Annotated in this window: 92 protein-coding genes, 12 tRNA genes and 1 riboswitch (1 of these 105 running past the window's edge); of the genes, 65 read left to right on the forward strand and 39 right to left on the reverse strand. The window is 62.5% G+C overall.

Annotated elements, in window-relative coordinates:
* On the forward strand, positions 1-5,534 hold a 5,534-nt coding region (locus KW821_RS03350), incomplete at its 5' end, for a VCBS domain-containing protein (protein ID WP_256353310.1).
* Positions 5,535-5,759: 225 nt separating this feature from the next.
* Here the strand turns inward: KW821_RS03350 and mdtH are convergent.
* Positions 5,760-6,953 carry a multidrug efflux MFS transporter MdtH gene (gene mdtH / locus KW821_RS03355; RefSeq protein WP_218290807.1) on the reverse strand — a complete coding sequence of 398 codons (1,194 nt, stop codon included), beginning with the start codon at positions 6,951-6,953 and terminating at the stop codon, positions 5,760-5,762.
* 208 nt (positions 6,954-7,161) lie between these two features.
* Here mdtH and KW821_RS03360 point away from each other — a divergent pair, with 208 nt between their 5' ends.
* Positions 7,162-8,061 carry a LysR family transcriptional regulator gene (locus KW821_RS03360; RefSeq protein WP_218290446.1) on the forward strand — a complete coding sequence of 300 codons (900 nt, stop codon included), beginning with the start codon at positions 7,162-7,164 and terminating at the stop codon, positions 8,059-8,061.
* 52 nt (positions 8,062-8,113) lie between these two features.
* Here the strand turns inward: KW821_RS03360 and KW821_RS03365 are convergent, their stop codons facing one another.
* Positions 8,114-9,883, reverse strand: coding sequence for a M4 family metallopeptidase (locus KW821_RS03365; protein WP_218290447.1), 1,770 nt, complete (start codon positions 9,881-9,883; stop codon positions 8,114-8,116).
* 348 nt (positions 9,884-10,231) lie between these two features.
* Here KW821_RS03365 and KW821_RS03370 point away from each other — a divergent pair, with 348 nt between their 5' ends.
* The 8 genes from KW821_RS03370 (at position 10,232) to putP (ending at position 19,315) form a co-directional block, all read left to right on the forward strand.
* Entirely contained in the window at positions 10,232-10,786 is a 555-nt protein-coding gene (locus KW821_RS03370) for a GNAT family N-acetyltransferase (protein ID WP_218290448.1), read from the forward strand.
* Complete coding sequence (rimJ, locus tag KW821_RS03375) at positions 10,786-11,337, forward strand: ribosomal protein S5-alanine N-acetyltransferase (RefSeq protein WP_218290449.1); 552 nt, start codon at positions 10,786-10,788, stop codon at positions 11,335-11,337. Before KW821_RS03370 ends, rimJ begins: the two co-directional genes overlap by 1 nt.
* 389 nt (positions 11,338-11,726) lie before the next feature.
* On the forward strand, positions 11,727-12,833 hold the full coding sequence (locus tag KW821_RS03385) for a 1-acyl-sn-glycerol-3-phosphate acyltransferase (RefSeq protein ID WP_042651643.1): 1,107 nt from the start codon (positions 11,727-11,729) through the stop codon (positions 12,831-12,833).
* 299 nt (positions 12,834-13,132) lie between these two features.
* Positions 13,133-13,603 (forward strand): YhcH/YjgK/YiaL family protein, encoded by a 471-nt coding sequence (locus tag KW821_RS03390; protein ID WP_218290450.1) that lies wholly within the window; start codon positions 13,133-13,135, stop codon positions 13,601-13,603.
* Positions 13,604-13,836: 233 nt separating this feature from the next.
* Positions 13,837-15,036, forward strand: a complete 1,200-nt coding sequence (locus tag KW821_RS03395; protein ID WP_218290451.1) for an acetate kinase — start codon at positions 13,837-13,839, stop codon at positions 15,034-15,036.
* 133 nt (positions 15,037-15,169) lie between these two features.
* Positions 15,170-16,426, forward strand: a complete 1,257-nt coding sequence (locus KW821_RS03400) for a mechanosensitive ion channel family protein (protein WP_218290452.1) — start codon at positions 15,170-15,172, stop codon at positions 16,424-16,426.
* Between the two features lie 171 nt (positions 16,427-16,597).
* Positions 16,598-17,524, forward strand: coding sequence for a L,D-transpeptidase family protein (locus KW821_RS03405; RefSeq protein ID WP_218290453.1), 927 nt, complete (start codon positions 16,598-16,600; stop codon positions 17,522-17,524).
* 273 nt (positions 17,525-17,797) lie between these two features.
* A complete protein-coding gene (gene putP, locus KW821_RS03410; protein WP_218290454.1) occupies positions 17,798-19,315 on the forward strand; it encodes a sodium/proline symporter PutP in 1,518 nt (505 codons plus the stop codon).
* Positions 19,316-19,372: 57 nt separating this feature from the next.
* Here putP and KW821_RS03415 read toward each other — a convergent pair whose 3' ends face one another.
* The 3 genes from KW821_RS03415 to KW821_RS03425 form a co-directional block, all read right to left on the reverse strand.
* The gene (locus tag KW821_RS03415; protein WP_218290455.1) at positions 19,373-19,966 is read right to left on the reverse strand and encodes an MliC family protein; all 594 of its coding nucleotides are present in this window, start codon (positions 19,964-19,966) and stop codon (positions 19,373-19,375) included.
* A 162-nt stretch (positions 19,967-20,128) separates the two neighbouring features.
* A complete protein-coding gene (locus KW821_RS03420) occupies positions 20,129-20,734 on the reverse strand; it encodes an NAD(P)H-dependent oxidoreductase (RefSeq protein ID WP_218290456.1) in 606 nt (201 codons plus the stop codon).
* Between the two features lie 56 nt (positions 20,735-20,790).
* Positions 20,791-21,222: a MerR family transcriptional regulator gene (locus KW821_RS03425; RefSeq protein WP_218290457.1), complete on the reverse strand. Its 432-nt coding sequence runs from the start codon at positions 21,220-21,222 to the stop codon at positions 20,791-20,793.
* Positions 21,223-21,831: 609 nt separating this feature from the next.
* On the opposite strand from KW821_RS03425, the gene KW821_RS03430 reads away from it, so the two are divergent.
* Both KW821_RS03430 and KW821_RS03435 read left to right on the forward strand, forming a co-directional pair.
* Positions 21,832-22,890, forward strand: coding sequence for a DUF262 domain-containing protein (locus tag KW821_RS03430; protein ID WP_218290458.1), 1,059 nt, complete (start codon positions 21,832-21,834; stop codon positions 22,888-22,890).
* A complete protein-coding gene (locus KW821_RS03435) occupies positions 22,877-23,581 on the forward strand; it encodes an MAE_28990/MAE_18760 family HEPN-like nuclease (protein ID WP_218290459.1) in 705 nt (234 codons plus the stop codon). The genes KW821_RS03430 and KW821_RS03435 overlap by 14 nt, the downstream gene beginning before the upstream one ends.
* A gap of 286 nt (positions 23,582-23,867) precedes the next feature.
* Here KW821_RS03435 and KW821_RS03440 read toward each other — a convergent pair whose 3' ends face one another.
* Together KW821_RS03440 and KW821_RS03445 are read right to left on the reverse strand one after the other, a co-directional pair.
* Positions 23,868-24,296, reverse strand: coding sequence for a VOC family protein (locus KW821_RS03440; RefSeq protein WP_218290460.1), 429 nt, complete (start codon positions 24,294-24,296; stop codon positions 23,868-23,870).
* Positions 24,297-24,699: 403 nt separating this feature from the next.
* Positions 24,700-25,062, reverse strand: a complete 363-nt coding sequence (locus tag KW821_RS03445) for a DUF2061 domain-containing protein (RefSeq protein ID WP_042651652.1) — start codon at positions 25,060-25,062, stop codon at positions 24,700-24,702.
* A 180-nt stretch (positions 25,063-25,242) separates the two neighbouring features.
* Here KW821_RS03445 and KW821_RS03450 point away from each other — a divergent pair, with 180 nt between their 5' ends.
* Positions 25,243-25,449, forward strand: a complete 207-nt coding sequence (locus KW821_RS03450) for a hypothetical protein (protein ID WP_218290461.1) — start codon at positions 25,243-25,245, stop codon at positions 25,447-25,449.
* Between the two features lie 107 nt (positions 25,450-25,556).
* On the opposite strand, the gene KW821_RS03455 is transcribed toward KW821_RS03450, so the two are convergent.
* The 3 genes from KW821_RS03455 to KW821_RS03465 are packed head-to-tail and all read right to left on the reverse strand — an operon-like array spanning position 25,557 to position 28,769.
* Entirely contained in the window at positions 25,557-26,411 is an 855-nt protein-coding gene (locus KW821_RS03455; protein WP_218290462.1) for a 23S rRNA (adenine(2030)-N(6))-methyltransferase RlmJ, read from the reverse strand.
* Positions 26,405-26,866 (reverse strand): DUF2390 domain-containing protein, encoded by a 462-nt coding sequence (locus KW821_RS03460; protein ID WP_042651654.1) that lies wholly within the window; start codon positions 26,864-26,866, stop codon positions 26,405-26,407. The genes KW821_RS03455 and KW821_RS03460 overlap by 7 nt, the downstream gene beginning before the upstream one ends.
* Positions 26,859-28,769 carry an ABC transporter ATP-binding protein gene (locus KW821_RS03465; protein ID WP_042651655.1) on the reverse strand — a complete coding sequence of 637 codons (1,911 nt, stop codon included), beginning with the start codon at positions 28,767-28,769 and terminating at the stop codon, positions 26,859-26,861. Before KW821_RS03465 ends, KW821_RS03460 begins: the two co-directional genes overlap by 8 nt.
* 153 nt (positions 28,770-28,922) lie before the next feature.
* On the opposite strand from KW821_RS03465, the gene KW821_RS03470 reads away from it, so the two are divergent.
* From KW821_RS03470 to KW821_RS03480, 3 genes are all read left to right on the forward strand, one after another.
* Positions 28,923-29,333, forward strand: coding sequence for a CBS domain-containing protein (locus KW821_RS03470; RefSeq protein ID WP_042651656.1), 411 nt, complete (start codon positions 28,923-28,925; stop codon positions 29,331-29,333).
* Positions 29,334-29,721: 388 nt separating this feature from the next.
* Positions 29,722-30,786: a porin gene (locus KW821_RS03475; protein ID WP_218290463.1), complete on the forward strand. Its 1,065-nt coding sequence runs from the start codon at positions 29,722-29,724 to the stop codon at positions 30,784-30,786.
* A 353-nt stretch (positions 30,787-31,139) separates the two neighbouring features.
* Positions 31,140-32,084, forward strand: a complete 945-nt coding sequence (locus tag KW821_RS03480; protein ID WP_042651658.1) for a chemotaxis protein CheV — start codon at positions 31,140-31,142, stop codon at positions 32,082-32,084.
* A gap of 130 nt (positions 32,085-32,214) precedes the next feature.
* Here the strand turns inward: KW821_RS03480 and KW821_RS03485 are convergent, their stop codons facing one another.
* Complete coding sequence (locus KW821_RS03485; protein ID WP_218290464.1) at positions 32,215-32,814, reverse strand: arylesterase; 600 nt, start codon at positions 32,812-32,814, stop codon at positions 32,215-32,217.
* Between the two features lie 234 nt (positions 32,815-33,048).
* On the opposite strand from KW821_RS03485, the gene KW821_RS03490 reads away from it, so the two are divergent.
* Both KW821_RS03490 and KW821_RS03495 read left to right on the forward strand, forming a co-directional pair.
* Positions 33,049-33,774: an ABC transporter ATP-binding protein gene (locus KW821_RS03490; RefSeq protein WP_218290465.1), complete on the forward strand. Its 726-nt coding sequence runs from the start codon at positions 33,049-33,051 to the stop codon at positions 33,772-33,774.
* A gap of 97 nt (positions 33,775-33,871) precedes the next feature.
* Complete coding sequence (locus tag KW821_RS03495; RefSeq protein WP_218290466.1) at positions 33,872-36,313, forward strand: ABC transporter permease; 2,442 nt, start codon at positions 33,872-33,874, stop codon at positions 36,311-36,313.
* A 147-nt stretch (positions 36,314-36,460) separates the two neighbouring features.
* On the opposite strand, the gene KW821_RS03500 is transcribed toward KW821_RS03495, so the two are convergent.
* Entirely contained in the window at positions 36,461-37,366 is a 906-nt protein-coding gene (locus KW821_RS03500; protein WP_218290467.1) for a TIGR01777 family oxidoreductase, read from the reverse strand.
* Between the two features lie 290 nt (positions 37,367-37,656).
* On the opposite strand from KW821_RS03500, the gene KW821_RS03505 reads away from it, so the two are divergent.
* Positions 37,657-39,189 (forward strand): cyclic diguanylate phosphodiesterase, encoded by a 1,533-nt coding sequence (locus KW821_RS03505; protein WP_218290468.1) that lies wholly within the window; start codon positions 37,657-37,659, stop codon positions 39,187-39,189.
* 67 nt (positions 39,190-39,256) lie between these two features.
* Here the strand turns inward: KW821_RS03505 and KW821_RS03510 are convergent, their stop codons facing one another.
* Both KW821_RS03510 and KW821_RS03515 read right to left on the reverse strand, forming a co-directional pair.
* The gene (locus KW821_RS03510) at positions 39,257-40,438 is read right to left on the reverse strand and encodes a PLP-dependent aminotransferase family protein (protein WP_042651664.1); all 1,182 of its coding nucleotides are present in this window, start codon (positions 40,436-40,438) and stop codon (positions 39,257-39,259) included.
* Positions 40,439-40,640: 202 nt separating this feature from the next.
* Positions 40,641-41,708: a M28 family metallopeptidase gene (locus KW821_RS03515; protein WP_218290469.1), complete on the reverse strand. Its 1,068-nt coding sequence runs from the start codon at positions 41,706-41,708 to the stop codon at positions 40,641-40,643.
* A 346-nt stretch (positions 41,709-42,054) separates the two neighbouring features.
* Between KW821_RS03515 and trmB the strand changes: the two genes are divergently transcribed.
* The 5 genes from trmB (at position 42,055) to KW821_RS03540 (ending at position 45,888) form a co-directional block, all read left to right on the forward strand.
* Positions 42,055-42,768 (forward strand): tRNA (guanosine(46)-N7)-methyltransferase TrmB, encoded by a 714-nt coding sequence (trmB, locus tag KW821_RS03520; protein WP_218290470.1) that lies wholly within the window; start codon positions 42,055-42,057, stop codon positions 42,766-42,768.
* 31 nt (positions 42,769-42,799) lie between these two features.
* Complete coding sequence (locus KW821_RS03525) at positions 42,800-43,132, forward strand: YggL family protein (RefSeq protein ID WP_042651667.1); 333 nt, start codon at positions 42,800-42,802, stop codon at positions 43,130-43,132.
* A 101-nt stretch (positions 43,133-43,233) separates the two neighbouring features.
* The gene (glsB, locus tag KW821_RS03530; protein ID WP_042651668.1) at positions 43,234-44,154 is read left to right on the forward strand and encodes a glutaminase B; all 921 of its coding nucleotides are present in this window, start codon (positions 43,234-43,236) and stop codon (positions 44,152-44,154) included.
* Positions 44,155-44,183: 29 nt separating this feature from the next.
* Complete coding sequence (locus KW821_RS03535; protein ID WP_218290471.1) at positions 44,184-45,476, forward strand: sulfurtransferase; 1,293 nt, start codon at positions 44,184-44,186, stop codon at positions 45,474-45,476.
* 202 nt (positions 45,477-45,678) lie between these two features.
* Positions 45,679-45,888, forward strand: a complete 210-nt coding sequence (locus KW821_RS03540) for a YgdI/YgdR family lipoprotein (RefSeq protein ID WP_042651670.1) — start codon at positions 45,679-45,681, stop codon at positions 45,886-45,888.
* A 44-nt stretch (positions 45,889-45,932) separates the two neighbouring features.
* Here KW821_RS03540 and KW821_RS03545 read toward each other — a convergent pair whose 3' ends face one another.
* Both KW821_RS03545 and KW821_RS03550 read right to left on the reverse strand, forming a co-directional pair.
* On the reverse strand, positions 45,933-49,496 hold the full coding sequence (locus tag KW821_RS03545) for an ATP-binding cassette domain-containing protein (RefSeq protein ID WP_218290472.1): 3,564 nt from the start codon (positions 49,494-49,496) through the stop codon (positions 45,933-45,935).
* A gap of 105 nt (positions 49,497-49,601) precedes the next feature.
* Entirely contained in the window at positions 49,602-50,879 is a 1,278-nt protein-coding gene (locus tag KW821_RS03550; RefSeq protein ID WP_218290473.1) for an alpha/beta hydrolase, read from the reverse strand.
* A gap of 248 nt (positions 50,880-51,127) precedes the next feature.
* Between KW821_RS03550 and KW821_RS21650 the strand changes: the two genes are divergently transcribed.
* Both KW821_RS21650 and KW821_RS03555 read left to right on the forward strand, forming a co-directional pair.
* Positions 51,128-51,262 carry a hypothetical protein gene (locus KW821_RS21650; protein WP_126623269.1) on the forward strand — a complete coding sequence of 45 codons (135 nt, stop codon included), beginning with the start codon at positions 51,128-51,130 and terminating at the stop codon, positions 51,260-51,262.
* A 200-nt stretch (positions 51,263-51,462) separates the two neighbouring features.
* Positions 51,463-51,684: a hypothetical protein gene (locus KW821_RS03555; protein WP_042651673.1), complete on the forward strand. Its 222-nt coding sequence runs from the start codon at positions 51,463-51,465 to the stop codon at positions 51,682-51,684.
* 79 nt (positions 51,685-51,763) lie between these two features.
* On the opposite strand, the gene KW821_RS03560 is transcribed toward KW821_RS03555, so the two are convergent.
* From KW821_RS03560 to KW821_RS03570, 3 genes are all read right to left on the reverse strand, one after another.
* A tRNA-Asn gene (locus tag KW821_RS03560) sits at positions 51,764-51,839 on the reverse strand.
* Between the two features lie 5 nt (positions 51,840-51,844).
* A tRNA-Phe gene (locus tag KW821_RS03565) sits at positions 51,845-51,920 on the reverse strand.
* A gap of 205 nt (positions 51,921-52,125) precedes the next feature.
* Positions 52,126-54,402: an immune inhibitor A domain-containing protein gene (locus tag KW821_RS03570; RefSeq protein ID WP_218290474.1), complete on the reverse strand. Its 2,277-nt coding sequence runs from the start codon at positions 54,400-54,402 to the stop codon at positions 52,126-52,128.
* A 426-nt stretch (positions 54,403-54,828) separates the two neighbouring features.
* Here KW821_RS03570 and rraB point away from each other — a divergent pair, with 426 nt between their 5' ends.
* The gene (rraB, locus tag KW821_RS03575; protein ID WP_042651675.1) at positions 54,829-55,164 is read left to right on the forward strand and encodes a ribonuclease E inhibitor RraB; all 336 of its coding nucleotides are present in this window, start codon (positions 54,829-54,831) and stop codon (positions 55,162-55,164) included.
* Positions 55,165-55,332: 168 nt separating this feature from the next.
* On the opposite strand, the gene KW821_RS03580 is transcribed toward rraB, so the two are convergent.
* Positions 55,333-57,306: a bifunctional diguanylate cyclase/phosphodiesterase gene (locus tag KW821_RS03580; RefSeq protein WP_218290475.1), complete on the reverse strand. Its 1,974-nt coding sequence runs from the start codon at positions 57,304-57,306 to the stop codon at positions 55,333-55,335.
* Between the two features lie 166 nt (positions 57,307-57,472).
* On the opposite strand from KW821_RS03580, the gene KW821_RS03585 reads away from it, so the two are divergent.
* Positions 57,473-57,967: a hypothetical protein gene (locus KW821_RS03585; protein WP_042651677.1), complete on the forward strand. Its 495-nt coding sequence runs from the start codon at positions 57,473-57,475 to the stop codon at positions 57,965-57,967.
* Between the two features lie 201 nt (positions 57,968-58,168).
* Here the strand turns inward: KW821_RS03585 and KW821_RS03590 are convergent, their stop codons facing one another.
* The 5 genes from KW821_RS03590 to rsgA are packed head-to-tail and all read right to left on the reverse strand — an operon-like array spanning position 58,169 to position 61,016.
* On the reverse strand, positions 58,169-58,573 hold the full coding sequence (locus KW821_RS03590; RefSeq protein ID WP_218290476.1) for a hypothetical protein: 405 nt from the start codon (positions 58,571-58,573) through the stop codon (positions 58,169-58,171).
* A gap of 1 nt (position 58,574) precedes the next feature.
* Positions 58,575-58,826 carry a DUF2960 domain-containing protein gene (locus tag KW821_RS03595; protein WP_042651679.1) on the reverse strand — a complete coding sequence of 84 codons (252 nt, stop codon included), beginning with the start codon at positions 58,824-58,826 and terminating at the stop codon, positions 58,575-58,577.
* Complete coding sequence (locus KW821_RS03600) at positions 58,816-59,085, reverse strand: VF530 family DNA-binding protein (protein WP_042651680.1); 270 nt, start codon at positions 59,083-59,085, stop codon at positions 58,816-58,818. Before KW821_RS03600 ends, KW821_RS03595 begins: the two co-directional genes overlap by 11 nt.
* Complete coding sequence (gene asd / locus KW821_RS03605; protein ID WP_218290477.1) at positions 59,082-59,954, reverse strand: archaetidylserine decarboxylase; 873 nt, start codon at positions 59,952-59,954, stop codon at positions 59,082-59,084. The genes KW821_RS03600 and asd overlap by 4 nt, the downstream gene beginning before the upstream one ends.
* Before the next feature lie 27 nt (positions 59,955-59,981).
* Entirely contained in the window at positions 59,982-61,016 is a 1,035-nt protein-coding gene (gene rsgA, locus KW821_RS03610; protein ID WP_218290478.1) for a small ribosomal subunit biogenesis GTPase RsgA, read from the reverse strand.
* 91 nt (positions 61,017-61,107) lie between these two features.
* Here rsgA and orn point away from each other — a divergent pair, with 91 nt between their 5' ends.
* The 6 genes from orn (at position 61,108) to KW821_RS03640 (ending at position 62,328) form a co-directional block, all read left to right on the forward strand.
* Positions 61,108-61,653 carry an oligoribonuclease gene (gene orn, locus KW821_RS03615; protein WP_218290479.1) on the forward strand — a complete coding sequence of 182 codons (546 nt, stop codon included), beginning with the start codon at positions 61,108-61,110 and terminating at the stop codon, positions 61,651-61,653.
* 177 nt (positions 61,654-61,830) lie between these two features.
* A tRNA-Gly gene (locus KW821_RS03620) sits at positions 61,831-61,906 on the forward strand.
* A 24-nt stretch (positions 61,907-61,930) separates the two neighbouring features.
* Positions 61,931-62,006 (forward strand) — tRNA-Gly (locus KW821_RS03625).
* A 33-nt stretch (positions 62,007-62,039) separates the two neighbouring features.
* Positions 62,040-62,115 (forward strand) — tRNA-Gly (locus tag KW821_RS03630).
* 37 nt (positions 62,116-62,152) lie between these two features.
* Positions 62,153-62,228: transfer RNA gene (locus KW821_RS03635), tRNA-Gly, on the forward strand.
* A gap of 24 nt (positions 62,229-62,252) precedes the next feature.
* Positions 62,253-62,328 (forward strand) — tRNA-Gly (locus KW821_RS03640).
* 302 nt (positions 62,329-62,630) lie between these two features.
* Here the strand turns inward: KW821_RS03640 and KW821_RS03645 are convergent.
* The 3 genes from KW821_RS03645 to KW821_RS03655 form a co-directional block, all read right to left on the reverse strand.
* Positions 62,631-62,840, reverse strand: coding sequence for a cold-shock protein (locus KW821_RS03645; protein ID WP_042651683.1), 210 nt, complete (start codon positions 62,838-62,840; stop codon positions 62,631-62,633).
* Between the two features lie 273 nt (positions 62,841-63,113).
* Complete coding sequence (locus tag KW821_RS03650) at positions 63,114-63,782, reverse strand: LysM-like peptidoglycan-binding domain-containing protein (protein WP_218290480.1); 669 nt, start codon at positions 63,780-63,782, stop codon at positions 63,114-63,116.
* Positions 63,783-63,881: 99 nt separating this feature from the next.
* The gene (locus tag KW821_RS03655; RefSeq protein ID WP_218290481.1) at positions 63,882-65,984 is read right to left on the reverse strand and encodes a methyl-accepting chemotaxis protein; all 2,103 of its coding nucleotides are present in this window, start codon (positions 65,982-65,984) and stop codon (positions 63,882-63,884) included.
* Positions 65,985-66,235: 251 nt separating this feature from the next.
* Between KW821_RS03655 and gltX the strand changes: the two genes are divergently transcribed.
* From gltX to KW821_RS03685, 6 genes are all read left to right on the forward strand, one after another.
* A complete protein-coding gene (gene gltX / locus KW821_RS03660; protein WP_218290482.1) occupies positions 66,236-67,651 on the forward strand; it encodes a glutamate--tRNA ligase in 1,416 nt (471 codons plus the stop codon).
* 236 nt (positions 67,652-67,887) lie between these two features.
* Positions 67,888-67,963: transfer RNA gene (locus tag KW821_RS03665), tRNA-Ala, on the forward strand.
* Between the two features lie 28 nt (positions 67,964-67,991).
* A tRNA-Ala gene (locus KW821_RS03670) sits at positions 67,992-68,067 on the forward strand.
* 66 nt (positions 68,068-68,133) lie between these two features.
* Positions 68,134-68,209: transfer RNA gene (locus KW821_RS03675), tRNA-Ala, on the forward strand.
* Between the two features lie 72 nt (positions 68,210-68,281).
* Positions 68,282-68,357, forward strand: a tRNA-Ala gene (locus KW821_RS03680).
* A 60-nt stretch (positions 68,358-68,417) separates the two neighbouring features.
* Positions 68,418-68,493: transfer RNA gene (locus tag KW821_RS03685), tRNA-Ala, on the forward strand.
* Positions 68,494-68,618: 125 nt separating this feature from the next.
* Here the strand turns inward: KW821_RS03685 and KW821_RS03690 are convergent.
* A complete protein-coding gene (locus tag KW821_RS03690; protein ID WP_218290483.1) occupies positions 68,619-70,757 on the reverse strand; it encodes an ExeM/NucH family extracellular endonuclease in 2,139 nt (712 codons plus the stop codon).
* A gap of 293 nt (positions 70,758-71,050) precedes the next feature.
* Positions 71,051-71,134, forward strand: a riboswitch (cyclic di-GMP riboswitch).
* A gap of 147 nt (positions 71,135-71,281) precedes the next feature.
* On the opposite strand from KW821_RS03690, the gene KW821_RS03695 reads away from it, so the two are divergent.
* The gene (locus KW821_RS03695; protein ID WP_218290808.1) at positions 71,282-74,275 is read left to right on the forward strand and encodes a glycosyl hydrolase family 18 protein; all 2,994 of its coding nucleotides are present in this window, start codon (positions 71,282-71,284) and stop codon (positions 74,273-74,275) included.
* Between the two features lie 240 nt (positions 74,276-74,515).
* On the opposite strand, the gene KW821_RS03700 is transcribed toward KW821_RS03695, so the two are convergent.
* From KW821_RS03700 to KW821_RS03730, 7 genes are all read right to left on the reverse strand, one after another.
* Positions 74,516-75,751, reverse strand: coding sequence for a lipopolysaccharide assembly protein LapB (locus KW821_RS03700; RefSeq protein ID WP_218290484.1), 1,236 nt, complete (start codon positions 75,749-75,751; stop codon positions 74,516-74,518).
* 11 nt (positions 75,752-75,762) lie between these two features.
* Positions 75,763-76,398: an energy transducer TonB gene (locus tag KW821_RS03705; RefSeq protein ID WP_042651689.1), complete on the reverse strand. Its 636-nt coding sequence runs from the start codon at positions 76,396-76,398 to the stop codon at positions 75,763-75,765.
* Between the two features lie 16 nt (positions 76,399-76,414).
* Positions 76,415-76,822, reverse strand: coding sequence for a biopolymer transporter ExbD (locus KW821_RS03710; protein ID WP_042651690.1), 408 nt, complete (start codon positions 76,820-76,822; stop codon positions 76,415-76,417).
* A gap of 65 nt (positions 76,823-76,887) precedes the next feature.
* On the reverse strand, positions 76,888-77,415 hold the full coding sequence (locus KW821_RS03715; RefSeq protein ID WP_042651691.1) for a MotA/TolQ/ExbB proton channel family protein: 528 nt from the start codon (positions 77,413-77,415) through the stop codon (positions 76,888-76,890).
* Positions 77,416-77,425: 10 nt separating this feature from the next.
* Positions 77,426-78,799 (reverse strand): MotA/TolQ/ExbB proton channel family protein, encoded by a 1,374-nt coding sequence (locus tag KW821_RS03720; RefSeq protein WP_218290485.1) that lies wholly within the window; start codon positions 78,797-78,799, stop codon positions 77,426-77,428.
* Complete coding sequence (locus tag KW821_RS03725; protein WP_218290486.1) at positions 78,796-79,560, reverse strand: DUF3450 domain-containing protein; 765 nt, start codon at positions 79,558-79,560, stop codon at positions 78,796-78,798. Before KW821_RS03725 ends, KW821_RS03720 begins: the two co-directional genes overlap by 4 nt.
* A 104-nt stretch (positions 79,561-79,664) precedes the next feature.
* The gene (locus KW821_RS03730) at positions 79,665-82,271 is read right to left on the reverse strand and encodes a TonB-dependent siderophore receptor (RefSeq protein WP_218290487.1); all 2,607 of its coding nucleotides are present in this window, start codon (positions 82,269-82,271) and stop codon (positions 79,665-79,667) included.
* 741 nt (positions 82,272-83,012) lie between these two features.
* Here KW821_RS03730 and KW821_RS03735 point away from each other — a divergent pair.
* The 5 genes from KW821_RS03735 to KW821_RS03755 all read left to right on the forward strand — a co-directional run bounded on the left by KW821_RS03735 (position 83,013) and on the right by KW821_RS03755 (position 89,102).
* Positions 83,013-84,038, forward strand: coding sequence for an ABC transporter permease subunit (locus KW821_RS03735; protein WP_218290488.1), 1,026 nt, complete (start codon positions 83,013-83,015; stop codon positions 84,036-84,038).
* Between the two features lie 106 nt (positions 84,039-84,144).
* Entirely contained in the window at positions 84,145-85,188 is a 1,044-nt protein-coding gene (locus tag KW821_RS03740) for an ABC transporter permease (RefSeq protein ID WP_218290489.1), read from the forward strand.
* 92 nt (positions 85,189-85,280) lie between these two features.
* A complete protein-coding gene (locus KW821_RS03745) occupies positions 85,281-87,098 on the forward strand; it encodes an extracellular solute-binding protein (protein WP_218290490.1) in 1,818 nt (605 codons plus the stop codon).
* Complete coding sequence (locus tag KW821_RS03750) at positions 87,085-88,104, forward strand: ABC transporter ATP-binding protein (protein WP_218290491.1); 1,020 nt, start codon at positions 87,085-87,087, stop codon at positions 88,102-88,104. The genes KW821_RS03745 and KW821_RS03750 overlap by 14 nt, the downstream gene beginning before the upstream one ends.
* On the forward strand, positions 88,101-89,102 hold the full coding sequence (locus KW821_RS03755; protein ID WP_218290492.1) for an ABC transporter ATP-binding protein: 1,002 nt from the start codon (positions 88,101-88,103) through the stop codon (positions 89,100-89,102). The genes KW821_RS03750 and KW821_RS03755 overlap by 4 nt, the downstream gene beginning before the upstream one ends.
* A gap of 600 nt (positions 89,103-89,702) precedes the next feature.
* On the opposite strand, the gene KW821_RS03760 is transcribed toward KW821_RS03755, so the two are convergent.
* Positions 89,703-91,154 carry an aminoacyl-histidine dipeptidase gene (locus KW821_RS03760; protein ID WP_218290493.1) on the reverse strand — a complete coding sequence of 484 codons (1,452 nt, stop codon included), beginning with the start codon at positions 91,152-91,154 and terminating at the stop codon, positions 89,703-89,705.
* A 939-nt stretch (positions 91,155-92,093) separates the two neighbouring features.
* Between KW821_RS03760 and gpt the strand changes: the two genes are divergently transcribed.
* From gpt to KW821_RS03790, 6 genes are all read left to right on the forward strand, one after another.
* Positions 92,094-92,561, forward strand: a complete 468-nt coding sequence (gene gpt, locus KW821_RS03765) for a xanthine phosphoribosyltransferase (protein WP_042651699.1) — start codon at positions 92,094-92,096, stop codon at positions 92,559-92,561.
* A gap of 172 nt (positions 92,562-92,733) precedes the next feature.
* The gene (gene frsA / locus KW821_RS03770; RefSeq protein ID WP_218290494.1) at positions 92,734-94,002 is read left to right on the forward strand and encodes an esterase FrsA; all 1,269 of its coding nucleotides are present in this window, start codon (positions 92,734-92,736) and stop codon (positions 94,000-94,002) included.
* A 62-nt stretch (positions 94,003-94,064) separates the two neighbouring features.
* Positions 94,065-94,457, forward strand: a complete 393-nt coding sequence (crl, locus tag KW821_RS03775) for a sigma factor-binding protein Crl (RefSeq protein ID WP_042651701.1) — start codon at positions 94,065-94,067, stop codon at positions 94,455-94,457.
* A 126-nt stretch (positions 94,458-94,583) separates the two neighbouring features.
* Positions 94,584-95,687, forward strand: coding sequence for a glutamate 5-kinase (gene proB / locus KW821_RS03780; protein WP_042651702.1), 1,104 nt, complete (start codon positions 94,584-94,586; stop codon positions 95,685-95,687).
* Between the two features lie 109 nt (positions 95,688-95,796).
* Complete coding sequence (locus KW821_RS03785; RefSeq protein WP_218290495.1) at positions 95,797-97,050, forward strand: glutamate-5-semialdehyde dehydrogenase; 1,254 nt, start codon at positions 95,797-95,799, stop codon at positions 97,048-97,050.
* 155 nt (positions 97,051-97,205) lie between these two features.
* A complete protein-coding gene (locus KW821_RS03790) occupies positions 97,206-97,841 on the forward strand; it encodes a murein L,D-transpeptidase catalytic domain family protein (protein WP_218290496.1) in 636 nt (211 codons plus the stop codon).
* Between the two features lie 60 nt (positions 97,842-97,901).
* On the opposite strand, the gene KW821_RS03795 is transcribed toward KW821_RS03790, so the two are convergent.
* Positions 97,902-98,333 carry a universal stress protein gene (locus tag KW821_RS03795; protein ID WP_042651705.1) on the reverse strand — a complete coding sequence of 144 codons (432 nt, stop codon included), beginning with the start codon at positions 98,331-98,333 and terminating at the stop codon, positions 97,902-97,904.
* Positions 98,334-98,536: 203 nt separating this feature from the next.
* Between KW821_RS03795 and KW821_RS03800 the strand changes: the two genes are divergently transcribed.
* Entirely contained in the window at positions 98,537-99,277 is a 741-nt protein-coding gene (locus tag KW821_RS03800; RefSeq protein ID WP_218290497.1) for a hypothetical protein, read from the forward strand.
* A gap of 278 nt (positions 99,278-99,555) precedes the next feature.
* On the opposite strand, the gene KW821_RS03805 is transcribed toward KW821_RS03800, so the two are convergent.
* The gene (locus KW821_RS03805; protein ID WP_218290498.1) at positions 99,556-100,065 is read right to left on the reverse strand and encodes an RNA methyltransferase; all 510 of its coding nucleotides are present in this window, start codon (positions 100,063-100,065) and stop codon (positions 99,556-99,558) included.
* Positions 100,066-100,395: 330 nt separating this feature from the next.
* Between KW821_RS03805 and KW821_RS03810 the strand changes: the two genes are divergently transcribed.
* The 12 genes from KW821_RS03810 to KW821_RS03865 all read left to right on the forward strand — a co-directional run.
* Entirely contained in the window at positions 100,396-103,023 is a 2,628-nt protein-coding gene (locus tag KW821_RS03810) for a molybdopterin-dependent oxidoreductase (protein ID WP_218290499.1), read from the forward strand.
* 22 nt (positions 103,024-103,045) lie between these two features.
* Positions 103,046-103,804, forward strand: coding sequence for a uroporphyrinogen-III C-methyltransferase (cobA, locus tag KW821_RS03815; RefSeq protein WP_218290500.1), 759 nt, complete (start codon positions 103,046-103,048; stop codon positions 103,802-103,804).
* A gap of 126 nt (positions 103,805-103,930) precedes the next feature.
* A complete protein-coding gene (locus tag KW821_RS03820; RefSeq protein ID WP_218290501.1) occupies positions 103,931-104,515 on the forward strand; it encodes an ANTAR domain-containing response regulator in 585 nt (194 codons plus the stop codon).
* A gap of 288 nt (positions 104,516-104,803) precedes the next feature.
* On the forward strand, positions 104,804-106,159 hold the full coding sequence (locus tag KW821_RS03825; RefSeq protein ID WP_256353312.1) for a CmpA/NrtA family ABC transporter substrate-binding protein: 1,356 nt from the start codon (positions 104,804-104,806) through the stop codon (positions 106,157-106,159).
* 14 nt (positions 106,160-106,173) lie between these two features.
* Positions 106,174-107,133: an ABC transporter permease gene (locus KW821_RS03830; RefSeq protein WP_218290502.1), complete on the forward strand. Its 960-nt coding sequence runs from the start codon at positions 106,174-106,176 to the stop codon at positions 107,131-107,133.
* Between the two features lie 166 nt (positions 107,134-107,299).
* On the forward strand, positions 107,300-108,121 hold the full coding sequence (locus tag KW821_RS03835) for an ABC transporter ATP-binding protein (RefSeq protein ID WP_042651713.1): 822 nt from the start codon (positions 107,300-107,302) through the stop codon (positions 108,119-108,121).
* A 143-nt stretch (positions 108,122-108,264) separates the two neighbouring features.
* Complete coding sequence (nirB, locus tag KW821_RS03840; RefSeq protein ID WP_218290810.1) at positions 108,265-110,811, forward strand: nitrite reductase large subunit NirB; 2,547 nt, start codon at positions 108,265-108,267, stop codon at positions 110,809-110,811.
* Positions 110,808-111,230, forward strand: a complete 423-nt coding sequence (gene nirD / locus KW821_RS03845) for a nitrite reductase small subunit NirD (protein ID WP_256353314.1) — start codon at positions 110,808-110,810, stop codon at positions 111,228-111,230. The genes nirB and nirD overlap by 4 nt, the downstream gene beginning before the upstream one ends.
* Positions 111,231-111,373: 143 nt before the next feature.
* Positions 111,374-112,465: a PfkB family carbohydrate kinase gene (locus KW821_RS03850; protein WP_218290503.1), complete on the forward strand. Its 1,092-nt coding sequence runs from the start codon at positions 111,374-111,376 to the stop codon at positions 112,463-112,465.
* Entirely contained in the window at positions 112,459-113,367 is a 909-nt protein-coding gene (locus tag KW821_RS03855) for a pseudouridine-5'-phosphate glycosidase (protein ID WP_218290504.1), read from the forward strand. The genes KW821_RS03850 and KW821_RS03855 overlap by 7 nt, the downstream gene beginning before the upstream one ends.
* 519 nt (positions 113,368-113,886) lie before the next feature.
* Complete coding sequence (locus KW821_RS03860; RefSeq protein ID WP_218290505.1) at positions 113,887-114,864, forward strand: cytochrome-c peroxidase; 978 nt, start codon at positions 113,887-113,889, stop codon at positions 114,862-114,864.
* Between the two features lie 241 nt (positions 114,865-115,105).
* A protein-coding gene (locus KW821_RS03865; RefSeq protein ID WP_218290506.1) for a DNA/RNA non-specific endonuclease crosses the window boundary here: on the forward strand, positions 115,106-115,343 show its beginning. It continues 512 nt past the right edge of the window; the window shows 238 of its 750 coding nt (coding positions 1-238); its start codon is at positions 115,106-115,108; its stop codon lies beyond the right edge, outside the window.

Here is a 115,343-nt window from a genome sequence, read left to right on the forward strand (position 1 = left end):
GCCTGGATGGCACCAGCCACACCGTGACCATCACCATCACCGGCGTCAATGACGGTGCCGAGATCAAGGGTGATGACAGCGGTGCGGTGACCGAAGACCTGAACGTGGTCAGCGGTAACCTGACCGAGACCGGTAGCCTGAGCGTGACCGACGTGGACGGGGCCGACGAGGCCGTGTTCAAGCCGGGTGTGGGCGCGCCGAGTGCCGGCGCCCTGGGTCAGCTGGAGATCGATGCGGCTGGCAAGTGGAGCTATGAGGTCGCCAACAGCAAGGTGCAGTACCTGGGCGCGGGCGAGACCAAGGTCGAGACCTTCACCGTACAGAGCCTGGATGGCACCAGCCACACCGTGACCATCACCATCACCGGCGTCAATGACGGTGCGGTGATTGTGGGTGATGGCAGCGGTGCGGTGACCGAAGACCTGAACGTGGTCAGCGGTAACCTGACCGAAACTGGCAGCCTGAGCGTGACCGACGTGGACGGGGCCGACGAGGCCGAGTTCAAGCCGGGTATGGGCACCCCGAGTGCCAACGCACTGGGCAGCCTGACCATCACCACAGATGGCAAGTGGACCTACAACGTGGCCAACGGCGACGTGCAGTACCTGAAAGAGGGCGAGACCAAGGTCGAGACCTTCACCGTGCACAGTGCCGACGGCACCGAGCACACCGTGACTATCACCATCAATGGCACCAACGATCTGCCTACCCTGGCCATTTCCAATGGGGCCGTGGTGTCCGAAGAGGGTCTGGCAAACGGGATCGCCGACACGACCGGCAACTCGGATACCACGGATGGCACCAGCATGTCCGGCACCCTGTCCGTCGGTGACGTGGACAGCGGCACGCTTGATATCTCCCTGGGCGGACCCGCAGGGCTAACCTCCGGCGGTGCGGAGGTTCACTGGAACTGGGATGCCGGCAGCAAGACGCTGGTCGGCTATACCGGCACCTTGGGAACTGGCGATTACAACGAGGTGGTCGAGGTTACTCTCACCGCGCCAAATGGCAGCGGCAAGGGTGACTGGGCTTATGATCTGACCCTCAAGGGGCCGCTCGATCATGCTGATACTACCCTGGAAGACAAGCTGTCATTCCAGCTGGACGTCAAGGTATCCGATGGGCATGGCACCACCACCGGCAAGCTGGATGTCACCGTCGAGGATGATGCCCCCATCGCCGGGGATGCCGCCGCCGTGGCGGTGACCAAGACAGATATTCCTAACCCCCTGACCGGGTTGTTTGACTTGACCAGATACAGCGGCAACAAGCTGAGCCTGGATATGGCTGGCTTTACCATCACCGCCAAGGGCTTTACCTCGGCGACCAACTCAGACCTGATCGATGCCAATGTCAATGGTACTTACTACGGGCTGGGGGTCTCCAGCGTGGCGGCGCCGAACCTCAATCTCGCCAACGAGATCGATTTCCGCCACTTCGCTAACGGAACTTCCGCTTCCGAAGAGTTGATCGTCAAGCTGGATCCGGGCACCGTCGCCTATGGCGTCAATATCAAGTTCAGCCAGATGTTTGGTGGCGAGCTGGAGAGCGGTGTGGTCGAGTTCTACCGTGACGGCAAGCTGATCGGCACCCAGACCTTCAGCTCCAACGCCGCTGGCGGCGACTATGCCGGGAACTTCCAGGTGCAGCAGGGTGGCTTCGATACCATGGTGATCAAGGCCACCAACAACGGTAACAATACCTACTCCGACAACAGTGACTTCACCGTGAAGAGTATCGAGTTCCTCGGCTCTACCACGGAACAGGCCATCGCCTATGGCTCCGGCACCGTGGCCCCGCAGTGGGGTGCGGACGGCCAGGGGCACCTGCAGCTGCTTGGTTCGTCCGAAACCGGCTTGACCACCGCCACGGGTCAGTCGATCACCACCTCCATGGAGTCGCCCAATACCCTGGTCGGCAAAACCAGCGATGGCACCCTGGTATTCCGTCTGGAGTTCACTCCGGCCACCGGCAAGTGGGAGTTCTTCCAGTATCAGAACATGTCCAAGCCGTTAGGCGATGGGGATATCGACTTCCAGTTCAAGGCGGTGGATGCGGATGGCGACGCCAGCACCGGCTCCTTCGCCACCAAGCCGCTGTTCACGCCTATCGTGCAGTCGGTCTCGGCCGACAGCGTGACTGAGGGGGGCAGCCTGCATCACACAGTGACTCTGTCTGACCAGACTCAGGAAACGACCCAGTATGATTTCGCCATCAATGGCAGTGGCGGTCATCCGGCATCCGGCCTCGATTGGAGTCGCGCCCAGTTCAGCAATGGGGTGACCTACGACAGCTCCACCGGCAAGCTCACTGTACCGGCCGGGGTCTCCGGCTTCACCGTGACCATCCCGACGGTGGATGATCGTCTGGTCGAGTCGAACGAAACGCTGACGGTGACTGTGGGTGGCCAGAACGGCATCGGCACCATCATCGACAACGATCGGGCACCGACCACCGTGGGTGGTCACAGCGTCGGGGCGGAAGATCAGCCGCAGGTACTGAAGTGGGCTCAATTTGGCGCCACTGACGATCAGGCCGCCGGCGATCTCGGCGTGAAGATCGGCACGCTGCCGCTCAATGGCAAGCTGGAGTACCTCAATGCGGCCGGCCAATGGATTGCCGTGAAGGCGGGGGATCTCATCTCCCATGCCGACATCGACAGCGGCCACCTGCGTTTCGTGCCTGGGGCCAACGAGTCGAGCTCCAGCGCCGCCAATGGCCATGGGGCCGATACCGGCAACCTGCATGGGGACTATGCCAGCTTCGACTTCCAGATCAGCGACGGTGCCAACCTCAGCAATGGTGGCAAGCTGGTGATCGATGTGACGGCCGTGGCCGACAAGCCGACGGTCGACATCAGCCTCACGGGCAATGGCATACCGCTTTATCAGGGCTTCCCTAGTTCGGGGATCAGCACGAGCAGCTTCCAGTCCGGTGCCATCAATGGCAGTGCCCTGGGCGTTGGCGCTCCCAAGTATGATGCCAATAGCGGTCAGGATTCAGTCTATGGCGCTGATGGCAAGAATGACTATCTGGTGAGCAACAAAGGGGGCGGTGACCTGCTGTATGGCATGGGCGGGAATGATGTGCTGGTTGGTGGTAACGCGGTACAGGGCGACTCTCTCTACGGCGGCACCGGCAATGACATCCTGGTCGCGGGCCTTGGCCATGATGGGCTCTATGGTGATGTCGGGGATGACATCGCCGTGCTGTCAGGCAACCGCGCCGACTATGTCATTCAGAAGGGCACGGGTTATTCGACCAACGATCGCTGGTTCGATTTCAGCGTGAACGAGCATGGCGCCGGGGTGACCAAGGCGCTGCACAGCATCGAGTATGTGCAATTCGACGATGGCATCTACCGGATTGATCAGAGCACGGGGGAGCTGACTCTGGTGCCACCGACCGTGGTCGATTATCCGGTTGAGATCAATGCCTCCCTCACGGATCGCGATGGCAGCGAGGTGTTCGACAGCCTGGTGCTGAGCGGCATGCCGCAGGGCGCCCAGCTCTATCACAATAACCAACTGCTGGGCACCGCCGGGGCCGACGGCAAGATCACCCTTGCTGCCGGTAGCGGTCTGTGGAGTGCGGGTGCGCTCGATGTGAAACTGGGCGGGATGACCCTGCGGGTGCCGGGTGCCGAGGCCGGCCAGGTCGATCTGCGGGTCGAGGCTATCTCCAAGGAGGCGGGCACTGACCAGATCAGCACGGCCACCGATGACGACAGCATCCGCCTGAGCTACTTCGCTACTACCGAAGGGGAGCCGGGCGACCAGAACCGGACCTATGGCAGAGAGCACAACATAGTGGTCGGCGATCTGGATGGCAGCGTGGTGCTGCCGGGCCAGAACTACAACATCGCCTTCATGGTCGACAGCTCCGGCAGTATCGGCACCAGCGCCATGGAAACCATGAAGTTACAGCTGACTCAGGTGTTCGCTACCCTCAAGGCCAGCGCGGGTACCGAGGGGGCGGGCAAGGTCAATCTGTTCCTGGTGGACTTTGATTCCCAGGCCAATCAGTCGATCAGCGTGGATCTGAAAGACCCCAACGCCTTGACCAAGTTGCAGGCTGTCATCGATAGCATGGATGGCAGTTATTGGAACGGCGGCGCGACCAACTATGAGGATGTGCTCAAGACCACATCCAACTGGTTCAACAGCGATGTGGCCAAGAACAATACCAACGCCAAGAATCTGACCTATTTCATCACCGATGGGGCACCTAGCACCTATTTCGATTATGAAAAACTGAATCCGATCGTCAATACGAAGACAAACGAAGGGCTCGATGCGTTCGTCAACGTCAACAATTACGTTAAGGGAGAGGCCTTCTACGCCAACATCGGCGGTGAAAACAGGTTGCTGATTGATGCGAGCGGCAAAGTCTACCAATGGTCATACAGCAGCAACGGCAATCATGGCAATGGCAAATGGAGCTCCACTCCTATCGGTACTCTGCGTGCCCAGGGTGATGGCACCTTCGAGATCTCCACTTCTTACAACGACAATTATTGGGCATTGCAGAATGCGCTGGCCGTGTTGCCACTGCTGGCGGCCAATGACGTGATCTTGCAGGCCATCGGTATTGGCAGCAATGTCTCTATCGCTACCCTGAAACAGTTCGATAGCGACCAGATTGTGCAGTCCAACGTGTCGGCCAACGATTTGGCCAATGCCATCCTGGGCACCTCCATCAACAACCTGCCAGGGGCCGACAAGTTCGATGGCGGGGCTGGCGATGATATCCTGTTCGGTGATGCGGTGCACTTCGCCGGGATCCAGGGGGAAGGCTATGAGGCCATCAAGAGCTATGTGGCGGGTCAGCTTGGCCGCACGGATGTGCTGGATGCCGATGTACACAGTTACATCCAGGGTCATGCCGCCGAATTTGATCAATCCTCCAGCAATGACAAGGCGGATATGCTGATCGGGGGGGATGGCAACGACATCCTGTTCGGTCAGGGTGGCAACGATATTCTGGACGGTGGGGCCGGCAATGACATCCTGTTCGGTGGGGCCGGTGACGATACCTTGTTTGGCGGTCTGGGCAATGACCATCTCTCAGGTGGCAGCGGCAACGACGCTCTGTACGGTGGCGTCGGCGACGACAGCCTCAGCGGCGGTCTGGGCAACGACATCCTGACCGGGGGACTTGGCAACGACATCCTGAAGGGGGATGCGGGTGCCGATACCTTCAGCTGGATGCAGGGCGACACCACGGCAGGCACGGTAGCCAAGGATTACGTCGTCGACTTCTCCAAGGCGGAGGGGGACAAGCTGGATCTGAGCGATCTGCTGGACCACGATGGCAGCAAGACGGAGAGCTCACTGAAGGGCCTGCTCTCGGTCTTCCAGGACAACGAAGGGGTGCATCTGCAGGTCAAAGAGAGCAGCACTGCCCCGGTCACCCAGGAGATAGTGCTGACGAACCATACCTTCGACAGCCTGACCGGTGGCTCTGCTTCCACCTCCGGGCAAGTCATCGACTACATGCTGAGCAACCATCTGCTGGAGATCGACAAGCACTAACGCCTGTCTGGGATATCTTGTAGCGCTAAGAAGCGGCAGAGCAATCTGCCGCTTCTTTTATGGGTGCAATTCGGTCAGCCCATGAGGCATTCACTAAACAGGGAGAGAGCGGGGAGGCGAGTGGCTCGTCTCTGTCGTCGTATCGCGGGATAAAAACAAGGCGCCGGCTCAGAGGAGCCGGCGCCTTGTGTGTCAGGACCGGGAGTGTTTTATCCGGGGAGCCGCTCAGGCATTGACGTGGGCCAGGCGAGAGTCACGCTGGAAGCAGTTCACCAACAGCAGGAAGGTGGTGATCCCGACGGTGCCCAGCACCAGCCAGGGCAGCCAGGGTTGCCCCTGGGCATTGGCGTAGTCGTGCAGGGCGCCGCCGCCGACATAGCCGGTCATGCCACCGAGGGCGAGCCCCAGCCGGCTGAATCCCATGTAACTGCCACGGGCACCGGGTTGCGCCAGCTTGGTCATGAGCGTCTCCCGGGCCGGCTCGGCGATGACGATGCCGAGGTAGAAGCAGGCCAGCAGCATGAAGACGGCGGGCAGGGTGGTGGCAAAGGCCACCAGCCCGATGCCGGCGGTCATCAGCAGTACCCCCGCCATCAGCCGGCTCTCCAGCTTGAAGTGGCGCTCGCCGTAGCGGGCAAGCGGGTAGAGCAGGGCCAGGGAGATGGCCGTCTCCAGGGTATACATCCAGCCGACCGCCGTGGTGCTGCCCGCCATCTGTTTGACCAGGATGGGGAAGATCAGCATCACCTGCACCCAGAGCGCGTAGTAGCCGCTCAGGATCAGCACCAGCCGGCAGAATGCCTTGTCCGCCAGCACCTGACCGAGACCGGCCCGGATCGGGGTCGGCCGCTGGGAGAGCTTGTAGGGGGGCAGGATCAATAAGTTGCACAGCGCCGCGCAGACAAACAGGCCGGCTCCCAGCAGGCAGACATATTCAAAATCGAAGTTGAGCAGCCAACTGCCGAGCAGGGCCCCGGCCACGGCGCCGGCGCTCTCCAGCATCATCAGCAGCGAGATGTAGCGACCCCGTTCGTGAGGGCGGGTGAACTTGATCACCAGGGCGGCGCGGGGCGGATCGAACAGGCAGCCGCCGAGCCCGGAGAGGATGCAGGAGAGGATGAGATCCAGCCCGCTCTGGGCATAGGCCAGGCTGGCAAAACCGGCCGCCCGCAGCAGCATGCCGCCGACGATGAGCGGGCGGGCGCCGAACTTGTCAGCGAGGGAGCCCCCCAGCACGCCGAGCCCCTGCTGGGTCAGCTGACGCAGCCCCAGCGCCAGCCCGACCAGCCCGGCCGCCCAGCCAAGTTGATCCACAAACCGCAGGCTGATCATGGGCATCACCACGAAAAATCCCAGGATCACCAAGAGGGAATCCAATGCCAAGAACCACCGCCCCAACCGCCTCGCCCGCTCTACCATGACACTCAAACCCCAGCTTGCATCGATAACATTATTGGATGTGTGTTCACTGCCTGAATGGCGCCGTCACCAAACAGAGCCAAGGACGGAGATAAGTCCCTGACTCGCTGGCGATCTGCCATATCATGACAATTGATACTGCTATTCTGGGAGGGGGCCAGATATAGTGGTAGCCGACAACTGGCTATATTTCATATTGGATTTGGTTATGGCTATGACGCTCGATGATTTGCAATTACTGCTGGATGTGGTCAACCGTGGCAGCTTCAGCAAGGTGGCGGCCATTCGCGGCTGGTCACAACCCATGGTCAGCCAGCGGATCGCCGTGCTGGAGCAGGAGCTGGGACAGCCGCTGTTTCGCCGCCATCGCCGTGGCGCCACCCCGACCCCGGCCTGCGAGCAGTTTCTGCCTGCCGCGAGCGCGGCCCTGAGCGCACTGGAAAGCGGCCGTCTCGCGATGCAGGGGGCGCCGGCCCTGCCGCGGATCAGGCTCTCCTGCCTGCCCTCGCTGACGACTGTGATGTTCGGCCCGCTGCTGCTGGCCCTGGTGGATGAGGCGTTCGAGATCCGCTGCAACACGGATCACTCCGGCATCATCATGCAGCAGCTGCTGACCGGCGAGACCGACGTCGGCTTCATCCTCAAGTGTCCCGCCATCGCGGGCATCCAGCTCGAGCTGCTCTATCGCTCCCCCATCATCGCCGTGGCCTGTGCCACCCACCCGCTGGCGGGACGCCAGGGGCTGACCCTACAGGATATCGCCAACGAACGGCTGGCCCCCCAGCAGTGGGGCACCGGCTGTGACGAGCTGATCCTGCAGTTGCGGCTGCTGCGCCAGGTGGCGAGCCCGCTGCACGCCATCCAGCCCGCCAGTGCGGCGCGGGAGCTGGCGCTGGAGCACGGCTTCATCACCCTGATGCCGGCGCTCGCCATCAGCCGGGATCTGGAGTTTGGTCGCCTGGTGCGGCTGGATGTGGTGGATCTGCCGCCGGATCACTGGGACGTGATGATGGCCTGGCGCAGCGGCAAGCGACCGAACCGGGAGAAGGAGCGGGTACTGGAAGCCGCCCGCACCCTGGCCCGGCGCTGGTCGGGCAAGTCCGCATAAAAAAGCGCCGGACATGTCCGGCGCTCAGGGTCGATGAAGATTCAACGGCTCATCAATAGCTGGCCTTGAGACTCACTCCGGAGAAGGCGCTGAAGGCACTGAGCTGCACATGCCAGGTGCCCGCCTTGGGCGAATTCAGGGTGCAGGTCTCGGCGTTGCCGCTCTTGTAGGGACGGCAGTCATAGCTGCTGCCGGTCGGCGCCGAGCCGAACTTCACGTAGAGATCCGCATCCCCGCTGCCGCCGCTGCTGGCAACCACCAGCTGGCTCTTGCCGGCCGGAACCTCGATGGTGTAGCTCAGCTTGCCCCCCTTGGCGGCGGAGAGCCCAGTCACCGGCACGCCGTTTTGCAGCACGCTGCCGGTCGGTGGCGGTGTGGTGCCGCAGCTCGCGTTGACGCCGACCGCGCTGAAGGCGGTGGCCACGTCGGTCAGGCTGTAGCCCAGATCGGTGGCAGCCTTGGTCACGCCACAGGCGCCCTGATCGTAGGTGGTGTTGGCGCCCCAGTAGAGGCGGTTGGCCAGCACGAACACCTCGAATGCCTTGCGGGTGCTCCAGCCATTGCTATTGGCCAGCAGGTAGAAGGCGCGGTTGTAGACCCCTGAGCTGTGGTGCACGTCGATGCCGTCATAGTAATCGCTGGCATGGCCGATGGAGCTGCCATCCCGGGTCGGATCCTCGAAGTAGCGCAGCGAGCCGTTGCCCTTGAAGATCTGGGCCCCCACCAGCCAGTCGTTGCTGCCCTTCATGTAGTGCTCGGCCGCTTCCCCCGCCATGTCGGAGAAGGCCTCGTTGATGCCGCCGGACTGGCCGGAGTAGACCAGCCCCGAGTTCTGCTCGGTGAAGCCGTGGCTCACCTCGTGGGCGGCCACGTCCAGGCTCACCAGCGGGTAGAAGGTGGTGGCGCCGTCGCCGAAGGTCATCTGGCTGCCGTCCCAGAAGGCGTTCTCGTAGTTGCGGCTGTAGTGCACCCGCATCTTCAGCTTGAAGCTGAGCGGCGCCGTGTTGTACCAGTTGCGGTACATGTCAAACACCACGTTGCCGAAGTAGTGGGCGTCGTTGAGGGGCGAGTAGGCGCCGTTGATCTCCTTGACCGTGTTCTCCGGGCAGCTGAACTGGTGCACGCTGCCGCCGGAGGTGGCGTGGTTGAGGTTGATGGTGTCCACGTTCGGGCTGCTCATGCGGCAGCTGTCATCCACCAGCAGCGGACCGAAGTCCGAGCCGTAGAAGTATTTGCCGGTCTTGAGGTTGCCGCCCGGGCCGGTGGCATCCTTGTGGTTAATCCCCTCCCAGCGCTTGAGCTCGCTGCCGCTCTGGGCATCGATCACCACGAAGGGACGGCTCGGCTGCTCGCTTGCGGCCAGCCAGGAGACCAGATAGACCAGACGGGCCTGACCGGTCTCGTCCTGCATCACGAACAGCTTGACCCGCTCGTTGCTGCCCTTGGCGCCGGCGCGCGCCTTGAGGGCGGCATCGGCGGGGGAGAGGGTGGCGGCGGGGCTGCTCAGGTCGGTATCGATCTGGCGCAGGATCTGGCCGGAGACCTGGCTTACCTGGCCGCCGAGGGACTGCTCTGCCACCAGCCCCTGGCCCCAGACCGGGATGCCGTGCCAGGTCTGCTCATAGCGCACCCGTTGCTGACCGTTGGGCAGTTTGACGACCCTGACCTGACGAAACTCGCCATCCCCCGCCAGTGCACTCACCCCGGCGGCGCCACTCGGTGCCCCCTGAAGGCCCGCAGCCTGATTCACTTCCACCTGTTCTGCCGCCAAGGCGGCGCTTCCCCAGCAGGCCAGTACCACGGCCAAATAGACTTTATTCATCTCGTCTTTCCTTAAGTCGATGAAGATCACAGGCCGGGTCCGTTGCCCGGCGTTCCTACACTAGTGCGCAGGATCTAAATTGCTCCCTGTCATATGTGACAGATCAGCAGAAAGGGATAGCAGGATCGACTGCTGCGTCCATTACATCCCGTGTAATGACGGGATGCTGGCGCGTTATGCCAAAGAAAGAGGTGAATGCGGATCCTGCGAAATGGCGGCCCAAGCGGGCCCGTCCATATGGGGATTGCCTGTCGGTGCAAGGTGTAGAAAGCCCTTGGCAGACAATGGCTTGATTGACTACAGTGGCTCACGGATGACCCTCTGATGGTCATCAGCGGAGGAGGATGGATGTTTTCATGGCAACTGGATGACGAATTGGCGCTCTTGTTCCTGCAGCCCGACATGGCCAGCGAGCTCTTTGGCCTGTGCCAACGCAATCGCGACTACCTGACCCAGTGGCTGCCCTGGCCGCCGCTTATCCAGCAGCCGGCAGACAGCGCCACCTTCATCCGCCACGCCATCGAGAAGTTCGCGCGCGGCGAGGGGTTGACCACCGCCATCGAGTATCAGGGGGAGGTGGTCGGCGTCATCGGCTACAACCAGATCGATCAGGCGCTGGCCAAGGTCACCATCGGCTACTGGCTGGCCGAGCGCTGGCAGGGCAACGGCATCATCACCCGGGCCTGTCAGGCCTTGATCCATCACGCCTTCGAGGAGATGGGGATGGAGAAGGTGGAGATCAGCGCCGCGCAGGAGAACGAACCGAGCCGGGCGGTCTGTGAGCGGCTCTGCATGCAGCAGGAGGGGATCACCCGGCGGGCGGAGCGACTGGCGGATCGGGTGGTGGACCACGTCCGCTACGGTCTGCTGCGCGACGACTGGCTCAGGCAGAGGGACCATTGATGGTACTGCCGCATATCGTCACCCCCCGCAGCCAGCTGACCATACTGCCCCCGGAGCGGGCCTCCCTGATGCTGGATTTTTACCAGCGCAACCGGGCGCACCTGATGGCCTGGGAGCCAAGGCGCGACGAGGATTTCTATACCCTGAGCCATTGGCACGGCCGCCTGCGTGACGGCTACGGCCAGTTTTTCGACGGCAGCGCCGTGCAACTGGTGGCGCTCGATCCCCGGGGAGAGCGGGTGCTCGCCACCTGCAACTTCACCCACATCCTGATGGGCATGTTCAAGGCCTGTCACCTCGGTTACGCCGTCGATGAGGAGCACCAGGGGCAGGGGTTGATGCAGGAGGTGCTGACCGCCGCCATCGACTATCTGTTCCGGGAGCATGGACTGCACCGCATCATGGCCAGTTACATGCCCGCGAACCGGCGCAGCGGTGCCCTGCTCGATCGCCTCGGCTTCGAGCGAGAGGGATACGCCCGGGATTACCTGATGATCAACGGCCGCTGGGAGGATCATGTCCTCACCGCGCTGATCAACCCGGCGGGCTAGCCAGCAGTGTGGCCAGCTACATATCGGTCAATCAACCAGCGCAGTGGCGCTTTGCTCGAGCGTCTCGGCTTCGAGCGGGAGGGGTACGCCCGGGATTACCTGATGATCAACGGCCGCTGGGAGGATCATGTCCTCACCGCGCTGATCAACCCGGCGGGATAGACAGGTGTGTGGCCGGCATTGCCATGGTCAGCCACATGTTGGTCAATCAACCCGCGCAGTGGTTCCAATTGGTCGTACCAGATGTGATTGCGACGGCTTTTTCACGATAAGCCGGCACTATCTGTGCGCATCTCATACCCCTGACCATAAAAGCGTGTAAAATTGCGCCCTGAATTTTCCCGGTCAGCAGCAGCTGGCCGCGACTCCATACTTGCAAGGCTGACATTGTGACAGAAGTAGATAGATTCGCGGATATTCGCCCCTATCGCGATGATGAAGTGCCGGCTGCCATCGAGCGGCTGATCCAGGATGATGAGTTTATCGGCGCCATCGCCAAGTACCGTTTCGGCTCCCTGATGAGCTGGCTGGGTTGGGCCATTCGCCCGCTGATCCGCCAGTTCCTGCGCCACAAGTGGGCCAAGGTCACCACGGTTCGTCAGGTACAGTTGGGGGTCACCCGCTACATGGCCCGCATGATCGCCACCTCCACCCAAGGCGTGACCTTCTCCGGTCTCGAGCACCTGAAGAAGGAGCAGGGCTATCTGTTTGTCTCCAACCACAGAGACATCGCCATGGATCCGGCGTTCGTCAACTGGGGGCTGCACACCCACGGTTTCGACACCGTGCGCATCGCCATCGGTGACAACCTGTTGCGCAAGCCCTGCGCCACCGAGCTGATGAAGCTCAACAAGAGCTTCATCGTCAAGCGCTCCGCCAAGGGGCCGCGGGAGATGATGAAGGCCCTCGGCGAGCTGTCGGCCTACATCGGCCAGTCGGTGCACGAAGGCCACTCCATCTGGATCGCCCAGAAGGAAGGGCGCGCCAAGAACGGCGACGACAAGACGGATCCGGCCATCCTCAAGATGTTCTACGTGGACGGCAAGAAGCAGAAGCTGGACTTCGTCGACTACATGCGCAGCCTCAACATAGTGCCGGTCAGCATCAGCTACGAGGTGGATCCCACCGACAAGGCCAAGGCACGCGAGCTGTACGAGAAGTCGGTCAACGGTAGCTACGAGAAGGGCGAGTTCGAGGATATCGAGAGCATAGTCGCCGGCATCGTCGGCCAGAAGGGGCGGGTACATGTATCCTTCGGCGCCCCCATCACCGAGGGCTTCAGCGATCCGGACGAGCTGGCGGCGCTGATCGACAAGGCGATCTGGAGCAGCTACCGTCTCTTCCCCGGCAACTATCTGGCCGCCGATGTGCCCGGCAAGGCCAGCACCATAGAGCAGACAGCCTTCTTGACCCGCCAGTCGGAGGTGCCAGAAGAGCACAAGGCCCTCTGGCGTGCCATGTATGCGAAGCCGGTTGAGAACGCCAACAAGGTTTGAATGACACCGATGGTGCGAAAAAACGGGAGCTGATGCTCCCGTTTTTGCGTCTGGTCAAAGTTGGCGGCAATCGACTAGTGAATAATATTGTTTCAGCTGGTACGATCATCTGGTGAATGAGCGGGTATCTCTTGGCAATGAGCGGGCGACTGTGCAACAGTGACCCAACGTCAACGAGATGACTCATACTCTTCTCGGTCTGCATGGATGGCAGACGGCGCTAGACAAGGACCTTTAACGGGTCCTTTTTCATTGGTAGACAAAGATAGACCACGGATACACCTAAGGATGCGCATCTCATGATCACCGGCAGTCTGGATACCTTGCAACGCACCCCCTTGCCCGCCCCGCTGGCTCGCATCATGGCCGAGGTGGTGAAAGATGTGGCGCACTGGCGGGATGCCCCGCTTGGCAAGCGCGAGATCGATGGCCTGCGGCTGTTCTGTCTGGTGAGCGAGGAGCCGACCGAGCCGGTTGCGGCCCGTCGTGGCGAGTTTCATGAGCAGTATCTGGATATCCAGCTGCTGTTGCGTGGTGCGGAGTGGATCGGCGTGGGCCCCCATGCCTACCGGAACGACGGTGCCGATCACCCCCATCCCGATCTCTGGTTCGTCGCAGACGAACAGACCAGTTATCTGGCGTTGCAGCCCGGCGACTTTGCCATCTTCTGGCCGGGAGAACTGCATCGCCCTCTCTGTACCCTTACCACCCCGAGCCCGGTGAAGAAACTGGTGGTCAAGGTTCATAAAGATCTGCTGACCGGATGTTAGTCAGCAGCGCGGGGGTTTAGGCTCCCGCCCACGACGAGGCCGTTTCGGATGAACGGTGGCTGGTCCCACATTGAAGACTCGATGAGTGCGCCAGAGCCTGTAGCCGGCACTCACTGCATTGAAAAATTGGGCGCACCCTCCTGCGACCATAAAGCCCCCGGCAGGGGAATCCCATCCATGTTGGATGACACGACACTGTCGGCGTAAAGCCGAAGCACAGGAAGATGTAGAACATGAGCAAGTTGGTATTGATCCTTAACTGCGGTAGCTCTTCCCTGAAATTTGCCGTAATGGACGCTGAAACAGGTGAGGACATGCTGTCCGGCCTGGCCGAATGTTTCAATCTGGATGATGCACGTATCAAATGGAAACTCCATGGGGTCAAGGGTGAAGCCATGCTGGGAGCGGGTGCCGCTCACCAGGCCGCCCTCGACCATATCGTGACCCAGATCCTGCCCCTGGATCCTACCCTCGCCGAGCAGTTGGTGGCCATAGGTCACCGCATCGTACACGGTGGCGAGCAGTTCTCCCGCTCAGTGCGCATCGATGACGGCGTGATCGCCGGTATCGAGGCCGCCATCCCGTTCGCGCCGCTGCACAACCCGGCTCACCTCATCGGCATCCGTGCCGCGCTCAAGGTCTTCCCGGCCCTGGCCGAGAAGAACGTGGCCGTGTTCGACACCGCCTTCCACCAGACCCTGCCGCAAGAGGCCTATCTCTACGCGCTGCCGTACAAGCTCTATGAGGAGCATGCCATCCGTCGCTACGGCGCCCACGGCACCTCCCACCGCTTCATCGCCGAAGAGACCGCCAAGGCGCTGGGCAAGCCGCTGTCCGAGCTGAACATCATCAACTGCCACCTGGGCAACGGCGCCTCCGTCTGTGCCATCAAGAACGGCGAATCCGTCGACACCTCCATGGGGCTGACCCCGCTGGAAGGGCTGGCGATGGGCACCCGCAGTGGCGACATCGATCCTGCCGTGGTCTTCTTCATGCACGACCAGCTCGGTTACAGCGTGGATCAGATCAACCACTGCCTCACCCGCGAGTCCGGCCTGCTGGGCCTGACCGAGGTGAGCAGCGACTGCCGCTATGTCACCACCAACTATGCCACCGACGCCGGTGCCAAGCGGGCGCTGGATGTCTTCACCTACCGGGTGGCCAAGTACGTCGGCGCCTATGCCGCCGCCATGGACGGTCGCCTCGACGCCCTGGTGTTCACCGGTGGCATAGGTGAGAACGCCGCCATGGTGCGCGAGATGGTGCTGGAGCGGCTGGCGCTGTTCGGCTTCAAGGTCGACAAGGACGCCAACAACGCCGCCGTGCTGGGCGGTGAGGGTCCCATCACCACCGAAGGCAGCCGCCTGGCGCTGGTGATGCCCACCAACGAAGAGCTGGTCATCGCCCGCGATGCCCTGAGCCTGGTCGGCTAAGGCCCCCTCGCGCTGAATCAACGCCCGGCCCGTGCCGGGCGTTGTCGTTTCTGGCGCCGATTGAGCGGCTTGTCATTTGACATGAGGTGGCAGATACGTACCCTGACGGCAGTTTCACGTAGCGGAGGTAGGGATGAAGGAGACATTTTTTCACTGGTTAACCGGCATGGGGGTCGAGGTCAGCAACCTGATGGCACTGGTGATCGCCCTGGGCTTCATCGTCCTCACCTCGCTGCTGCTGCACCTGGTGCTGCACCGCATCCTGCTGGTGCGCCTGGTGGGGCTGCTCGGCAAGACCAAGCAGATGTGGCTGCCACCCCAGCTGCAACAGCGGCTGTTCTACCGGCTCGCCCTGGTGCTGCAGGGGGCCGTGCTGCTCGGTCAGGCCGAGATCTGGCTGCCCAAGGCCTCGGACAGCCTACAACTGATCGAGATGCTGGCCCAGCTCTGGATCCTGCTGTTCCTGCTGCTCTCCCTGTTTGCCCTGCTCGACTGCATGTTGTCCCTGAGCCGCTACACCCGGCTGGGACGGGATCTGCCCCTGCGCGGCATCTTCCAGGGGGTCAAGCTGGTAGGCAGCATCCTGGTGGGCATCCTGATGATCGCCCTGCTGCTCGGCAAGTCACCGCTGTTCCTGTTCAGCGGTCTGGGGGCCATGACCGCGGTGCTGATGTTGGTGTTCAAGGACCCCATCCTCGGCCTGGTGGCGGGGATCCAGCTCTCGGCCAACCGCATGCTGAGCGTCGGTGACTGGCTGCAGATGGACAAGTACGGCGCCGACGGCGAGGTGATCGACATCGGTCTCACCACGGTCAAGGTGTCGAACTGGGACAAGACCATCACCACCATCCCCACCTATGCACTGATCTCCGACTCCTTCAAGAACTGGCAGGGCATGACCGAATCCGGTGGCCGCCGCATCAAGCGCAGCGTCAACATCGACATGACCAGCGTGCGCTTCCTGACCGCAGACGAGCAGCTGCAACTCAAGCAGGCCAAATTGCTGGCCCCCTATCTCAGCCGCAAGGAGCAGGAGCTGAGCAGCTACAACCAGCAGCTCAGCGATGCGATCAGCTGCCCCATCAATGGCCGCCACCTCACCAACCTCGGCACCCTGCGCGCCTATCTGGATGCCTACTTGCGGGCCAATCCCAGCATTCGCAAGGACATGACGCTGATGGTGCGCCAGTTGGCACCGACCAGCGAGGGGATCCCCCTTGAGATCTACTGCTTCACCGCGACCACCGCCTGGGCAGACTATGAGGGGATCCAGGCCGATATTTTCGACCATATATTTGCCATTATTGGGCAATTCCACCTGAGATTGCATCAATCGCCCACAGGTTACGACATGCGTGCCTGGCAAGGCGCTGCCACCGGCAACGGCTAGGGTCTACGGGGAGCGCGCGGGGCTGACAATCCTGCGCGGATAAGCCCATTTGCCGGTTGAATTTTTGCCCGCAGAGGAGAAAAATGGCGGCCTTCTCTTCGCCCCGGGATGGCACCGCCTATCCCGGCCGGGCCCAGAGTCTCGAATCACCCCATTCATCACAGGAAAGTTATGAAGCTCCTCCACAAAACTGCGGCCATGCTGTGCTGCAGCCTCGTCCTGACCGCCACGCCTGCGCTTGCTGTCGAATATGCCCTGCCTGCGGCCAACAGCCGCCTGGTGGGTGAAAATCTGGAATACGTGGTGCCGGTAGAAGAGGCGGGCCAGCCCCTGGAAGCGGTCGCGGCCAAGTTCCAGCTGGGATTGACCAACATGCTCGAGGCCAACCCCAAGGCGGATCCGCTGCTGCTGCAGGCCGGCGAGACGCTGATCGTGCCCCACCAGCTGATCCTGCCGGATGCCCCGCGCGAGGGGATAGTGCTGAACGTGGCCGAAATGCGCCTCTACTACTACCCCAAGGGCAAGCAGGTGGTGCAAGTGCTGCCCATCGGCATAGGCCAGCTCGGCACCGATACCCCTGAGAACTGGGTGACCAGTGTGCAGCGCAAGAAGGCGGGCCCGACCTGGACCCCGACCGCCAAGATGCACGCCGAGTATGCCGCCCGTGGCGAGCCCCTGCCGGCGGTCTGGCCGGCCGGCCCGGACAACCCCATGGGGCTGTTCGCGCTCTACATCGGCAAGATGTACGCCATCCACGGCACCAATGCCCAGTTCGGCATCGGTCTGCGGGTGAGCCACGGCTGCGTGCGCCTGCGCAACGAAGACATCGAATACCTGTTCAAGCAGGTACCGGTCGGTACCCGGGTGCAGTTCGTGAACCAGCCGATCAAGGCCTCGGTCGAGCCTGATGGCCGCCGCTATCTGGAAGTGCACCAGCCGCTGTCCCGCAGTCAGGAGGAGTTCAACTCCAGCCTGCCGGCCCCGCTGCCCATCACCCCGGCGGTGACCCGCTTCATCGCCCATGCCGACAGCGATTCCCAGCTGATCAAGCAGGCGCTGGAACAGCGCAGCGGCATGCCCATCGCCATCAGTCGTTGAGCCTGCCGTCATCGATATCGAGCCCCGGCCCAGGCCGGGGCTTTTTTGTGGCGCCGAGCAAGCTGACAGTCAGGATAAGTCGTTGCTGCAGTGGCAGAATATTCGGCTAATTCATCCTTGAGTAGTTGCTTAGTTAAGGGTGAAACGTTTTCATTGTGTTTTTTATTTGTTAAAAACAGTTGAGCTTAGTGTATCTGCTGATTACTCTAGGCCGGTTTTTAAGGAAGAGCCCGTCGTGAGAACGGGTACAAGAGTCACATAACGGAGTTTTGCATGACAGCTAGCACCCCAATGCTTATCACCTTCCTGGTGTATATCCTGGGTATGGTCCTGATCGGCTTCATCGCCTATCGCGCCACCCGCAACTTTGACGATTACATTCTCGGCGGCCGCCGTATGGGCAGCTGGGTCACAGCGCTCTCCGCCGGGGCCTCCGACATGAGTGGCTGGCTCTTGATGGGCTTGCCGGGCGCCGTCTTCATCGGCGGCATCTCCGAGAGCTGGATCGCCATCGGCCTCACCATAGGCGCCTACTTCAACTGGCGCTGGGTGGCCGGTCGGCTGCGGGTTCACACCGAGAAGAACCGCAACGCCCTGACCCTGCCGGACTACTTCACCTACCGCTTCGAGGACAAGAGCCGGGTGCTGCGCATCCTCTCCGCCCTGGTGATCCTGCTGTTCTTCACCATCTACTGCGCCTCCGGCGTGGTGGCGGGGGCCCGCCTGTTCGAGAGCACCTTCGGCATGAGCTATGACACCGCCCTTTGGGTCGGCGCCGCGGCCACCATCAGCTACACCTTCTTCGGCGGCTTCCTCGCGGTGAGCTGGACAGATACGGTGCAGGCCACCCTGATGATCTTCGCCCTGATCCTGACCCCGGTGTTCGTCATCATCGCCGTCGGCGGCATCGACACCGCCATGGTGCAGGTGGCGGCGCAGAATGCCAGCAACCTCGATATGTTCAAGAATCTGGACTTCATCGCCATCATCTCGCTGATGGCCTGGGGCCTGGGCTACTTCGGCCAGCCCCACATACTGGCGCGCTTCATGGCGGCGGACTCCCACCACTCCATGGCCAGCGCCCGTCGCATCAGCATGACCTGGATGGTGCTCTGCCTCGGCGGCGCCGTGGCCATCGGCTTCTTCGGCCTGGCCTACTTCTCCACCTTCACGGAGCAGGCTGCCGGCGTCACCGCCAACCCGGAGCGGGTCTTCATCGAGCTCTCCAAGATACTGTTCAACCCCTGGATTGCCGGCGTGCTGCTCTCCGCCATTCTGGCGGCGGTGATGAGCACGCTGAGCTGTCAGTTGCTGGTTTGCTCCAGCGCCATCACTGAAGATCTCTACAAGCCCTTCCTGCGCAAGAATGCCTCCCAGAAAGAGCTGGTGTGGGTCGGCCGCGCCATGGTGCTGGTCATCTCCCTCATCGCCATCGCCGTGGCCGTGAACCCGGAGAACCGGGTGCTGGGGCTGGTGAGCTACGCCTGGGCCGGCTTCGGTGCCGCCTTCGGTCCCGTGGTGCTGCTCTCGGTGCTCTGGTCGCGGATGACCCGCAACGGCGCCCTGGCCGGCATGCTGGTCGGTGCCCTGACCGTCATCGTCTGGAAGCAGTTCGGTTGGCTGGGGCTGTATGAAATCATCCCGGGCTTTGCCTTCTCCGGTCTGGCGATCCTGGTGTTCAGCCTGCTGGACAAGGCGCCCTCCAAGGCCATGCTGGATCGCTTCGACGAGGCAGAGCGTGAGTTCCAGACCTCGCCGGATGCGGTGGGCGAGCCGGTCATTGCACGCTGAATCAAGCACGCTGAATGAAAAAAGCCCCGCATCGCGGGGCTTTTTTATGAATGTATTTTACTCGGCGCTGGCCTTGCCCTGCGCCTGGCATTGCAGGGGTGGCTCGCCGTAACGCTCCAGGGTGGCGTCCTTGCCCTTGGTCAGGAGGCTGAGGTTTTGCCCCTCGTAGCGGGCACCGCTGGCAACGGGGACGCCGAGCGCCAGCACCTGCTGATCCGGGTCCAGATTGATGACGGCGGCGGGGATCTTGGCGTCTTGGTAGAAGTAGGTGGTCAGCCTCAGCTTGTCGCCACATTGATAGAGCACGGGGGAGGGCACCACCAACTGGCCGCCCTTGATCTGCAGCTCGGTGATGCGAGTCTGATAGCTGGCGTCGATGCACTTGCGCGGATCCGTGTCTTTCCAGCACTCGTTGCGGCCCTTGATCCAGCCGCGCTGCATCGCCTTCTCGGTCTTCGCCTGTTCGGCCGAGAGGTTGCTCATCGCCTTGGGATAGAGGGTCGCGAGCTGGTTATCCAGCGCAGCCAGCCCGGCATCCTGGCAGATAAGCTGCTCGGTGGTGCCGTGGGCCTTGGCGCAGTCGAAGGAGGGGGTGGCGGCACTGGCCAACAGCGGCATCAGGGAGAGGGTGCCAAGCAACATCTTGTTCATCGGAAAGGCTCCAGCAAGAGGGGATTCCCACTTACTACAACACAAGGGCGCCGGGCCGCCGAGGACTTTTTCACCCCAGGCAAGCTTGCCCGTCTCTCTGGACCCCGTTGCCGACAACACCCGTCATCAGGGCCACGGCAGACAGGCTGCCGTGGCCTTTGCTTATGTGAGTCGCCGCACCAGCCTCTGCGCATCACGGCGGGCCGCGGCCGCCGCCCGGCCCAGCCAGCGCTGTCGCACCCGCTCGCTGGCGGTATGGACAGGCCCCAGATGCTGGCGATGGGTCAGCCTGATGCCACAGAGCCCCAGCACGGGCTTGTCGAGGGTACGCTCGACGGGGGAGCCCAGCCACCAGCGGTAGTACCAGAGCGGGCTGTCCATGGTGAGCAGCAGGCGCGCCGTCTTGCCGGCGAGCAGGCGCTCGGGAAGGGCCTTGCCCTTGACATATTGGAAGGCGAAGCCGGAGAGCAAAGTGCGATCCAGCAAGCCCTTGAGCCGGGCCGGCAGATGGCCCCACCAGAGGGGGGCGACGATCACCAGATGCTGGGCCTGCTTCAGGCTCTGCTGCAATGCCAGCAGATCGGGCTCGAGGGGCTGCGCCTCGTCATAGCCATGGTGCAGATCCGGCTCGAAGGCGAGCTCCCCCACGTGATGCAGGGTGACTTCTGCGCCGCCCTCCTCGGCGCTGCGGGCATACTCCCTGGCCAGGGCATGGCAGAGACTGTCGGGTTTGGGGTTGCCGTTGATGATAAGCAGCTTGGGTGTCATGGCGTGGCTCCTGATGAAGTGAGCCACCATTAGACCCCTTGTCCCATGGGACAGAGTCAAGCCACCTTGTGCGCCCGTCCTGCAAGCCCTTGCTCAGCCTGTGGGAGCGGCTCGATCTGAACGGGGGTGCCATAGCGGCAGGGGTGCTGCGCCAGCAGCGCGGCGCACTGGCTCAAGGCCTGGTGCTGCCCTTGCAGCTTGGCCACCTCTGCCTCTATCTGCGCCAGCTTGCCCGCCACAAGCTGCTCCACCTTCTGCCAGGGAAACTCGGCGAGACTGGTGAGGCCCGCCAGCAAGGGGACAAGCTCGCTCAGCTTGCAGCCGAGCTGCTGGGCTTGGCGAATAAAGCCGACCCACTCCAGATCCTCAGCCCGGTAGACGCGATACTTGCCGCGCCGCCTGGGCTCGGGCAGCAGCCCGAGCTGCTCGTAGAGACGGACTGCCTTGGGTGTGGAGCCCGCCAGCCGGGCAAATTCGCCGATATACATCTTGCTGCTCGCAAAGATTGTTCGAGTAGGGGCTCACTATAGGCCAGTGGCAGGGGGGAATGCATCCCCAGGGGGAGGGGGGCGCCCTTGGCGCGACGCAGGGAGAATAGCAGGGAGGATAAGGGAGTGGCTCTGTGACGGCATCGCCACGTCCCTGGCATGCCGCAGGAGTGGGATATGGCTGAGTGGCTCAGTTATGGGGCCGCAACAGGCGCTTGTGGACTGATGATCACCACTAATAAGAGAAAATGTGGTCATCTACGGAAAACCCATAAATCCAACTTATGATGGCCCCGGCGAGCCAGACAGGGCCACTAGGTGGCCGAAAAAGGCACTCCAAGGGGATTTTCCGACCCGAAAGAAGGGGGGAAATATCTCTTTTGTCGGTCTGATGAGCAAAGCGTCATCAGACGATCGCGGCAGAATGATCGTTGGGAAGGACGCTTGATTATCATTCGGCTACCAGTGCGATGTTTTTATTCGCGACTGTTCGAATACGCTCCGCTATTCGAACCTACGGGCTAGCAATTTTTGCTTGCCATCTGTAGGACTAGAGAAAAAATTTGAGTTACAATTCGTCACATAACATTGAAAAGATAAAGGTTTCTCGTGGACAGCATCAAAATTCAAGACCAACTAGATGAAAACCGCAGAACAGTAGCATTCGATAGCTACGACATCACAGTTAGGCAGTTATATTCAATGGTGTTACAAGGGGAAATAGATATTTCACCTGAGTATCAACGACATTTTGTATGGGATGATGAAAGGCAATCTGCACTAATAGAATCTATATATCTCGGAATTCCGGTACCTAGCCTATTCATGGCTACCAACCGTGATGCAACTTGGGAAGTGATCGACGGACTCCAACGGTTGACAACCATCATCAACTTTATTGGCACCCCTGAAGATTTAGTAGAGGCAAAAGTCAGCTATAAAAAGCTAGTACTGAAGTCTTTAGATAAACTAGATGCTATGAATAAGTTGAGTTTCCATGACTTACCATCATCTATGCGGCTCATGTTTTTAACTAGACCAATTCGTATTACGGTATTGAATGACCGCAGCGACCTATCTGTTCGATATGACCTTTTTGAGCGCCTAAATACGGGCGGTGTAACTTTGCATGAACAAGAAATTAGAAACTGTATCTTCTTGGGGCCATTCAATGATTTTCTTAAAGAGCTTTCTACGTACCCTAGCTTCAGAAATGTAGTGAAAATGACGGATTCTGCAGAAAGAAAAGGTAACTATGAAGAGCTAGTCCTTAAATTTTTTGCTTACTACCAATGTCCCGACAAGTTTGTACATAGCGTAAAAGGCTTCTTAAACGACTATATGTCATTTAAGACTGAGAATTTTAAAGATCGCAGCGAATTAGAAAGTGTATTTAAAAGAACATTTGACTTCCTTGCTGATCATTTACCACAAGGTATAGTTCGTGGAGTTCGCGTAAACATAACCCCAATTGTTCTTTATGAAGCAATTTCTGTAGGCTCGGCTTTAGCGCTGCACAGTCAACAAGAGTTAAATGCTGATGTATTGCCAGGGCTTCTAAATGACCCAAAACTGAAAAAATACACAACTGGCGCAACTAACAGCCGCTTCATGCTGAAGCAACGTCTTGAACTTGTTACAAGAGCTCTAAAAAATGCCGCTGAGTAGAGTGAAACGGAACAAAATAAATAGATTAAAGCCAGTATCTACGAATTTGTTTCATATATCTCAAGGTGATGTAGCTGACGATATAAATAAGATTCAAAGAGGGCTTTACTATGTCCACTTGTATAGTGCTCTAGAAAAGACAACGAATGAAATTATCGAGCGTGTTTTATTGATAATTTCTGGTTTCAAAGTTAAGTACGAGCACTACATAGCAGAGTTCAATACCATCTCTTTGAGTGCAAAAATGATGTCATATAAATCTGCAACAAAAGACAACGCTTGGCTAAAGTCTCATGACTTGTTTACGACTATGTGTAGTTTAGAAGAGGCAAAAATTAACGAATCATTTTTTTCGGCTAGCCTACAAAATATATGGTTCGAGACCGTTGATAATTTACTAAAGTGCTTTGGTATTTCCACAATTGAGGATGTAGATGGTAGTTTGAAAGTTGCACTTAATGAAGTTGTCGATAACAGAAATGCAGTGGCACATGGGAGAATATCAGCGGACATCATTGGTGAAAGACACCGAACTGATGTACTCAGGGAGCGAACAGAAACTGTTAGTAATATTTTGGATGTTTTGATAACCAAGTATGAACAATACATTTTGGACTTAGAGTTTATAAAGCCTACATATCGTTCAATCTATACTAGTCACCTTAGTAAATTTACAGTACCCGCTCAATAATTTGGAGTGGGCGACATTTGATAGTGATTAGATGGAGGGTGGTGCTAATTCGATAGTCGAGCCTTCCATATAACTCCGTAACGACTTTATCACCGTTACGGAAAAGTTATTTGAAATCATCATATGCCAGCTTGCCTCTATGCCTGTCCTTATTTACTTGGCTTCCTCTTTTGGCTATATCATTACGACGCATAAAAATAAAATTAGAGCGTCATAATTTTTAACGAGTCGTAGTCACCTCGTTGCGCCATGGTGGGGGCTATATCACTTGAGCTCCATTCTTTTTCTAAAACCGAATTTCCACCGACTCAGCACTACGCGTTGCCTCGCCGTGATACACAGCTTCGATATTATTGCCGTCCGGGTCGAGGACAAAGGCGGCGTAGTAGCCGGGGTGATAGACCCGCTCGCCGGGGGCACCGTTGTCCTGGCCGCCGTGGGCCAGCGCCGCCTGGTAGAAGCGCTCCACCATGGCTCTGTCTTGCGCCTGAAAGGCGAGATGATGACGACCGGTCAGCACCCCAAGCGCAGCCGGGCTGTCGATTGAAGTGACAAACAGCTCGTCAGCCCAGAAGTAACCCTCACCCGTGCCACCCAGTGGAATATCGAGGGCGGCCAGAGTGGCCCTGTAAAAGCGCTGGCTGGCGGCCAAGTCCTTTACCACCAGCTGAATGTGGTCGATCAGACGACCCCGATGCAGTGTTTGCGTTTCCATGCACAGCCTCCACTCAGAAATTTTTGGACAAGAAACCGCTCTGCTTGCTGGCTACCGCTTTTAGGCAAGCTACCGCCCCTGAATGTCAGCTTCCAGTGTGCTGCTATTTGGCTGCGCTTGGGGGATGGCGTGGCTCATGGGTGACTCCAACGAGGCATATATTGCCATTCGGGTATGTTAGCGAGGGTGGCGCGGAGGGGAAGGGCAAGGTGATGGATTTCTGGGCGGGATCAAATAATGAGTCGCTATGGCAAGGGGAGTGCCGGCGTCGCGGGTCTGTGGGAGGGGGCTATGCCCCTCATTGGACTCATGGGGCCGGTTTTGCCGGCCTCTTTTAGGCCAGCACCAGGGTTTGGCGGCTGCTATAGCCGCTCGTGAAGGGGAAGGGCTGGTCGTCCCCCCCTTATGCCAGTGCCAGTTGCTGGCGGGCGCGCCACAGCCGTTCGTGGAAGAAGAAGACGACGGTGTTGATGGCAGGCTCGATCAACGCCATCACGCCGCCGGTCAGCAGCTCACCGCTCAGCAGGTAGGCGACGGCGAAGGCCACCGAGAAGTGCACCAGGGCGAAGCTGCTGGTCTTGGCCTGCAGGCTGTGATCGGGTTTGGCTCTGTGCCAGGCGCGATCGTGGAAGTAGAAGGCGACAGTGTTGACGGCGGGTTCGATCAGGGCGATCAGGCTGGCGGTCAGCAGTTCGCCGGTCAGCAGGTAAGCCACGGTGAAGGCGACACTGAAGTGCAGAACGGCGAAGCTGATGGTCTTTTTCATGATGGTGTCTCCTCTGGCGATGAGTGCAGTATCACCCAGAGCTACATCAAATGAAAACTATTCTCATCTATAAGCTAAATAGGAAAAGCCTATCGACCGAGGTCGAGGCCATCAGATTGGGGACTTGTCTGGGGGCTCGGTGGCGATAGAGTGTGCCTTTGCCATGAAAAAGGAGCTTTCATGACCCTCAATGCCAACCTGTTTGTGCTGTTCGCCCTGCTGCTGATGATCCTTGTCGGTGTCGTGGCATGGCGGCTGGCGCGCCGCAAGAGCCAGCATCCCGTGCTGATCACCTTCCTGTGCGTGCTGCTTTGTCTGTTCCCGCCATTTGCCATATTGGCCTTGCTGATATTGGCGCTGCGGCGGGATCTGCCCGCCCGCGCATAAGGGCTGCACCGGTTGTCGCACAAGCACAGGCCGCCGCACCAATACAAAAAGCCCCATGATGGGGCTTTTTGTTTTTCAGCGTGGCGGGTACTGCGTGGGCGCGGGGGTTAACCCTCGGCCTTGTTCAGCCACTCGACCCTGTACTGGGCACCGGCGCCCTGAGCCAGCTTGGCACAGAGGGGCTTGAGGAAGGCCTCTATCTGCTCGGCCAGCATCCAGGGGGGGCTGATGATCAGCATGCCTGAGCCGTTCATGCCCCAATCGGCAGTTTGCCCGGCCACTTCCAGCTCGGCCACCAGCACGTTGCCGAAGTTCTCCCGCTTGATCGCCTTGAGCATGTCGCGGGACTTGTCCGCCTCCTGGCCGAGGATGGGATACCAGAGCGCATAGATGCCGGTGGCCCAGCGCTTCTGCGCCTTCTTGAGGGTATCGACCACGGCGAAGTAGTCTTCCTTCAGCTCATAGGGTGGGTCGATGAGCACCAGCCCGCGGCGCGGGGTGGGGGGCAGCAGGGCGATCAGCCCTTCGAAGCCGTCGCGATGGTGCACGGCGACGCGGGGGTCGTAGCCCATGTTGGCGCGCAGGTCTTCCACCTCGTTGTTGTGCAGCTCCATCAGCGCCAGCTTGTCCTGCTCGCGGGCGAGACGGCGCGACAGCTCGGGGGAACCCGGGTAGTAGTGCAGCTGGCCATCGCTATTCATCTCTTCGATCACGCCAAGATAGGGCGCCATGGCAGACCACTGGGCGCGCTCGTCCCACAGGCGGCCTATGCCGTCGGCGTACTCCGCCTTCTTCTGGGACCAGTCGCCGCGCAGGTCGTAGAGACCGCCACCGGCATGGGTGTCCAGCACGATGAAGGGCTTCTCCTTCTTCTTGAGGGACTCGATGATCAGGGCCTGGACGGCATGTTTCAGCACGTCGGCGTGGTTGCCGGCGTGAAAGGCGTGGCGATAACTCAGCATATTAGGTCTCTGAGGGGGCCCTGCTGGGCCCCCAGTAACGATAGATAGTTCAACAGATTGTGGCTCTCGCCCCGAGTCAGGCTGAGGCTGCGCAGGGTCTGCAGCAGGACGCCCTGTTGCAGCCGCTCCAGCTCCAGCTCGTGGGCCAGCATGGACTGGTACTCGGCCTCATCCAGCCGCGCCTTGGCGTTCTGGCGCAGGGCCCGCCAGGGGGTCAGCACCACCTCGGTCTGCACCAGCGCCGGTTGCAGCGTGCCGAGCTCGACCGGGATGCCATCCTGATCCAGCCGGTGCAGCAGCAGGGCCAGGTTGATGTTGCCCCCCTGCGCCTGCAGGCTGAGCCAGTCCTGGCTGCGTGTGCCATAGACCTTGCCGCTCCAGTGCCAGAATGCGAGCGGGGTGGGCAGTTCATGGATGGCGACCCGCTCGGCCGCCACCCCTCGTTCGTCACGCAAAGAAGGCCTGCTCCTGGCTTTCCAGCTCCTCGGAGAGGCTCATCCACTCCAGCTCGACCCCTTCCAGCTCCTCCTTGAGGGGGCCCTGGGACTTGAGCAGCTCGGAGAGCCGGCTCTTGGCGCTCTCCTCGTAGATGGCGGGGTCGGCCAGCTGCTCCTCCACCGCGGCGAGCCGGGTCTGCAGCTTCTCCATGCTGGCCTCTAGCTTCTCCAGCTTCTGGCGCAGGGGCCGGGTCTGCTGGCGGAACTCCGCCTCGCGCCGCTTCTGATCCTTGCGCGCCAGCGCGGAGTTGGCGGAGACGAGGCCGTCGCTCGGCTTGGCGTTCGCTTCTTTGTCCTGCTCGCCGAGCCACTTGTGGTAGTCGTCCAGATCGCCGTCGAACGGCTCGACCCGGCCGCCGTGCACCAGATAGAAGTCATCCGTGGTGGTGCGCAGCAGGTGCCTGTCGTGGGAGACCACCACCATGGCGCCCTCGAAGCCTTGCAGCGCCATGGTCAGGGCGTGGCGCATCTCCAGGTCCAGATGGTTGGTCGGTTCATCCAGCAGCAGCAGGTTCGGCTTCTGCCAGGTGACCAGCGCCAGTACCAGCCGCGCCTTCTCGCCGCCGGAGAAGGGGGCCACCTTGTCCAGCGCCTTGTCGCCGTGGAAGCCGAAGCTGCCGAGATAATTGCGCAGCTCCTGTTCGGTCTTGTCCGGCGCGAGGCGTGCCAGGTGATCGAGCGGGGTGTCGTCCAGGCGCAGGGTCTCCAGCTGATGCTGGGCGAAGTAGCCGATGCTGACCCCGGCGCTCACCTCCAGCTTGCCCGACAGCGGTGGGTTGGTGCCCGACAGCATCTTGATGAAGGTGGACTTGCCGGCGCCGTTGCGCCCCAGCAGGCCGATGCGCGAGCCCGGCACCAGGTTGAGCTTGATCTTCTCCAGGATCACCTTGTCACCATAACCGGCGCTGAGGTTCTCCATGGCGATGAGCGGGGTCGGCAGGGCCGACGGCTCGCGAAACTCGAAGCTGAACTCGGAGTCGGCGTGGGCCGGCAGCAGCTTCTCCATCCGCTCCATGGCCTTGAGGCGACTCTGGGCCTGGCGGGCCTTGGAGGCCTTGTAACGGAAGCGGTCCACATAGGCATGCATGTGGGAGATCTCCCGCTGCTGCTTCTCGTACATGGACTGCTGCTGGGCGAGCTGCTCGGCGCGCTGCAGTTCGAAGTCGGAGTAGCCGCCGGTATATTCGTTCAGCTTGCCGTTTTCGATATGGATGATGCGGTTGATGACCGAATCGAGGAAGTCGCGATCGTGAGAAATAAGCACAAGCGTACCCTGATAGCCCTTGAGCCACTTCTCCAGCCAGATGACGGCATCGAGATCCAGGTGGTTGGTCGGTTCATCCAGCAGTAGCAGGTCGGAGCGGCACAGCAGCGCCTGGGCCAGGTTCAGGCGCATACGCCAGCCACCGGAGAAACTCCTTACCGGAGAGTCGAGCTGATCGCCGCCGAAGCCGAGGCCATGCAGCAGCTCGGCGGCGCGGGCGCGGATGCTGTAGGCGCCTATGGTGTCGAGCCGGCCGTGCAGCTCGGCGACCAGCAGGCCGTTGTCATCCTGCTCGGCCTGGGCGAGCTGGGCCTCCAGGGCACGGAACTCCTTGTCGCCATCTATTACGTAGTCCAGCGCGGAGCAGTCCAGCGCCGGGGTCTCCTGGGCGACGCCGGCGATCTGCCAGCCGGCGGGCAGGCTGAAGCTGCCGTTGTCGATGGCCAGCTCGCCACGCACCAGCGCAAAAAAGGTGGACTTGCCACAGCCGTTCTTGCCTACCAGACCCACCTTGTGGCCGGGGTGTATGGTGGCGGAGGCGTTGTCCAGCAGCGTGCGGCCGCCGCGGATCAGTTCGATTTGACTGGCAACTATCATGGATGGATCTGCTTGGCTCAAGATGAAGGAGAAAACTGGCGCGGATCTTACGTGAAATGGCGCAGATTTGCACTTTAGGCTGGGGTGCCTGGCTGGCTGCGGCAAGAAAAACGTGCCATAACAGAGACATCTGTCAGGGGACAGGAGGCTGCCATGCTGATTAAAGAGATCATGACGACCCGGGTTGCGACCGTTTCCATGGATGACAGGCTCAATGTCATCAAGGAGATCTTCGAGCAGGCCCACTTTCGCCACCTGCTGGTGCTGGAGGACGAGGTGCTGATGGGGGTCATTTCGGACAGGGATCTGCTGCGCGCCCTCAGCCCCTATCTCGACACCGATGCCGAGATGAACCGCGACACCGAGACCCTCAACCGGCGCGCCCACCAGATCATGAGTCGCCAGCCCATCACCATCGCCGCCGATCGCTCGCTGCAGGAGGCTGCCAGGGTGATGCTGGAGCAGCATGTCTCCTGCCTGCCGGTGCTGGAGAAGGGGGCCCTGGTCGGCATTCTCAGCTGGAAAGACCTGCTGAGGGTCATGCTCGACTGGCAGCCCGCCTGAATGCCATCACCCGATAATCTAGTGTCACCTTACCAGCCGCTATAACAGCCCGTCTGTGGTCCGGAAGCCCTCGCCAGCCAGGGTTACGCATTCTTTACCCCTTCTTCCTCTCTTCATCTTGCCCCTCCCGCCCTGTACTCAGCAGAGACTGACTGACGGTGTCGCTCTATCTCCAAATGAAACGCATAATATGTAGCCAATTGGCGACGATTTATGTCGGTCAGAAGCCTTGTTTGGCCTCCATTCATCAATTAATCGTCAACTGCTTCAGTTCCTATCAAGGTTCGCAGATCTACCCTAGGTCATCGGAAATGAACCCGATTCTAAATTTCTAAATGACAACGACCGAGCAACAGGTCTGATAGCGTTTACACCAGAGGAACGAACAATGAAAAAAACAGCATTGACTATGGCCATCTCCAGCCTGCTGCTGGCCGGTGGTGCTCAAGCTTCTACCGTTTACAACCAAGATGGTACCAAGCTGGACATCGGTGGTCGTGTTCAAGGCATGTACTACGGCAGCGATAACGACAACGAGAATGGCGATCAGAGCTATCTGCGTCTGCGTATCGGTGGCGAGACTCGCGTCAACAGCGAAACCGTGGCCAACGGCTTCGTTGAGTACAACGTACCGACCAACGACTCCGACACCGAGCTGCGTTATGCCTACGTTGGCGTGAAGAACGATCGTTTCGGTGCCTTCAGCTACGGTCGTCAGGATGGCCTGATTGCCAAAGCCGTAAACGACTACACCGACGTTCTGCCTGAGTGGGGCGGCGATGGCCTGGGCAAAGGTACTGAAGTATTCGGTACCGGTCGCACCAACGGCCTGGCTCAGTACTTCTACACCTTCGACGGTCTGGTACTGGGTGCCCAGTTCACCGGCGAAAACGAAGCCCAGAACGACAGCACCTCCAGCTGGACCAAGGGTTCTGCAGAAGGTTACGCCCTGTCTGCCAACTACAACTTCGACATGGGCATCAGCCTGGGTCTGGCCTATAACCAGGCTGGCAAGACTGCCGACCAGAGCGCCAACTCCAACTTCGGTGGTGACGACGATGCGAAGCTGACCGCCGTTGGTATCAAGTACAACGCCAACAACCTGTACGCTGCCGCGACCTACGCCTATGGCGAAGACCACGTCTATGTGAACCAGTCTGGCTACAACGGCTACGCCGAAGAGAGCAACGGTTACGAAGCCGTGGTTCAATACACTTGGGGCCAGTGGAAGCCGTCCCTGGCGTATAACCGCCTGGACGTGAAGGGTGAAACCTTCGACGACACCCTGACCGAATACGTCTCCATCGGTGCCTGGTACAACATCAACGAGAACTTCGACGTTTACGTTGATTACAAGGCCAACCTGCTGAGCGGTGGCGATACTGATGGTTACAACGAGTTCGGTCAGAACACCGACGACGTCGTTGGCGTGGCCATGCAGTACCACTTCTAAGTCATTCCCTGACTGCCTACTGTATTTTTTTGACCGGCCGCTTTGCGGCCGGTTTTTTTATGGGCGCAGCATAAGCTCGCGCTTTTGGAACCTCAGACCAATCCCCAGCTCAGCATTGTCCCCTCCTGGCCGATAACCCTCTTGTCGGGCTGATGGCGATCGGGTTTCCGCTCGGTGCGGCAGCTATGGGGCGAGGATCACGCCCCGCGGCCAAGATCCTATCTTTCCTCGACCCTTTTCATTATTTCTATAGGGACTTGCGTTGCGCCTATGGCGGGGGAATGCGGGTCTGATTGGCATGTCGACGCCGTGCTACGGTGGCGGCACTCGGAAAACGGACGTAAGGGCTTTATATGGCGAGCATATTGGATTCAGTGGATCAACGTACCCAGCTGGTGGGGGAGAATCGCCTGGAACTGCTGATGTTCCGCCTGGGCTCCCAGCAGCTGTTTGCGATCAACGTGTTCAAGGTGCGGGAGGTGGTGAAACTGCCTCGCCTCAACAAGATGCCCGGGGCCCACCACAACATCAGCGGGGTGGCGAACATCCGCGGGGTCTCCATCCCGGTGATCAACCTGCGCGGCGCCATCGGCATGCGCCCCATGGCGGTCGACAGCGACTCCAACCTCATCATCACCGAGTACAACCGCAGCATTCAGGGTTTTCTGGTCGGGCAGGTGGCCCATATCGTCAACATGACCTGGAAGGACATACTGCCGCCGCCCCGTTCGGCGGGCCGCTCTAACTATCTCACCGCCATTACGCGCGTCCCGGAGCGGGGGGCCGATCAGATCGTCGAGATCATCGATGTGGAGAAGGTGCTGGCCGAGATCATCACCTATGACATCCGCATCTCGGCCGAGGTGCTAGACAGGGAGATCCTGCCCCAGATGCACGGTCGCAAGGTGCTGATCGTCGACGACTCCAGCACGGCGCGCAACCAGGTGCGGGAGACGCTCGCCCAGCTCGGGCTCGAGGTGATCGAGTGTCAGGATGGGCTACAGGCGCTCAAGCTGCTCAAGGGCTGGTGCGACGCGGGCAAGTCGGTCACCGACGAGATCATGCTGATGATCACCGATGCCGAGATGCCGGAGATGGATGGCTACCGCCTGACCCACGAGGTGCGCAGCGATCCGCGCATGGCCGATCTGTTCATCACCCTCAACACCTCCCTGAGCGGCAACTTCAACGAGGCCATGGTCAAGAAGGTCGGCTGCGATCGCTTCATCTCCAAGTTCCAGCCCGATCTGCTGGTGGGGGTGGCCCAGGAGCGGCTACGCCAGATACTGCAAGCCTGACCCCGATCCGACGACATTATGGTCAGGCAGATCGGCTGCGATCGAGGCATTGCCACGTTTTAATCAGGATGACAAAGCACCCGCCTCGGCGGGTGCTTTGTTTTAGGGGCTAGCGGCCTATCACGCGGGGCTATTGGATCAGCAGGGGCTCGATAAAGCTCGCGACCCGGTCGCGGATCTGCGGCTGGGCTTCGGCCGTGGGATGGAGGCCATCGTTCATCAGGAGTTCAGGGCGAAGCGCAATATCATCCAAAAAGAAGGGCATCAGCGGCAGGCCATTGGCCTGCGCCAGTTCCGGGAAGATCTGCTCGAACTGGCGCAGATAGCGTGCACCATAATTGCGGGGCAGCTGGATCTGGGTCAGCACCGTCTTCACCTGCTGTGCCTTGGCAAGCGCCACCATCTTGACCAGGTTGTCACGGGTGATGGCGGGGGCGAAGCCGCGCAGGCCATCGTTGGCACCCAGCTCGATCAGCACCCAGTCGGGTTTATGCTGCTCGAGCAGGGCGGGCAGGCGGGCCAGCCCCCCTTGCGTCGTTTCACCGCTGATGCTGGCGTTGATGAGCCTGTGCTCGCCGCCCTGCTGCTGCCATTTCTGCTCGAGCAGGGCAGGCCAGCTCTGCTCGGCCTGCATCTGATAGCCGGCGCTCAGGCTGTCTCCCAGCACCAGCAGGGTCTGGGCCTGCACCGATGAAACCAGGCAGCAGAAGGCAAACAGGAAACGCGTCATTATTTCAACTCCGATCATTCGTTGTCATTAGGGGCCTGGGCAAACAGGATATGCATCGTGGGTTCAGTGCCCATTATTTATTGTCAGCAAGGGCGTGGGCAAACAGGATATGCATCGTGGGTTCAGTACCCATTGTTTATTGTCAGCAAGAGCCTGGGCAAACAGGATATGCATCATGGGTTCAGTGCCCATTATTTATTGTCAGCAAGGGCCAAGGTAAACAGGAAACGCATCATGAGTTCAACTCCCATTATCGTCGTCAGGGACCTTGGCAAGACGGTTCGTCTCGGCCAGGAAAGCCTCACCATCCTTGAAGGGATCGACCTGCAAGTCAATACCGGCGAGACGCTGGCCCTGGTCGGTGCCTCCGGCTCCGGCAAATCCACCCTGCTTGGCCTGCTGGCCGGGCTGGATCTGCCGAGCAGCGGCGACATCGAGATCCTCGGCCAGTCGCTGACCCGGCTGGACGAGGAGGGCCGGGCCCGCCTGCGCGCGGAGCAGGTCGGCTTCATCTTCCAGTCTTTCCTGTTGCTGCCTACCTTAAGCGCGCTGGAGAACGTCATGCTGCCCGCCGAGCTGCGCGGCGAGACCGATTGTGCCCCCAGGGCCAGGGAGCTGCTGGCCGAGGTGGGGCTCAGTGAGCGGCTGCATCACCTGCCGCCGCGCCTGTCCGGCGGTGAGCAGCAGCGCGTCGCCATCGCCCGGGCCTTCATGACCAGGCCCAGCCTGCTGCTGGCGGATGAGCCGACCGGCAACCTCGACAGCAAGACTGGGGAGACGGTGATCGAGCTGCTGTTTCGTCTCAACCGCGAGCACAACACCACGCTGGTGGTGGTGACCCATGATCATGAACTGGCCCAGCGCTGCCAACGGCAGTTGGTAATGGCGGCGGGACGACTTGCGTCGGATATGCCGGCACCCGAAGCCGCCTCTGCCTCCCGAGTCAGGGAGCTGTCATGAGTCAATGGCGACTGGGATTTAAGTTACTGCGCCGCGAGGGTTTCAGCGGCGAGTTGCGGCCTGGGCTCGGGCTGGCGCTGGGTGTGAGGAGTCAGTCATGAGTCAATGGCGACTGGGATTTAAGCTGCTGCGCCGCGAGGGATTCAGCGGCGAGTTGCGCTGGTTCGTGCTGGCGCTGGCGCTGAGTGTGGCCTGCGTGCTGAGCGTGGCGCTGGTGGCGGACAGGCTGGATGCCGGGCTCAAGGCCTCGGGCCGTGACTTCATCGGCGCCGATCGGGTGTTGCGCTCCGCGACCCCGGCGCCCGAGGCCTGGCTCGAGCAGGCCCGGCAGTATGGCCTCTCCATCCAGACCACGGTCAGCTTCAACAGCATGCTGTTTCACGGGGATGGGCTGCAACTGGCCTCCATCCGGGCCGTGCCGAGCGACTTCCCCTTCTATGGCAAGCTGGAGCTGATGCCGCAGCGGGCGCCCGCGCCCGGCGAGATCTGGCTCTCCGCCCGGGTGATGCAACTGCTCGGCGCCAGGCTAGGGGACGAGCTGGAGGTCGGCAATACCAGATTGAAGGTGGCGGGGGAGCTGGGGCAGGAGCCGGATCAGGGCTTCAGCCCCTTCCAGATGGCGCCACGGGCCCTGATCCACAGCGCCGACATCGAGGCGACCGGTGCCCTGCTGCCGGGCAGCCGCCAGCAGTGGCGCTATCTGCTCAAGGGCCCCCGTGAGGGGATCGCCAGCTACGAGCGCTGGCTCAAGCCCAAGCTGGCGGCGGGACAGAAGCTGATCAAGCCGGATGATCAGGGCTCCCAGGTGGGGAAATCCCTGGCCAACGCCGAGCGCTTCTTCCGCCTGGCCTCCCTGGCGGGGGTGCTGCTGGGGGCCCTGGCCATGGGCATAGCGGTGCGCCACTTCGCCGAGCGGCAGACCAACATGGTGGCGCTGCTCAAGACGCTGGGCGCGTCCCGTCGCACCCTCTGGCAGCTGATGGGCACGCTCCTGTTCTCGCTGACCCTGATCGGTGCCTTCATTGGCTTGGTGGCGGGCAGCGGGATGCAGTGGCTGACGCTGCAACTGCTGGGGGATCTGCTGCCCAGCGATCTGCCGCCGCCCTCCTGGCGCCCCTTCGCCCTCGGCCTGTCGGTGGCCTTCTTCATCACCCTGTTGCTGGCCTTCATCCCCTTCCTGCGGCTGCTCAAGGTGCCGCCGCTGCGGGTGCTGCGCCGTGAGCTGGAGGCGGGCGTACCCCCCTGGCTGACGGTGCCGGTCGGCCTGCTCGGCCTGTTTGGCCTGGTGTGGGGCTTCACCGCCGACGCCAGGCTGGCGCTGGGGCTCATCGGCGGCATGGGGGTGCTGATGGGGTTGCTGGCCGTGCTGGCCTCCGGGCTGCTGCGACTCGGCAGCCGGCTCAAGGGACCTCACGCCCTGCGCCTGGCCATCAGCCACCTCTCCCGCGAGCGGGGCAGCGGCCTGTTCCAGCTGGCGGGTTTCGCGCTGGCGCTCATGCTGTTCGGGCTGCTGTGGGCGGCGCGGGTCGACTTGCTGGACGACTTCTCCGCCCGCTTGCCGGCGGATGCCCCCAATCGCTTCCTGGTCAATGTGGCCGATCAGGAGCGGGACGGGATCCTGGCGGACCTGCGCCAGGCCGGTGCCATCCCCTCGGACTTCTATCCCATGGTGCGCGGGCGCCTGACCCGGATCGCCGGCCAGGCGGTGGGTGAGGATGCGGCGCGGGAGGGGGTGAACCGCGAGCTCAACTTCACCACCACGGCGGCGCTCCCCCCCGACAACCAGCTGACCGCGGGGCAGTGGCTCACCGGCAAGGGGGAGGTCTCCGTCGACGAGGTGCTGGCGGGCCAGCTCGGCATCGCCCTCGACGATATCCTCAGCTTCACCATAGAGGGGCGCAGCTTCGAGGCCAGGGTGACCAGCCTGAGATCCATCAAGTGGGACAACATGAGGCCCAACTTCTACATGATCTTCTCGCCGGATCTGCTGGCGCCCTTCTCCCAGACCTGGCTCGGCAGCTATCGCCTGCCCCCCGAGGGACGCAGCGCCGAGGTGGAGCTGATCCGCCGCCACCCCACGGTGAGTCTCATCGATGTGGAGGACTTGATCGCCCGACTCACCGTGGTCTCGGATCAGGTGAGCCGGGCGCTGGGGCTGATGCTGGGGCTGGTGACCGTGGCCGCCCTGCTGGTGCTGCTGACCCAGACCCAGGCCAGCATGGCCCATCGGCGGCGCGAGCTGCTGCTGATGCGCACCCTGGGGGCCGGCAGCGCCCTGCTCGAGAAGATGCTGCGCTGGGAGCTGGTGGCGAGCGGCCTGCTGGCGGGGCTGTGCGCCGCCATGGTGGTCGAGCTCTGCTCGTTCGGCCTGCAGTGGTGGTGGTTCGATGGCCGCTGGCAGTTCCACTGGGCCATCTGGGCCGGGCTGCCGCTGCTGGGGGCGCTGCTGGTGACCCTGGCTGGCCAGGGCATGCGCCGCCAGCTGCTGGCGGGGACCCTGAGCGATCGGCTGCGAGGGCTGGGGCAGGGGTTGCTGTAGGTTCGATTAGCCACGACGTGGCGTAATCGGACTAACGGGGATGCTGATGCTTGGTTGCCAGCTACGCGAGCGTCCGATGACTAATCGACCCTGCGCCCTTCTCTCAAACAGCGCCCGGCCTTGGCCGGGCGCTGTTTTTTGTGGGTCTCAGCGGGGGGCGTGCAGCAGGTTGTCGAGGGCCTGGGGCAGCTCTGGGTAGGTAAAATGGAAGCCTGCCTGCTGCAACCGGGTGGGCAGTACGTGCTGACCGGTGAGCAGCAGGTCGGCCGCCTCGCCCAGCAGCAGGCGCAGTGCCCCGGCCGGTACACACAGCAGGTGGGGGCGGTGCAGGCTGCGGGCCAGGCTCTGGCTGAAGGTCCGGTTGTCGACCGGCTGGGGGGCGGTGCCGTTGAAGATGCCGTCGCACTCGTCGTGTTCCAGCAGGAACAGCATGGCGCGCACCAGATCCTGAATATGGATCCAGCTCATCACCTGCCGGCCTGAGCCCATGGGGCCGCCCAGCCCGAGGCGATAGGGGGGCAACAGCTTGGGCAGGGCGCCGCCATCTTGGCCGAGCACCAGGCCGATGCGCACTATGCAGACCCGGGTGCGGGGGCCGCGGGCCTGTTGGGCCAGGCTCTCCCACTGCTGGCAGAGTCGATGGGTAAACTCGTCATGGGGCTGGCGGCACTGCTCGTCCAGCGGCTCATCGCCCTGGCGGCCATACCAGCCGATGGCGGAGGCATTCAGCAGCAACCTGGGGGGCGTGCTGGAGAGCTTGATGAGATCCACCAGCTGCTCGGTCAGCAGCCAGCGGCTGTTGCACAGCAGCTGTTTGCGCTGCTCGCTCCAGCGGCCACTGGCGATGGGTTCCCCGGCCAGGTTGATGACGATGTCCACGTCGTTGAGATCGTCCAGCCGATCCAGGTTGTCGAGCAGCTTGATGTCGTGGCCGAGCAGATCGTAGGCCCGGCTGCCCTGGCGGGTCAGCACCACCACCTCGTGCTGCACCTTGAGATGGGCCACCAGGCGGCGACCGATAAAGCCTGTCCCCCCCGTGATCAGTATCTTCATGTCCTGCCTCCCTGATGCTGTTGGCTCTACTCTAGAGGGCGGGGTCCGGATGAACAAGCAACTGTTTTTGCGAGTATTATAATTTTTTGTGCGCCGGCGCCTGGATTGGCCTGCGAAGATTGGGGGAGACTGTGGCGACCCGGCGTGCGGGAATAAGATGTGGGGATGAGGCTTGTTTCACGGCTCAGCGGGGGCCACATGGGCCACTCATCTCGCGCCCTCGTGACTTGCCAAGTCGCTGACAAGGCGTAGACTTGTCTGCTTTTTCGCCTTTGCCATTGTGGGGAATCATGCCATTTCGTCGTCTGAGGGTGCGTCAATTCTATGTCCGGCTGTCCTGTGCCCTGCTGGCCGCTCTGTTGCCCGTGGTGCTGGGACTGGCCATCGTCGCCTGGCAGACGGTGGACGGGGTGAAGCAGGATGCGGTGGAGCGTTTGGTGCATGCCCAGCGCATGTTTGACCGCACGCTGGACAACGCCCAGCTGGCCGCCTCGGCGGTCATGGGCAACGTGGGCAAGCCCTGCCTCGAGGTGGTGCAGGGCCTGCGGGATCAGGTGGCGACAGTGCCGGATGTGCGCAGCGTCAACCTGACCGAGGGGGAGACCATCTACTGCACCTCCCTCTATGGCCCGGTCAAGGGCCGGATCTATCTCGAGGACTATGTCCAGGGCAAGCTCGATCTCATGCGGGGCAATCCGGTCACGCCGGATCGGCCGCTCATCGTCTACCGACAGGAGGTGGGGGAGTACGGCATCCTGGTCGGGGTCGATGGCTATTACCTGCTCAACATCCTCGACATGCTGAGCCGCACCTCTCCCCTTGGGCTGGTGGTGGGCCCGCAGATGCTGCTGCGCGACAGCAAGCTCACCAATCAACTGTTCCCCTCAGATGCGCCTGGCTACCTGGAGCAGGCCTCGGAAAAGTATCCGTTCAAGGTGGCGACCACCCTCTCGGTGGATGAATACGGCGCCCATATCTGGGACTACTCCAAGATCAGCCTCATCGTCTATCCCCTGCTGAGCCTGCTGTTCGGGGTGGGGGTGTTCTGGCTGATGGGGCGCTCGACCTCACCGACGCAGGAGCTGAAACGGGCGCTGGATCAGGGGGAGTTCTTGCCGCACCTGCAACCCGTGGTGACGGGTGACGACGCGCACTGGAGCGGTTGCGAGGTGCTGATGCGCTGGCAACATCCCCGCCAGGGCATGATCTCGCCGGATCGCTTCATCCCCATGGCGGAGGCCTCCGGCCTCATCATCCCCATGACCAGTGCGCTGATGCGCCAGGTGCGCGAGCACTTCGCACCCAGGGTGCATGAGTTGCCGGCCGGGTTTCACTTCGCGTTCAACGTCTGTGCCCGTCATTGCCACGATCTCAGCCTGGTGGACGATTGCCGCGCCTTCATCAAGGCGTTCGAGGCCAATCCCATCAAGCTGGTGCTGGAGCTGACCGAGCGGGAGCTGATAGTGGCGGATGAGGTGAGTGACCGGCTGTTTGCCGAGTTGCACGATCTTGGCGTCTTCATCGCCATCGACGACTTCGGCACCGGCCACTCCAGCCTGGCCTATCTGCAGACCTTCCAGGTCGATTTCCTCAAGATCGATCAGAGCTTCGTCGGCATGATAGGGTCCGATGCGCTGTCCAGCCACATCGTCGAGAACGTCATCGATCTGGCGACCCGGCTCGGCCTGCAACTGGTGGCGGAAGGGGTGGAGAACGAGGTGCAGGACGCCTACCTGAGGGCGCGGGACGTGACCTTCCTGCAGGGCTACTTCTACGGCAGGCCCATGCCGATGGCGGAATTCAGCAAGCGGCTGAGCCGCTGAGGCCGGCAGGCGGCCATAAAAAAAACCAGCGACCAAGGTCACTGGTTTTTTTTCATCTGGCGGGGGCTCAGAGCATGCGGGCCAGGGCACGGGCCAGCCGCTTGACCCCTTCCTCGGTGGTGGCCTCATCCACGCAGGAGAAGCTCAGGCGCAGGGTGTTCTTGATCTCGGGGCGCACATAGAAGGGGGCGCCGGGCACGAAGGCGACCTTCTCCTTGATCGCCTCGTCGAACAGCTCCATGGCGGAGATGCTGGCGGGCAGAGTCAGCCAGAGGAACATGCCCCCTTCCGGCCGGGTGTAGCTGACGCCGGGCGGGCAGTGGCGAGCCAGGGCGGCTTCCATGGCGGCGCGCTGGCGGCCATAGACTTCCTTGATCTTCTCCAGATGGGCATCCAGCGAGTTGTCGGTCAGGAAGCGGTGCAGCACCTGCTGGCTGAAGGCGTTGCTGTGCAGATCCGTGGCCTGCTTGGCGATGGTGACTTTCTTGCGCAGCCAGTCCGGCACCAGCATCCAGCCGAGACGAAACGCGGGCACCACCGTCTTCGAGAAGGAGCCGAGCAGCACGGTATTGTTCGGCGCCAGCTTGGCGATGGGGGGCAGGTGCTCCCCCTCGAAGCGCAGCTCGCCGTAAGGGTCATCTTCCACCATCAGCAGCTCGTGGCGTACCAGCCGCTCGGCCAGCGCCTCGCGATTGGCGCGGCTGTAGGAAACACCGCTCGGGTTCTGGAAGTTCGGCACGCCGTACAGCAGCTTGGCGTCGGAGCCTCGCTCCAGCAGCGCATCCAGCGCGGCCAGATCCAGCCCCTCTTCCCCCAGGGTGATGGGGCGGAAGTTCGGTTGATAGACGGAGAACGCCTGGATAGCACCCAGGTAGCCGGGTTCCTCGATGATGAGATCCTGCCCTTCGTTCACCAGCACCTTGCCTAGCAGATCCAGCGCCTGCTGGGAGCCGCTGGTGATCAGGATGTTGTCCGGATCCACCGTCATGCCGTGGCGCGTCAGGTAACGATCGGCGATGTACTGGCGCAGCGGGGCGAAGCCTTCGGTGGCGGCATATTGCAGCGCGGCGGCGCCCTGCTCGCGCAGCACATCCTGGCAGGCCTGGTCGATGGCCTTGACCGGGAACAGGTTCGGGTTGGGCAGGCCGCCGGCGAAGGAAATGATCTCCGGATTGGCGGCGACTTTCAGGATTTCGCGGATAAAGGAAGGTTCGACCTTCTCGAAGCGCTGGGCAAAAAACGGCTGCATAGGGTTCTCTCTGACTGGGTGGCGGTCGCTCCATTCAACCGCCAGGTTATCCGTTTGTATCAGATTTCAGAAATGAGGCAATGGCTGTCACAAAAATCCATAAAAAAGGGCAGGTTTGACACCTGCCCGAATTTTATCGTCTCCGAGCGGGGGCGGGGCGTAAAAACCCCTGACCCGTTCGCGGTCGGCCGTCAGCGCCGACTCAGAGTCCGGGTTCCTTCAGGAAGCGGATCATCAGATCCGTGTTGGCGCCAAGCTGCTGCTGGACCCGGCCCGGGAACAGCTCGGCCATCTTGTCGAGGCGGTCGTACTGGGTGTGCCAGATCTTGCCCCACTGGGTCTCGCTGTCCCGATCGCAGGCGCTCTTGCTGGCGTCATCGTAACAGTCCCACAGCGCCGGGTTGGTGCTCTGGGAGTAGCCGTCATAGCCGTCCGCCCCGTTGATGGTGAAGTTGGTCGCCTCCACGTAGGCGATGGGCACCCCCAGGCAGGCGAAGGGGGCGTGATCCGACCAACTGCCGGTCTCCCCTTCCGGGTAGCCGGCGTAGCTGGGATGGATGGCGAACGGGGTGGCACCCTGCTGGGAGATGGCCAGCAGGCGATCCCGCACCTTGGGATCGAAGCTGTAGCGGCCCGGCTCGGCGCAGTTGTACTCGCTCACGTCGGAGTGGGCGGAGTGAACGTAGACGATGTCGCCGCCGGCGATGGTGTCGTAGTTCACCATGGCCAGCAGCTGGGTGACGGCGGCGCCGTCCAGGCCGGCGGCATAAGCCTTGGAGCCGTTGAGGCCGTTCTCTTCCGCGCCGAAGAAGGCGAAGCGCACCGTGTAGGGCAGCGTCTGGCCCTTGAGCGCCTCGGCGACCGCCAAGAGGGCGGCGACCCCGGCGCCGTTGTCGGTGGCCCCCTCAGAGCCCTTCTTGTCCCCGGTGCTGTCGTAGTGGGCGCCGATGAGGATCACCCTGTCGCTCTGCCCCTTGAGCTCGGCGATGAGGTTCTGGGAGTGCTTGCTGGCGCCGCCCTTGCTGTAGGTAAACGGCTGGTTCTGCACCTCGTAGCCCCAGCCGGTCAGATGATCCTGAATCCAGGCGGCGGCGCGGGTCTCGGCCTCGGTGCCTGTGGGTCTGGCCCCTATTCCTTCGGCGCCCGAGCTCAGCTGTACCAGATACTCGTAGGCCTGGTCGGCGGGGGCGGGCGCTTGTGAATCATTGTCCGAGGGGTTGCACCCGGCCAGCAGGGTTGCGATGGCGAGGCACAATACTGTTTTTTTCATACTGCAATCCTTTGTTGTGTATGGCTTTATTATCGCGTGTCAGGATGCACCTGACGCCCGGCAGATTCTGTGAAGGGGGTGGCATTTGTCAACCGAACTGGCTGAATTGGCAAGAGACGGGGGATTTGTTGCGCTAAACACTTGCGCCTTGGGCCTATCTTGGGATAATTCGCTCCCCTGTTTTCGTCGACTGATGAAATAACGAGCCACTCAAGGTCGACCCTCAGCCGGACTGACCGAGATGTGTTGCCCGGATTGATGAAATAACGAGACTATTCATTCGAGTCGTCCCCAGCCGGATTGACCTGAGATGTATGACCCGGATTGATGAAATAACGAGACAATTATGCCTGTGACCCAAGATGTATTTAACGAAGACGGCAAGTTCATGCGCAAGATCCGCAGCTTCGTCCGTCGCGAAGGCCGCCTGACCAAAGGGCAGGAGAAGGCCCTGGAAGAGCTTTGGCCGGTCATGGGTATCGATTTTGCACCGGCCCCGCTCGACATGGTGGCGCTGTTTGGGCGCGACGCCCCCGTGGTGCTGGAGATCGGCTTCGGCATGGGCGCCTCCCTGGTGGAGATGGCCAAGAATGCCCCCGAGAAGAACTTCATCGGCATCGAGGTGCACTCCCCGGGCGTCGGCGCCTGCCTCGGCACCGCCCAGGAGGCGGGAGTCAGCAACCTGCGCGTCATCTGCCACGACGCGGTCGAGGTGTTTGAGCACATGATCCCGGACGGCTCGCTCTCCTGCCTGCAGCTGTTCTTCCCGGATCCCTGGCACAAGAGCCGTCATCACAAGCGTCGCATCGTGCAGCCGGCGTTTGCCCAGGACATTCGCCAGAAGCTGGCCATAGGTGGCGTGTTCCACATGGCCACCGACTGGGAGAACTATGCCGAACACATGCTGGAGGTGATGAGTGCCGCCGAAGGCTATGAGAACACCGCCCCTGGCGGCAACTGGGTGCCGCGTCCCGACTGGCGCCCGCTGACCAAATTCGAACAACGTGGCCATCGTCTTGGGCACGGGGTTTGGGATCTGATTTTCAAACGAGTTAACTAAGTTAACGTGTCAACAAACCTAAGGAGCTAGCATGGCCAATCGTAGTCGCCGTCTGCGTAAGAAACTGCGCGTCGATGAATTCCAGGAAATGGGATTCGACATCAGTTTCAACTTCCCGGTCGGCACCGCCGAAGAGACCATCGATACCGTGGTCGATGCGTTTATTGATGAAGTGATTGAACCCCGCAAGCTGGCCTTCGCCGGTTCGGGTCACCTGTCCTGGGAAGGCATGATCTGCACCCAGCAGTTGGGCAAGTGCACCGAGGAAGACCGTGCCGTCATCAAATCCTGGCTGGAAGGCAAGGGGATGGAAGCCGTGGTGGTCACCGAGCTGTTCGACCTCTGGTACGGCGAGCCGGCCTGATATCGGACTGCCTGTCACGGGCACATAGAAAATCCCGCCGCTGGCGGGATTTTTGTCGGTGGGGGCGGCCCCTCACCCCGCTTCATGTCATGGAATAGCCAATGGTGTTGTCATCCGAATTACTGGCCAGCATTCTCGAGCAGGTTCGTCCCCTGCTGGGACAAGGCAAGGTGGCCGACTATATCCCCGCGCTGGCCCAGGTTCCCGCCGATCGGCTCGGCATCGCGGTCTGTACCGTGCAAGGGGAGCTGTTCACCGCCGGTGACGCCTTCGAAGCCTTCTCCATCCAGAGTATCTCCAAGGCCCTGAGCCTCACCCTGGCACTGACCCTCTATCAGGAGGATGAGATCTGGGCCCGGGTCGGCAAGGAGCCCTCGGGCCAGCCGTTCAACTCGCTGGTGCAGCTCGAATTTGAGCAGGGCATTCCCCGCAACCCCTTCATCAATGCGGGGGCCCTGGTGGTGAGCGACCTGCTGGAGACGCGGCTCACCGCCCCGCGCCAACGCACCCTGGAGCTGGTGCGCCGCCTGTGCGGCAACCCGGCCATCATGGCGGATCAGGTGGTGGCGCGCTCCGAGTATCAGCACGCCGCCCGCAATGCGGCCATCGCCTACCTGATGAAGGCCTATGGCAACTTCGAGAACGAAGTGGACAAGGTGCTGCAAAGCTACTTCAATGCCTGTGCCATTCGCATGAGCTGTGCCGATCTGGCGCGCACCTTCATCTACCTGGCCAATCGCGGCGTACCCCTCGGCGAGAGCACGCCGCTGCTGCCGGCGCGCACCACCAAGCAGGTCAACGCCCTGCTCGCGACCTGCGGCCTCTACGACGAGGCGGGTGACTTCGCTTACCGGGTCGGCATGCCGGGCAAGTCCGGGGTCGGCGGCGGCATCATGGCGCTGATCCCGGGCGAACTCTGTGTCTGCGTCTGGTCACCGGAGCTCAACAAGGCCGGCAACTCGCTGGCCGGCACGGCCGCGCTGGAGCTGCTGGCGGAGCGCCTTGGCCGCTCTATTTTCTAATTTTGTTCACTATGGATCGAGACAACATCATGAAACGAATCACAGCCCTGTTGCGGGCCGGTCTGGCCGCCTTGCTGCTCTGGTGCGCCTTGCCTGCCCTGGCGGCGGAATTGCCCCCCCTCTCCCTGGCGGATGCCAAGGCCAAGGAGGCCGTCATCCTGGATACCCGCCCCAGCTACTTCTACCAGGGCTGGCCCATGGCGGATGAGCAGCAGGGCGGCCACGTGGTCGGCGCCGAGAGCCTCTCCGCCGAGTGGAAATACGGTGACGAGGAGTGGGCCAAGGCGCTCAAGGAGAAGGGACTGAGTGCGGACCGTCCGGTGGCACTCTATGGCGAGCCGCGCGGGGTGGCCGAGGTGGCCCGCCTGCTGCGCCAGCAGGGCATCAAGCAGCTGTTCGAGCTGCAGGACTGGAAGGCCGCGCCGCGCGAGGCCCTGACCCGCTGGCAGCAGCTGGTCTACCCGCGCTGGCTGGCGGATCTGCAGGAAGGCAAGCCGGTGGTGGCCAAGCCCAAGGGTGACTGGAAGCTGTTCGAGGTGGATTGGGGTTCACCCAAGGCCTACCTGCTGAGCCACATCCCGGGGGCCGGTTACATCGACACCAACCGCCTGGAAGAGGAGCCGCTGTGGAACAAGGTGTCCGATGAGGCGCTCAAGCAGCTGCTGCTGGAGAACGGCATCCGTCACGACACCACCGTCATTCTCTATGGCCGCAACACCATGGCGGCGGCCCGTGCCGCTCACCTGATGATGTACGCCGGGGTGGAAGACGTGCGACTGCTGGATGGCGGCCTGGATGCCTGGTTCGTGCAGCACCTGCGCACCGAGACCGGTCTGGCCAACAAGTACGAGCCGGTGAAGGAGTTCGGTGTGGCCATTCCGGCGCACCCCGAGTACCTCACCTCCCTGACCCAGGCCAAGGAGCTGCTCAAGCAGCCCGATGGCGCCCTGGTCAGCGTGCGTACCTGGGACGAGTTCGTCGGCAAGACATCAGGCTACAGCTACATCAAGCCGAAGGGTGACATCCCCGGCGCCAAGTGGGGTCGTGGTGGGGTGGATGCCAACAGCATGAGCGACTTCCACAATCCGGATGGCACCATGAAGCCGGCGCGCGAGATCCTCGCCATGTGGGATGAGTGGAACATAGAGCCGACCCAGCAGGCCGCCTTCTACTGCGGTACCGGCTGGCGCGCCTCCGAGGCCTTCTTCTACGCCTGGTTGATGGACTGGAAGCGGATCAGCGTCTACGACGGCGGCTGGTACGAGTGGAGCTCAGATCCCAAGAACCCCACCGTCACCGGTGAGCGTCAGCCCAAGGGCTGATGGCGCTCCTGCGTTATCCTGTAAAAGGCCGGACCCATGTCCGGCCTTTTTCATCTGAGTATCCTGGCACATCCCTTTGTTAACTCGCTGATTCAGCTCGCTGTTCTCATATTCTGGCGGCACTCATTCGGGGGAAGGCGCTTGAGCTAGGCTTCAAGAAACATCCTCGTCCTGAGGATGCCGGAGGGAGAAGAGGCGGGCGATGAAACGACTGATGATGATCCTGGTGTGCGTACTGGGACTGGTGGCGTGCAGCTCTCAATACATCATGAGCACCCGGGACGGGAAGATGATTACCACCGACAGCAAGCCCAAGCTGGATGAGGACACGGGCATGTACCGCTACTACGACGAAGAGGGGCGGGAGATGTTGATCAACAAGGATGACATCACCCAGATCATGGAGCGCTGAGGGGCGCAGGACGAGAAGGGCTGCCCGCGGGCAGCCCTTTTGTTTCAGCCGGTGATCTCGGCCACCTGGCGGTTGACCTGACCGACGAACAGCCGGTGGAAGCGGGAGTCCGGGTTGGCCAGCAGGCTGACCGGCGAGCCCTGCTCCACCACGGTACCCGCCTCCATCACCACCACCTTGTCCACCGACAAGAGCGGCTCCAGATGGTGGGCTATCACCAGATAGCTGGCCTCGGGCCGGTAGCGATAGAGCAGCTCCGCCATCTTGCGCATGCCGCCGTGATCGAGATCCGAGGTTGCCTCGTCCAGCACGATCAGCGGGCGGCGCGACAGCAGGATGCGGGCGATCACCAGCAGCTGGGTCTCGCCGGCCGACAGCTGCAGCCTGTCGAGATCCTCGTCCAGCCGACCGGCGCAGCGCTCGGCCAGGCCCACCCGGGCCAGCGCCAGCTCCAGCGCCTCGTCGTCGTGGCGGGTCAGGGGGGCGAGGTTGGCGCGCAGGGTGCCGAAGAAGGTGAGCGGCGTCTGGGAGACGGTGTCGTACAGATCGCGCACCGCCTCAGGTGCCAGCGCCGACAGCGGCTGCTCGTCGTAGTAGATCTCGCCCTGGGAGACCGGATACATGGCCTGCAGCACCCCGAGCAGGGAGCTCTTGCCCGCACCGGTGCGGCCGCAGACGCCGACCTTCTCGCCGGGGGCCAACTCGAAGTTCACCTTGTGCAGCGCCCACTGGCTCGCCTCGGGGTAGCGCAGCCCCAGGTTGTCGAAGCGCACCCTGGGATGAGGGGTGGAGAGGGGCTCACCTTCCTGGCGCTCGCTCTCGATCTCGCTGTACTCGCGCACCCGCTCCACCGCGTTCATCACCTGCTCCACCTCGGCGAAGGTGCGGATCAGGGAGTTGAGCATGGCCGAGGCGGTGAAGGCGTAGGTGATGGCCACGGCCCCCAGCAGCGAGCTGTTGCTGAAGGCCACCATCAGCGCCACGGCCCCGACCAGGGCGGCGGAGAGCAGGGTCTGGTGCATGCCGAGCCAGCGGTTGATGGAGGTGGTGGTGTACCAGCTGCGCAGGTTGTTGTCATAGTGCAGCAGCACCTGATCCAGGGCGTAGCGCTCGGCGCCGGCCAGACGCAGGGCGGGGGCGCCGCGGATGGTCTCGCTGATGCTGATGTAGAGCGGCGAGCGCAGCACCGAGGACTGGCGCCGCAGCTTGAGCTGCACCGCCCGGTAGCGGCGCTGCAGCACATAGAGCGCCCAGCCCACCAGGGGGGCGATGAGCAGCAGCAACGGCATGTTGACGCCGATCACCGCCACCTGCAGCAACACCGAGATCAGCATGGCGAACAGCCCCATCAGCATGGACAGCAGTATCTCCTGCGCCTCCCCGAGATCCCGATCGAAGCGGTTGAGGATGCGCCCCTGGGGCACCTTGTCGAAGAACGCCATGGGGGCACGGCTGATGCGGCCCAGCATGCCGTCGAACAGGGTCCAGGCCAGCTTGAGGCCGAGTTTGTAGTTGATGATCCGCACCACCATGATGCAGACGAGGGAGCCCGCCCCCAGCAGCACATAGATGCCGAGCAGGGTGCGCACATCCGCCACCTCGGCCTTGCCACCGAGCCAGAGATCCGAGGCGATGCGCAGCCCCTCCTGGCCCAGGGTGAGCAGCAGCGCGATCAGGATGGCGCCGGGGGCGGCCAGGCGCTGCCACATGAAGCCGAACAGGCCCCAGTCGACCTTGCCCTCGACCACCTTCTCCTCGCTGAACTGCTCCGCCTCCTGCGGCGCCACCATGGGGGCCGGTTGCGGGTGCTGGATGAGATCCGCCAGCTGGTGGGCATCGAGCTCCACCAGTTGGCCCTGCTCGACCCGGATCACCCGATCGCAGTGGGCCAGCACGTCCGGATCGTGGCTCACCAGCAGCCGGGTGGGGCCCGGCTTGAAGGCGAGCCCCTGCTCCAGCACCTGGGCCGAGACGATGGGATCCAGCGCCGAGAGGGGGTTGTCCAGCAGCAGGATGTCGGCCTTCGCATAGAGCGCCCGCGCCAAGGCGACCCGCTGTTGCTGGCCGCCGGAGAGGCGGGTACCGAGCTCGCCCACCAGGGTCTGGTCGCCGTGGCTGAGCAGGCTGAGGTCGGCACTGAGGGCGCAGGCGCCGAGCACCCAGAGATAGCGTTCGCCGTGCCAGGGCTGGCCGAACAGTATGTTGTTGCGGATGCTGTCGTTCATCAGCCAGGGCTTGTGGCCGAGGTGGGCCACCCGGCCGTGACGGCGGATCTCCCCCTCGAACTCGTTGTCGAAGCCGGCGATCAGGTGCAGCAGGCAGCTCTTGCCTGCCCCGGTCGCCCCGGTTATCCCCACCAGCTCCCCCGGCTGGATAGCGAGGCTGGCCCCTTGCAGCACTGCCTTGTGCTGGTGCAGGGCGGTGACGGCCTCGAGCCGCAGGCTGCCGACGGGCAGGCTGGGATCATTGAGATCCCGGTGCTGTTCCGCGCTGTTGAGGAAGTCGCACAGCCGGTTGAAGCCGGTGTTGAAGTTGATCAGGGTGCGGATGAGGTAGGGCAGCCGCATCATGGGGATGCGCAGCACCGCGAACAGGGCGATGGTGGTGAACACCTGGGGCAGGGTCAGGCTCTGGCCCGATGCGAGATAGGTGGTGAAGGTGGCGAGGGTGACCAGCAGCGGGGTGCTCAGCATCAGGAAGCTGTTGACGGCATCGAGCTTGAGCACCCGGCCGAGCACGCCGAGCTCCTGCTGGCGCTTGGCGTTCGCCGCCTGGGTGAAGAAGGCGCCTAGCCCGTTCTGGCGCACCAGCCGCAGCTTCTTGATGTATTCCGCCAGTATGCCGTTGCGCTCGTCCTGCTGGCGCTTGAGCTGCTGCTCCTGCTGGTTCATGCGGCGTACCACCCGGGTGGAGACCAGCAGCAGCAGGGTGAGCACGGCGAAGCCGACCAGGCCGGCGCTGCCCACCTGCCACACCAGCAGGGCTATGGTGCCGGCCAGTTGCAGCGCCATGGTGAGCGGCATGGCGGGATCGGCCAGGATCCAGGTGATGTCCCACACGTCCCGGTTGATGAGGTTCTGTACTCGGCCACCGGCGCGGTCGTCGAAGCTCTTGCCCCCCAGCTTCATCACCTTGGCGAGCAGGGACTCGGCCAGCAGGCGGCGAATGGGGACGTGCATCTTGAGCGCCAGCTGCAGGGAGTGCTCCGCCAGCATGCCGGCGGCCAGCACTGAGGCGAACAGGGCGAAGGCCAGCAGCAGCTTGTGGCCTGTGCTGGCACCGGCGCCGAGCTGGGTCATGCTGTGGTTCAGCAGCCAGGGGCTGGCCAGGGTCGCCAGCATGCCGAGCAGCTGTAGCAGGGTGAGCAGGCCGATGCGCCCGCGGTAGTGATGCCAGATGAAGGCCATGATGGGCCAGGGCCGCACCGGTCGGGTGGCGGTCAGCGCGAGGAAGGCGTCGGCGCGCTCGTCACGCCTGTCTTCCGGCAGCAGAGGATAGAGATCGTCGAGGCTGACCTGGGGTTCGCTCAGACCCTTGCGCAGCAAGGGCCCCGTCCAGTGATAGAAGAGACGGCTCAGCCAGCCGGCCGAGGTTTCCGGGTGTTCCAATGGTGATCCTTATTATTGTGTGTTGCTTCCGACAGGGTGGGGCGGCTCATGGGCCGCCCTCAATTTTAGGATGTCATTGCCCCGGGCCTGCTGCCCGGGCCGGGATCAGCGATCCCGATTCAGGCGGATGAGCCGGTCCAGGATCTGCTCGCCGTCGGCCCGCAGGCCGTTGTGTTCGTATTCGTTGGTGATCCAGGCGCGGCTGTTGCCGAGGCCCTTGAGCGTCTCGCGGCTGTAGTCGAACTCGACGTACATGTCCTCGGCGTAGACGGCGCAGGCCACCGGCACCCGGTTCTGGGCCAGCCGGGCCGGATCGTAGAGCGGGCCCCAGTCCGCCTTGTGGGCCAGCAGGTGGGCGGCCTCCTTGAGCGGCATCAGCTCGCGGAACTGCTCGAACATCCAGGGGTAGATCATCTCGCCGGTGAAGGCGAAGTCCTTGCCCGGCGCCCAGGCCAGGGCCGGGTACTCGCCCCTGACCCGCTCGGCCGCCCAGTTGCTGGCTTCCCCCTCGCAGTAGATGGCCTCATGCAGGATGGCGAACACCGGGTTGGTGTTGAACGGCTGCATGGCCTGCACCTGATAGAGGAAGGCGGGGTTGAGCCGCTCGCCGATGAAGGCGTCCTCCAGCAGGTAGTAGAGCTCCTCGAAGGCGCCGCTGGCGCCGAGATCCAGCCCCTGCTGCTGCAGCTGCTCCACCGTCAGGCGCTGGCCGTTGGGCAGGCGCACCTCGTGGTGATGCAGGTGGTTCGCCAGCCGGTTAGCGATGGCCTGGGCGTGGGGGAAGCGGGCGAAGAAGGCGCGATTCTTGTCGGCGACCCGCTGGTAGGTGGCGCGGTAGACCTCGTCCGCGCTGCGGCCTATGGGGGCCACACCGCCGGTGAGGTAGACCTCGTGCAGGCTGTCCGGGAACAGGGAGAGATAGGTGAGGCTGCAGAAGCCGCCGAAGCTCTGGCCGAGCAGGCTCCATGGCCGGCCCGGACTCAGGATCTCGCGCAGGTATTCGGCGTCCCGCACTATGCTGTCGGCGCGAAAATGGCTGAGATAGTCCGCCTGCTGGCGGGGCGTGAACTGGGCCAGCGCCTCGGCATGGATGGGGGTGGAGTGGCCGGTGCCGCGCTGATCGAGCAGCAGCACCCTAAACTCCTGCAGCGCCCGCTTGAGCCAGCCGCTGGCGGCGGTCGGGCGCGGGGCTCCGAAGCCCGGGCCTCCCTGCAGGAAGAGCAGCCAGGGCAGGTCATCGTCCAGCCGATCCTGGCGACAGAGGGTGCGGCCAAACAGGGTGATGGTCTCCTCATCGTCAGGCTGCTGGTGGTCGAGGGGCACGGTGAAGAAGTGTGGCTCGCAATGGATGCCGTCCAGCACATAACGCAAGGGGCTGCTCATCTTGGGTCTCCCTGAGGGTAGGAAATCGTCGGCTCATCATAGCCCTGGCATGGGGGATGGGTCACGCCGCTTTTCGCTATTGTTGAGCGGCCGCCGAGCCACCTCGCCAGCCAGGCGAGGGCCTGGCCGGAATTATTATTGGCGGGTGATTGACGGCGAGTGGCGCTTGTCCAAAGATGAGCCGCCTGCCGAGCAAGGCAGGAGAGCCGGCGCAGGAGTCGCGCACAAGAAAGGATGAGGTGGGCTCGATGAAGCCTAAATGGATAAGGTTCAGGAAGAGAAGAAAACAGACGGATCCGGAAGGGGTGTTGCAGGCTGGGTTGCTGATGTTCAGCGCCACCTGCGGGGCCACTCTGCTGCTGGCGGCCTGTAATGGCGGCTAGCAGATGACCAGACTGACAAGGCCCGCTCTCTCGAGCGGGCCTTGTCATTGGGCGCCGCCTGCCGGGTGATGAGACTCCAACCAGTACCGATATGACGGGGATCGGGACCGGCCCGGGGCCACCCATGGCACCGAGTTTGCGGTAGCCGGAGAGCTGCTGCTATGGTCAGATTACGACTCGATCCACCGAGGGAGACGATCATGAATAGTCGTGAGAGAGTTCTGGCCCATCTGGCCACCGATCAACGGGTCGCCGGCCTGACCGCCGGTGAGGCGCTGGCCAGCATCAACCATTCGATGAGCTCGCTGCTGCTGCAACGGGATCAGCATTTCTTCCGCCGCCACGCCGATGACCCTTGCCACGAGGTCGCGCGGGCCTGCTATGCCGGCCACGTCTGGCACGGTGACGAGAACCTGTCATAGCTCTGTGGGGAGGGCTGCGCCGCCGCGCGCGAACGCCAGATGCAAAAAGGCCCGCTCGAGTGAGCGGGCCTTTCAAATTTGGCTCCTCCTACTGGACTTGAACCAGTGACATACGGATTAACAGTCCGCCGTTCTACCGACTGAACTAAGGAGGAATTGTTGGTGCCCAGAGACGGAATCGAACCGCCGACACGGGGATTTTCAATCCCCTGCTCTACCGACTGAGCTATCTGGGCAACGGCGCGCATTAAACCCTTTCTGGACTGGGGTGTCAACCATGGGGTGCAGATTGCGGTGCCGTTCGCTCGATAACCGAGCAATCCGCTCGCCGCCCCGCCACCGGGGCGCTTGCCGGGGGGCACGAGGGACAGCAGGCGCCGGCTTCCCGCCTGGCGGCCACAAAAAGGGGGCCAGCGGCCCCCGGTTGCACTCCGTCATGACTCAATGACGGCTGATGATGATGCGGCCCGTGCTCATGTCACGGGCCTGGCCGGTGACGCTGATCTTGAGGCCATACTCGGGCAGCAGGCGACCCGCATCCGGGATGGCGTCGCTCTGGTAGCGGCGGGAATCCTTGAACACCCGGTTCGGGGCTATCCAGAAGTCGCGCAGCAGGGCGCCGCTCGGATGCTTGAGGTCGAGCGGGCGCTGGAAGCCCAGGCTGAAGGTGGCGTCGTGGATCTGGTAGCGGGTGCCGGCCACGGCGCCATCGCTCCAGCTCAGGGTGCGCTGATCCCCATCCACCACGCCGAGGAAGCCTTCACCCGGATGGACCCCCACCCAGTTGTTGGCCTGGCTGTTGTCCACGTACCAGAGCAGCATGCCCGGCTCGTAGCGCATCAGCTGATCCGCCACATTGATGTGGGCCAGCCCCTTGTCGACTCCCGCATGGTTGCGCCACTCGGCCAGGTAGTAGTGATCCTTGGCCTCGCTGCCGTTGCTCTGCACGAAGCCGGCCAGGGTGAAGGCGGCGCTGCCCTCTGCCCCGTCGCTCAGCACGACGTCTCCGTCGGCGAGCAGCTGGATCTCGTCCACGAACAGGCCGTTTTCGGCCACGCCGGCGTCGCTCTGGTATTGCAGGCTGAGCTCGATGCGCTGACCAGCCCAGGGGCTCAGGTCAAACTCGGCATCGACCCAGCCGTTGGAGTTGCCGGTGAGGCCGACGCCGAAGCCGACCCCGTTCGGATCGTCGGCGGTGGTCAGGTTGCCCGGAATGGGCTCGCCGTTGACCAGCACCCGCGCATAGTCAAAGCCCTCCTCGATCTGATACCAGGCCTTGAACGCCAGGCTGGCGCTCTGCCTGCCGGTCAGATCCAGCGCCAGGCTCATGCGGTTGTCGAGGCCGTTGCCCTTGCCGCCGTGGTACTGGTACTGGCCGGCGTAGGGCGGGTTGAGCGGGATCTGCTTGGCGGGCAGATTGATGCGCACCACGTCGTCGTTGCGGCCCTTGTCGTTGGCCTGATCCAGCATGTAGACGTTGCCGCGGGGGCTGAGATCGTCGAGCCGCAGGTTGCTGCCGTGCAGCCAGTTGCCGCCGAGGGAGGCCTGCAGGAACTCCTTGGCCCAGGCGGAGAAACCGGTCGGCTCGGTGCCGCCGATCACCCCGGCCCAGGAGCCGGACGACATGATGGACCAGGTCGCCACCGGTTCCCCCTTGCCGCTGTACTTGGTGTCGTACTCGTCCGGCAGCCCGAGATCGTGGCCATATTCGTGGGCACAGACCCCGGCGGCGGCGTCGATGGGCTGGATGGTGTAGTCGTAGGCGGCGAACTGGCCACCGAAGTTCCCGCTCGGGCTGTCGGTGCCCGGGATCGGGTAGGGGGCGCCGAGGTTCCAGCGATGGGCCCAGATGGCATCTTCGCCGAGATCGCCGCCGCCCGCCTCTTCCCCCACGCTGGAGTGGAAGATCATCAGGTGGTCGATGAGGCCGTCCGGCTCGTCTCTGTTGCCGTTGCCGTTCAGATCGTAGCGATCCTCTTGATCAAACTGGGCGAGATCGATGGAAGGATCCCCCGCCACCTGGTGCAGCGCCTCCTTCACCAGCTCCCGCACCGCCGTCTCGTTGAGGTTGCTGCCGTAGTAGGCGGCACTCTTGGCGGCGGTATACCAGCCGGCCACCTGGCCACCCACGCTGTAGCTCTGGCCGGATTGCTGCTCGTAGAACTGGCGCATGGAGATGAAGCGCTCGCCGCCCGGTCCCGCATAGCCCTTGGCCGAGAACAGCAGATCGTTGTAGTGCGCCGGGGTGTAGTCCGGGTAGTACATCTTGGTGAGCTCGGGGCTGAGGCTGTTCTTCGGGTAGTCCGGGAAGTCCACCAGGATGGCGAGGATCTTGTCCTTGCGCATCTTGCCGCTGTAGTGCTCCTTCTCGATCGCCTTGAGCAGCAGGGTTGGCACCCGATCACCCGGCCGTGCTGTGCCGTTCAGGCGGATCTTCTTGAGGATGCGCTCCCGCACCTTGCCCTCTTTCTGCGCCAGGCTGCCACTGCCGCCTGGGTAGGCCCGCGCCTTGTCGCGGTAATAGCGGGCCAGCGCGGCCTGCTCCTGCTCGGGAGAGGCCAGGGTCGGGATGTGGCCGCTCTTTTTAAGCATCTCCAGCACCTTCACCTCGTCGGCGAGGGGGGCATCGAAGGGACCATGGACCGGGGCGGCCATGGCGTGGTTTCCAATCATAAGGGTCGAGCCGACAAGCAGGCTCATTATTGTTTTTTTAGGCATTACTGTGTGCTCCTTCACATGATCAAAAAGGGAGCCCGTCGGACTCCGCTTTCCTGGCGGGCAGTGATTCACCCGCGTCCCTTGATACCCTCAGACAGGGCATTTGTCATCAAGCTCCATAAGGTGATATGCACTGGTTTTGAGTGGCCTAATGGCGCTGAACACAAGGTGTGGCTGAGAAGATGTGAAGTTATGTATGTGCATCTAATTCTTGGGCAGCTGATTACCCTTTTTTAACCTTTTTGCGGACACCACCATTTGGGAGGGGGCGGGCGAGGCAGTTATCTTGGTCCCTCGCATTGAGCCGGATGCACTCTGCGGGTATGCTTTGCCGCAACCATACCCCTGGCGGCAAGAGTGCCTATTGCCGGCCAGCCGGGTGTCGACATCCATCAAATACCGTCTGGGGTTTATATGAGTATCAACATGCAAGAGTGGCGCGAAGAGACCACCGCCATCGTCAACGAGCTGCTGGCCGACGGCAGCAATCCGGATGTGGACTACGAGATTGAGCACCACTTTGCCTGCCAGGACTTCGATCTGCTGGAGAAGGCGGCGGTCGATCTGTTCAAGGCCGGTTTTGAAGTGACCGATGCCGAAGAGATGGAGCTGGACGACGGCGCCCCCATCTTCTGCTTCGACGCCACCGTAGTGCGCAAGCTGGAGATCGAAGCCATCGTCGCCGACATCGAGAAGATGCTGCCGGTCCTCGAGAAATACGGCGTGGATTACGACGGCTGGGGCACCTACTTCCAGGAGTAAGGCACACGAGTCAGATCGTCGAGAAGATGCTGGCCATGCCCCTCGAGTAATACGGCGTGGATTACGACGACTGGGGCACCTACTTTCAGGAGTAATCCCCTCGACAGACAATGACAGACAATTAAAAAGGCCACTTCAAGTGGCCTTTTTTATTGTCTGTCTATCCTATCAGTCCGCGGGCAACTGGTAGTTGCGGGCAAATTCCGCCGGGGGGAGGGGGCGGCTGAACAGGTAGCCCTGCAGGTGATCGCAGCCCGCCTGGGCCAGCCAGGCTTGCTGCTCCTGGGTCTCCACCCCTTCGGCGGTGATCTTGATCCCGAGCTCATGGCCGAGGCCGATGACGGAGCGCACTATGGCGGTGGTGGCCTGGTTGGTCGCCAACCCCTGGGTGAAGCTTCTGTCCAGCTTGAGGGTCGCCACCTGCAGCCGAGGCAGGTAGGCCAGGGAGCAGTAGCCGGTGCCGAAGTCGTCGATGGCGAGCTGAAAGCCGGCCTCGATCAGGTTCGCGAGGTTGCTCTCTATCTCGTCGGCATTTTCCATCAGCACTCCTTCGGTGATCTCCAGCTCCAGCTGCCAGGGGGCTATCCCGTGGCGTTCGATGCAGGCGAAGATCTGCGGGCAGAGCTCTGGGTCACGAAACTGCAGCGGCGACAGGTTGACGGAGAGCACCAGATCCGGCGCCGCCACTTGCCAGCGCGCCAGCTGGGCACAGCCCAGCTCCAGCATCAGCTGGCCGAGCTGGCCGATGAGCCCCAGCTCCTCCGCCAGGGGAATGAATTCGTCGGGGGAGATCATGCCGAATTCCGCATGAGGCCAGCGGCAGAGCAGTTCGGCGCCGTGCAACTGGTTGCTGTGGGTGCAGATGATCGGCTGATAGACGGCGACCAGCTGGGCCGACTTGATGGCCAGCGGCAGCTGGGCGGCGATGAGCTGACGGCGTTTGAGCTTGGCATCGAGTTCGGGGTCGAACAGGGTGCAGTGTTGCTGCTGGCGCTTGCCCTGGGCCAGGGCGGCCTCGGCATGGCTCAGCAGGCGCTCGGCATCGTTGGCCTTGCCCTGGGCGATGCCGAGGAAGACCGGGATCTGGATCCTGTGCTCCTCGACCTGATAGGGCACCATCAACTCGTACTGCAGGTTGCGGCTCCACTCGGTCAGGGGAAGGGGCAAGTCCGGCAGCAGCAGGGCGAAGTCATCGGCCGCCACCCGGCACAGCAGTGACTGGGGCGGCGCCAGCCGTTGCAGGCGACGGGCCACCTGGCTGAGCAGGCGATCGGCGATGCGGATACCGAAGCGATCGTTGATCTCGCGAAAATGTTGCAGATCGACCAGCAGCAGGCTGGCTGGACGGGCACCGAGGTGGCGGCTGGTCTGCAGGAAGTGGGAGAGTTTGAGCAGGCCGGTCAGGCTGTCGTAATGCTGCTCCTGCTGGAGCTGGGCCTGGGTGGTGCGCAGCCCGGTGATGTCACGGCTCAGGGTCAGGATGCCGAGGGAGTTGCCCTCGTCATCTGGCACGTCGACCCGGGTCACCTCCAGATGGCGGCCCTGGCCATTGGCATCCATCAGGCAATACTCCCCCCGTCCCAGCGGCTGTACGGCGGGCAGGCGAGGGGCGATCCGCTGGCCCAGCGCCTCGCTCGCCGCCAGCCCCATGAAGTCGAGAAAGGCCTGGTTGCAGTCGATGAGCAGGCCCTGGTGGTCTTCCAGCCGGATAGGGTCCGGGATGGCGTCCAGCAGGCGACGCTGCAGCAGCTGCTGCTGGCGGAAGGTCTGCTCCAGCTCCTTGCGCTGATCTATCTCGCTGATCATGGCGAACAGGGCAAGCGGGTGGCCCTGCTCGTCATAGAGCGGGATCTTGTGGATCTCCATCCAGCTGGTGGTGCCGCCGCTGTGGCAGTGCAGCTGCTGATGGAGCAGGGGACGCCGCTCGGCCAGCAGACGCTGATCCTCCTCCCGGAACACATCGCCCCAGGGCATCTCGGCATCCGTCTTGCCGACGAGTTCATGGGGGTGCTGCAGGCCAGCCTCTCGCGCGAAGACCTTGTTGGCGAACAGGTAGCGTCCGTCCGTATCCCGGCAAAAGATATTCATGGGTAACTGGTCGATGATCTGCTGCAGCAGAGCCAGGGTGAGCAAGGAATTCACGGGGATACTCACGGGGGAGACTTCGAGCAAATCTATGATAACAGGCCACTTTTGTAAAGCGTGACCGGAGGCTTGACCATTTCTGTTGATCCCTGCTGACAGTCTGTGTCGCGGGCGCCATAATAGCCGCCGGTTGGCCTGTGGCCGTATGGATGAGAGAAGCGACATGAAGAAGATAATGGGGGGCGCCCTGGCCCTGTTGATGGTCGGTTGTGCCAGTGACAACAATGGCGGCGAGCAGTATCGCTATACCCCGCCGGTTGCCAAGGCGACCAACAACACCCAGGAGCTGGCGATCCCGGTGGATCTGGTGTGGGCCCGCGCCGAGAAGTGGTTTGGCGATCACGGCCTGAACATCGAGAACAGCCAGCGTGGCTCCGGCCTGATGACCGCCAACGTCGAGAATTCGGCCGAGGGTCTCGAGTGGCTGGATTGCGGCACCATGGGCGCCAAAGTGGCGCTGGGCAACCCCAATCTGCAGATCAACCTGATCATCACCCAGAGCGGCAACAACAGCGTGGCGACCGTCAACGTCAAGGGCAACACCCAGCTCTACTTCGTCGAGTCCTCCGGCGAGCGCGTGCTGGCGCCGTCCATCAGCCCGGTCTGCGTCTCTCGCGGCAGCCTGGAGCAGAGCCTGTTCGCCACCCTGGGCAACTGATCCGGCCCTGCCCGCCGCCCGTCATGGCGGCGGCCCGCACCAAACACCCCGTTGCCTGCAACGGGGTGTTTGTTTTTGGGGGGTAGCGAGCATCAAGGAGAGGGAACCGCCATTGGCGCATCCTGGCGGTTCAGGCCTGCGTGCAGCAGCAGCCAGCCTCAACAAAAACCCCGGCAGAGGCCGGGGTTTGTCATGGAAGGCTCAGCCTTGCAGCGCGCTGTCACCGTGGAACAGGACCTGCTCGCCGGACTTGAGCAGATAACCCTTCCAGGGGAAGAGCTGATAGGCGCCGCCCTGCCAGGACCAGTTGCCCTCGTCCCCCTGGCGGACCAGCCGGATCTGCTCGCCGCTTGGCAGAGTCAGCTCGGCCTCGCGCTGATCGGGGCCGAACAGCACGAAGGCACTGCCGGTTTCATCGGCCTTGAGGGATTGCAGCCGCACCGCCTGCTCGAACAGCCGCACGCACTGGCTGGTCAGGCTGGACCACTGGTAGCCGGCGCTGGCACGGCAGCCGTGGACATCCTGATCGTTGCCGACCAGGTGCTGTTGCGGGGTACTGCAGGCCGCCAGCAGCAGGGAGGCGGCCATCAGGGTCAGGGTGCGCATATTACTCCTGCAGATCCCGCTCGATGACGATGCTGGAGAAGCCCAGCTCCTTGAAGTAGTTCTCCTGGTAATCCTTCACGCTCTTCTTGTCGCGGCGGCACACCTGGGCCAGCTGGGCCTCCATGGCGTGGAAGCTGGCCAGGTTGATCCCCTCGGCCGCGGCGATGGCATCGTAGATGCTGTTGAACTTGTCGTTGGCGTAGCCGATCTCTTTGGTTTTTTTGCCGTAGGTGTAGGTAATTTTAAACGCCATCGGGGTCTTCCTTCTTTTTCGCCTGCTTGCGCTGGACGTACAGGTAGAGGCTCTCTACCTTCTCCCTGGCCCAGGGGGTCTTGCGCAAGAATTTCAGGCTGGATTTGATGCTGGGATCCTGGGTGAAGCAACGGATGTCGATCTCCTTCCCCAGTTGCTCCCAGCCATAATGCTCGACCAGGGCGGTGACGATCGCCTCTAGGGTCAGCCCGTGCAGCGGGTTCTTTCGCTGTGCTGGCGGAGTGGGTTGGTCGCTCATGGCTTGGCCGCCAGTTTGGCAAAGGGTTGCCCCATGCGGGTGGTCACGCCGTTGGCCAGTTGCGGCTCGAAACCGGCCAGCATGCCAGGGCCAAACAGGCAGACCACTGTGCTGCCGAGCTTGAACAGGCCCATCTCGGCCCCTTTCTGCAGGGTGATGGCTTGCTCGCCGCTGTAGTCCCAGCGCACCACTTCTTTCTGTCTGGTCGGTGCTATGTTGCCGGCCCAGATGGTCTCGATGCTGGCGACTATGGTGGCGCCAACCAGCACCAGCGCCATGGGACCATGGGGGGTGCGGAAGGTGGCGACCACCCGTTCGTTGCGGGCGAACAGGTTAGGCACGTTTTCGGCGGTGAGCGGGTTGACGGAGAAGAGATCCCCCGGCACGAACACCATGCTCTCCAGCACGCCGTCCAGCGGCATGTGGATGCGGTGGTAATCCTTGGGCGCCAGATAGATGGTGGCAAAATCCCCATCCTTGAATGGCGCCACCAGATCCTCAAAGCCCCCCAGCAGCTCGCGGGCGCTGTAGTCGTGGCCCTTGGCCTGGATGATGCGGCCTTGCTGGATGGGGCCGAGCTGGCTGACGGTGCCATCCACCGGCAGGGCCAGGGTCATGGCATCTTCCACCAGCGGGCGGATCCCCGGCTTGAGCTCACGGGTGAAGAAGGCGTTGAAGCTCGGGTAGTGGGCGGGACTCTCGTGCAACGCCTCGCTCATGTCGACCTGGTACTGCTTGATGAACGCCTCTATCACCCTGGTGGTGAGCTTTCCGGCCTCGGCGGCCGCCAGCTTGCCTACCAGGCGGGAGACGGCATGTTTGGGCAGGCAATATTGACCGGCAATTTTCAGGTTGTCAGTGATGCTCATGATCTTCATCGAAATAAGTTGAATGGGTCACAGTCGGGCTTGCTGCCGACCGTGGCGGGCTTCCTGCATGGTTTCCAGGATGCGGTGATAGTTGTGGAAGCGATCGGCGCTGATGGCGCCACTGTCGACCGCCGCGCGCAGGGCGCAGCCGGGATCGTCCTTGTGGGTGCAGTCGCGGAATCGGCAGCCACCCAGGTAGTCACGAAACTCGACGAAACACCAGGTGATGCGATCGGCTTCCAGGTGCCAGAGTGCGAACTCGCGGATCCCGGGGGAGTCGATCAGATCGCCGCCGCTCGGGAAGTGGTAGAGCCGCGCCGTGGTGGTGGTGTGGGTACCTAGCCCCGAGTTCTCGGAGATCTCGCCGGTGAGCACACCCAGCCCGGGCATCAGGGCATTGGTCAGGGAGGACTTGCCCACCCCGGACTGGCCGACGAAGATGCTGATCTTGCCTTCGAACTGGGCCTTGAGTTCGTCCAGCCCTTCGCCGCTCTCGCAACTCACCAGGATCACCTGGTAGCCGAGCTTGCGATAGGGGGCGAGCTGCAGCTCGATGCGCGCGCGGGCGGCGGCGTCGAGCATGTCGACCTTGTTCAGCACGATGAGCGGCTGGATCTCCACGTCTTCGGCGGCCACCAGATAGCGGTCGACGATGTTGGTGGAGAACTCGGGTACCACCGCCGAGACGATGATGATCTGGTCGATGTTGGCGGCGATGGGTTTGACCCCGTCGTAGAAGTCCGGCCGGGTCAGCACCGAGTGACGGGGATGTACCGCCTCGATGACGCCCGCGGTCGCGGCATTGAGGCCGGGACGCCAGACCACCTTGTCACCGCACACCAGGCTGCTGATGCTGCTGCGACGCAGGTTGCTGCGGTGGATGGTGCCGTCACTCGCTTCCACGTCCGCATGCTGACCGAAACGACTGATCACCATGCCCTCGATGGCCGGGCCAAACAGGGTGTCATCCACGACCGTGCTGTGATCTTTTTGTAGCCGCCGCTCGCGGTTGGCCTGGACGCGTCTTTGTTGACCCAGATTGAGTTTTGCTTTCTTTGCCACTCGATTCGCCAGTTTATGAACAGATCCAAAGCCAGTATGATACATGCAAATCGGCAAAATTCCGCCATTCCTCCTAACTGAGAGAGTAATCATGACAGTCAGCGCGCAGAACCTGGTATGGATCGACATGGAGATGACGGGTCTGGACCCCGAGCAAAACGTGGTACTGGAGATCGCCACCATAGTCACCGACAAGGATCTGAACGTGCTGGCGGAAGGGCCTGTCATCGCCATTCACCAGAGCGAGGCAGAGCTCGCCAAGATGGACGAGTGGAACGTCAACACCCACACCAAGAGCGGCCTGGTGGCCAGGGTCAAGGCGAGTGAGCATGACGAGGCGCGCGCCGTGGCCGAGACGCTCGACTTTATCCGTCAGTGGGTGCCGGAGCGCACCAGCCCGCTGTGCGGCAACAGCATAGGTCAGGATCGCCGCTTCATGGTCAAGCACATGGGCGAGCTGGAAGCCTTCTTCCATTACCGCAACGTCGACGTCAGCACCATCAAGGAGCTGGTGCGTCGCTGGCAGCCGGAGCTGCTGGATCAGTTCACCAAGCGCGGCACCCACATGGCGCTGGATGACATCCGTGAGTCCATCGCCGAGCTGCAGTTCTACCGTGGTCACGTCTTCAAAATCTGAGTTGCCGGCAAGGGGTTGGCGCCGTCCGGTCGCTAAAATCGACAGTTCGACCAGCTTTTGAGCGAACGACTGCACAGTGACAAAAAAGCCCTTGCAATTGGAATGACTGCTCTTATAATTCGGCTCCCGTACAGTAGCGCAAGCAACCAAATGCTGTACGGCCGTTTTAAGGCAGTTGCGGGAATAGCTCAGTTGGTAGAGCACGACCTTGCCAAGGTCGGGGTCGCGAGTTCGAGTCTCGTTTCCCGCTCCAAAAGTTTGCAGATGATATTCCGATGCGGGAATAGCTCAGTTGGTAGAGCACGACCTTGCCAAGGTCGGGGTCGCGAGTTCGAGTCTCGTTTCCCGCTCCAATCATCAGCACAGCCTGAAAGACAACCAATGTTGCGGGAATAGCTCAGTTGGTAGAGCACGACCTTGCCAAGGTCGGGGTCGCGAGTTCGAGTCTCGTTTCCCGCTCCAAGCTTATTTTATGAAGTGCTGCAGATGATATTCCGATGCGGGAATAGCTCAGTTGGTAGAGCACGACCTTGCCAAGGTCGGGGTCGCGAGTTCGAGTCTCGTTTCCCGCTCCAATCATGTGCAGATGACATCCTGTTGCGGGAATAGCTCAGTTGGTAGAGCACGACCTTGCCAAGGTCGGGGTCGCGAGTTCGAGTCTCGTTTCCCGCTCCAATCTCTCTTCGTAGTGCCCCATCCCTTCGATATCGCAGTTCAACTGCATGCCTCTATATCACCTTTTTATTTTCCCATTTTCCTAAACATATTCCGCCGTATCGGTCTCTTTCGCCTGTATTTGATCAGCTGGGACATCATGTGCGTGCTGGCCTCGCCAGAGTCACAGTCTATGCACTGTGCCGGTATGGCAGGGCGCTTGTCGATTGGAGGGCGTGCCTTGGTTGGCGCGGGGAGAGGGGGAAATGGCGGGCAAAAAAATAGGAGGAGTCGATCTCCTCCTGCGAGCTCACGGGTGCGGCTTAGAGCAGAGTCACGTTCTCAGCCTGAGGGCCTTTCTTGCCATCGGTCACAGTGAACTGGACTTTTTGACCTTCAGCCAGGGTCTTGAAACCTGTGCTCTGGATGGAGGAGAAGTGAACGAAAACGTCCGGTCCCTGGGATTGCTCGATGAAGCCAAAGCCCTTGGTCTCATTGAACCATTTTACTTGGCCGGTGCGAATGTCAGACATGTGGTAAGTCCTATCTATAACAAAATGAAACTAACGCCTTGTTGGGCAGCATTTGCCTAGGATGCAGGGGCCTACCCATGACTGACTACGTCAATTTGTCCCAGTAGCATGCAGTACAATCCCTGTCGAAAGCACAAACGATTGTACTGAAGCCCGATCCCTTGTCAATTTGGCACTTTTCATTTTTTGAGCAAGCTAAAACTATTGCGAAGTCAGCGGCTTGTTTCATGGGTCCGCTCAAAAAAACGGGAGGCTCATCAGCCTCCCGTTGCATCACTCCTTGAGGGCAAACCCTTCACCCTGCCGGTCGTAGCGGTAACTCACCTGACCGAAGGAGCGGATCTCGACCCGCTGGATGCGGCGGCTGTCATCCACCAGGATGAACACCGACTTGCCCGATTGCAGTCGGGTCAGCGGGCGATCCGGCCCCTCTATGGCGATCAACCGGCTCAGCTCGGCGCCCGGCAGCTCGAACTTGCGGAAGATGGAATAGAGGGTCTCTCCGGCCTGCACATCGTGTTGCAGCCAGCTGCCGTTCACCTTCTCCTCGACCGGCTTGGCGGCTTGCACCGCTCCCCCGGTGGCGGCGCTACCAACGGTCAGCGCCTGGGTCGGCACGGCCAGCGGCACGGCGAGCGAGCCGGAAGGGGCCACGCTGGGCGCCGAGGGCGCAGGCTCCCAGGCCAGCAGCAGCAGCCAGATGGGCACCAGCACCAGCAGGCCTATGGTGTTTTTGCGCGGCAGCGGGCTGGTCAGCTTGAATGAACCCTTCTGGGTGTCCTTGTTGCGTTGACCAAAGCCACTCATGCCCTGGCCGAGGCGTTGACGCAGGGGCAGGGTGGCGGCATTGATACGATGGAGCAGGGATCCTTGTGATTCGTCTTGGCGACGCTGCTGGGCACGTCTGTTATGGCCACGTGGGCGACGGTCCGGGGTGGGCACGGCATTTACCTCTCACTACATTGCCTGCCATCAGGCAAATATGCCGTCTATGGTAAACGGACTCGCCCCCGAGGGGGAGAGTCCAGAGCATGAAAATTATCAGCTGAGACGAAATTGTCCCAGCAATTGCTGTAAACGCTCCGCCGCCTGGCGCAAGGCCTGGCTGGCTTTGGCCGTCTGAGTCGCATCCTGGGCGATGTCGTTGGCCAGTGCGTTGGTTTTTGACAGATTGCCGGAGACTGTCTCGGCAACCGAGCTCTGCTCCTCGGCGGCGGAGGCGATCTGGTAGGTCATGTCGTTGATGGTGGAGATGGCCTGGTAGATGCTGCCGAGCGCCTCCTCCGCCAGATCCGCTTCCCCCACCGCCTGATGGGTCAGCTGCTGGCTCTGCTGGATGGCGTTGACCGCGTTGGTCGAGCTGTGGCGGATCTTCTCGATCAACTCCTGGGTATTCTGCACCGCCTGCTGGGTGTTGCCGGCCAGCTTGCGAACCTCGTCGGCGACCACCGCGAAGCCGCGGCCCTGCTCGCCGGCCCGGGCCGCCTCGATGGCGGCGTTGAGGGCCAGCAGGTTGGTCTGATCGGCGATGCCCTGGATCACGGTGAGTATGCTGGTGATCTGCTCGCTGTCGTGGGCCAGCCCCTCGACCACCTCGGCCCCCTTGCCCGCCTCGGCGGCGACCCTGTGCATGGACTGGATCACCTGTTGGAAGCGCACCTTGCCCTGATCCGCCGCGCTCTGGGCCTGCTTGGCCGAGTCGGCGGTGTTGTTGGCGTGGGTGGCGACCTCCTGGCTGACATAGGACATCTCCTGCACCGCGGTCAGCATCTGCTCCATCTCCGCCTGGTGATGCTGCAAATTGGTATCGGTCTGGACGGCGATCCTGTCGGTGTCACCGGCGTGGCGGTTCACCTCGCTGGCGGTCTTCTGCACATCCCCAAGCAATACCTGCAGCTTGTCGATGAAGCGGTTGATGCCGCGGGCCAGTGCCCCCAGTTCGTCTTTGGACTGGGTGTTGAGGCGCTTGGTGAGATCCCCCTCGCCATCGGCGATGTCATCCACCAGGCTGACCATCTGCCGAATGGGGCCCGTGATGCTGCGGGCGATCACCAGCATGGTGGCCAGCGCCAACACCAGCACCAGCAGGGCGCCGATCAGCTGCTGGGTCATGGCGGCCCGGCTCATGTCGTTGAGCTGGCTCTCCAGCTGGTCGGCACCGGCCAGTACCACCTGATAGGGCAGGGTGACTATGATGGCCCAGTTGCGGCTCATGCCCGGCACCATGATGGGCACCGAGATGCGGAAAGATTCGTCCAGCTCCTGACGCTGCACCTCCGGCTTCAGATATTGCTGCCACTGGTTGCCAAGCAGCTTGTCGGCGCGGCTGCCGAGCAGGCTGGCATCGCCGCTGGTGCCGGTGATGACCCCGGCGGCGCTGACGATCAGGGTCTCGCCCTTGCCGTCATAGATGTTGCTGTTGAGAGACTGGGCCTGCCGGCTGATGGAGTCCACCGCCAGATCCAGCGCGGCTATCCCCCTGAACTGGCCCGCCACTATGATGGGGGTGGTGATGGTGCTCACCAGCACCTGCTGGCCGTTGATATCCACCTTGAAGGGATCGATGAGGCAGGAGCGCCCCTCCCGTTTTGGGCAGGCGTAGTAGTCGTTGGCCGGGTTGCCGAACTCGTCGGCATCGCTCTTCTCGATGGAGAGCAGCAGGTCGGTGCCTATCTGCTCCTTGTCACGGTAGAAGTAGGGCACGAAACGCCCCTTGCTGTCGCTGCCGAGCGCACTCTGACCGGCGAAGGCGGCGTCCTGGCCGTCGAAGCCGTTCGGCTCGAAGCCGGCGAAGGCGCCGTACAGTTGTGGCTCCAGCGCGAGCTGCGCCTTGAGCAGATCGGTGGCCTGCTGGCGATCCAGCGGCAGCTTGCCCTGCTGTTGCAGGGCGAGGGTTCCGGCCATCTGCTGGGTGTAGGAGAGCCCTTTTTGCAGCAGTTGGGTGATGGTGGCGGCTTCGGCACGGGCGTTGGCACTCACCTTCTGCCAGGCCTCCTGCTGCAGCGCGGCACGACTGGAGCTGATGGTCAGCTGCTGGGTCTGTTTGCCCGAGTATTGATTGAGCAGGATCAGGATGACCAGGGCCGTGGTCATGGCGATCCCCGCCATCACCAGGATGCGATTCTGGATAGAACGAAACTGCATCTTGCGTTCCTTGTAACGTAGATAGTTGACGGATTTATCGGCAGGGCGGGAGACTTCTCCAGCGATGTTGCCCAGCAAAGCGGAAAAAGAGGGGAGGTTTTGCGATCCCATTCAAAGAATGGGGGCATGGCCGGATCCTTGCCTATTTAGGCCCCTGCTGTTGCATGGTTTTCCCATCCGTGATTCTGAGTGCTAAAATGCGACGGTTTTTTTAATGAATTGGCCCAAGGCCCTCTACACAAGGCTTAAAGATGAAAGTCAAAACCCGTTTTGCTCCCAGCCCGACCGGCTTTCTGCATGTCGGCGGTGCCCGTACCGCGCTCTACTCCTGGCTCTATGCGAAAAGCCAGGGTGGCGAGTTTGTGCTGCGTATCGAGGATACCGATCTGGAACGTTCCACTCAGGAGGCCATCGACGCCATCATTGAGGGCATGGAATGGTTGGAGCTGAACTGGGATGAGGGTCCCTACTACCAGACCAAGCGTTTCGATCGCTACAACGCGCTGATCGACGAGATGCTGGCCGACGGCCGCGCCTACAAGTGCTTCTGCTCCAAGGAGCGCCTGGAAGCGCTGCGTGAAGGCCAGATGGCGAGCGGCGAGAAGCCCCGCTATGACGGCAAGTGCCGCGACAAGGCGCACGATCACCCGGCCGATGCGCCCCACGTGATCCGCTTCCGCAACCCGACCGAAGGCTCTGTGGTGTTCGACGACCACGTGCGCGGCCGCATCGAGTTTGCCAACACCGAGCTCGATGACCTCATCATCCGTCGTACCGACGGCGCGCCGACCTACAACTTCTGCGTGGTGGTGGACGACTGGGACATGGAGATCACCCACGTGGTCCGTGGTGAAGATCACATCAACAACACCCCGCGCCAGATCAACATCTACAAAGCCCTGAACGCCCCGGTGCCGGAGTTTGCCCACGTCTCCATGATTCTGGGTGACGACGGCGCCAAGCTCTCCAAGCGCCACGGCGCCGTGTCCGTGATGCAGTATCGCGACGACGGCTACCTGCCGGAAGCGCTGCTGAACTACCTGGTGCGTCTGGGCTGGTCCCATGGCGATCAGGAGATCTTCAGCCTGGACGAGATGATCAAGCTGTTCAGCCTGGATGCCATCTCCAAGTCCGCCTCCGCCTTCAACACCGACAAGCTGTTGTGGCTGAACAACCACTACATGCGCAGCCAGGACCCGGTCCACGTCGCCAAGTATCTGGAGTGGCACATGGCCGCGCAGCACATCGACACCAGCACAGGCCCGACTCTGGCCGAGGTGGTGACCCTGCTGGCCGAGCGCTGCAACACCCTGGTGGAGATGGCCGCCCAGAGCCGCTATCTGTTCGAAGAGTACGAGGCGCTCGACGAAGCCGCCGCCAAGAAGCACCTGCGCGGTGTGGCCGCAGAGCCGCTGATCCTGGCCAAGGCCAAGCTGGCCGCGCTGGACACCTGGACCACAGAGGCGCTGCACGAGCTGATCGAAGCCACTGCCGCCGAGCTGGGTCAGGGCATGGGCAAAGTCGGCATGCCGCTGCGCGTCGCCGTGACAGGGCTGGGTCAGTCCCCCGCCATCGACGCCGTGATGGCACTGGTGGGCAAGGAGCGGGTGCTGGCGCGCATCGATCGCGCCCTGGCCTATATCGAAGCACGCATGGCCGCCGAATAAGCGCCAGTCGTTGACAACAAAGGGCTCCCGAACGGGGGCCCTTTGTTTTTGGCAGACAAGTATATTTGTGACATAAAACAGTGAGATAGCCATCTGGTTGGCGGTAAAAACAGCTAACTGTCTGAATTTTGACTAAACGCTCCAGTCGGTGTTATTTTTGGGTTGACAGCAAAGCGGGTGATGCCTATCATGCGCCTCCGTTGCCAGAGATAACTTTGGTAGCGCCGAGGTGAGTTGGGGTTATAGCTCAGCTGGGAGAGCGCTTGCATGGCATGCAAGAGGTCCGCGGTTCGATCCCGCGTAGCTCCACCAAATTCTTCTCGGACAATCTGGAATCCAAGGGGTTATAGCTCAGCTGGGAGAGCGCTTGCATGGCATGCAAGAGGTCCGCGGTTCGATCCCGCGTAGCTCCACCAGGTTCCTGATTGTAGAAATGAAGTACCCAGGGCAGTGCGGTGTGTATCACCCAGGCCGACCTTTGTGGGGTTATAGCTCAGCTGGGAGAGCGCTTGCATGGCATGCAAGAGGTCCGCGGTTCGATCCCGCGTAGCTCCACCACTATTTGATATTTGAATACCAGAGTTAGGGCAACCGGCCGCCAGAACCGATTGTCTAATAAAGAAAGAATTTGGGGTTATAGCTCAGCTGGGAGAGCGCTTGCATGGCATGCAAGAGGTCCGCGGTTCGATCCCGCGTAGCTCCACCAATTATTTGCAGTAAAGGGCAGCCGGCCGCCAGAACCGATTGTCTAAAGAGTAGAGAATTTGGGGTTATAGCTCAGCTGGGAGAGCGCTTGCATGGCATGCAAGAGGTCCGCGGTTCGATCCCGCGTAGCTCCACCAAACATTAAAAGGCCACCGTTATCGCGGTGGCCTTTTTGTTTTGGCTCCACTTTCCTTTTTACCCCCCAATTCTCGTCGACAAAAAAGCCCGCATCGGCTGCGGGCTTGGTGGCTATGGCAAGTCATCAGCCGTGGTGACGGCGCCAGGCCAGCGGCAACAGCGCCAGCAGCAGGGCACCCATGGCGCCACCCCCGCTGCCATTGCTTGGCTCCTGCAGCTTGAGGTCGACGATGATGGGGTCGTGGTCGGAGGCGCTGAACGGGTTGTCGGACTTGATCATGTCGCCGGTGAAGCCGCGCCCATATTCGAACAGGTTGCTCTCGTAGGAGTTGATGTGCCAGTCGGCGACGGCCACCACCTTCTTGGCCAGCGCCGGGTTGGCGAGGGCGTAGTCCAGGGTGCCGAGCTCGGCCTCGTAGCTGTAGGAGATGGCCTTCTCCTGGTTGAACTTGACGTTCACATCGACCAGGCCATAGCTCTTGCTCACCTCCTGGCCGAGCTGCTCGTAGGGCTGCTCGCCGACGAAGGTGTGGGAGGCGGAGCGGATCTTGCGATCCGCCTTGGCCGCATCGTAGTCGGTCAGCACCCGGATCGGGTCTTCCTTGGCGTAGGAGTTGAAGTCGCCCACCAGCAGCACCTGGCCCGGCAGCTTGTTCACCGCCTCGCCCAGCACCTTGGCCGCACTCACCCGAAACTCGGTGCACTTGCCCTGCAGATCGGCGGGTTCGGTCTTGCCGTCCCCGTTCTCAAAGCAGCCAGAACCCTTGGATTTCAGGTGATTGACCACCAGCGTCAGGGGATCCTTGCTGCCCGCCACCGTGAAGCTCTGCACCAGGGAGTCGCGCTGACCGGCGCTCTTGGCGACGCCGCCCAGGATGTAACGCTGCTGCGGCAGTTGAATCACACCGGCTTCCCCGCTCGGGGTCAGCTTGGCCGGGCGATAGAGCATGGCCACCATGATGGCGTCGCCACCAAAGTAGCGCTCCTCGCCGAGCAGCGCCTTGTGCAGGCTGACGAAGGCGTAGTGCTGGCTGGTATCCTTCTGCTGGGCGTTCAGATGCGTGACCAGATCGCTGATGGCGGAGTGCTCGTCGAAGCCGTTGTTCTCCATCTCCATCAGGCCGAGCAGATCGGCGTCCATCTCGGTGATGGCGTTGACTATCTTGATGCGCTGCTGCTGGAAATCTTCCAGGTTCTTGGCGCCCCGGTTGCAACCCTTGGCGCTGTCCGCATCCGCCTGATCCTGGCACAGCACGTTGAGGGCACCGCCCACGCTGGAGTGGCTGGTGAAGTAGTTGAGCACGTTGAAGCTGCCGACCCGCAGATCGGTGCCGGCGACCCGAGCCGGGGCGCTCTGGCGATCGTTCTCGTCGGTACGCAGCAGATCGCCGGCCGTGATGGTCTGCCCCTTCGGCACTATCAGCCGGTACTCGTCATAGCTGTAACCCACCAGGGCCTCCAGGTTGACCGGGGCATCGCCGATGCGCAGGTAACCCTGCTCCGGCTCCCAGGCGGGCAGCCAGGGCAGCTTGCCGTCGGCGGCCTTGAAGTCGGATTCGAGGAATACCCGGTTGCCCGCATTGGCCTGTGCCAGTGCCTTGGCCTCGCTGCTGCCCGCCACGTGCAGCTGGGTCGGTTTCATCAGCGGGGCCTGATGGGCGAGCACCAGGTTGTTGCGCCGGGCGGCGTAGTCGTAGCTGAAGTTGCGGCTTACCTTGAGCGCGCTGTCGGCATCGAGCCGCACCCGCATCCCCTCGTGACGCTCCAGCGCCCGGGCCAGGGTCTCCCCCTCCAGCACCCGCAGTGGCACGGCGGCGGGGACGCTGCCCTGCGCCAGCACCTGCAGGCGCGGGACCTTGCTATCCAGGACCGGCTTGAGCTGGGTATGGCCGTAGTATTCCGCCACCTTGGCTTCCAGACAGATCTCGGCCCCCGGCTGGATGGCGGGGTACTTGCTGATGTCACTCAGGAAGACGAAGATGCCGTCCGAGCTCTGGGGGTTGCCATCGCCCTGGAGATCCTGCAGGTAGAAGCCCTTGTTCAGGCTCTCGCCGAGGGCGCTGACCACCGCCTTGACGGCCACCGTCTGGGGGCTTTCAAACAGATCGTCCGGGATCAGCGGGCTCTTGTCGCCACTGCCCTGAATGGCGGGGATGGGGGTGAGGGCGTTGTCGGCCGGGCAGCTGAAGCCGGCGGCATGGATTGAGGGGGACGCGAGCGCGAGCCCCACGGCCAGCGACAGCAGGGTAGGTGTTCCTTTCATGGATATTCCTTTTTTATTTTTGCCAGTGTTTCCATAGCCTTGGCGCCTTGGCCAAGGGCGCGCATTGTCACATTTCTGGCACATCATACCAGTGAGCCAACGCACATTATGGGGAGGCAAAAGAGGCCTGTTTCGTTTTTATGACGTGGCTAACATTCTGAAATTAATGATAAAAGTGTCACCGACTGTGCGGGAGGATGCGGGGGCTTGGTGGCGTTTACATATTTTTCTTCGAGAATGAAGATTGAGACTCGACCACTTGCTTCCTATACTCGCCCTGTTCCTCACGGAACCCAGGTAAAGGGCAAACCGGCAGTGATGCCGGGACGCAAAGCCTCCGATCTGCCGGATACTGGCCAGACAGCGGGGTTACCCAGGGTGACATGAGGGGATGTGGCCCCGTCCATGGCCTGTTGTCGACCCTTTCTCACCTGTTGCTATTGCGCTTTGCCCGGTCTTAAAAGCCAAGATAAAACAAGGATGATAACAATATGCAACAGACCATAAGGCCCAGCAGGCTCGCCATGCTGGTCGCCCTTGCGGCCATGCCCGCCTGGGCGCAAGCCGCCTATCCCGCCTATCAGTCCGGCACAGCCTACAAGGCTGGCGATATCGTCAGCAACGTCGGCAACCTCTATGAGTGCAAGGAATTTCCTTACTCCGGCTGGTGTGGCGCCTCGCCCTATCACTATGCGCCCGGGGTGGGTACCGTCTGGGCCGATGCCTGGAAACCCTTCAGCGATGGCGGCACGGCGCCGGGCCTCGGGCTCGCGATAAGCTCGCCCGCCGTTGGTAACGCTTTCAACGAGGGGGCGCCTGTGGCCCTGGCGGTAACCCTGAGCGGTGACAGCAGCGCCCTGGTCAAGGTGGAGTACCTGATCGATGGCACCCAGGTCGCACTGAGCAGCGCGGTCCCCTGGTCGGCAAGCTGGGTGGCGAGCGGCGTCGGCCCCCATCAGCTCAAGTCCCGCGCCCTGGACAAGGATGGCAAGCTGCTGAGCGAGGCAGATGTCAGCTTCGCCGTCAGTGGCGTGGTGGCCCCAGAAGCGCCCAAGGCCAGCATCAGCAGCCCGGCCGCCGGCGCCAGGCTGACCCTGGGCCGGGTCGCCACGGTCACGGCCGATGTGACCGATGCCAACAGCGATGTGGCCAGGGTCGAGCTCTATGTGAATGGCCAGAAGGTGGGTGAAGATGGCAGCGCCCCCTGGCAGCTGAACTGGACGCCCCAGAGCAAGGGGGTCGCCGGCCTCAAGGTGGTGGCGACAGACAAGGGGAACCTGGTCGGTGAGTCGGCCCAGATCGATGTCACCGTGGAAGAGGCCGCGCTGCCTCCCACGGGTGGCAACCTCTCCTGCGACATTCGCCAGATCTACCGCGCCGATGGCAGCGAGTGTATGGGGGATGACCATGCCCGCCGGGTCATCGGTTACTTCACCTCCTGGCGCACCGGCAAGAACGGCCTGCCCGCCTACCTGGTGAGCGACATTCCCTGGGACAAGATCACCCACATCAACTACGCCTTCGCGGCGGTGGATGAGCAGAGCCACCTGATCAAGGTGGACGACGCCGCCACCAAGCTGACCTGGGAGGGGGTGCCGGGCGCCGAGATGGATCCGGAGTTTGCCTACAAGGGTCACCTCAACCTGCTGTCGAAATACAAGAAGCAGTATCCGGACGTGAAGACCCTGATCTCGGTGGGCGGCTGGGCCGACACCCGTGGCTTCTATACCGCCACCACCAAGGGCGACTGCTCGGTCAACACCGCCGGCATCAACGCCTTCGCCGACTCGGCGGTGGGCTTCATCCGCCAGTACGGCTTCGATGGGGTGGACGTGGACTACGAGTACCCCACCTCCATGAAGGATGCGGGCAACCCCAACGACTTCCCGCTCTCCAACCAGTGTCGGGCCAAGCTGTTTGCCAACTACGAAGTCCTGATGAAGACCCTGCGGGCACGGCTCGACAATGCCGGCACCGAGGATGGCCGCAAGTACATGCTGACCATAGCCTCACCGGCGTCGGCCTATCTGCTGCGCGGCATGGAGAACTTCCAGGTCACCCAGTATCTGGATTACGTCAACCTGATGACCTATGACTTCCACGGCGCCTGGAACAACTTCGTGGCCCACAACGCCGCGCTGTTCGACAACAAGGCGGATCCCGAGCTGGCCCAGTGGGGCGTCTATAGCCAGGCCCAGTACGGCGCCATCGGTTATCTGAACGCGGCCTGGTCGGCCCACTACTTCCGTGGCGCCCTGGCGGCCGGCAAGATCAACATAGGGGTGCCTTACTACACCCGTGGCTGGCAAGGGGTCACCGGCGGCACCCATGGTCTCAACGGCAAGGCGGCCCTGCCGAGCCAGAGCAATTGCCAGCCGGGCACCGGTGGCAGCACTATCCCCTGCGGCAACGGCGCTGTCGGCATCGACAACATCTGGCACGATCTGGACAAGAACGGCAACGAGGTCGGTGCCGGCGCCGTGCCCATGTGGCATGCCAAGAACCTGGAGCACGCGGCCAGTCTCGGCATCACCACCCTGCCGAGCTACGGTCAGGCCTGGGGTCTGGATCCCAACAACCCGGCCGACGTGATCCAGGGCAAGTACGTGCGTTACTACGATGACAAGGCGCAGGCGCCCTGGCTGTGGAACGAGGAGAAGAAGGTGTTCCTCTCCACCGAAGATGAAGAGTCCATGGGCAAGAAGCTGGACTACATCGTCAAGCGCGGCCTGGGGGGTGTCATGTTCTGGGAGATGGCGGGGGATTACGCGTTCGATCCGGCCAAGAACGAATATGTCATGGGCAGCACCCTCACCAGCCTGGCCTACGACAAGTTCAGGACGGCGAGCCAGCCCAATCTGAAGCAGAACGATCTGCCTGCCCCGGCGGCGCAGCTCGACATCGGCGTCAGCCTGAGCGGCTTCAAGGAGGGGGATTCCAACTACCCGATCAACCCGACGCTTAAACTGACCAACAAGTCGACCCAGACCATACCGGGCGGGACCCGCATCGAGTTCCTGGTGCCCACCTCCACCTCTGACACCATCACGGATCAGAGTGGCATGGGCCTGAAGGTGGTCGAGAGCGGTGGCAACCAGAACTCGGACGGCATCGCGAGCGAGAAGGACTTCCACAAGGTGGCCATGACGCTGCCAAGCTGGAAGGCCTGGGCACCGGGCACCGAGGTGGAAGTGGCCATGACCTACTACCTGCCGGCGGCGGGCGTGCCAAGTGGCATTCGTCTCGTCAGCGGCAGCCAGACCATAGGCCTCAAGGCCGACTTTCCGGCCCTGGCCGAGGCGGTGCTGGGCAGCGGCGGTGGCGATGGTGGCACCAGCTGCAGCGCCCAGAGCGTCAACCCGGCGAGCTATCCGGCTTACCCGAGCTGGCCGCAAGGGGACCACGCCAACGCCAACGATCGCCTGACCAATGGCAAGGCGGTCTGGCAGGCGAACTGGTGGACCAGCAGCGAACCCAAGGCCGGCGACGGCAGCTGGAAGCTGGTGTGTAACTACTGAGTCTGGTGTGGCGGGCGACGTCACGGCGCTGCCCGCATCTATACGACCCAATCCGGAGCCCAGGCTCCGGATTTTTTTATGGCAGATATAAGGAAGGAGAGCGCGAGCATAAAAAAGACCGCTCCGAAGAGCGGCCAATTGCCACCAAGGCAACCTGTGGGGCGAACCCCTTGTTATGTGCAGCGGACGGGGAGGGGGCCCGTCCTGCCGCGAGTGGCCGGGGTCAATCTGCGACCTGGTTTATTGCGTGATGGCGCCGCCTTGTTGTTCTTTCAGGAAGTTGATCCAGGGTGAGGCGCGGCCGCTGACGTTGCCGTTCTGAGCCGCCTGGGTGAAGGCGTTCAGTGCCTCCTTCGGCTTCTGCTGCTCGAAGTAGGCGACCCCGGTCAGGAACTTCAGATCGGCGCGCTGTTCACCGTTGGCATTCGCCGCCGGCTTGGCGGCAAGGGCCACCAGATCCTGGTAGCGTTTGCTCTGGATCATCATGCGCGCCATCTTCAGCTGCAGCTCGGCATTGGGCGCCAGCTGGTAGGACTTGGCCAGGGTATCGATGGCCGGATCCAGCTCCTTGGCCTGATGCCAGTAGTTGGCCAGCGCCTTGTAGTTGGCCGCGTTGCCCTCGATGACGCCGTCCTTCATGGCCTTCTCCATCACGCGGGCGGCGCGATGGGGGATGCCGGAGAAGGCCAGGTAGTTGGCGAGGCGCTGCAACTCGGCCGGCTCGGTCAGCATGCCGAGGTGGTAGGCCGACTCCAGCGCTGCCAGCGCCTTGCCATCGTTGCCCGCCTGCATCTGCATGGCCGAGAGCTGGGTCCAGTACTTCTTCTTCTCCGGGTACCTGTCGACCAGGGCGGTCAGCACCTCGGTCGCCGGCTTGTACTGTTTCAGCTCGTAGTGGGCCGCCATCTTCAGCAGGTACCAGGACTCGGGCGCCTTGCCCGCCGACAGCTTGATCGCAGTGTCCACCGCCGGAATGGCCTCTCGATACTGCTTGAGCTGCACATGGGCGTTGGCCAGGGTGATGTAGGCGTGCGGGGTCGGTTTCTCATCCTCGCCGAGGCTCGCGAACCACTGGTTCATGGTGCTGATGGAGGCCTTGAAGTCGCCCTCCGCCATGTAGAGCTGGGCCAGGTTGTAGCGCACCTGCTGGGCCACCGGCTGTGGCAGGCCGCCGGTGGCGATGGCATCGGCGAAGTACTTGGTCGCCTGACCGTACTTCTCCTGCTGCGCCGCCACGAAGCCGAGGGTCTGCAGGATCACGCCCTTGTCGTAGACCCGCTCGCCTACCCCGGACAGCGCCTCCTGCAGCTTGGCATTCGCCTCGCCGTATTTCTTCTCGGTGATCAGTGCCTGTGCCTTGTTGACCGCGCGGTAGGCGCGGTCAGAGAGGGCAGGCTGCTCGGCGGCCCAGCTGGCGGTACTGAGCAGTACCGCCATGGCAACCGGGGCGAGGATCAGGGTGTGTAACTTCTTCATCGCCACCTTCCTTAGTTGGTCGCAAACTCGATTTCTTGCTGCATGCGACTGGCTTGCGGCTTGCCATCGATCATGGCCGGCTTGAACGTCCACTTGGTTATGGTCTGACGGGCGGCCTTGCCAAGGTCATAGCTGCGCGGCTCTTCCTTGACGATGCGGATGTTGCTGACGGTGCCACGCTCGGTCACGGTGAACTCCACCAGCACCTTGCCCGTCGCGAGGCCGGCCAGGGCCGCCTTGCGCGGCATCATCGGCTCGAAGGTCGCCAGCGGGATGGCGCCGTTGTTGCCGCCGGTCCCGCCACCCCCGCCGCCGGTGCTGTAGGCACCGAGGGCGTTGCCGCCGCCGATGTTGACCGGGATGTCGAGCTTGGGCATGTCCATCGACGAGCTTTCCATCTGCGGCCGATCCGTGCTGGCCACCTCCATCTCGGGCGGGGGAGGCGGGCGATCCGGGGGCGGCGGCTTGGGCAGCTCGCGCTGTTTCTCTTGCAGGGTCTCCTGAGGCTTGAGGCGAATGAAGTCGGTCATGGTGACGTCATCCCTCTCCACCAGCTCCCGGTGATCCGGTGTGATCAGCTTGTTCATTCCCAGGAACAGGAAGAACACCACCACACAGGAGACCGCTAACGATATCAGGTATCTCATAGGTCTCTCTCCAGCATCAGCTGCTCTTGTTGGCAGCGATGGAGATGCTCTGGACACCGGCCATGCGGATCTGATCCATGACCTGGACCACCAGACCCGAACGGGATTCGGTATCGGCCTGGATCACCACGGCGCTCTCCGGGTTCTCGGCCCGCAGCCGCTCGATGTTGGCGCGCACGGCCCCCACCTCGACGGAACGCTTGTCGACCCAGACCTGACCGTTCTCGCGCACCGCGACCATGATGTTCCCCTTCTTCACCGTCTCGGCCGTGCTGGCGCTCGGGCGGTTGATCTCCACCCCGGACTCCTTGACGAACGAGGTGGTGACGATGAAGAAGATCAGCATGATGAACACTATGTCCAGCATGGGGGTCAGATCGATGGCCGCCTCTTCAGCACCGCTGTCGCTGTGACGTTTTCTCATGGCAAAACTCCTTGCGTAACTGTGCCCCCGGTCGGCGATGCCGTGCCGGGGGAATGCATCCTGCATTAACCGTGTTTCAGGTTGTCTTCCAGTTTCTCGACCGCCAGCTTGGCTTTGTGATCGAGCTGGTTGACAAAAAACAGGCCGGAAAGGGCGGCAATCATGCCCGCCATGGTCGGTACCGTCGCCTTGGAGATGCCCGAGGCCATCGCCCTGGGGGAGCCGGTGCCGGTGATGGCGAGGGTGTCAAACACCTGCACCATGCCGACCACGGTGCCCAGCAGTCCCATCAGCGGACAGAGCGCGATCAACACCTTGATGACCGGCATCCCCTTGTCCACCGCCATGGCGACCCGCGAGACCAGCTCGCGCCGGATCTGCCTGGCAGACCAGGAGAGGTGATCACCGCGGGCCATCCAGCTGGCCTTGGTCTGCTTCACCTGCTGGGGATAGACCGCCATGAAGTAGAACCAGCGCTCCAGCAGCAGGGCCCACATCAGCAGCGTCAGGAAGAACAGGGCGACCAGTACATCGCCCCCCAATCCCAGAAACCGGCGGACCGACTCGACTTCTTCAATCAACCAGAACCACATGGGTGACTCCTTAGGCTGCGGCTTTGGCGGCGTGCAGACGTTCCTGATAACGGGCGACAAAACCGGCGCTCTGCTCTTCCAGTATCTGGATGAGACGACGGCTCTGGGTCTGCACTATGGTGTAGAGGAACAGCATGGGCACCGCGACCACCAGACCCTGCATGGTGGTGACCAGGGCCTCGGAGATGCCGCCCGCCATCAACTTGGGATCGCCGGTACCGAACAGGGTGATGGCCTGGAAGGTGGCGATCATCCCGACCACAGTCCCCAGCAGACCCAGCAGCGGGGCCACCGAGGCGATCAGCTTGATGATGCTGATGCCCTTCTCGAACTTGGGCACGTTGCGCAGGATGATCTCGTCCAGCTTGGATTCCAGATCCTCGATGTTGTCACCGCGATGAGCCTGATAGGCCCCCAGCATCTCGCCGATGGGGTTGCCCTTGACGATCTGATCGGATTTGAGCTGCTTGCGCATGGAGGAACCGATCATCGACAGACGGGCGCCACAGAACAGGGCCAGCAGGGTACCGAGCACGCCGAGTACCATGATGACGTAGCCCACCTCACCGCCCTGATCGACGCGTTCCTTGAAGGTCGGCGACTGCACCAGCAGGGAGAGGATCACGCCGCGGGACGGATCGATGAAGACCGGCTCAACGGCGCCATTGCCCTGCTCAAACTTGGCGATGGGCTCCAGCACTGCCTTGTCCGGCTGGCGGGGCAGCTGTTCGAACTTGCCGGTCTCCGGCACGAAGGTGAGGTACTTGCCCTCGGAGACGGTGTTGAACTCCCCGATCTGGGTGACCGTCTTCTCGGCCTGATTGCCTTCCCCGTACACCACTGTCCCCTGCATCTGGCTCACCTTGCCCCCATCGACCATGCGGCTGAGGGTAGTGGTCCAGAAGGCGCTCAGATCGTCGCTGGAGGGCAACTCCTTGCTCTCGGCCAGGCGGGTCAGCAGCGCAGCCTGCTCCGGGTGTTCGACCCGGCGGGCAGAGGCGTTGAAGATCCCCTTGAACTCACCGGCGAACTGGCGCAGCACGCCGAACATCTCGCCCATGTTGCCGGAACGCTGGCGCAGGGTCTCTGTCAGCTCGGTCAGCTGCTTGTCGTTGAGGTCGAAGGTGGCCTTGAGCTGCTCGCCCTTGGCGGTCTCGGTGGCGAGTTCGGCCTTGGCCTTGGCCAGCAGCGCCCCTTGTTCATTCTTGTCGGCCAGGAAGCGGGCCTCCCGCTCCTTGTTGAGTTGGGATTCGCTGGTGCTGGCGGCCTTGACCTGGCTCAGCAGGGCGTTCAGGTCCACCGGTTTCTCGGCGGCGGTCACCGGCAGGGTGATCAGAGTGGCTCCCGCGATCAGGGAGGCAATGGCGAGTTTGATTCCTTTCATGATGCTTTCTCCGCAGTTTGAACCGGCAGCTTGATGAGCGCGGGTGGCGCCTGCTTCTTGGCGATACGCAAGCCCTGTTCTACTGCACTGCGATACTCCTGGGGCAACTCCTCCCACTGACGGGTCTTCTTGTTCCAGATGCCGGTCTCGTTGCCATCCGGGGACTGGTAGAGCAGGGCGATGCGGCCGACGCGCAGGAACTCGTAGGTCTTCTCGGCGCCATCCTTGTCCAGGCTGGCCTTGTAGGCCTCGATGGTGCGGCTGAAGCCCTCCTCGATCTGGTAGGCCTCCAGGATCTTGCGGTACTTCTCGGAGATGGTGACATCGGCCCGGTTCATCAGATCGGTCAGGGCCGCCACGCGGTCCTCCCGCTCAACCTTCTGGAACGGCAGATCCAGGGAGACGAACTGATCGAGGGAGTCGATCATCTTCAGCATCAGGGGGACGACCTCGGTGCTGGTCTGATCGATCTGGGCTATCTGGCGCTGCATCGAGGCCAGCTCGGTGGCCTGGGAGTCGACCATCTTGCCCACCTGCTCGTTGTAGGTGCGCAGGCTGTCGACCTGACGCAGGGCGGCCTTGTACTGCGCCAGGGCAGACTCGGCAGACTCGGCGTAGTTGTCGATCTTCTGCTGGGATACTTTGGAGGCATTGTCGGTGGCGGCTTGAGCGTCCACTGCCTGACCGGCAGAGGCGGCACTCAGGTTGAAGCTGGTCAGCAAGGCAGCCGAAACCAGGCTGCCGAGGAGCGCTTTCTTCATTGTAATAGTCCTTTTTTTCATAGGATTACCCTATCTCCGTAACTTCCTTGGAACGTTGGGCAAAGCCGACCCGAAACGGGCCGGCCTGTCGCTTGCTTGGTGGATTAGAACTTCTGGGCGTAGTCGAGGTAGTAGATGCGACCGTCGATGCTGTAGAGCTCATCGTCATAGGTGAAGCCATCGCTCTCGAGGGACGGGCCCGCGTTGAACATGTTCTTCACCCCGACCTGGATCTTGCCGTTCCAGGGAGCATCCACGCCGACGTTCAGGTTCCAGGTGGTCTGGGACGCGATGTGGCCGACTTCCTCACCGGTATCGGCGATGTAGTCCTGGCTCTGGGAGTCGATGTAGTTCGCGCTCAGGTAGCTATCCATGTTCCACCACTGGGGCACGTTGACACCGACACCGGAGCTGAAGCGGAACTGTGGCAGACCGTTCTGGCCGATCTTGTCGATGACGGGGCCACCGGCGTACAGACCTTCCTTGTAATCCAGGATGTAGGTGCCGCCCAGGTCATAACGTATGGTGGCGGAGGTCAGGTCGTAGCGGTAATCCAGCTTGAGATCCAGACCGCTGGTGTTCAGATCTCCCAGGTTGACCATGGGGGCGATGGCACTACCTATCTTGCCCTGGCTGTTGCGGGTGATGCTGCTGGAGCTGCCGGTGTTCAGCTCGTCATAGATGAGGGACTGCAGGGAGTTCAGCTGGATCACGTCGGTGATCTTGATGGTGTAGTAGTCCAGGGAGAGGTTCAGGTCATCCACCGGGCTGTAGGCCACGCCGAAGTTCCAGGTGTCCGCGGTCTCTTCCTTCAGCTCCTCGTTGGCGGTGCGGGTGGTGGTGTACTGGCGGTTCGGGCAGTCCGCCGCGGAGATGCCGTTGGCCTCGCAGTAGACATAGTCCTTGGCCCAGTCGGCCGACTCCGAGTCTGCCGAATAGAGATCGCTCAGGCTGGGGGCACGGAAGGATCGGGACCAGGAGCCGCGCAGCATCAGGTTGTCCAGCGGCTGGTAACGCAGGCTCGCCTTGGGCGAGAAGGCGCTGCCGAAGTCGCTGTAGTCATCGAAGCGACCGGCCAGGTTCAGCTCGACCTGCTCGGTGATGGGCACCAGCGACTCGATGTAGGCGGCGGTGACATCGCGCACCCCACCGGAGGAGTTGCCGGCGGAGCCGATGATGTTGCCCGCTTCTGACTGGGCATCGTACTTGTCGGCATAGACCCAGTCGTTGTACTCGGCACCCGCATACCAGCTGACCGGCCCGGACGGCAGCTCGCCCATGTCCCACTGCACCCCGGCGTACCACTGGTAGAAGTCCATGGTGGAGCGGCGGCTGACATCGGCAGACATCGCCTTGGTACTGGAGGCATCAAACTCGCCCTTCACGAACTTGCCATCGGCGATGGCCTGCTGGGCGGCGGATTGCAGCACATAACCTGTGCCGTTCTCCTTGTTGTCGGTCTTGGAGTACATGTAACCGGCGTTCCACTGCATGTCACCCACGGATTCGGTGGTGACAGTGCCTTCGAAGCCGAGGTTCAGGCTGCCGGTCATGTCGGTGACATAGTTGTCACGGGGACCGACGTTGGTGAAGCGGTAGTAGGCGTAGGCGGCCTCACCCAGACCCTGGGTCGCGGCGGCATCCAGGCCGTTGTCGGCGAAGAACTGGGCATTCTTCGGATTGGACGGGTCTATGGCGAAGGCGCCGGCGGCGGGGGCGTAGCGGCCGAAACTCTCGACCCGGGAGCCGATGATCTGCGGCACGAAGTCGACGTTATCGTTGATGTGGTAGCGACCGTTCACATACAGGGTGTCACGGCTGCGGGAGGCGGTGGTGGCCGCGACCTGACCGTAGTTGAAATTACAGCCGTCCTCGAAGCCGACGAAGGGCTCCTTGCAACTGCCGTCGGCGTTGGTGGCACCCGCCAGCGGACCGTATTTCCAGATGGGATCGCCGTTGGCGTCGAGGCCGGTGATCCCCTCCACGTTGCGGCCATAGGGGCTGGGAGAATCGTTGCCCTGCTTGGCCAGGTAGTCGCGATCACGGGCATAGACGACGTCTTTCTTGTCGTGCTCGTAGACCGCCATCAGCGAGCCTTTCTCGCCATTGACGCCGGCCACGACGGAGCCGCTGGCCTCATCGCCGCCCGGCTCGGTCGGTGAGCCGAGACGGCCCTGGAAGGTCAGCCCCTCGTAGCCCTCTTTGAGCACCACGTTGATGACACCACCGATGGCGTCGGAGCCGTAAATGGCCGAGCCGCCGTCCAGGTTGACTTCCACCCGCTCAACGGCCGCCATGGGGATGGTGTTCAGGTTGATGGAGGTGCCGCCCATGGTGGGGGAGCCCGCCACCCGCTTGCCGTTCAGCAGCACCAGGGTACGTTCTGAGCCGAGGCCGCGCAGGCCGACGGTGGATTGGGACTGGAAGGAGCTGCCGGATGCCGGGGAGACGCCACCGAAGGAGTTGTAAGAGGCCTGTTTCAGGTAATCGGCGACGGTCTGCTGACCTGACTGCTCGATCTTGGCCTTGGTGATGGAGACAACGGGGGTGGAGCCTTCCACCTCGACGCGGGAGATCCGGGAGCCGGTGACCTTGATTTTTTGCAGTTTTTCTACGTTTTGGGTCTCTTCGGCCGAGACAGGGGTGGCCACAACTGCCGCGCTCGCCAAGGCAAACGCTACGGCAGCAGAGAGTCTGCTTTTCCTAAGCATCGCTAGTATCCTTCCTGATTGTTTATTGTTTGCTTCCTTTACCGCCCTCGTTGGAGCGGTGCGTAAGGCTTATCAAGCTTTGGGGATGGACGTCAAATGAGGCGGTACGAACGGGGAGGGAGGTGGTAATAAGATGACTATGTTTTATTGGTGCGTTTATTTTGGGATTTTATTCTGACTAAATAACTCATAGCGATGTGAAAACGATGTTAAATCCGAGTGTTTCAATTTTATTGGTTATTTTTGAACTTATCGATAAGTCACCTGTCACCCTGAGCTGCATATCGCATCCTGGCACTTTGTCAGCATTTAAATCTGTTTGTGCCCCTGGTCATGTTTCTGTTCAGGGCGGTGCTGGCGAGATCCGCTCCTCTTCTTACGGGTAAATTGTAAAAGGCGGTGATTTAAATTCATCCAGTTGTTTTTTATATGTTTTTTGTTTTTAATTTCACATTGCTTAATTTGTTTTTAATAATTAAAAACTATTTAAACAGGAAGGTGTAGCAGTTTTTTATCTTGAAGTTGGGTTTTTAAGGAAAAGACGACAGTTATTTTCACTGTTGGCATCGATGGCGGTTGCAGGTCTTCGTTTTACTTGATTTTTGTTGCAGAGCTTTTACAGTGACCGAGCGGGATTGTCTGCCAATAACAGCCAATTCAGTGAGTAATGCCAGGAAGGACAGGCCGTTCATCGGAATAGAATGGCCATACAAGAACAACAAGGACGAGGTTTAACCCACCATGCTGTCGTATTTCTTACGTCGGATGCTTTTGATCATCCCGACGTTCCTCGGTATCACCCTGCTCGTCTTCACCATCACCCGTTTCGTGCCGGGCGGCCCGGTCGAGCGCATGCTGCTGCAGGCGCAGGTATCCCAAAACGAGACAGGTCGCTCCAGCGGCAGCAAGGGGGCGCAGGCGCTCTCCGATGAGCAGATCGAGGAGCTTAAGGCGTTCTACGGCCTCGACAAGCCCATGCTGATCGCCTACTGGGAGTGGCTGCAGAAGCTGGTGGTGCTGGATCTGGGGGAGTCGACCCGCTACTACGAGCCGGTGTGGGATCTCATCAAGGAGAGGTTGCCGGTCACCGCCTTCTTCGGGCTGGCGACCTTCCTGCTCAGCTACGCGGTCTCCATCCCGCTCGGGGTGGCCAAGGCGTTAAGGCATAACAGCCGCTTCGATTCCCTCAGCTCCATGCTCATCTACATGGCCTATGCGCTGCCCGCCTACGTGGTGGGGATCTTCCTCATCACGGTATTTGCCTTCCATCTGGAGTGGCTGCCCATGGGAGGCTTCCCGGGGGACGAGTTTGATTCCATGGAGAGCAGCTGGGATCAGGTCCGCACCCTCTTCGCTCACGCCCTGTTGCCGCTCATCGCCTATGCCATCGGGGATTTCGCCATCCTCACCATGACCATGAAGAACAGCCTGATGGAGAACCTGTCGGCGGACTACGTGCGCACGGCGGTGGCCAAGGGGCTGCCGTTTGGCAAGGCGGTCACTCATCACGCCATGCGCAACAGTCTGATCCCCATCGCCAGCCACCTCGGCAGCGTGCTCACCGTCTTCTTCGGCGGCTCCTTCCTCATCGAGACCATCTTCAACATCGACGGCATAGGCCTGCTCGGCTACGAGGCCATCGTCGAGCGGGACTACCCCACCGTCATGGGGATCCTGGCTATCACCTCCATGCTGATGCTGGTGGGCAATATCCTCTCCGACATCTGTGTCGCCTTTGTCGATCCCCGCGTGCGGTTTGGAGAGTGAGCGTGAACATGAATCCTCTTGTCATGTCGATGCCGACGCCGACGCATATCGTCTCCGACATCTGTGTTGCGCTGGTCGATCCCCGCGTGCGGTTTGGAGAACAAACATGAACCTGAACCCGGTCACCCTGAAAAAACTCAAGCGATTCAAGTCGATAAAGCGCGGCTACTACTCCTTCGTGATCTTCACCACCCTGGTGGTGCTCTCCCTGCTGGCGGAGCTCTTGGTCAACAGTCGGGCGCTGATGGTGAGCTATCAGGGGGAGCTCTACTTCCCCACCTATGGCGACGTGATCCCCGGCCAGTACTTCGGGCTGGATTACGAGTACGAGACCAACTATCGCCAGCTGCAGGCCAAGCTGGAGCAAGAGGCCAAGGGGGACTGGGTGCTGCTGCCGCCGGTGCCCTGGAACCCCTATGAGCAGGACTTCAAGCAGGATGTCTACCCACCCTACGCCCCCAGTCTGGCAGAGCGCCACTTCCTGGGGACAGACACCAGCGGCCGCGACGTGCTGGCCCGGCTGGTGTATGGCTTTCGCATCGCCATCGGCTTTGCCTTCATCGCCCTGGTGGCGAGCTACCTCATCGGGGTCAGCATCGGCTGCATGATGGGCTTCCTCGGTGGGCGGTTTGACCTCATCCTGCAACGCTTTATCGAGATCTGGTCCCAGGTACCTTTCCTCTACGTCATCATGATCCTGGTGTCGCTGGCCAAGCCGAACTTCGGCCTCTTTGTCGGCATCAACGTGCTGTTCGGCTGGATGGGGATCACCTGGTACATGCGCACCCTCACCTACAAGGAGCGGGCGCGGGACTATGTAATGGCGGCGCGGGCCCAGGGGGCCACCACCAAGCGCATCATCTTCCACCACATTCTGCCTAACACCCTGATGATGATCGTCACCCTGGCGCCCTTCGCCGTGGTGGGCAACATCTCCACCCTGACTGCGCTGGATTACCTCGGCTTCGGGTTGGCGCCGCCAACCCCGAGCTGGGGCGAGCTGCTCTCTCAGGGCATCAACAATCTGGATGCCATCTGGATCGTCAGCTCTGTGGTGGCGGCGGTGAGTCTGGTGCTGATCATGGTCTCCTTCATCGGTGAGGCCATCCGCGAGGCGTTCGACCCGCGCAAGTTCACCCGTTATCAGTGACAGGGCAGGCGCCAGGCCTGTCCGAAAGGTGTTCGAATCGTATCCGTTATCAATAAGCCCCCCACAGCAGGGGAATGACCAGGAAGTCAAACATGAACAATAAAATCAAATGGATAGGTGCTATTTTTCTGTTGGTGAACGGATCCTGGGTATGGGCCGCCAGCCTGCCTGCGGATCTCAAGTGGGAGAGCAACGACACAGATCCCGTGTTCGCCTCCCCCAAGGCGATACCCGGTGGCACCCTCAACCTCTTTATCGACAGCTTCCCGCTGACGTTTCGCACCGTCGGCCCAGATTCCAACGGCTCGTTCCGCTCCTACATCCAGGATAACCAGCTGCGGCTGATCAGCTTTCATCCCAACACCGGCAACCCCATCCCCTCGCTGGCGAGCGCCTGGGCGATAGCACCGGACAGCCAGACCGTCTACTTCAAGCTGGATCCCCGGGCCAAGTGGTCAGACGGCAAGCCGGTCACCGCCGATGACTATACCTTTGGCTACGAGATGATGCGCTCCAAGGACATCAAGGGACCCTGGTTCAACAACTACTACACCACGGAAGTGATCGCGGTGGAGAAGGTCGATGAGCACACCATCATGGTCAAGGCGGGGACCCGCAAGGCCAAGCTGGACCTGCTCAACACCACCGAGTTGTGGCCCCAGCCCAAGCACTACTACAAGCTGACCCCCAACTGGGTGAAGCAGTACAACTGGGCCCTGGTGCCGACCACGGGTCCCTACGTCATGACGGATGTGAAGAAGGGCAAGTCGGTCACCTTTAGCAAACAGAAGGAGTGGTGGGCCCAGCATGATCGCTACAACCAACACAGATTCAACGTCGAGACCATCAAGGTGCAGGTGATCCGGGATCACAACATCGCCTTCCGTCACTTCCTGAAGGGGGAGTTCGACGCCTTCGAGATGATCCTGCCGAACTGGTGGCATGAGAAGGCCGTGACCCCCGAGTACAAGAAGGGTTATGTGCAGAAGGTGATGGCCATGACCGACACCAAGCAGGGCGGCCAGGGGCTGCACCTCAACATCGCTAACCCCAAGCTGGCGGATCTGAACGTGCGGCTCGGCATCCAGCACGCCATGAATCTCGATAAGATGATAGAGACGGTGCTGCGCGGCGACTACGACAGGGCCACCACCTTCGGCTCGGGCTTTGGCGAATTCACCGATATCCCCTTGCCGGAGCGGGCCTACGACATCGGCAAGGCGCGCGAATACTTCGCCAAGGGCGGCTATGGCAAGCCGGGGCCGGATGGCATCTTGCAAAACGACAAGGGGGAGCGGCTCACCCTGGCGCTCACCTACACCAGCCAGGAGCACTCCAAGCGACTGACCGTGCTTAAAGAAGAGGCCAAGAAGGCGGGCCTGGATCTGGAGCTCAACCTGGTGGATGGCGCCACCGGCTTCAAGGTGATGCTGGAGAAGAAACACGAGGCGGCCTGGCTCGGCTGGGCCGGTGGTGGTCTCTATCCGCAATATTGGGAATCCTTCCACTCAGACAATGCCAACAAGCCGCAGACCAACAACCTGTTCAACGTCGCCGACAAGCAGCTGGACGCCCTGATCGATGCCTATGGCATCGAGTTTGACACCGCCAAACGGGCCGAGCTCTCCCGCCAGATCCAGCAGCGCATCTACGATCTCGCCATCTTCGTGCCCGGGGTGCAGCTCAACTACGTGCGGGCCAGCAGCTGGCGCTATGTGATGCTGCCCGAGGTGCCTGCCACCAAGAACACGCCGGATCTGCTCTACTGGCCGATGGACGGCTACCCCCACAGCAGCGGCGGCCTGCTCTGGATCGATCCCAAGCTGAAGGAGCAGACGCTGCAGGCGAAGGACGCCGACGAGGCGCTGACCCCCATCAACCTGCTCGACAAGACCTATGCGCGTCATTGAGAAGGGGGAGGCCATGCCCGATACCCAGGCTCCCATCCTCGAGGTGCGCGATCTCGAGGTGGAGTTCACCGTCGATGACGGCAAGATCAAGGTGCTCGACGGCGTCAGCTTCTCGGTGAAGGCGGGCCAGACCCTCGGCCTTGTCGGCGAGTCCGGCTGCGGCAAGAGCGTCACCGCCCTCGCCATCATGGGGCTGCTACCCAAGCCTCACGGTCAGGTGGTGGCCGGCTCGATCCGCTTCCAGGGGGAGGAGCTGCTGTCGCTGCCGCCGGATCAGATGTACAAGGTGCGCGGCAACCGTATCTCCATGATCTTCCAGGAGCCGATGACGGCTCTCAACCCGGTGCAGACGGTCGGGGATCAGCTGATGGAGGTGTTCAGCCTGCACAGGCCCGACTACGGCAAGGCCCAGCGCAAGGGGGCCGCCATCGCCATGTTGCAGCGGGTGGGGATCCCGGAGCCGGAGCGGCGCTTCAGCGTCTATCCGCACAACCTCTCCGGCGGCATGCGCCAGCGGGTGATGATCGCCATGGCGCTCGCCTGCGAGCCGGATCTGCTGATCTGTGACGAGCCGACCACGGCGCTGGATGTGACCATCCAGGCCCAGATCCTGGATCTGATGAAGGCGCTGCAGGCCCAGACCGGCATGGCCATCATCTTCATCACCCACGATCTCGGTGTGGTGGCGGAGCTGTGCGACGAGGTGGTGGTGATGTACGCCGGCCGTGCGGTGGAGCGGGCCGACATCTACGAGCTGTTTGACCATCCGCGGCATCCCTATACTCATGGTCTGATGGCCTCGATCCCGCGCCTCGAAGACGTGCCCAAGAGCCTGCTCAAGACCATCAAGGGCCAGGTGCCCGCCCTGCACGAGATGCCAGCGGGCTGCCGTTTCTCCAACCGCTGCCCCCACGCCACCGAGCTGTGCGTGAGGGTCATCCCGGCGACCGAGCAGCTGACCGAGCGACACGGGGTCGCCTGCCATCACTGGAAGGAGTTGATATGACTGCGTTGTTGTCTGTGCGGGATCTGAAGCAGCACTTCCAGCTCGGCGGTGGCTTCCTTCGCAAGAAATACACCGTCTATGCGGTGGACGGCATCAGCTTCGATCTGAAGCAGGGCGAGACCCTGGGGCTGGTGGGGGAGTCCGGCTGCGGCAAGTCCACCCTGGGTCGCTCACTGCTCAAGCTGTTTGAGCCGACGGCGGGCCAGATCCGCTTCGAGGGGCGGGACATCACCAAGTTGTCCGCCCGGGAGATGCGCTCCCTGCGCCAGGAGATGCAGATCGTATTCCAGGATCCTGCAGAATCCCTCAACAGTCGCCACACGGTCGGCCAGATCCTGGAGGAGCCCTTCATCATCCACGGCAAGGGCAGCACGGAGCAGCGGCGCGAGTGGGTGCTGGAGCTGCTGGACAAGGTCGGCCTGCCGAAGAGTGCGGTGGATCGCTACCCCCACGAGTTTTCGGGGGGCCAGCGCCAGCGCATTGGCATCGCCAGGGCCATCGCCCTCAAGCCCAAGCTGCTGGTGTGTGACGAGGCGGTGTCGGCGTTGGATGTATCGGTGCAGTCCCAGATAGTCAACCTGCTGCTCAGCCTGCAGCGGGAGATGAACCTGGCCATCATCTTCATCGCCCACGATCTGTCGGTGGTGAAGCACATCTCGGATCGGATCGCGGTCATGTATCTTGGCCGGATCGTCGAGCTGGCGGATGCACAGCAACTCTATCTGCACCCGCGCCACCCCTATACCCAGGCGCTCATCTCGGCTATTCCGGTGCCGGATCCCCGCCGTCGCAACCAGCGTATCCTGCTGACCGGCGACGTGCCGTCCCCCATCTCGCCCCCCAGCGGCTGCCATTTTCACCAGCGCTGCCCCTATGCCACCGAGCTGTGTCACGGCACCTCGCCTGAGCTGCGGATCTGCGATGGTGCTGCCCATCAGGTGGCCTGTCATTTCCCCCTGCCGGTGACGGAGGCGGTGCCCTTGGGAAAGGCGATATGATGCCGGTGCCTGCATCGCAACCAGATGGCACGGGAGAGGAGCAATAAAAAATGGGGCCCGTGGGCCCCATCTTCATGGTTGTGGCGTTCAGGTTTGGCCGTGGAACATCTGGCCCGGGCAGGACAGCTCCCTCGAGGGGATGGCTGTTGTGTGGATTGCGTTATTTTGTAATTTTACTACTTTCTCTTCCGGCCAGACTCTATCAGGCGCCATAACGGAAGTAATATTGACGGGTTGAAGGTGCATAGGTGTCTTTCTCTTCTGCGCCCTTCTTGCTGGTTGCACCCTTAAGGTGGAACAGTACTGCCAGATTCTCAAACATATATTCACCTCATCGCTCTGTTATCTCATTGTTGTATGTGACCTGGGTCACAATTCGATCCTATGGCCTAATGTGAGCTGGATCAACTTTTTGTGTAGTAAATTTACATAACTCATGGAAAGGGTTTTCAAATCCAGCGCTGCTTATGGAGACGGTTTCATGGAGCCGGGAGCGGTTGTCGTGGGGTATGAGAGGCGAGATTGAGGCGGGGGATGAGGAGAAGGAGGCAATAAAATGCCCCGCACCGGGCGGGGCATGAATGGCTGCGATGATGCGCCTTACTTGGCCGGGATCTGTTCCAGCACGTGCACCAGCAACTGCCAGAAACGCTCGACCGCCGGGATGTGCACCTTCTCGTCAGGGGAGTGGGCGCCGCGGATGGTCGGGCCGAAGGAGACCATGTCCCAATCCGGGTAGGCGCTCTTGAACAGGCCGCACTCCAGACCGGCGTGGATCACCATGACGTTGGGCATCTCGCCGAACAGGGTCTGGTAGCTGTTGCGTACCAGCGCCATCACGGGAGAATCCACGTTCGGTGCCCAGCCCGGGTAGGCGCCGGTGAATTCGCAGCTGGCGCCGGCCAGCCTGAACAGGGAGCTGGTCATCTGCTCGACGCTCTCGCGACCGGAGTCGATGAGGGAGCGGATCAGGCACTGCACGTAGACTTCGCCCTCGAGGGTCTTGATGACGCCGAGGTTGGTGGAGGTCTCGGTGACGCCCGGGATGGCGTCGCTCATGCGGATGACGCCGTTCGGGCAGGCCATCAGGGAGTCCAGCAGGCGGGCCTGCAGGGCTTCGCTCATCAACTTGGCCGGTTTGTCCTGGGCATTGAGCAGCAGGGTCAGGTTGGCCTCGGTGGCGGCCAGCTCGCTCTGGTAGATGCCGGCATAGCGGTCGACCAGGGCCTTGAATTCGTTGACGCTGGCGGCGGGCACCAGCAGCTTGGCGCGCGCCTCGCGGGGGATGGCGTTGCGCAGGGTGCCGCCATGGATCTCGCTAAGGCGCACCCCCAGCGGCTCGGCGGCCTTGAGCAGGCGCACCAGCAGCTTGTTGGCGTTGCCACGACCGCGGTGGATGTCGACCCCGGAGTGACCGCCACGCAGCCCCTTCACCTGCAGCTCGAAGCCTTCACCCTCGGTGGCGGCCACCAGCTCCAGCGGGAAGCGGATATTGGCATCCACCCCACCGGCGCAGCCCATGTAGACCTCGCCATCCTCTTCGGAGTCGGTGTTGAGCAGGATCTCGCCTTCCAGCCAGCCCGCTTCCAGCCCGAACGCGCCGGTCATGCCGGTCTCCTCGTCGGTGGTCAGCAGCACTTCCAGCGGACCGTGCTTGATGGTCTTGTCGGCCAGCACGGCCAGACAGCCGGCCATGCCCATGCCGTTGTCGGCGCCGAGGGTGGTACCGCGGGCGGTGACCCAGTCGCCATCTATATAGGCATCGATGGGATCGGTCGCGAAGTCATGCTGGGTATCGGCATTGGCCTGGGGCACCATGTCGATGTGGGCCTGCAGCACCACGGCCTTGCGGTTTTCCATGCCCGGCGTGGCCGGCTTCTTGATGATGATGTTGCCCACGGCGTCTTGCTTGACCGCCAGGCCTTCCTGCTGGGCCCACTGCACTATCCAGGCGCTTAAGCGGGCTTCGTGCTTGGAGGGATGGGGGATGGAGCAGATCTGCTCGAAGAACTGCCAAATCAATTGGGGAGAGAGAGAACTAAGCTGTGCCACGTCAGGACTCCTTACCAGCACGGAAAATGACCGGGCCCAGAGGGCCGGGGAAGAGGGCTACGATAATACAGCCAATCACACAAAAATGTGAGCAAACAGCGCAAATAGCGCTCTGCTTGTGCTGATAAAGGCACCATAAATGGCGGACATGCCTGCATTATCGAGATGGGCCAGCACAACCCGATATTTGTGATATGCGTCACAAAAATATTGTGTTTTCGGCGCCGGGTGGTAAATTGACCGCCGTGGGTCAACCACTTGTCAGGATGACAACGAATGCCTCCAGGGAACCGAAGCAAAGCAAGTGCGCCTCCACGGAACCGAGTGTCTGTTCAAGGATCTGAACCCGCATAAAGGTACGTAACTTGTTAAGCAATCAGGAGTTTTAAATATGTCAGGCAGCAATTCAACCTATTGGTTTGCCCAGTCTCTCTATACCCAGGGTTTCAACTATCCGAATCCCTACGCCAGCCGTCGTTAAGGCGGGTCCTCAGCTAGGCTGACGACCGAATCGACAAACAGCAGGTGTGTGAGGTCTTAATCCTCCCCCTGCTATTTTTTTACCTGAAATTCGGGGTGTGCTCCTCGAATGAGCATCATTCTGGCCGCGGGTGATCGCCAGACGAGGGCCGACGGGGTGGGAGATGACCGACTTTTCCTGTTTTTCGCATACGTTTGCCAGTCATTTTATCCGCAAACGATGCTATCATACCGCCCCAACAGCCGGTCTGCGGTCTTCATTCCGATCGCGATGACCGCCAGCTATGCCCGTCCTGCTTCCATTGCATCAGTGTCTGCCGCCGAGGGTTTATCCCCAGGCAGTCAAAGTGCAAGCCAAATTCGGCAGGCAGGGGCACCAGAATTTACTGAATCTCGTGTGTCAGCACGAATCTTTACGTCTTAAGTAATTGTTTTATATAACTCTTCGAGATCGATAACATGCCAAAAAAATTCTACGTGTCGTGGGACAACCTGCAACGTGAAGCGCGCCGTCTGGCCCGTCGTCAGCTGCCTGTCAGCCAGTGGAAGGGGATCATCGCGGTCAGCCGTGGTGGTCTGGTGCCTGCCGCGCTGATGGCCCGTGAACTTGGCATTCGCAATGTCGAAACCCTCTGCATCTCCAGCTATGACCACAACAACCAGCGTGAGCTGGTGGTCGTCAAGGGCGCCACTACCGCCGGTGACGGCGAAGGCTGGCTGGTGGTGGATGATCTGGTGGATACCGGTGGCACCGCCAAGGCGATCCGTGACCTCTATCCCAAGGCCAAGTTCATCACCATCTTCGCCAAGCCGATGGGCGAGCCGCTGGTGGATGACTTCGAAGTCGCCATCCCGCAGGATACCTGGATTGAGCAGCCATGGGACATGGCGCTGGAATTCGCCAATCCGATCTGCGACGAAGAGTAAGAGCCACACCGTATCCGGGAAAGGGGCCGCCTTGATGGCTGCCGCTTTGCTCGCGATGAGGTGAAAAGGTTTCAAAGGGCCCCTGTTTGGGGCCCTGTTCTTTTATGCTATGGCTGCCCGGTGCGAAAAGTGGTTAAGATGGGCCATTGCCTGAGACAGAAGAGCCACGATTTTGGAACCAAACAACGATACCAACCTGACGGAAAAGCTATTCACCCGGATCAAAAAGGTATTGGAGACCTCCGAGATATCCAACTCCAGTCCGGTAGAAGAGCAGGACAGCTCCCTGGCCGAGAGCTTTATCGACGGCGCCCTCTCGCCCCACTGGTACCGCTTGCTGCGCCGGCCGGCCTGGGCCTGGCAGGGGGCCAACCCGGTCGAAGTGGAGCAGACCCTTGCCTGTATCGCCATGGGGCAGGGCGAGCGCAGCCACGAGCGCTATCTGGATACCATCAAGGGCTATGTGCCCGGCAACTGGGTCTATGAGTGGAGCCAGCTGGCTGGCCGCTACTTCAATCAGGGGCGGGAGCTGGTGACCCAGGGCGACACGGCCGGCGCCTTGAAGAACCTGCTCAAGGCGGTGCGTTACTACTCCATCGCCAGCTATCCCCATCTGAAGAATGACGAGCTGGCGGATCAGGCCCAGTTGCTTGGCAACATGGCGTACCGCGAGGCGGGCCGGCTGTTCAAGGTGCCGCTCAAGGAGCTGCAGGTGCCGTTCCGGGGCAAGACCATCCAGGGCTATCTGCACCTGCCCACCACCGACAAGCCTGTGCCCCTGGTCATCGTCAGCGGCGGCATCGACTCGCTGCAGGTCGATTTTCTCAACTTCTATTTCAAGTGCCTCGAGCCCCACGGCATCGGCATGCTGTCGCTGGACATGCCGGGCATCGGCTACGCCGAGCACTGGCCGCTGGTGCAGGACACCAGCCGCCTGCATCAGGCGGTGCTCAATCACCTCTCCGAGGTGGCCTGGGTTGATCACCAGCGGATCGCCATGGTGGGATTCCGTCTGGCGGGCAATGTGGCGGCGCGGCTGGCCTTCGTCGAGCCATTCAAGCTCAGGACAGTGGTCTGCATCGGCGCCGGCATCAATCAGGTATTTACCAATCAGGAGATGTTTGCCCGCTGTCCGCGCATGATGCGTGATGGTTTGGCGAACCGGCTGGGTGCCGATGCGGCGCAGTGGGACCTGTTGCGCACCAAGTGCCAGGTCTTTTCCCTCAAGACCCAGGGTCTGCTGGGGAGCCGCACCTCGGTGCCGATCTTGAGCATCGGCCACAAGCGAGATTTCATTTGCCCGGAGCAGGATGTGCGGGCCCTGGCTGCCGCCAGCCGTAATGGCAAGGCGGTGGTCTTCGACAAACAGCCTCTGCTTGAGGTGTACGACGCGGCGCTGAAAGAGACGGTAGACTGGCTCAAACAGCATTTATGTACATGATACAGAAGTAAAAATGTAACATCATCGCGTGATGATATGGCTTGTTCAACAGGGAGGTTAGCATGTCGGAAAGAGTGACCTACAAGCGATTGCTGCGGCAATTCGCGGCCATTGGCCCCTATTTACGGGAAGACCTGTGTGAGGAGGGGCGTTATCGTTTCGACTGCCTCTCCGTCTGCATCAGCGCCAAGCCGGCGCCGGACAAGCGGGAATTCTGGGGCTGGTGGCTGGTGCTGGAGCAGCAGGATCACAGCTTCAGCTATCACTACCAGTTCGGCTTCTACAACGCGGACGGGGAGTGGCTCAACAAGCCGCTGCCCAAGAAGCACCAGGTCGAAGTCGAGCGCACCCTCAACCACTTCTACAAGCTCATCAGCGCCAAGCTGACGGCACTAGAGTGCCAGCTGACCCCTGCCGAGCAGGTGACCAACGAGCTGAGCGTGACCGCCGCCTGATCTGCCGCGGCCCTGCGGGCCTTGACTCGCAGGGCCCCCTTCCTTTTCAACGGCGTTTAATTGCCTTGCAGGGCTGCGGGGCCGTGGGTATAAAGGATCCCTTACTTTTTTAACCTCCTTGTTCCCATGGAAAACAGAACCATAGTCGTCAAACTGGGCACCAGCGTGCTCACCGGGGGATCTGCCCGGCTCAACCGTGCCCATATGGTGGAGCTGGTCAGACAGTGTGCGGCGCTACACCGTCACGGCCATCGCGTGGTGGTGGTTACCTCGGGGGCCATCGCCGCCGGGCGTGAGCATCTGGGCCATCCCCCGCTGGCGCCGACCCTGCCCAACAAGCAGATGCTGGCGGCGGTCGGTCAGACCCAGCTCATCCGGGTGTGGCAGGACCTGTTCAACCTCTACGGGCTGCACATCGGCCAGATGCTGCTGACCCGCGCCGATCTGGAGGACAGGGAGCGCTACCTCAATGCCCGCGATACCCTGCGTACCCTGCTGGATCATCACATCATCCCGGTCATCAACGAGAACGATGCGGTGGCGACCGCCGAGATCAAGGTGGGGGACAACGACAACCTCTCCGCCCGCGCCGCCATCCTGGCGGATGCCGATCTGCTGATCCTGCTGACCGATCAGAAGGGGCTCTTCACCGCCGATCCGCGCACCAACCCCGATGCCCAGCTCATCGAAGAGGTGCAGACCATAGACGACACCCTGCGCAAGCTGGCGGGTGACAGCGTCAGCGGCCTCGGCACCGGCGGCATGGCGACCAAGCTGCAGGCGGCCGACGTGGCGCGCCGGGCCGGTGTCAAGGTGGTGATCGCCACCGGCCAGATCCCCGAGGTGATCGGTCGCCTCGCCAAGGGCGAGCGGGTCGGCACCCTGTTCCCGGCGCTGGCCTCGCCGCTGGAAGGGCGCAAGAGCTGGATCCTGGCAGGCCCTCCCCCTCACGGCGAGGTCCAGGTGGATCAGGGCGCCGTCGCCGCCATGCAGGACAAGGGCTCCAGCCTGCTGCCCAAGGGCATCATAGCGGTGAGGGGCGATTTCGTGCGGGGCGACGTGGTGCGCATCCTGGATCCGAAGGGGCGCGAGCTGGCGCGCGGCATCTGCCGCTACGATCACCTGGAGCTGGACAAGTTGCGTGGCGTGCACTCGGATCAGATAGAGCAGGTACTGGGCTACGGCTACGGCGCGGTGGCCATCCACAGAGACGACATGGTGCTGCTGTAAGGCGGCCGGATCAGATAAAACTGGTGTAGGGTCATGGCCAGGGTGCCGTGGCCATTCACAGAGACGACATGGTGCTGCTGCAAGGCGGCACCCAGATAGGGACCAAATCATGAGTCTGGAGAGAATGGGGCAGGCGGCGCGCGAAGCCGCCTATCAACTTGCCACCATCAGCACGGCGCAGAAGAACCGGGCGCTGGCCGCTATCGCCGATGAACTGGAGGCGCGTAGCGAGCAGATCCTGGCCGCCAACGCCAAGGACATAGCGGCGGGCCGCGAGGCCGGCCTGGCTGAGGCCATGCTGGATCGGCTGCTGCTCAACCCCGAGCGGCTGGCCGGGATAGTGGCGGACGTGCGCAAGGTGATAGTGCTCGACGATCCGGTCGGCGCCGAGATCGACAGCCGGGTGCTGGAGAACGGCCTGCGCCTCTCCCGCCGTCGGGTGCCCATCGGCGTCATCGGCGTCATCTACGAGGCGCGTCCCAACGTCACCATCGACATCGCCAGCCTCTGCCTCAAGACCGGCAACGCCAGCATACTGCGCGGCGGCCGTGAGACCTTCCACTCCAACCTGGAGCTGGTGCGGGTGATCCAGCACGCCCTGGCGGCCTCCGGCCTGCCGATCGGGGCTGTGCAGTACATCGACAACCCGGATCGGGCGCTGGTGGGCGAGTTGCTGCGCCTCGACCGCTACGTGGACATGATCATCCCCCGCGGCGGCGCCGGCCTGCACAAGATGTGCAAGGAGAACAGCTCCATCCCCGTCATCATCGGCGGCTTCGGCATCGGCCACATCTTCGTGGACGAGAGCGCCGATCTGCTGCGATCCCTGGCGGTCATCGACAACGCCAAGGTGCAGCGCCCCTCCGCCTGCAACTCCCTCGATAGCCTGCTGGTGCACGAGCGGGTCGCCCCCCGATTGCTGCCGCAACTGGTCAAGTTAATGAACGAGCGCAAGGTGACGTTGGTGGGGGCGGCCAATGCCATGGCGCTGCTGGCGGGGGCCGACAACCTGTGCGAGGCCGGCCCGGAAGACTTCGATACCGAGTGGCTGGGGCTGACCCTGGGGGTCAAGCTGGTGGCCGATGTGAACGAGGCGCTGGCGCACATGCGCGAGCACAATGCCGGTCACTCCGACGCCATCCTGACCAACGATCTGGCCAATGCCGAGCGCTTCGTCAACGGTGCCGGCTCGGCAGCTGTCTATGTCAACGCCTCCACCCGCTTCACCGACGGTGGCCAGTTTGGCCTCGGCGCCGAGGTGGCGGTGTCGACCCAGATGCTGCACGCCCGTGGCCCCATGGGGCTGACCGAGCTCACCAGCTACAAATGGGTGGGACTGGCGGACTACCTGAGTCGTGCCTGAGTGCGCCCCCTGACCCCGTGTGAAGATGCCGACCCATGTCGGCATTTTTATGCTTTTTTATTGCGCCCTATCAGGGGCTTGCATATAACTATCCTGCTAGGTGTGGCGCTATTTTGCCCCCTGGGCTACCAGCAAGAACGGGAGCGACTTCAAGGATGAAGCGAACAAATTGGATGATGCGGCTAGGCGCGCTCTGGCTGAGCCTGCCGCTGCTGCTGGGGGCGCTCTGTTTCAGCGGCGCCGGCCATGCCAGTTGGGACCAGGATCTCTATCGTCAGCTGGGCCTGGCGGGCAAGCTCGACAAGCAGGTGTTTCGCAAGGCCCTGCAGGGCTATCAAGATGTGCGTCACAAGCGCAAGGCCATTCTCACCATCATCGATTACAGCAAACCCTCGACCCAGCGCCGGCTGTTTGTGATCGATGTGAAGCGCCACAAGCTGCTCTACCACACCTGGGTCAGCCACGGTCGCAACTCAGGTGAGCTGGCCGCGCGCCAGTTCTCTAATCAGCTCAATTCCCGGCAGAGTTCCCTCGGGGTCTATCGTACCGCCGAGACCTATCAGGGCAAGCACGGTTACTCGCTGCGCCTCGATGGGCTGAGCCCGGGCAAGAACAGCAATGCCCGCAGGCGCGCCATCGTCGTGCACGGGGCTGACTATGCCAGCCCGCGGCACCTGCTCAAGTTCGACAAACTGGGCCGCAGCTGGGGTTGTCCCGCGCTGCCGAGGGAGCAGTCGCGGGCCATCATCAACATCATCAAGGAGGGAAGCGTCATCTACGCCCATGGCTGAGTTGGCCCCATAGCAAGAAGGCCAGCGAGCGCTGGCCTTCGGATGTCGGTTGGCGCGGGGCTATTTGCGCACCACCAGCACCGGACAGGGGGCGTGACGCACCACGGACTCGGCGACGCTGCCCACCAGCAGGTGGCTGATGCCGGAGCGGCCGTGGCTGCCCATGACCACCAGGTCAACCTTGTCCTCTTTCGCCTGGATGACGATCTCATCGGCGGCACGGCCGAAGCGGACCTCGAAGGTGGCGGGCACGGCCAGATCGGCGATCAGCTCCTTGAGCTGGGTCTTGGCCTGACGTTCCATCTCGTGGGTGATCTCGATGGCCGTCATGTGCAGTATCTTGTAGCTGTCGAAACCGTGCAGCTGATCCACCACATGGACCAGCTTGAGCTCGGCCTGATGGCTCTGGGCCATGAAGACCGCGTAGTCGAGCACGGCCTTGGACATCTCGGAGAAATCGACGGGGCAGAGCAAGGATTTGATGGTAGGCATAAGAAGGCTCTCCTCTGGTTGGGTCACTAATGAATCTTATTGTTCATGATACCCATCAAGGAGGTTATTACCCTCGACCCGCTCGCAAAATCAGGAAAAAGAGGTGATCTGCCAGGATCACTTCCTATGATGTGATAAGGCTTGAACATGCCCTTTGTCTGTGGGCCCCGCTGACAGACCCGCCACCGAGGAAATACAGGTACATGGTTCGTCCGCTGCTGCTTTTGTTGTGCTGCCTGCTGCTCCCCTGGTCCGCCCGGGCCGATGTCATTCATGTCTATTGCGACGACTGGCCCGGCTTCTGCCAGAACGATGGCCGTGGTGTCTATCTGGACATAGTGCGTGCCATCTATGAGCCGGAAGGCTATCGCATCCATCCCCACATAGTGCCCTACAAGCGGGCGCTGGCGGTGGTCGCGCAGAAGGGGGGCGACATGGCGATGGGGGTCTATCTGGGGGAGGTGCAGGGGGTACACCAGCCGAGTTATCCGGCCTCGGCCGATGATGTGACTGTGCTGATGCTGAAGAAGTGGCTGCCGCTCTGGGCCGGCGAGGTGAGCCTGCAGGGCCAGGATGTGCTCTGGCTGCGGGGCTGGGCCTTTGACAAGTTTATTCCCGTGCCCATGCGCTGGCACGAGATCGACGATCACGCCCTGGCCATGCAGCTCCTGGCGAAGGAGCGCTACCGCTACTATCTGACCGCCGGCGTGCTCTATCCGAAGGGGGAGCTCCCGTCCGACATGAGCAGGATCTTCCTGCGCTGGGTGCCCACCTATCCCATCTTCGCCGACACCGAGCGCGGGCAGCAGCTGCGCCAGCACTGGGATCCCGGCATGAGGCGGCTGCTTGGCGGCGGCACCCTGGCCGAGATCTATCGCAACAACCAGCTCTATGACTACTACCACGCCTTTATCAAGGAGCAGGAGGCGAGGGTAGCCAAGTAGGCAGCAAGGCCAGGCCCATGCATCCCCGCTTGCGTGGTGATATTGACCGCCGGCTTACTCCCCCAGCCCCGCCCTCAGGCGCTTGGCCAGCCGATCGTAGAGGATCACGTTGACCGAGGCGGCCAGGTTCATGCAGCCTTTATGTGTGGTCGCATAGATCGCAGCTTTACTCTGTCAGCCCAGCCCGCAGGCGCTTGGCCAGCCGATCGTAGAGGATCACGTTGACCGAGACGGCCAGGTTTATGCAGCCTTTATGTGTGGTCACATAGATCGCAGCTTTACTCTGTCAGCCCCGCCCGCAGGCGCTTGGCCAGCCGATCGTAGAGGATCACGTTGACCGAGGCGGCCAGGTTCATGCAGCCCTTCGTCGGCACATAGATCACCTCCTTCACCGCCTCATAGCGGGCGGGATCCAGGGTACCGTCCTCCGGGCCGAAGATGTAGAAGGCGCGCTCCGGGTGCACATAGTCCGGCAGCGAGGTGGCCCCCTCGATCAGATCCACCAGCACCGGGGTGCAGCCTTCGGGTACGAAGGCCAGCAGCTCCTCGACCCCGAGCAGCGGGATCTTCTCCACCATCTGCTTGGTGTCGGTGGCGAAGCGGCGCGCCAGCTCGAAGCGGCTGCCGGTGTAGTAGACCTCGTCCGCCCCGTAGCAGCCGGCGGCCCGCATCACGGCCCCTACGTTCTCCGGCGACTTGGGATTGACCAGCCCGATGCAGCAATAAGCGGAATGCTCCGCTGAGGCTGTATCAACGGTGTTCGCGCCGTCGTAATCCGACTCTTTCATCTCTCTCTCCTCTGTGGCGGCCGCATTATACCCCCGGCTCGCACTTTGCCCATGGCCCGTTGCGATGGCCCCGCCGGGCAGGGCCCTGTTTTTGCCTGGCGGGGCCCAACAAGAGGGCAGCTGCACCGTCCCGGCGCAGGCCCGCGTCGGTGGCCGCACTGGCGGGGCGCCTCGCATCTTGGCGCAGGCTTTGCAGTCATCCATCATGACAAGATGATCGAGGCTCAGCCGGACAAAGGCGTCCGTCCCCATTGGGGGGCGGACGCCTTTTTCATGGGCCAGGGCAAGGAAGGCAACCCGCGAGGCTGCCGGGCGACAAGGAGCGAGGGAATGAAGACCACCTGTGCCTATTGTGGAGTGGGCTGCGGCATCCGGCTGAGCCGGGAGGGCGATGAGTGGCAGCTGCAGGGGGATGAACGGCATCCGGCCAACGCGGGCGCCCTCTGCGTCAAGGGGGCCAGCCTGCTGGAGAGTCTGGACTTCCCCGACCGCCTGCTCTATCCGCGCTGGCAGGGGCAGCGCATCGGCTGGGACCAGGCGCTCGATACCCTGGCCGACCGTTTCGCCACTATTTTGGCCGAATCCGGGCCAGCGGCCATCGGCATCTATCTGTCGGGTCAGCTCACTACCGAGGATTACTACGTCGCCAACAAGCTGATGAAGGGCTATCTCGGCAGCGCCAACGTGGATACCAACTCCCGTCTCTGCATGTCATCGGCGGTGGCGGCTCACCAGCGCGCCTTCGGCGAGGATCTGGTGCCCGCCTGCTATGAGGATCTCGAGCTGGCGGATCTGGTGGTGCTCACCGGCGCCAACACCGCCTGGACCCACCCTGTGCTGTTCCGCCGCCTGCAACAGGCGCGGGCGCGGCGGCCCGAGCTCAGGCTGGTGGTGCTGGATCCCCGCCGCACCATGACGGCGGAGCAGGGGGATCTGCACTTGGCGCTCAGGCCCGGCAGCGACGTGGCGCTGTGGAACGGGCTCTGCCGCTATCTGCTCGATAGCGACGGCTGGGACAAGGATTATGTGGCGCAGCATGTGAGCGGATTCGCCGAACTGGCGGCGGCGCTGGACGATCCGGCCTGGCAACTGGAAGCGGTGGCCCAGAGTTGCGACCTGGCGCAGGGAGATCTGCTCGGCTTCTACCGGCTGTTTGCCCGCACCCCGCGCACCGTTACCCTGTTCTGTCAGGGGATCAATCAGTCCAACCAGGGGGTGGACAAAGCCAACGCCATCATCAACGCCCACCTGCTGTGCGGGCGCATCGGCAAGCCGGGGGCGGCGCCCTTCTCCATGACCGGGCAACCGAACGCCATGGGCGGGCGCGAGGTCGGTGGGCTGGCGACCCAGTTGGCGGCCCACATGGGCTTTGGCGAGGCCGAGTGCGACCGGGTGCAGCGCTTCTGGCAGAGCCCGACCATGGTGCGTGGCCCGGGCCACAAGGCGGTGGCACTGTTCGATGCGGTGCACAGGGGAGAGATCCGCGCGCTCTGGGTGCTGGGTACCAATCCGGCGGTCTCCCTGCCCGATGGCAACCGGGTGCGGGAGGCACTGGCCCGCTGCGAACTGCTGGTGGTCTCGGAGGTGACGGGCGATACCGACACGGCGCGGCTGGCCCATCTGTTGCTGCCCGCCGCCGCCTGGGGCGAGAAGAGCGGCACTGTTACCAACTCGGAGCGCACCATCAGCCGCCAGCGCGCCTTTCTGCCCCTGCCGGGGGAGGCCAGACCCGACTGGTGGGCGCTGACCCAGCTGGCCCGCCGGCTCGGCTTTGGCGAGGGCTTTGCCTATGAGCATGAGCACGACATCTTCGGCGAGCACGCGGCCCTGTCGGGCTTCGAGAACGAGGGGGCCCGCCAGTTCGACATCTCGGGGCTGGCCCGCCTCAGCCGCGCCGAGTTCGAGGCGCTGGAGCCCCTGAGCTGGCCGGTCAACGCCGCCTGGCCCAGGGGCCGTGCCCGTCTGTTCGAGGATGGGCGCTTCCCCACCCCGGATGGGCGGGCCCGTCTGTTGCCGCTGGCCCAGCATTTCCCCCCTCAACCAGCGGTCGTCACGGCACCGGTGGGCACAATCCCTTTGCTACTCAACTCGGGCCGTCTGCGGGATCAGTGGCACACCATGACCCGCACCGGCCACGTGCCCCGCCTGCAGGAGGCGGAGCCCTGGCCCAAGCTGCGGGTGGGGGCCGCCAGCCTGCTGGCGCTCGGGCTGGCCGAGGGGGATCTGGTGCGCATCTACAACGGGCTTGGCGAGGCGCGGCTGCTGATCGGAGTGGACGAGGGGTTGCGGGAGGGGGAGGCCTTCCTGCCCATGCACTGGACCGACAGCCAGTGCAGCCAGGGGGCGGTCAACCGCCTCATCGCCGCCGTAGTGGATCCCCTCTCGGGCCAGCCCATGTTCAAGCAGGGACGGGTGATGGCCGAGCCGCAGCCGACCCACTGGCAGGGGCTCTGGCTGGGTCAGCAGCCCTGGGGGGAGGCGGTGGACTGGTGGGCCAAGCGCCCCTTGCCCCAGGGTAACTGCACCCTGCTGGCCTCCTGGTCAGAGAGTCCGGCGGCGCTGTGGCAGCGGCTGGGGACGACGGGGCGCTGGCTGCGGCTGCCACTCGCACAGGGCTGGCTCGCGGTGGCGCTGGTGCAGGATCGCATCGACGGCATCCTGCTGGTGGGGGAGCGGCGCCCTGACATCAAGGTCGAGCTGCTGGCCAGCCTGCTCGGCACGCCGCTGCAGGCGGGGGCCCTGAGCCAGACCCTGAGCGCGGCCCTGGCCGGGGAGAGCCGGCTGGTCTGCTCCTGCCTGCGGGTGTCGGAGGGGCGCATCGTCGACGCCATCACCCGGCAGGGGGTGAGCGAGCTGGCGGGGCTGCAGGCCTTGCTCGGCTGTGGCAGCAACTGCGGCACCTGTCTGCCAGAGATAGACAAGCTGTTGATTAAACATGTTTTTATCGCCTCCGCTTAAGACGGGGCACAAGGAGTGTGAGATGAGCCATGTCAGTCTGGTAGGGGCCGGTCCAGGCCCGTTCGAATTGTTGACCCTGCGCGCCCTGCAACGGCTGGAGGCGGCGGAGGTGGTGATCTATGACCGGCTGGTGGGGAGCGAGATCCTGGCCCGCATTCCCCAGGGGGCGGCCCGTTTCGACGTGGGCAAGCGCTGCGGCGAGCCTAGCCCGAGCCAGGCGCAGATCAACGCCCTGTTGCTGGCGCTGGCCCGCACCGGCAAGCGGGTGGTGCGGCTCAAGGGCGGGGATCCCCTGGTGTTTGGCCGGGGCGGGGAGGAGGCGCTGTACCTGGCCCGCCACGGCATCGAGGCCGAGCTGGTGCCCGGCATCACGGCGGCGCTGGGTTGCGCCGCCAGCAGCCTGATCCCCCTGACCCACCGGGGATTGGCGCGCTCCCTGACCCTGGTGACGGGTCATCTGATGGACGAGCGCGACTACCAGGGCTGGCAGGGGCTGACCCGGGCCGGCCACACCCTGGTGTTCTACATGGGGCTGGAGCGGGCGGCCCGGATCCGGCAGGGGCTGCTGGCGGCCGGCGCCTCGCCGGATCTGCCGGTGGCGCTGGTGGTGGCCGGCTGCAGCCCGCAGCAGCGGGTGCATGAGACCCGGCTGGCTGCGCTGGAGGAGGCGGCGCTGGCGCTGCTCGGCCAGAGTCCCGTGCTGATGATCATGGGGGAGGTGGTGAGTCTGCGCACCGAGCTGAACGCCCTGCTGACCCAGGCGCTGGATCGGGTGGCCTGAGCCGCCGTCTCGGCCCCTACCCCCACTACCTCCAGATGGATAAAAAGGAGGTAGATTCAAACAGTTGGCCTTCATGTTGCCTGATTGGCGGCAGACAAGTTGCGATAGCCGTTGGCAAGGAGCGCCATGACCACCCTTCCCCCCGGGGGCCCTGCCGGCCCCCCCTCCCGCCTGCTGATCCACGCCGACGAGCCGGGTCAGGCCAACCGCCTGGCCCTGTTGGTCAGCCACTACGGCCATCGGCCGCAGATCCTGGACAGCCGCCAGCTGTTGACCCCGGACGGGCAGGGGGATGCCCTGCTCATCAGCAGTCGCCAGTTCGGCGCCGAGGTGCGGCTCGGCCTCTCCCTCTGGCCCGGGCTGCCGCGCCTGCTGTTCTGCGAGCGGCTCGGCGCCGAGCCCCAGATCGCCCTGTTGCAGCAGGGGGTGCTGCTGGTGCCGCATCCGTGCGGCGAGCGGGAGCCGGTCGAGCAGTGGCTGCGGCTGGCCCGCAGTCAGCTGGCCATGGTGCAGGCGCTGGCGCAAACCGAAGCCGAGCTGCGCCAGAAGCTGGAGGAGAGGCGGCTGGTCGAGCAGGCCAAGGGGCGGCTGATGCGCCATCAGGGGCTGGACGAGGAGCAGGCCTACCGGCTGATGCGCAGCACCGCCATGAGCCGCCACCTGAGCCTGGGGGAGCTGGCGCGGCAGTTGCTGCTGGCCCTGCCGGTGTGATGCCCCCGCGGAGCAACCGTTTTGGTGCAGTTGCGCCTTATTGAGGCAAATGAGGGTGCAGATGGGGAAGAAAGAGGCGGGACAGGCCCGTTTTCAGTGGCCTGGCCAAGCTGGCATGGAAAGTGAATTACCCAGCAGACAAGGAGTGACGGCGCCAACCGGCCCGTCACTCGCAACAGGGCAAAGAGGCCTCACCGATCCCGGATCGGTGAGGCTTTTTTTTGGTCGCGACCCTGCAACGGCGCAGAGGGATGACCGCCCATGACTGGATCTGAGCGAGGAAGGCGAATGAACAAGAGACAAGGATGTGCGGCCCTGTTGCTGGCGATGTTGTCGCTGCCGGCGCTGGCGGTGGGGGCCCCCGAGCAGGAGGAGCTCAAGCTCGGCTTCATCAAGCTGACCGACATGGCGCCGCTGGCGGTGGCCTATGAGCGCGGCTACTTCGAGGACGAGGGGCTCTACGTCACCCTGGAGGCGCAGGCGAACTGGAAGGTGCTGCTGGATCGGGTGATCGACGGCGAGCTGGACGGCGCCCAGATGCTGGCCGGTCAGCCCCTGGCCGCCCACATCGGCATCGGCACTCAGGCCGAGCTGGTGACGGCCTTCGCCATGGATCTCAACGGCAACGGCATCACTGTCGCCAACCCGGTGTGGGCCGCCATGCAGCCCCATCTGCCCAAGGTGGTGGCGGGTCAGGTGCCGGCGCCGGTGAGCGCGGCGGCGCTCAAACCCGTGGTGGCCCAATACCGGCAGGCGGGCAAGCCCTTCAACATGGGGATGGTGTTTCCCGTCTCCCCCCACAACTACGAGCTCAGATACTGGCTGGCGGCCGGCGGGCTCCACCCCGGCTTCTATGCCCCCGATCAGGGTGACAGCTCGGGCCAGCGTCAGGCGGAGGTGCTGCTGTCGGTCACGCCACCACCGCAGATGCCCGCCACCCTGGAGGCGGGGACCATAGCCGGCTACAGCGTGGGGGAGCCCTGGAACCAGCAGGCGGTCGCCAGGGGCATAGGGGTGCCCGTCATCACCGATTACGAGATCTGGCGCAACAACCCGGAGAAGGTATTCGGCGTCACCCGCCAGTGGGCCGAGCGCCATCCCAACACCCACATCCGGCTGGTGAAGGCACTGCTGCGGGCGGCCTGGTGGCTGGATGCCGAGCAGAACGGCAACAGGCGCGAGGCGGCAAAATTGCTGGCGAGGCCGGAATACGTGGGGGCCGACGAGGCGGTGATCGCCGGCTCCATGACCGGCACCTTCGAATACGCCAAGGGGGACAGGCGCAGCCTGCCGGACTTCAACGTCTTCTTCCGCCATCAGGCAACTTACCCCTTCTACTCCGATGCCATCTGGTACCTGACCCAGATGCGGCGCTGGGGCCAGATCCCGCAGGGGAAACCGGATGCCTGGTTCGAGCAGGTCGCCAGGGCCGTCTATCGACCCGAGGTCTACCGCCAGGCGGCCGAGGCGCTCATCGCCGAGGGCAAGTTAAAGGCGAGTGACTTCCCCGATTTTGCCAGCGAGCAGGGTTATCGCGGTCCCCAGGATGGCTTCATCGACGGCTTGATCTACGACGGGCGTCATCCCAACGCCTACCTGCAACAGTTTGCCATCGGCCTCAAGGGCGATGAGCGGGTGCAATGAACAAGGAGCGAGCGATGAAACGACACAAGTGGCCACTCATCAATTGGAAAGCCGTCAACTGGAAAACCATGGTGCAGCCCCTGCTCGGCGTGCTGCTGTTCCTCGGCCTCTGGCAGTGGGGGGCGAGCCAGGTGCAGACCAGCCTGGGCACCCTGCCGGGGCCGGTGGCGACCCTGACCCAGCTCTGGTCGCTGGGACAGGAGCACCTGGCCGAGCGCGAGAAGGCGGCCGCCTTCCTCGATCGCCAGCAGCTGCGCAACGCCGAGCGGCTGGCACGGGATCCGGCGGCCGAGGTGAAGCTGCGCCCCTATACCGGGCGCCCCACCTTCTTCGATCAGATCGCCACCAGCCTGCTCACAGTGCTGTGCGGCTTCGGGCTGGCCAGCCTGATCGCCATCCCGTGCGGCCTGCTGCTCGGCATGAACCAGGGGCTCTATCGCGCCGCCAACCCGGTGATCCAGCTGCTCAAGCCGGTGTCGCCGCTGGCCTGGCTGCCCCTCATCACCCTGGTGGTGAGCGCGCTCTACGCCAGCCCAGCGCCCTGGCTCGCCAAGTCCTTCGTCACCTCGGCGCTGACGGTGACCCTCTGCTCCCTCTGGCCGACCCTGATCAACACCGCGGTCGGGGTGGCGGGGCTGGACAGCGACCTGCACAACGTCAGCCGGGTGTTGCGGCTCTCCTTCTGGACCCATGTGCGCCGCATCGTGCTGCCCGGCGCCCTGCCCATGATCTTCACCGGGCTGCGGCTCTCCCTCGGGGTGGCCTGGATGGTGCTTATCGCGGCCGAGATGCTGGCCCAGAACCCGGGGCTCGGCAAGTTCGTGTGGGACGAGTTCCAGAGCGGCGGCTCGGCCTCCCTGGCCCGCATCATGGTGGCCGTGGTCACCATAGGCCTCATCGGCTGCGCCCTGGACAGGGGCATGCTGGCCCTGCAGCAGTGGCTCTCCTGGGATAAGCGGCAGGCGTTGCGTTAGGGCCGCGTCGGCAACAGAGGGAGAGCCGGGCCTGGCGGCAGTGGTTCTGCTTCAGGGCAAGCGGCAGGCGTTGCGTTAGGGACTTGTGCAGCAGTGGTCCCGCTTCAGGACCAGCGCCAGGTGCCGCGTTAACAACAGAATCCATATTCAGGCAGGAGAACCGCCAATGAAAAGTTATCTGCAGATCAGCGATGTCGGCGTTTCGTTCGAGACGGAGCAGGGCCGCTTCGAGGCGCTCAGCCGGGTCAACCTGCGCATCGAACAGGGGGAGTTCGTCTCCCTCATCGGTCACTCCGGCTGTGGCAAGAGCACAGTGCTCAACCTGGTGGCCGGGCTGCTGGATCCCACCACCGGAGGCATCATCCTGGACGGGCGCGAGGTGGTGGGGCCTGGGCCGGAGCGGGCCATGGTGTTCCAGAACCATGCGCTGCTGCCCTGGCTCAGCGTCCAGCAGAACGTGGCGCTGGCCGCCCGGCAGGTGGAGCCGGATCGGCGAGCGGTGGCGGAGCGGGTCGATTACTACCTGTCGCTGGTGCAGATGGATCACGCCAGCCAGAAGATGCCCCACGAGCTGTCGGGGGGCATGAAGCAGCGGGTCGGCATCGCCCGCGCGTTGTCGCTCTCCCCCAAGGTGCTGCTGATGGACGAGCCGTTCGGTGCCCTCGACGCCCTGACCCGGGCCCATCTGCAGGATGCGCTGATGGCCATCCAGGCCGAGCTCGGCAACACCGTCATCATGATCACCCACGACGTGGACGAGGCGGTGCTGCTCTCCGATCGCATCTGCATGATGACCAATGGCCCCGCCGCCACCGTCGGGGAGATCCTGACCGTAGACCTGCCAAGGCCCAGAGACAGGGTCGCCCTGGCGGACGACCCCCAGTATCACAGGCTGCGCCAGCAGGTGCTGCGCTTCCTCTACGAGAAGCAGCGCAAGGTGACCCCGCTCAAGGCGGCCGAGCAGGTGCGCAGCAAGCTGCGGGCCTGAACCCCCAGAATTCAAGGAAGAGAGATATGGCTAACAAAGAGAGATTGCAGGTGGTGGGCAAGGGCCTGGACTTGATCGATCACCAGGTCGTCGGATCCCCCGAGAGGGTTGAGAAGCAACGTCTGCTGGTGATCGGCAACGGTATGGATGATGAGCTGGACCACCACTTCGTCGAATCGCCCGAGAGGGGCGAGAAACAACGTCTGCTGGTGGTCGGCAACGGCATGGTGGGCCACCACTTCGTCGAGCAGCTGGCGGCGGCTGGCGGCCTGGCGCGGTACGAGGTGACGGTGTTCGGGGCCGAGCCGGACTCCGCCTATGACAGGGTGCACCTGTCCGAGGTGTTTGGCGGCAAGGCGCCACAGGCGCTGCAGCTGGCGGATCCCGCCTGGTATGAGGCGCAGGGCATAGCGCTGCGGCTGGGAGCCGAGGTGGAGGCGCTGGACAGAGATGCCCGCACCCTGACCCTGGCCGATGGCGAGCGCTTCCCCTACGACCGGCTGGTGCTGGCGACCGGCTCGGTGCCCTTCGTGCCGCCCATCCCCGGCCATCGGCGTGAGGGCTGCTTCGTCTACCGCACCCTGGGGGATCTCGCCGCCATCCGCGATGCCTGCGCCCAGGCGCGCAGCGGCGTGGTGATCGGCGGCGGCCTGCTCGGGCTGGAGGCCGCCAATGCGCTGCGTCTGCTCGGCCTCAAGACCCAGGTAGTGGAGTTCGCCCCGCGGCTGATGCCGGTGCAGCTCGACGAGAGCGGCGGCGCCGTGCTGCGGGACAAGATCCGGGCGCTCGGGGTCGAGGTGCTGGTGGAGCGGGCCACCGAGTGCATCGAGGATGGAGAGCGGGCCCGCCACCGGCTGCGCTTCAAGGATGGCAGCCACCTGGAGACGGACGTGATCCTGTTCTCGGCGGGGATCCGCCCCGCCGACGGCCTGGCGCGCCAGGCCGGGCTGACCCTGGGCGAGCGCGGCGGCATCTGCATCGACGAGGGTTGCCACAGCTCGGATCCCGCCATCCTGGCCATCGGCGAGTGTGCGCTCTGGCAGAACCGCATCTTCGGCCTGGTGGCCCCCGGCTACCAGATGGCGCGCGCCGCCGTGGCCAGCCTGTGCGGCGGCGAGGCGCGCTTCAAAGGGGCGGACATGTCCACCAAGCTCAAGCTGATGGGGGTGGACGTGGGCTCCATCGGCGACGCTCACGCCAGCACCGCCGGCGCCCAGGAGTTGCTGCTGCTGGACAGGGTCAACGGCGTCTACAAGAAGCTGGTAACCGACGGCGAGGGGAGCCGGCTGCTCGGCGCCATCCTGGTGGGGGACGGGGCCGACTACGAGCGACTGCTGCAGTACTACCAGAACGGTGTGGTGCTGCCCCAGCCGCCGCTCTCCCTGCTGGTGGGGGAGGCGGGCGGGGCGGCCGCGCCCCTGGTGTTGCCGGACAGCGCCATCCTCTGCTCCTGCCACAACGTCAGCAAGGGGGCCGTGGTGGCCGCGGTCAAGGCGGGCAATCACGAGCTGGGGGCGGTCAAGGGCTGCACCAAGGCGGGCACCGGCTGCGGCGGCTGCGGCAACCTGCTCAAGCAGGTGGTGGAGCAGACCCTGGCGGAGATCGGGGTCGAGGCGGACAAGGGGTTGTGCGAGCACTTCGCCCACAGCCGCCAGGAGCTCTATCACCTGGCCAGGGTCGGCGAGCTGAAGAGCTTCGAGGCGCTGCGTGACAAGCACGGCCATGGCCTTGGCTGCGACATCTGCCGGCCGACGGTCGCCTCCATACTGGCGTCCCTCTGGAACGAGCACGTACTGGAGAAGCCGCTGCGTGGCCTGCAAGACAGCAATGATACCTTCCTCGCCAACCTGCAAAAGGACGGCACCTACTCGGTGGTGCCACGCATCCCGGGGGGCGAGATCACCCCGCAGGGGCTCATCACCATAGGGGAGGTGGCGCGCAAGTACGGGCTCTACACCAAGATCACTGGCGGCCAGCGTATCGACCTGTTCGGTGCCCGGGTCGATCAGCTGCCCGCCATCTGGGGCGAGCTGGTGGCGGCGGGTTTCGAGACCGGACAGGCCTATGGCAAGTCGGTGCGCACCGTGAAGTCCTGCGTCGGCTCGACCTGGTGTCGCTACGGGGTGCAGGACTCCATGAGCCTGACCCAGACCCTGGAGAACCGTTACAAGGGGCTGCGGGCGCCCCACAAGCTGAAGTTCGCGGTCTCCGGCTGCACCCGGGAGTGCGCCGAGGCCCAGAGCAAGGACATAGGCGTCATCGCCACCGAGCGCGGCTGGAACCTCTATGTGTGCGGCAACGGCGGCATGCGGCCGCGCCACGCCGATCTGTTCGCCATCGACCTCGATGAGCAGACCCTGATCCGCTACATAGACCGGCTGCTGATGTTCTACGTGCGCACCGGCGATCGGCTGCAGCGCACCTCGGTCTGGATGGAGGGCATGGAGGGGGGGCTCGACTACCTCAAGTCGGTCATCATCGAGGATCGGCTCGGCATAGGCGCCGAGCTGGAGGCCATGATGGGCGAGATCGTCGGCAGCTGGCAGTGCGAGTGGAAGAGCACCCTGGCGGATCCGGACAAGCTGAGGCTGTTCGAGGCCTTCGTCAACCAGCCGGAGGGGAGCACGCCTCCCCGCCGGGAGGAGCGGGGCCAGCGGGTGCCGGCAATCAGTATCAAGGAGCTGATATGAGCGAGGGGATGGAAGCCTTGTTAGATCCCGAACAGGGTGGGCAACTGCGAGGTGTGGCCATGAATGAGCTCGGGGAAGACAGGTTGCACAGTGAACATGGCCAGTGGCTGCGGGTGTGCGCGCTCTCGGCCCTGCCGGAGCAGGGGGGCCGCAGTGCCTGGCTGGGGGGGCGGGCGCTGGCGCTGTTTCGCCTCGGTGAGCGGGTCTATGCGCTGGATGACGTGGATCCGCGGGCCGGGGTGGCGGTGCTGGGGCGCGGCCTGGTGGGGGATTGCGGCGGCGAGCCCGTGGTGGCCTCGCCGCTCTACAAGCAGCGTTATGCCCTGGCCGATGGTCGCTGTCTGGACGACCCTGCGCTGAAGGTGGCCTGCTGGCCGGTGATGCAGAGTGAGGGGGCGGTCTGGGTGCTGCTGAGCTGATCGGTGCCGGATCCTGCCATGGAGGATCACCGGGCCAGGCCCGGTGATTTTTTGTGTGCGACCCGACATTTCTTGCACGAGAGGATGGCGGGAAAACGTTTTTCGGAAATAATGGACAAACGTTTGTAACTGGATGTTTGTCTATGACGGAACGTGAACAAGAGATCCTCGCCCTGCTGCGCCAGGATCCCATGATTGCCCAACAGGATCTGGCAGACAGGCTCGGCATCAGCCGCTCGGCGCTGGCGAGCCACATCTCCAGCCTGATGCGCCAGGGCTATGTGCAGGGGCGTGGCTATGTGCTGCGCGAGGGTCCCTACGCCGTGGTGATCGGCGGCGCCAACATGGATATCTGCGGCTGCAGCCACGACAACCTGCGCATCGGTGACTCCAACCCCGGCAAGGTCCGCACCTCGGCCGGCGGGGTGGGGCGCAACATCGCCGAGAACCTGGCGCGGCTCGGCACCGATACCCGGCTGCTGACCGCGGTGGGCAACGATCAGTACGGCCACCACCTGCTGGAGGTGAGCCAGCGGGCCGGCGTCGACGTGCGCCAGGTGCTGGTGCTGGAGGGTCAGGCGACCTCCTGTTACCTCAGCCTGCACGATGGCAGCGGCGAGATGAGCTGCGCCGTCAACGACATGGCGATCATCGACGAACTCACCCCGGCAAGGCTCAGCCAGCTCAGCGGCTTCCTCGGCGCGGCCCGGCTCTGGGTGCTCGACACCAACCTCGCCACCCACACCCTCGACTGGCTGTTCGAGCGCCAAGGGGAGCACATTATCTTCGTCGACACCGTCTCGGTGGCCAAGGTGGAGAAGATCCGCCCATGGCTGCACCGCATCCACACCCTCAAACCCAATCGCAGCGAGGCCGAGCAGCTGTGCGGCTTCCGCATCGCCGGCCCCGAGAGCTGGCCCATGGCGGCGGCCTGGTTCCATCGCGCCGGGGTGCAACGGCTGTTCCTGAGCCTCGGCGATCAGGGGATTTTCTATAGCGACGGGGAGTGCCAGGGCCATCTGCCCGTGCTCGGCAGCCCGGTCGTCAACGTGACCGGCGGCGGCGATGCCTTCATGGCAGGGCTGGCCCACGCCTGGTTACTGGAGGCTGACATGGCCGAGACCACCCGTTTCGCGCTCGGCTGCGCCGCCCTCACCGTCAATTGTTCCGATACCGTCTTTTCCGGCCTATCCAAGGCCGCCGTTGAACGCATGCTGGAGGAGTACCCATGTTGAACGCTTATCTCGATATCCAACCAGAAGTGGCCGCGGCCCTGGCCGCCGGCAAACCGGTAGTGGCGCTGGAGTCCACCATCATCTCCCACGGCATGCCCTATCCGCAGAACGTGGAGACGGCACGCCAGGTGGAGCAGGTGGTGCGCGATAACGGCGCCGTGCCAGCCACCATCGCCATCCTGGATGGCCGCCTCAAGGTGGGTCTGGATGCGGGGGCGCTGGAGGCGCTGGGTCGGGCCGGTCATGCCGCCACCAAGTGCAGCCGCCGGGACATCCCCTTCGTGCTGGCGAACAAGGGGTTGGGGGCGACGACCGTGGCCTCCACCATGATCATCGCCGCCATGGCCGGCATCCGGGTGTTCGCCACCGGCGGCATCGGCGGTGTGCATCGCGGCGCCCAGGAGACCTTCGACATCTCGGCGGATCTGCAGGAATTTGCCCAGACCCCGGTGGCCGTGGTCTGCGCCGGTGCCAAGTCGATACTCGACATAGGTCTGACCCTGGAGTACCTGGAGACCCAGGGGGTGCCGGTCATCGGCTACCAGACCGAGGAGCTGCCCGCCTTCTACACCCGCGAGAGCGGCTTCAAGGTGGATTACCGCCTCGATACCCCGGCGGCCATTGCCGAGGCGCTGCGCCTCAAGTGGGAGCTGGGGCTGGCCGGCGGCGCCGTGGTGACCAACCCGATCCCGACCGAGTTTGCCATGCCCAAGGCCGACATCGACGCCGCCATCGCGCAGGCGCTGCGCGAGGCGGACGGGCAGGGTGTCAAGGGCAAGGAGTCTACCCCCTTCCTGCTGGCGCGGGTGTGCGAGCTGACCGGCGGCAACTCCCTGGCGGCCAATATCCAGCTGGTGCTGAACAACGCCGCCCTGGGGGCGCGTATCGCCGCCAGTCTGTAAGGCGATGTCATGAACGAAAAGAGGGCCTTCTGGCCCTCTTTGCTATTGTGCGCCGCTATGCCTGGTGGAGGGCGGCAGCCAGCGGGTCTGGAGAAATAAATCAGGCCACCCGTCGCCTTTACCAGCGAATAACCTGCGAGGGATCACCCGAAATAGGGGCGAGGGTGGTCGGCGCCACCGAGGCATTATTGATAAGGTATTATCTCGAGCATTGAATAATGCATGTTAAATAAACCTAATTAATGTTCGATCATTACTGCATATTTAATAATCGCTTTATTCAATGACCCCAATCTAATTAATGGGCTGTCATTCAGGCTCTGTCTGTTGATAATTCATACATCAGAATTTGGCTGTTTTTACCTCGCAAGTCCCCGCCATCAGTCCGTCAAAAATATATCAATTCATTGTTTTTAATGTGGTTTTTATCCATCCCATTTGATCCTGAGCAAATAATACGCAGCCTTTCCCGGTCAGGCTGAGGCTGCGATTGTTCGCGGACTCAAGGGAGAGAGAAAAATGAATAAATATTGTCTGCTGCTGGTACTGGCCTTGCCCGGGATGGGGTGGGCCACCGAGCCGGTGCAACCGATCGAGGCCGTCAAGCCGGGCTCGCCGGAGAAAGTCGAGCTGGGCAAGATGCTGTTCTTCGAGCCGAGGCTGTCAAGGTCCAACGCCATCTCCTGCAACTCCTGCCACAACCTGGCGACCGGCGGAGTGGACAACCAGGTCAGCTCCCTCGGCCACCAGTGGAAGGAGGGGCCGATCAACTCGCCGACCGTGCTCAACTCCAGCCTCAACTTCGTGCAGTTCTGGGACGGCCGTGCCAAGGATCTGAAGGAGCAGGCGGCGGGCCCCATCGCCAACCCGCTGGAGATGGCCTTCACCCACAAGCTGGCGGTCGAGACCCTGCACACCCTGCCCGAATACCGCGCCCGCTTCGATGCGGTCTACGGCAAAGCGGACTTTGGCATCGACGAGGTGACCGATGCCATCGCCGCCTTCGAGGAGACCCTGATCACCCCCAATGCCCCCTTCGATCGCTGGCTGAAGGGGGATGACAAGGCGCTGACGGCGCGGCAGCTGAAGGGGTACCAGCTGTTCAAGGAGAAGGGCTGCACCGCCTGTCACAACGGGGTTGCCATCGGCGGCAACTCCTATCAGAAGATGGGGCTGGTCAAGCACTACCCGACCAGCAACCCGGCCCAGGGCCGCGGCGCCGTGACCGGCGAGCAGCAGCTCATCGGCTGGTTCAAGGTGCCGACCCTGCGCAACATAGCGCTGACCTACCCCTACTTCCACGATGGGGCGGTCTGGGATCTGAAGGAGGCGGTGCAGATCATGGCCGACATCCAGCTGGGTCAGCGTCTGAGCGAGCAGGAGGCCGACGACATGACCGACTTCCTCAAGAGCCTGACCGGGGATCAGCCGCAGATAGTGTTGCCCATACTGCCGCCGTCCCGAGCCGATACCCCGCGGCCTCAGGTCAAGAGCTGAGGGACATCACCAGAGCGGGGCCGGGCGCCCCGCTTTTTCATGGGTATATCCAATTGATTAAACGGGAAAAATGTCCCGTTCAGCACAATGACAGGGGGATGACAATCCCCCAGCTGTCCGCAGGTTTTTGGCCGAATTGCAGCCATCTTCACATTTACGACATGCTCGTAAACTAGCCGATTGCCTGACTCCTCCGACCTGGTGTCAAATCACTCCGCCTAACACAAGGAGTGGCATAATAATGAATAATATTAATAAGTTAGTTCTGGCTGTCGGATTTACTCTCAGCGCTTTCCCGACCCTGGCGGTGGGATTCCAGTGCAAGGATCACGTCACCCTGGGAGTCCCCAGTCAATCCAGTCAGCTGCTGTGCCGGGAAGGCTATGCCGCCGGCTACAACTACGACACCAAGGTCTCTGACTGGGTCTCTTATCGGATGACGGCGGCCAGCGCCCAGGGTCAGGTGCCGCGCAAGGATG

This window comes from Aeromonas sp. sif2416, from assembly GCF_019218665.1.
GTDB lineage: Bacteria > Pseudomonadota > Gammaproteobacteria > Enterobacterales > Aeromonadaceae > Aeromonas > Aeromonas encheleia.

Coding starts and splice junctions, on each gene's coding strand:
- mdtH (WP_218290807.1), bottom strand. CDS start 6,953: ATGGTAGAGCGGGCGAGGCGGTTGGGGCGGTGGTTCTTGGCATTGGAT.
- KW821_RS03360 (WP_218290446.1), top strand. CDS start 7,162: ATGGCTATGACGCTCGATGATTTGCAATTACTGCTGGATGTGGTCAAC.
- KW821_RS03365 (WP_218290447.1), bottom strand. CDS start 9,883: ATGAATAAAGTCTATTTGGCCGTGGTACTGGCCTGCTGGGGAAGCGCC.
- KW821_RS03370 (WP_218290448.1), top strand. CDS start 10,232: ATGTTTTCATGGCAACTGGATGACGAATTGGCGCTCTTGTTCCTGCAG.
- rimJ (WP_218290449.1), top strand. CDS start 10,786: ATGGTACTGCCGCATATCGTCACCCCCCGCAGCCAGCTGACCATACTG.
- KW821_RS03390 (WP_218290450.1), top strand. CDS start 13,133: ATGATCACCGGCAGTCTGGATACCTTGCAACGCACCCCCTTGCCCGCC.
- KW821_RS03395 (WP_218290451.1), top strand. CDS start 13,837: ATGAGCAAGTTGGTATTGATCCTTAACTGCGGTAGCTCTTCCCTGAAA.
- KW821_RS03400 (WP_218290452.1), top strand. CDS start 15,170: ATGAAGGAGACATTTTTTCACTGGTTAACCGGCATGGGGGTCGAGGTC.
- KW821_RS03405 (WP_218290453.1), top strand. CDS start 16,598: ATGAAGCTCCTCCACAAAACTGCGGCCATGCTGTGCTGCAGCCTCGTC.
- putP (WP_218290454.1), top strand. CDS start 17,798: ATGACAGCTAGCACCCCAATGCTTATCACCTTCCTGGTGTATATCCTG.
- KW821_RS03415 (WP_218290455.1), bottom strand. CDS start 19,966: ATGAACAAGATGTTGCTTGGCACCCTCTCCCTGATGCCGCTGTTGGCC.
- KW821_RS03420 (WP_218290456.1), bottom strand. CDS start 20,734: ATGACACCCAAGCTGCTTATCATCAACGGCAACCCCAAACCCGACAGT.
- KW821_RS03425 (WP_218290457.1), bottom strand. CDS start 21,222: ATGTATATCGGCGAATTTGCCCGGCTGGCGGGCTCCACACCCAAGGCA.
- KW821_RS03435 (WP_218290459.1), top strand. CDS start 22,877: ATGCCGCTGAGTAGAGTGAAACGGAACAAAATAAATAGATTAAAGCCA.
- KW821_RS03440 (WP_218290460.1), bottom strand. CDS start 24,296: ATGGAAACGCAAACACTGCATCGGGGTCGTCTGATCGACCACATTCAG.
- KW821_RS03445 (WP_042651652.1), bottom strand. CDS start 25,062: ATGAAAAAGACCATCAGCTTCGCCGTTCTGCACTTCAGTGTCGCCTTC.
- KW821_RS03450 (WP_218290461.1), top strand. CDS start 25,243: ATGACCCTCAATGCCAACCTGTTTGTGCTGTTCGCCCTGCTGCTGATG.
- KW821_RS03455 (WP_218290462.1), bottom strand. CDS start 26,411: ATGCTGAGTTATCGCCACGCCTTTCACGCCGGCAACCACGCCGACGTG.
- KW821_RS03465 (WP_042651655.1), bottom strand. CDS start 28,769: ATGATAGTTGCCAGTCAAATCGAACTGATCCGCGGCGGCCGCACGCTG.
- KW821_RS03470 (WP_042651656.1), top strand. CDS start 28,923: ATGCTGATTAAAGAGATCATGACGACCCGGGTTGCGACCGTTTCCATG.
- KW821_RS03475 (WP_218290463.1), top strand. CDS start 29,722: ATGAAAAAAACAGCATTGACTATGGCCATCTCCAGCCTGCTGCTGGCC.
- KW821_RS03480 (WP_042651658.1), top strand. CDS start 31,140: ATGGCGAGCATATTGGATTCAGTGGATCAACGTACCCAGCTGGTGGGG.
- KW821_RS03485 (WP_218290464.1), bottom strand. CDS start 32,814: ATGACGCGTTTCCTGTTTGCCTTCTGCTGCCTGGTTTCATCGGTGCAG.
- KW821_RS03490 (WP_218290465.1), top strand. CDS start 33,049: ATGAGTTCAACTCCCATTATCGTCGTCAGGGACCTTGGCAAGACGGTT.
- KW821_RS03495 (WP_218290466.1), top strand. CDS start 33,872: ATGAGTCAATGGCGACTGGGATTTAAGCTGCTGCGCCGCGAGGGATTC.
- KW821_RS03500 (WP_218290467.1), bottom strand. CDS start 37,366: ATGAAGATACTGATCACGGGGGGGACAGGCTTTATCGGTCGCCGCCTG.
- KW821_RS03505 (WP_218290468.1), top strand. CDS start 37,657: ATGCCATTTCGTCGTCTGAGGGTGCGTCAATTCTATGTCCGGCTGTCC.
- KW821_RS03510 (WP_042651664.1), bottom strand. CDS start 40,438: ATGCAGCCGTTTTTTGCCCAGCGCTTCGAGAAGGTCGAACCTTCCTTT.
- KW821_RS03515 (WP_218290469.1), bottom strand. CDS start 41,708: ATGAAAAAAACAGTATTGTGCCTCGCCATCGCAACCCTGCTGGCCGGG.
- trmB (WP_218290470.1), top strand. CDS start 42,055: ATGCCTGTGACCCAAGATGTATTTAACGAAGACGGCAAGTTCATGCGC.
- KW821_RS03525 (WP_042651667.1), top strand. CDS start 42,800: ATGGCCAATCGTAGTCGCCGTCTGCGTAAGAAACTGCGCGTCGATGAA.
- glsB (WP_042651668.1), top strand. CDS start 43,234: ATGGTGTTGTCATCCGAATTACTGGCCAGCATTCTCGAGCAGGTTCGT.
- KW821_RS03535 (WP_218290471.1), top strand. CDS start 44,184: ATGAAACGAATCACAGCCCTGTTGCGGGCCGGTCTGGCCGCCTTGCTG.
- KW821_RS03540 (WP_042651670.1), top strand. CDS start 45,679: ATGAAACGACTGATGATGATCCTGGTGTGCGTACTGGGACTGGTGGCG.
- KW821_RS03550 (WP_218290473.1), bottom strand. CDS start 50,879: ATGAGCAGCCCCTTGCGTTATGTGCTGGACGGCATCCATTGCGAGCCA.
- KW821_RS21650 (WP_126623269.1), top strand. CDS start 51,128: ATGAAGCCTAAATGGATAAGGTTCAGGAAGAGAAGAAAACAGACGGAT.
- KW821_RS03555 (WP_042651673.1), top strand. CDS start 51,463: ATGAATAGTCGTGAGAGAGTTCTGGCCCATCTGGCCACCGATCAACGG.
- KW821_RS03570 (WP_218290474.1), bottom strand. CDS start 54,402: ATGCCTAAAAAAACAATAATGAGCCTGCTTGTCGGCTCGACCCTTATG.
- rraB (WP_042651675.1), top strand. CDS start 54,829: ATGCAAGAGTGGCGCGAAGAGACCACCGCCATCGTCAACGAGCTGCTG.
- KW821_RS03585 (WP_042651677.1), top strand. CDS start 57,473: ATGAAGAAGATAATGGGGGGCGCCCTGGCCCTGTTGATGGTCGGTTGT.
- KW821_RS03590 (WP_218290476.1), bottom strand. CDS start 58,573: ATGCGCACCCTGACCCTGATGGCCGCCTCCCTGCTGCTGGCGGCCTGC.
- KW821_RS03595 (WP_042651679.1), bottom strand. CDS start 58,826: ATGGCGTTTAAAATTACCTACACCTACGGCAAAAAAACCAAAGAGATC.
- KW821_RS03600 (WP_042651680.1), bottom strand. CDS start 59,085: ATGAGCGACCAACCCACTCCGCCAGCACAGCGAAAGAACCCGCTGCAC.
- asd (WP_218290477.1), bottom strand. CDS start 59,954: ATGAGCATCACTGACAACCTGAAAATTGCCGGTCAATATTGCCTGCCC.
- orn (WP_218290479.1), top strand. CDS start 61,108: ATGACAGTCAGCGCGCAGAACCTGGTATGGATCGACATGGAGATGACG.
- KW821_RS03645 (WP_042651683.1), bottom strand. CDS start 62,840: ATGTCTGACATTCGCACCGGCCAAGTAAAATGGTTCAATGAGACCAAG.
- KW821_RS03655 (WP_218290481.1), bottom strand. CDS start 65,984: ATGCAGTTTCGTTCTATCCAGAATCGCATCCTGGTGATGGCGGGGATC.
- gltX (WP_218290482.1), top strand. CDS start 66,236: ATGAAAGTCAAAACCCGTTTTGCTCCCAGCCCGACCGGCTTTCTGCAT.
- KW821_RS03690 (WP_218290483.1), bottom strand. CDS start 70,757: ATGAAAGGAACACCTACCCTGCTGTCGCTGGCCGTGGGGCTCGCGCTC.
- KW821_RS03695 (WP_218290808.1), top strand. CDS start 71,282: ATGCTGGTCGCCCTTGCGGCCATGCCCGCCTGGGCGCAAGCCGCCTAT.
- KW821_RS03700 (WP_218290484.1), bottom strand. CDS start 75,751: ATGAAGAAGTTACACACCCTGATCCTCGCCCCGGTTGCCATGGCGGTA.
- KW821_RS03705 (WP_042651689.1), bottom strand. CDS start 76,398: ATGAGATACCTGATATCGTTAGCGGTCTCCTGTGTGGTGGTGTTCTTC.
- KW821_RS03710 (WP_042651690.1), bottom strand. CDS start 76,822: ATGAGAAAACGTCACAGCGACAGCGGTGCTGAAGAGGCGGCCATCGAT.
- KW821_RS03715 (WP_042651691.1), bottom strand. CDS start 77,415: ATGTGGTTCTGGTTGATTGAAGAAGTCGAGTCGGTCCGCCGGTTTCTG.
- KW821_RS03720 (WP_218290485.1), bottom strand. CDS start 78,799: ATGAAAGGAATCAAACTCGCCATTGCCTCCCTGATCGCGGGAGCCACT.
- KW821_RS03725 (WP_218290486.1), bottom strand. CDS start 79,560: ATGAAGAAAGCGCTCCTCGGCAGCCTGGTTTCGGCTGCCTTGCTGACC.
- KW821_RS03730 (WP_218290487.1), bottom strand. CDS start 82,271: ATGCTTAGGAAAAGCAGACTCTCTGCTGCCGTAGCGTTTGCCTTGGCG.
- KW821_RS03735 (WP_218290488.1), top strand. CDS start 83,013: ATGCTGTCGTATTTCTTACGTCGGATGCTTTTGATCATCCCGACGTTC.
- KW821_RS03740 (WP_218290489.1), top strand. CDS start 84,145: ATGAACCTGAACCCGGTCACCCTGAAAAAACTCAAGCGATTCAAGTCG.
- KW821_RS03745 (WP_218290490.1), top strand. CDS start 85,281: ATGAACAATAAAATCAAATGGATAGGTGCTATTTTTCTGTTGGTGAAC.
- KW821_RS03750 (WP_218290491.1), top strand. CDS start 87,085: ATGCGCGTCATTGAGAAGGGGGAGGCCATGCCCGATACCCAGGCTCCC.
- KW821_RS03755 (WP_218290492.1), top strand. CDS start 88,101: ATGACTGCGTTGTTGTCTGTGCGGGATCTGAAGCAGCACTTCCAGCTC.
- gpt (WP_042651699.1), top strand. CDS start 92,094: ATGCCAAAAAAATTCTACGTGTCGTGGGACAACCTGCAACGTGAAGCG.
- crl (WP_042651701.1), top strand. CDS start 94,065: ATGTCGGAAAGAGTGACCTACAAGCGATTGCTGCGGCAATTCGCGGCC.
- proB (WP_042651702.1), top strand. CDS start 94,584: ATGGAAAACAGAACCATAGTCGTCAAACTGGGCACCAGCGTGCTCACC.
- KW821_RS03785 (WP_218290495.1), top strand. CDS start 95,797: ATGAGTCTGGAGAGAATGGGGCAGGCGGCGCGCGAAGCCGCCTATCAA.
- KW821_RS03790 (WP_218290496.1), top strand. CDS start 97,206: ATGAAGCGAACAAATTGGATGATGCGGCTAGGCGCGCTCTGGCTGAGC.
- KW821_RS03795 (WP_042651705.1), bottom strand. CDS start 98,333: ATGCCTACCATCAAATCCTTGCTCTGCCCCGTCGATTTCTCCGAGATG.
- KW821_RS03800 (WP_218290497.1), top strand. CDS start 98,537: ATGGTTCGTCCGCTGCTGCTTTTGTTGTGCTGCCTGCTGCTCCCCTGG.
- KW821_RS03805 (WP_218290498.1), bottom strand. CDS start 100,065: ATGAAAGAGTCGGATTACGACGGCGCGAACACCGTTGATACAGCCTCA.
- KW821_RS03810 (WP_218290499.1), top strand. CDS start 100,396: ATGAAGACCACCTGTGCCTATTGTGGAGTGGGCTGCGGCATCCGGCTG.
- cobA (WP_218290500.1), top strand. CDS start 103,046: ATGAGCCATGTCAGTCTGGTAGGGGCCGGTCCAGGCCCGTTCGAATTG.
- KW821_RS03820 (WP_218290501.1), top strand. CDS start 103,931: ATGACCACCCTTCCCCCCGGGGGCCCTGCCGGCCCCCCCTCCCGCCTG.
- KW821_RS03825 (WP_256353312.1), top strand. CDS start 104,804: ATGAACAAGAGACAAGGATGTGCGGCCCTGTTGCTGGCGATGTTGTCG.
- KW821_RS03830 (WP_218290502.1), top strand. CDS start 106,174: ATGAAACGACACAAGTGGCCACTCATCAATTGGAAAGCCGTCAACTGG.
- KW821_RS03835 (WP_042651713.1), top strand. CDS start 107,300: ATGAAAAGTTATCTGCAGATCAGCGATGTCGGCGTTTCGTTCGAGACG.
- nirB (WP_218290810.1), top strand. CDS start 108,265: ATGGATGATGAGCTGGACCACCACTTCGTCGAATCGCCCGAGAGGGGC.
- nirD (WP_256353314.1), top strand. CDS start 110,808: ATGAGCGAGGGGATGGAAGCCTTGTTAGATCCCGAACAGGGTGGGCAA.
- KW821_RS03850 (WP_218290503.1), top strand. CDS start 111,374: ATGACGGAACGTGAACAAGAGATCCTCGCCCTGCTGCGCCAGGATCCC.
- KW821_RS03855 (WP_218290504.1), top strand. CDS start 112,459: ATGTTGAACGCTTATCTCGATATCCAACCAGAAGTGGCCGCGGCCCTG.
- KW821_RS03860 (WP_218290505.1), top strand. CDS start 113,887: ATGAATAAATATTGTCTGCTGCTGGTACTGGCCTTGCCCGGGATGGGG.